A 91,136-nucleotide genomic window follows, 5' to 3' on the forward strand; every position below is an offset into this window, starting at 1 on the left:
CCTTCCTCGATCCAGACTGTCATAGTCGATGGACCACTCAGAAGGGGGCAGCTCATCGCCGTATGCCGTTGTTCGATCCGCGCGACGGGGGTGCCGCCGCACGATTGCTGATCCTGCTCGAGACACCCGGGCCCAGCTTCGGCCCGAACGACGGTGAGGAGCGGTTCGTCTCGCGCGACAATGCGACCGGCACCGCTCGCAACCTCCATCGGTTTCTCGCCGACGCGGCGATCCCGCGCGCCGATACGATCCTGTGGAATACCGTGCCATGGATCGTGCACGAACCCGGCGCGCGCAATCGCCCGCTCCGCCGCGGCGAGGTGCGCGACGGGCTCGCCGTTCTGCCCGGCTTCGTCATGGCGTTGCCGTACCTGCGCGTCATCGTGCTCGCGGGGCGCGTCGCGCGCGAAGCCGAACCGGTGATCGCTGCCGCGCGACCCGGCCTGCCGATCCTATCGATGCCCCATCCGTCACCGACGATCGTCTGCACCAGCCCATCGATCACCGCCGCGATCAACGCCACGCTCGCGCGAGCCGCGGCGATCCTGCGCGTGATGCCGCGCTGACGCGGAACCCCGCAACCATCTGATCGGGCGGGGGAAAGCCGCTGCGCTTTCGCCTGACCACTGCGTAACCGCACGCACGCGCGGAGCTGCGGCGGACCGCATCGTTCTTGCGCTTTCCACCCCGCCGGACGCTTTCCGATCCTACGCCAGCGCGCTATATCTACATCAATCTCGCAAAAGGTTCCGCCGACTTCGAAAAAAGCTGCTGGGGGAATGTTCCCATCGCGAGAACCCCCTCGAACCATCAAAGGATGCCATGTACCTGCCGACCCGCGATCACTGCATCGACCTGCCCTTGCCCGCCTATGACGTTGTCATCCCATGCTACAATCGCGCGCACGTAGTTGCCGATGCGCTGGACAGCGTCATGTCGCAGGAACATGCGCCGACACGGGTGGTGCTGGTCGACGATGGCTCGCGCGATGACAGCGCACGGGTGATCCGCCGGCTCGCCGACGCGCACGCGAACGTCGAGGTGGCGGTGTTGCCGCGTAACGGCGGCGCGTCGAACGCGCGCAATGTCGGCGTATCGCTGTGCAGTGCGCCCTGGGTCGCGTTTCTCGACAGCGACGACGTGTGGTTGCCAGGCGCCGCGCGCGCGTTGCTCGAGCGTTCGGAAGGTCATGACATCGTCGTCGGTTTCTTCGCGCGCGTGGAGGACGGCGGCGAACCGCAGGCGCCCGAATGCGGCTGGTTCGGTGACGACATCCGCCACGCGCTGACGACGGGCGGGGTGATCGGGCCGAGCTGGGCGATCGTCCGGCGCGCGACCGTGACCGACGTGCACGGCTTCGACCCCAGTTTCCACAATTGCAACGACTGGGACTTCTACACCCGCGCCGCCGCCGCGGGTGCGCGGTTCGGGCGGATCGAGCGCTGCGTCGCGCTTTACCGTACCGTGGCGGGTGCGCGGCTAGTCAACGACAGTGCGATCGGCGCAGTCAACGCCCAGCGCGTATTGTCACACCCCTATCTGGCCGACCTGCTCGAGGTTGCCTGAACGAAGTGACGCGGGGCCATCCGCTCAGCCTGACGCGACAGTCCGCGTCAGGCCATGCCGCGCTCCAGCAACTTGCGGATCAGATTCCAGCGGCGGCGCTGGAAACTCGCCCAATGCGCGCGTGCGATGCGCCCCTTGACGTAGGTCATCGCGTCGGTGCCGTGGTCCACCTTGACCTGCTTGGCGCGCAATGCCGCGGCCGCGCGCCAACGATCGCGCGCACCGGTGAAATAATCGAACCGCCGCATAATCCCCTCTGCCGAGTCCCGCGGCATTGATACGGCTTCGGCCCTATCGCGGACAGCAACAGAATCTTACAAACGATCCGGAAGAATACTGATCTATGTTGAAGGTGTCGTAGATGGCCCGCTTCTTCACTGCCGACACCCATTTCGGCGATCATCGCACGATCAACATTCAACGCCGCCCGTTTGCCTCGGTCGGCGATATGGATGCGTTGCTGATCGCGCGCTGGAACGCGGTGATCGCGGTGGATGACGAGATCTGGCATCTCGGCGACGTCGCGCGTCGCCCGAACGACGTCGCCGTGCTGCTGGCACAACTCAACGGCACCAAGCATCTGATCCGCGGCAACAACGACCCCGACGCGACGCTCGCCGCCGCCGGTTGGGCGAGCGTCGCCGATTACGCCGAGTTGGAGGAGGACGGTCGCAGGCTCATTTTGTGCCATTATCCTTTCCGCTCCTGGAACGGCCAGTCACGCGGCGCGATCAATCTGCACGGGCACAGCCATGGCCGGTTGAAACCCGTGCCGCGCCAGTTCGATGTCGGCGTCTACGCGCGCGATTTCGCACCGGTGCGGCTCGCCGATCTGCTCGCACGCTAGACGCCCGCGCGAAGCGACGGGATGGCGGCGAGGAAATTGGCGATCTCCAGCCGCCGCCGATCCTCGTACGCGAACTCGTCGTCGACGCCCAGCTCCCAGCGCGCGGCGTGATCGTCGGGGTCGTGCTGGATGCGGTCGAGCAACCTGGCGCGCTGTTCGACCGCCGCCTCGTCGCTCGCCAACCCCGCCTTGACCAAGGAGGTACCCTGCGCGCGGATCGCGCTGGCAATTTCGCCCGGGCTCAATTCGGGATGATATTGCACGCCCCAGAACACGCCGCGCGCGTGCCGGATTTCGACCGCTTGCACCCGCGTCACGCCGTTGGACGCGAGCAGCGTCGCGCCATCGGGCAATTCCGCCACCTCGTCGGTGTGCACCGCCGCCGCGTCCCAGGCCGGCGCCCTTCCCGCGAGCAGCGGATGATCGCGCCCCGCTTCGGTGGCAGTGATCCGCCGCGCGATCGCCGCCTCCAGCCGCTCGGGCATCGGCCGCACGCGCCCGCCCGCCGCCGCGACCGCGACCTGCAATCCGGCGCATGAGCCGAACGACGGCACGCCGCTGTTGAACACCGCGCGCATGAAGGCGATCTGCCGGTCGACCTCGGGCACGTCATCGTAGACGTGCAGCGGCGATCCGGTCAGGAACACCGCATCGAACGCGGCGATCGCGTCGGCCCCCATCCGATCGCCATCGGGGTCGGCAGGCTCGACCCGCGTCACCGCCGCACCCGGCGCCATCTGCTCCAGCGTCGCCTGGAAGCTCTCGCCCGAACTCTTGCCGGCCCGCTCGCGCCGTTTGGCACGATCGTCCGCCGTCTCGCTTTCCACCACCAGAAACTTCACGCGCGTCCGATCAAATGATTGTTGCCGGGCAAATGAACGCTCGCGGACCTGCGTCGTTCTCCCCGCAACCATTCGAAAGGAAGAATGATGGCGATCTTCAACAAGGACATGGTCGAGCTCGCGAACAAGAACGAGCTGTGGCAGAAGGAAGTGTACCGCGACAACAAGGTGCAGGTGGTGCTGATGAGCATCCCGGCGGGCGAGGAGATCGGCATGGAAACGCATCCCGCCGACCAGACCACCTTTATCGTCACCGGCGACGCGCAGGTCACGATCGACGGCCACAACACCAAGGCCGGCCCCAACCACATGGTCGTCGTTCCCAAGGGATCGCAGCACAACATCGTCAACAAGGGCTCGTCGGCGCTGAAGCTGTTCTCGGTCTACGCACCCCCCGCCGAGCCCGAGGGTGCGGCGTTCAAGACCAAGGAAGAGGCCGAGGAAGCCGAAAAGGGCCTGCTCGCCAAGGCGACCGACGCGGTCAAGGACGCGATCGGCCGATGACGAGCCGCTCCTCCAAGCCTGGATTACGCGTCGTCATCACCGGCGCGTCGAGCGGCATCGGCGCGGCAACCGCGCTCGCCTTCGCGAAGAAGGGCGCGCACCTCGTGCTCGCCGCGCGCGGTGAGGCCGGGCTGGAGGACATCGCTGGTCGGGTGCGCGCCCCCGGCGGCACCGCGGAGGTGCGAACGCTCGACGTGACCGACGCCGCCGCGGTCGCCGCCTTCGCCGCCGACGCGCGCGCGATCCTGGGCGAAATAGACCTGTGGTTCAGCAACGTCGGCGTCGGCGTGGTCGGCAAGTACCACGACGTGCCGATGGCGGATCACGCCCGCGTCATCGACGCGAACCTCATCGGCCACATGAACGACGCGCATGCGGTGTTGCCGATCTTTCTCGCGCAGGACCGCGGCACCTGGGTCAACATGATTTCGGTGGGCGGCTTCTTCGCGACGCCCTATGCCGCCGCTTATGCCGCCAGCAAATTCGGCTTGCGCGGGTTCAGCGAGGCATTGCGCGCGGAAGTGTCGAAGCGTCCGCAAATCCACGTCTGTGACGTTTACCCGACCCTCGTCGACACGCCCGGCATAGACCACGCGGGCAATTACACCGGCGCGAAACTGTCGCTGCCGCCGGGCGCGCTCGCGCCCGAGACAGTGGCCAAGGCGGTGGTGAAGCTCGCCAAGCGGCCGCGCAACACGACCGTGGTGGGCGCACCCGCATGCGTGTTGAAGCTCGGGCAGTTCGCCGCACCCAATCTCGGCGCCGCGATGATGAACGGCTTCATGGACGTGTGGTCGGACCGCGCCGAGCCGGGCGAGGACAAGTCGGGTGCGCTCCACGAACCTCCTGCGGGTGCGAGCGGTGTCGAGGGCGGCAGGCGCCATCCCGAACGCCGTCGCAAGGCCGCGGTCGTCGCGGGCGGTGTCGCAGCCATCGGTGCTGCCGCAGCAGCGGCATTCTTCTGGCGTCAGCGCCACGACTGACCGTGCCGCCGCGCCGGTCACGCCCGACGGCCGCTACCTCGTGGTCCGCGGCCGGTTGTGGCGGCGGAGCAACCCTGCGCTGTCGGACGAGCGCCGTGCCGAGCTGGTAGCCGCGCTGATGGATGCGCGCCGCATCATCGGCAGCGCGGGTCGCGCCGGCGACCGCGATGCTGTCGCCGCCGCCCGCGCGCGCGTCCACGCGGCGAAGGTTGCGTTAGGCGAACGCGGTCCGGTGTGGTGGAACGACGGCGCACCCGACCTCAACCGGCGCATGGCGCGCAACACGCCTTATGCGGCGTGGTTTGCTGCGCTGAACTTGCCCAACTCCCCTCCCTGAAAGGGAGGGGAGCAGGTCGCGCTGTCTTGCCCCGAACCCTGAGAAGTAGCGTCACGTTACCGTTACACCGACACCGCCGCCTGCGTCCGCCCGCCCTCACCGAATATCCGCAGGTATCGCGCGATTTCCGCCGGGTCGCCGGTCGCCTTGGACGGATTGTCCGACAGCTTGACCGCCGGTCGCCCGTTCGCCGCGATCACCTTGGCGACCAGCGAGATCGGCTCCAGCGCATGCCCCCCTTCCGGATCGCAGCCGCGGAAATCGTTGGTCAGATTTGTGCCCCAGCCGAAGCTCATCCGCACCCGTCCCGCGAAATGGCGATAGGTCGTCTCGATCGAATCGACGTCCATCCCGTCGGAGAAGATCAGCAATTTGCCGCGCGGATCGCGCCCGCGCGCGCGCCACCAGTCGATGACCTGCTCACCCGCGGTGATCGGCGGCAGGCTGTCGGGGCGGAACCCCGTCCAGTCCGCCACCCAATCGGGCGCGTGGTCGAGGAACGCCTTGGTGCCGAACGCATCGGGCAGCACGACGCGCAGATTGCCGCCGTAATGCGCCTGCCATTCCTCCAGCACCCGATAAGGCGCCGCCGCCACGCTCGCGTCGTCGTCGGCGAGTGCGGCGAACACCATCGGCAGCTCGTGCGCGTTGGTGCCGATCGCCTCCAGGTCGTTGTCCATCGCCAGCAGCACGTTGGACGAGCCGATGAAGCGCGCGCCCAGCCCTTCCTTCAACGCCTCGACGCACCAGCGCTGCCACAGGAAACCGTGCCGCCGCCGCGTGCCGAAATCGGAGATGACGAGGTCGGGCAATTGCCGCAGCCGCTCGACCTTTTCCCACAATTTCGCCTTCGCGCGCGCGTAAAGCACGTCGAGCTCGAACCGCCCGCGTGCGCGCAAGGCGGCACGGCTGCGCAGTTCGTTGACGATCGCGAGCGCGGGGATCTCCCACATCGTCGTGTCGGTCCACGCGCCCTCGAAGTGCAGCTCGTACTGCCCGTCCGCGACGCGCAGATCGTAGTCGGGCAGGCGGAAGTCAGCGAGCCAGGCGAGGAAATCTGGCGCGAACATCCGCCGCTCGCCGTAAAAGGTGTTGCCCGCGAGCCAGATCAGCTCCTTCTTCGCGAGCCGCACCCCGCGTGCGTGGTCGAGCTGTTCGCGCAACTCGCGCTCGTCGACCACCTCGGCCAACCGCACCGATTTCGTCCGATTGATCAGCGCAAAGGTCGCGCGCACGTCGCGGTGCTCGCGCCAGATCATCTGCAGCATCAGCAGCTTGTAGAAATCGGTGTCGAGCAGGCTGCGCACGATGGGGTCGACGCGCCAGCTATGGTCGTACACGCGCGTGGCGATGTCGGTCACCGCCACGCGGTATGCTCCGTTCGGTTAGCTCAGAGGAACGGCGTACCACCCGTGACCGGGATTGTCGCGCCCGTGATGTAGCTCGCCTCGTCGCATGCCAGCATGACATAGGGCGGCGCCAGTTCGGCCGGCTGCGCCGCGCGGCCGATCGGGGTTTCCTGCCCGAACGTCTTCACCTCGTCCGCAGGCATGGTCGACGGGATCAGCGGCGTCCACACCGGGCCGGGTGCGACCGCATTGACGCGGATCTTGCGCTCGGCGAGCATCTGCGCCAGCCCCGCCGTAAAATTGTGGATCGCGCCCTTGGTGGTCGCATAGGCGAGCAATTGCTGCTTGGGCTTGTCGGCGTTGATCGAGGTCGTGTTGATGATCGACGACCCCTCGCGCATGTGCGGCACCGCGGCTTTGCACAGATAAAACATGGCATGCATGTTGACCGCGAAGGTCTTGGCCCATTCCTCGTCGGGGATGTCCTCCAGCTCGGCGAAGGTCTGCTGGTGTGCGGCATTGTTTACCAGCACATCGACCCGCCCGAACGCCTCCACCGCCTTGTCGACCACCGCACGCGCATGTGCGGGTTCGCTGATGTCGCCCGCGATCAGCACGGCGCGGCGCCCCGCATCCTCGACCAGCCGCTTGGTCTCGGCGGCGTCATCGTCCTCGTTCAGGTAGCTGATCACCACGTCCGCCCCCTCGCGCGCGAAGGCGAGTGCGACCGCGCGTCCGATCCCGCTATCGCCGCCGGTCACGATTGCCTTGCGATCGTTCAGCCGTCCATAACCAACGTAACTGTCCTCGCCGTGATCGGGCCGGGGATTCATCTGGTCGGTGTGACCGGGGATCGCCTGCTGCTGCTCGGCATAGGGCGGTTCGGGGCGGTAGGTCATGCGCGGCTCCTTGCGAAATGCGTCCACGCACAAGGGCTGGCGGCGCGATGCGTTCCATGCCCCGGCAGCCCTTCCCACCCTGTAGCAAGGGAAGGCGACTTGATCCAAATCATGCAAAAACAACGTCTTCGTTGTCGCGGCGCAATAAACTAGCGCGCCCTGGCCTCGTTCAGGACCACGGACCGGCGCGACGTCGCGCCGCGCCTTCCACGGTCAACCGGGAGCCCAGCATGTACTATCACGACAAGCGTTTGCAGTACCCCGTCACGGTCGAGAAGCCCGATCCCGCTTTCGCGCGAATGCTGCAGCAGGCGATCGGCGGCGTGGAGGGCGAGATCCGCGTCTGCATGCAATATTTCTTCCAGGCGTGGGGCAATCGCGCGCCGACCACCAAGTACCGTGACATGCTGCTCCACACCGCCACCGAGGAGATCGGCCATATCGAAATGCTGGCGACCGCGGTCGCGCTCAATCTCGACAAGGCGCCGACGTCCTTGCAGGAAGAAGGTGCAGCGGACGGGATCGTCGGCGCGGTGATGGGCGGCGGCAGCGCCAAGGGCGCGATCGAGGGCATGATCCACAAGAACCTGCTGTCGAGCGGGCTCGCAGCGATGCCGATGGACTCGGACGGCGTGCCGTTCAACATGAGCCACATCTACGCCAGCGGCAACGTCGCCGCCGACATGTACTGCAACGTCGCCGCAGAAAGCACCGGCCGCGTGCTGGCGGTACGCTTGTTCAACGCCGCGCATGACGAGGGCATGAAGAAGATGCTCCATTACATGATCGCGCGCGACACGATGCACCAGGAGCAGTGGCTTTCGGTGATCGAGGAACTGGGCAAGGAAGCGTCGATGCCGATCCCCAACTCCTTCCCGCAGGAGAAGGAAGACAATCAGAACAACTACAATTTCTACGTCACCTCGCTCGACGGCAGCTATCCCGAGGGCCGCTGGACCAGTGGGCCAAGCCTGGACGGCAAGGGCGAGTTCACCGTGTTCCGCAACGAGCCGCTCGGCGACGAACCGGTGCTGGGCGCCGCGCGCCCCGACAGCGGCGCGCAGGCCGAGCAGATCGGCAAGGCATGAGGTGATGGGGCGGCTCGGGTCTCGCTACCCAGGCCGCCCGTCCCGTCATCCCGAGCTTGACCCGGGTTCCCGCTGCCTTCTCCGACGGTCAACCTCAAACGTGACCCCGGATCAAGTCCGGGCAATGCGTCAGATCGCCTCACTCTCTCCGATCCGCGCCTCAACCATCGCGCGAATGTCCACACGCGCCTTCAACCGCGCGGCGAGCAGCGCGGTGCCGCTGATTTTGCGCTGGACGAACAAGGTGTCGATCGGCGGCACGTGCCAAGTCGATCGATCGCGTGCCATGTCGATCGCCTGCTCGCGCAGCACGCCGACGAACGCGCGGTCGCCGAAGTCGAATACGCCGGGCTGGTTGAGCTCGCCCAGGATCACGTCGATCATACGGTCGACCAGCGCGCGGTGCGCGGTCGCCGCTGCCTCGCCCATGAACCCCGCCGCGACCGCCGCCTCGCGCACCGCGTCGCGGTTCCCCGACAGCCCGGCGGCGAGCAGCCGGCGATAGCCCGCGCTCGTCTCCGACGGGACGACCCGCGCTGCGCCGAAATCGAGCAGCACTAGCCGGCCCGTGTCCGGTTGCCAGCGATAGTTCGCGAAATTGGGGTCGGTCTGCATTAACCCCCAGTCGAACAGCTCGCGCAGCACCAGCGCGATCAGCCGCGCCATCGCTGCGTCGCGCGTCTCCTGCGCTCCATCCTCCAGCGTCTCTACGGGCACGCCCGCGACAAAATCCATCGCCAGCACGCGCTCGGTGGTAAGCGATGCCTCGAGCGCGGGCACGACGAAGCCGTCCTCCCCCGCCAGCAGCTCGCCGTAGCGCGTCAGCATCGCACCCTCGCGGCGGTAATCAGCCTCCTCATGCAACTGACGCTTGGCCTCCTCCAGCAGCGGGCGGATATCCAGCTCGCGCGGCAGCAGCCCGGACACGCGCAGCAAGGTCGCGACATTGTCGACGTCGGCGTCGATGCTCTCCTTTACGCCGGGATATTGCACCTTGATCGCCAGCTCGCGTCCGCCCGGCAGCCGCGCGCGGTGCACCTGCCCGATCGAGGCGGCGGCGATGGGGTGCGCCTGAAAATGCGCGAAGCGGCGGCGCCAGCCTGGACCCCACTCCTGCGCCAGCACCGCGTCGAGCTGCTTGGGCGGCATGTGGTGCGCGTTGTCGCGCAACCGCGCCAGTATCTGGGAGAGTTCGGGCGGCAGCATGTCGCCCGCGTCCATCGACACCATCTGCCCGAGCTTCATCGCCGCGCCGCGTAAGTTGGCGAGCTGATCGGCGACGCGCGTCGCGTTGGCGGGAGTGAGCAGCAGGTCCCCCATTCGCGGCCGCTCACCGTTCGCCAGCCGCCGCGCGCCCTCCGCGACAACGCCGCCCGCGACCCCGCCCGCCAGCCGCCCGAACGCGCCGAACCGCGCGACGCGCCCGCTCGGCACGCGGCGCCCGCCGCCGGTCATCCGTTCCTCGTCAGCCACACGCACACTCCTTTGCGCAGCCAAACGTCTGGCGCGGCGCGAAGGGTTCGAGTGCCCGACTATGCTCCGATCTCTCCGTCATCCCGGGTCTGACCCGGGATCCCCCCGCCCTCTGCACGGCCGCGAAGAAGCGGACCCCGGATCAAGGCCGGGGTGACGTCGGGTGGAACGTCGAACGGCTCACCCGGCGCTCAGCACCGCCGCTTTGGCGCGGCGGGCAGGAAGTCGCGCGCGTCCGCCACGTTGAACGTGCCCGACTCGCTCGCATACGTCCGCAGCAGCGGCGCATGACCTGCACCAAAGATCACCACCGTGCGGTCGCCCGGCCGCCCCGCGACACGCGCAAGGTTGGCATAGATGCGCAGGTTGCGCGCGTGCCAATTGCCGACCCAGTTCGCGCCAGGATTGTCGCGCGCGTCGCCGAAGCGCGCGATCGTGTAATAGGGTGCTTCGTTGCGTCGCATCGTCTCAGGATCGGCATAGTGACGCAACCAGTCGCCGATCGTGGTGCAGCGCTGCCGCGCGCCGACCGCGTCCGCCTCGGCCTGTGCCTCGCGCTGGAACGCCGCCCATTCGGCACCGCGTCCGTGCGCCTTCATCCAGGCGGGAAAATCGTAATCCGCGTCCTTGCCCGGCGGCTCACCCATGAAATCGACCGCGTCCACCCGCAGTAAATTGAGCTTCGCCGCCAATCGCAAGCCCAATTGGTCGCGCTCGTCAGCGGTCAGCGCGTAGCGCCCGGCGCGGAAATCGGCGTAGCGCTTGTCCAGTTTCGCCTGGTCGGCCGCGTTCCATTCGACCGCGACGTGATTGGGGCGAAAGCGTGCGAGACGATCGACAACTACCTCGATCTCGCGCTGCCGCTCGGCGGTCAGAACATTCTCGACGCGCACATTGGCGATGTCGCGCGAAGGATTGTCGAAATGCCCCGATCCGACCACCAGCAACGCCGGCCGATTGCCCGAGAACGACACACCCTGCGCCATCACCGCGCCCGCGCATGCGGCGGCAAGCACCCCGCCGATCAGCCACTCCTTCATTCCCCCAACTCCCCGCTGCGCGTTCCTTGAAACACAGCGGGGAGGTGGCATCAACCCGTCAGGCGCGCGGCGGCACACCCGCGCGCGACGCCTTGTGACGGTCGTAGGCTTTCTTGCCGAGATAGGCGGCGCTCGCCGCCATGCCGAGCGGACCCATGCGCGACACGCCGCGCGTCAGCAGCCCACCGATGATCGCACCCTTCACGCCGCCACCACGACGCCGCTCGTTCAGCTCGCGACCGACCAGCGCACCCAGAATCGTCCTCAACATCACACAGCCTCCTTGATCCGGTCGCTCAGCACCGCGACGCCCTTCAACACGCCCCACCCGATCGCGTAGGTGACCGCGACCGGCAGAACCACTTTCAACACGTTGGCCGTGACGGCACCGGTCAGCGCGCCGTCGGCGACGCTGTCGTCGTCGCCCGACATCGCATCAATCGCACCGCCAATCAGTGCCCCAATGCTTGTTGCACCCATGAAACGATCCTCCTGCTCCAGGTTAATGACCGGCGCGGCTCGCGGTTCCGAACCGGACCTCCGTCATCTGATCGCTCGCGCTCGTCAGCGTCCGATCATCGTCTCGGGCCGCACCACGCGGTCGAACGTCTCCGCATCGACCAGACCCAGCGCCAACCCGGCCTCGCGCAGGGTCAGCCTCTCGGCATGCGCGTGCTTGGCAATCTTGGCGGCATTGTCGTAGCCAATCTCGGGTGCGAGCGCGGTGACGAGCATCAGCGAGCGGTCGAGCAGTTCGGCGATCCGCGTCTCGTTGGGCACGATGCCGGAAACGCAGCGCTCCTCGAACGCGCGCATGCCCGTCGCCAGTAGGTCCATCGAGCGTAATACGTTGCTGCCGATCAACGGCTTGAACACGTTCAACTCCAGATGCCCCTGCAACCCGCCGATCGTCACCGCAACATGGTTGCCCATCACCTGCGCGGCGACCATCGTCAGCATCTCGCACTGCGTCGGGTTGACCTTGCCCGGCATGATCGAGCTGCCGGGCTCGTTCGCGGGCAGGTCGATCTCGGCGAAACCCGAGCGCGGGCCGGAGGCGAGCAGGCGGATATCGTTGGCGATCTTGGTCAACGCCACCGCCAGCGTATTGAGCGCGCCCGACAATTGCACCAGCGCGTCGTTGCTCGCCAGTGCCTCGAACTTGTTGTCGGCGGGCACGAAGCGGATGCCCGTCAGCGCGGCGAGCTCGCTTGAGATGTCGCGGTCGAACTTGGGCGGGGCGTTCAGTCCCGTGCCGACCGCGGTCCCACCCTGCGCCAGCTTGTTGACGTCAATCAGCGCGGCGTCGATCCGCGCGCGGCACGCGGACAGTTGCGCCGCATAGCCCGAGAACTCCTGCCCCAGCGTCAGCGGCGTTGCGTCCTGCAAATGCGTGCGCCCGATCTTGACCAGGTCGGCCCAATCGCCCGCCTTGGCGTTGATCGCGTCGTGCAGGCTGGTCAGCGCGGGCAGCAGGTCGCCTCCCGCCTTGATCGACGCGGCGATGTGCAGCGCGGTGGGAAAACTGTCGTTCGACGATTGTCCGCGGTTGACGTCGTCATTGGGGTGGACGGGCGTCTTGCCGCCGCGCGTGCCGCTGAGCGCTTCGTTCGCACGTCCCGCGATCACCTCATTGACGTTCATGTTCGACTGCGTGCCCGACCCCGTCTGCCAGATGACGAGCGGAAACTGGTCGTCCAACCGGCCGTCGATCACCTCGCGCGCCGCCGCCTCGATCGCGTCGGCCTTCTCGCCTGCGAGCCCATGCCGCTTGTTGACGCGCGCGGCGGCCAGTTTGACGAAAGCGAGCGCGCGGACGATCTCGATCGGCATCCGCTCACGCGCGCCGAACGGAAAATTCTCCAGGCTGCGCTCGGTCTGCGCCCCCCAATATGCGTCGGCGGGAACCTCGATCGGTCCGATCGAGTCGGTTTCGGTGCGCGTGTCGGTCATGCCCGATCAAGCGCGCGGACGCCCAAGTCGTTGCAAGCGGCCGCGGAATACCCGCGGCACTCGTTTCATTTCTTGCGCTTGAAATCCACCGCGACGACGTTGGAGCCGTCCTGCTGCTCCGCGCTCGGCGTACCGTCGTTCTCGGCCGGATCGTGCCCGCCCGGACCGTCGCCGGGCCCCTCCTGCGCCTGGAACCGCAGCTCGAAGTTCACCGCGGGATCGTGGAACCCGGTGATCGCCGAATAAGGGATGACCAGCTTCGACGGCACCTGATTGAACGACAGGCCGACCGAGAATTTCTGCTCGTCGACGATCAGGTCCCAGAAGCGGTTCTGGAGCACGATCGTCATCTCGTCGGGGAACCGCTCGATCAACCGCTGCGGGATGTCGACGCCCGGCGCCTGCGTCTTGAACGTGATGTAGAAATGGTGCTCGCCGGGCAGCCCGCCCGATTCGGCCACGGTGTTGAGCACGCGGCCCACCACCGCGCGCAGGGCTTCCTGCACGATCTCGTCGTACGGTATCAGGCTGTCGGGCATGTCGCTCATCGCGGGTCACCGGTAGCGCCGTCGTTCGGCGGGTCAAGGTTGCTTGGAACCGCGGCTTCGCTAAGGAAGCGCCCATGCGGACCGCGACCATCAAGCGCTCGACCAGCGAGACCAGCATCGAGGTGACCGTCAATCTCGACGGCACCGGCGTGTACCGCGCCGCGACGGGCGTCGGCTTCTTCGACCACATGCTCGAACAGCTCTCGCGCCACTCGCTGATCGACCTCGACGTGATGGTCCAGGGCGACCTCCACATCGACGCGCACCACACGGTCGAGGATACGGCGCTCGCGCTCGGCAGCGCGGTGGCGCAGGCGCTCGGCGACAAGCGCGGCATCCGCCGCTACGGCGATGCGCTCAGCCCGATGGACGAAGTGCTGACCCGCGTCGCGCTCGACATCTCGGGCCGTCCCTGGCTGGTGTGGAAGGTGCCGTTCGGTCAGGCGACGCTCGGCATGATGGACACCGAATTGTTCGAGCATTTCTTCCACTCGTTCGCGCAGACCGCGGGCATCACGATCCACGTCGAACTGCTCCACGGCCACAACAACCACCATATCGCCGAGAGTGCGTTCAAGGGCCTGGCACGCGCGCTGCGCACCGCGACCGAGATCGACGGGCGCAAGGCCGACGCGATCCCCTCCACGAAGGGCGTGCTGTGAGGCGTCGCGCATGACGCTCGCGCTGATCGACTATGGCGCGGGCAATCTCCATTCGGTCGAGAACGCGCTGCGCGCGGCGGGCTGCACCGACCTCCTCGTCACCGCCGACGCCGATACGGTCGCGTGCGCCGACCGGATCGTCCTGCCCGGCGTCGGCGCGTTCGGGTCGTGCGCGCATGCGCTGCGCGGCGTCCCCGGCATGGTCGAGGCGCTGGAGCAGCGCGTCCGCCGCGAGGGCACGCCGTTTCTCGGCATCTGCGTCGGCATGCAGTTGATGGCGGAAGCGGGCGAGGAGCTCGGCACCCACACCGGGCTCGGCTGGGTGCGCGGGCGCGTGCAACTGATCGACGCCGCCGGCACCGATGCCAAGGTGCCGCACATGGGGTGGAACGACGTCGTGCCGACCCGCCCCCACCCGCTGGTCGAGCCCGGCGAGGCGTATTTCCTCCACAGCTTTGCCTTCCAGGGCGAGGACGCCGACGTCGTCGCCACCACCGACCATGCCGGCCCGGTCACCGCCGCGGTCGCGCGCGACAACATGGTCGGCGTGCAATTCCATCCCGAGAAAAGCCAGCGCTACGGCCTGGCGCTGCTCGACCGTTTCCTGAAGTGGCGCCCATGAGCTTGATCGTCTTTCCCGCCATTGACCTCAAGGCCGGGCAGGTCGTCCGCCTGGCCGAGGGCGACATGGCGCGCGCCACCGTCTACGGCGACGATCCCGCCGCGCAGGCCGCCAAGTTCGCGGACGCGGGCGCTGGCCACCTCCACGTCGTCGACCTCGATGGCGCCTTCGCCGGTGAAAGCGTCAACGGCGACGCGGTGCGCAGCATCGCCGCGACCTTCCCCGGCCACGTCCAGCTGGGCGGCGGCATCCGCACGCCCGAGGCGGTCGCGGCGTGGTTCGACTTGGGCGTCTCACGCGTCGTGATCGGCACTGCCGCGCTGGAGAACCCCGAGTTCGTGCGCGACATGGCGCGCGACTATCCCGGCGGCATCGTCGTCGCGGTCGATGCGAAGGACGGCATGGTGGCGACGAAGGGCTGGGCCGACGTCTCGACCGTGTCGGCCACCGACCTCGCGCGTCGGTTCGAGGACGCGGGCGTCGCCGCGGTCCTGTTCACCGATGTGGGTCGCGACGGCATGCTCAAGGGCTGCAACGTCGAGGCCACGGTCGACCTAGCCCGCGCGGTCGACATTCCCGTCATCGCGTCCGGCGGCGTGAAAGGCATCGGCGACATCCACGTCCTTGCACTCCACGCGCGCGACGGCGTCGAAGGCGTCATCACCGGCCGCGCGCTCTACGACGGCCGCCTCGACCTCGCCGCCGCGTTAAGCGTGGCGGCGTCCGCGTGAGTGATCGGGTTTTTGCTTTCATCGGGCTGATTGTCCTGACGCCTCTGTCCGGCTTTCTTGCTTTTGATGGTGTGCGTACCGGAACCGTCTGGGCGCAGTTCGGACCGAACCCGCGCCGAGACGAGCAGCCCATCAGGTTCTGGACCAGTGTGGGTATCTTGGCGATGATGTCTGCGAGCGCGCTTGTGGTCAGCTTAACGATGCTGAGCCGAACCGCATGACCGTCCGCGCGCGCGTCGTCCCCTGTCTCGACGTGGCGAACGGTCGCGTCGTGAAGGGCGTCAACTTCGTCGATCTGGTCGACGCGGGCGATCCGGTCGAGCAGGCGCGCGCCTATGACGCCGCCGGCGCGGACGAGCTGTGCTTCCTTGACATCACCGCCAGCCACGAGGCGCGTGGCACCATCCTCGATGTGGTGCGCCGCACCGCCGCGGTGTGCTTCATGCCGCTGACCGTGGGTGGCGGGGTGCGCACCGCCGACGACGCGCGCGCGCTGCTTCTCGCCGGCGCGGACAAGGTCGCGGTCAATTCCGCCGCGGTGTCGCGACCCGAGGTCGTCTCTGACATCGCCGAGCGTTTCGGCGCGCAATGCTGCGTCGCCAGCATTGACGCGCGCCGCGTCGAGGGCGGCTGGGAGGTATTCACCCATGGCGGCCGCCGCGCGACCGGGATCGACGCGGTGGCGCATGCGCTCAGGCTCGCCGAGCTCGGCGCGGGCGAGCTGCTCGTCACCTCGATGGACCGCGATGGTACCCGCGGCGGCTACGACCTCGACCTCGTCCGCGCGATCGCCGACCGCACGAGCGTGCCGGTGGTCGCGTCGGGCGGGGTCGGGACGCTCGACGATCTGGTCGCGGGGGTGACGCAGGGCCACGCCTCGGCCGTGCTCGCCGCCTCGATCTTCCACTTCGGCGAAGCGACGATCGCCGACGCGCACGCCGCCCTCGCCGCCGCGGGCGTCGCAGTACGATCGCACTGACACGGGGCTGCCCTGAAACCCGCCCAGCACCAACCTTCTGGTGACGAACGCGTGCTAAGAGCGGCAGCGATGACCAAGCGCCCCCTCGCCTACCTGCTGCTCGCTGCCCCGCTGCTGCTCGCGACGAACGGGCACGACGGGCAACCGCACCCGCGCACCGCACCCGAGCTGTCCGACGTCGCCTTGTTCGTCTTCGCGGTCGTCGCAGTGTGGCTGACCCGGCGGGCGCTGCGCAAGCGCGGCATGGCGCGAAGGGCTCGATCGGCGCGGAAGGATTGACCCCGCGCCCGGCACGGGGCACCGCGCGCGGCATGGCCGACGACATCCTCGATCGCCTCCAGGCGACGATCGCTGAGCGAAAGAGCGCCGACGCGGGCGCTTCCTATACCGCGTCCCTGTTCCAGAAAGGCCGCGCGCGCATCGCGCAGAAGCTGGGCGAGGAAGCGACGGAGACGATCATCGCCGCGATGGGCGACAACCCGCACGCGATCGTACCCGAGGCCGCCGACCTCCTCTACCACCTGCTCGTGCTGCTCGCCGACGCGGGGCTCAGCCTTGGCGACGTCCGGATGGAACTCGCCAAGCGCGAGGGGCTCGGCGGGCTCGACGAAAAGGCCGCGCGCACGCCCGCCGGGCTGCCGCTGTCGTTCCGCCCCTGACCAAAAGGAGCCAGCCATGAGCGTCGACGCCAACCAGCCTTATGACGACAACAACATCTTCGCGCGGCTGCTGCGCGGCGAGATCCCGTCGTCGCGCGTGTACGAGGATGAGCACGCGATTGTCTTCCGCGACATCGCACCCTGGGCGCCGACCCATCTGCTCGCGGTGCCGCGTGGCGCTTACGTCAGTTGGGACGATTTCAGCGAGCGCGCGTCGGACGCGGAGATCGCCGGCTTCACCCGCGCGATCGGCCGCGCGGCGCGCGACGCCGGGCTGGTCGCAGGCGGCTACCGCTTGATCGCCAACATCGGACAGGATGCCCATGCCGAGGTGCCTCACCTGCACGTCCACATTCTCGCTGGTCGGTCGCTCGGACCGATGCTGGTCGAGAACGACAGCCGGCGCTAGAACAGCGCACACTTGTCACCGCGGGAGAGGTCGCTAGGCTCCCCGCTTTCGCATTCCCGCGGGGAGGGGATATTTCTTTCATGTTCTTCGAACGCATTAAACCCTTGGACGCCATTCTGGCGACCGCGGAGGAGAAATCGCTCCACCGCTCGCTCGGCTGGTTCCAGCTGATGCTGTTCGGCATCGGGTGCGTCATCGGTGGCGGCATCTTCGTGCTGACGGCAGTGGGCGCGCAGAAGGCCGGACCCGGTCTGATGCTCGCCTTCGCGATCGCGGGCGCGATCTGTATCGTCGCGGCGTTGTGCTATGCCGAGATCGCGGCGATGATCCCGGTCGCGGGCAGCGCCTACACATACAGCTATACGACGATCGGCGAGACGGTTGCCTGGACGGTCGGCTGGGCGCTGATCCTCGAATACGCGGTCGCGGCGAGCGCGGTGGCGGTCAGCTGGTCGGGCTATTTTAACGGCACGATCCTGCAGCAATTCCTCGGCATTCATCTGCCCGCCTGGGCAAGCGCGGGACCGCTCGCACTCGGCGGCGCGCCGGGTGGCCTCGTCAACCTGCCCGCGGTGTTCATCTCGCTGCTGATGACGTGGCTGCTGATGGTCGGCACGTCGGAGAGCGCGAAGGTCAACGCGATCCTGGTCGCCATCAAGGTCGTGGCGCTGCTGATCTTCTGCACGCTGACGCTGCCGAAGATCGATACCGCCAATTACAGCCCCTTCCTGCCCGCGGGCGTGTTCGGTGGGCTCGGCACCGGCGTCGGGGCGGTCGGCGCGGCGGCGACGATCTTCTTCGCCTATGTCGGCTTCGACGCGGTCTCGACCGCAGCGGAGGAGACCAAGAACCCGCAGCGCAACGTGCCGATCGGGCTGATCGGATCGCTGCTGATCTGCACCGTCTTCTATATCGTCGTGTCGGCGGGCGCGATCGGTGCGATCGGCGGCCAGCCGGTGATGAACGCGCTGACCGGCATGCCGCTCGAAGCCGGCTCGCCCGAGCTCGCGCGCCAGTGCGCGCTGCCGCAATATCGCGACGCGCTCGTCTGCTCGAACGAGGCGCTGGCGCACGTGCTGCGCGTGATCGGCTTCGGCAAGATCGGCAACCTGCTCGGCATCGCGGCGAACATCGCTTTGCCTTCGGTCATCCTGATCCTGCTGTTCGGCCAGACGCGCATCTTCTTCGTGATGAGCCGCGACGGATTGCTGCCCGAGGCGCTGAGCCGCGTTCACCCGAAGTGGAAGACGCCGCACATCGTGACGGCGCTGACGGGCATCGCGGTCGCGATCGCCGCCGCGTTCCTGCCGGTGGGGCAGCTCGCCGACTGGGCCAATGCGGGTACGCTCTATGCATTCATGATGGTCGCGATCAACGTCATGCTGCTGCGACGCCAGCAACCGAACGCGAAGCGCTCGTTCCGCACGCCTGCCTTGTGGCTGGTCGGGCCGCTAACGATCGCGGGGTGCATTTTCCTGTTCATCAACCTGCCGTGGCAGGCGATGCTGGTGTTCTTCGTCTGGGGCGCGATCGGCTTGGTCGTCTATTACGCCTACAGCCGCAAGACGAGCCACCTGGGTCGCGGCGTGGTCGTCAACCCCGACCTGGACGGTGACCTGACCGGCGTCCACTGATCGGTTCGTCCGCGAGGGCGGAAAGTGAAAGGGCCGGGGGAGCGATCCCCCGGCCCTTTTCATGTCGGGCGAGCGGCGCTGTTACGCGGTTGGCGGCGCCCCACGCGATTTCAGCGCATCGCGAATCTCACGCAGCAGCACGATCTCTGCCGGATCGGCGGCGGGTTCGGCCTGTCCGCTGGCCTTTTCATGTTCCAACCGCGCGATCAGCCGGTTCACGCTGCGCATCATCAGGAACACGATGAACGCCAGGATGATGAAGTTGATCACGACCGTGACGAACTCGCCGTACCCGAACAGCGGCACCCCTGCGGCCTTCAACTGCGCGTAGCTGTCGAGCGACCCCTTGTAGGTCGCCGGCACGGGGCCGAGCCGCACGAAATAGCTCGAAAAGTCGAACCCGCCGAAGATGGCGCCCACCACCGGCATAATGATGTCGTCGGTCAGCGACTTGGTGATCGTCGCGAACGCACCACCGATGATGACGCCGACCGCGAGGTCGAGCACGTTGCCGCGCGCGATGAAGGTACGGAAATCCTTGAGCATGGCACTGTCACTCCCTTTGCTGACAGATACGTCGCAGCCGCCATCGTTCCCCTCTTCGCGTCGGCGATCAAGTGTCCTATATGCGTGACACAGACTGTGTGGAGACCGTTCGACGATGACCAACCGTGCCGTTGCCGCTGCGCTGATGGCGCTTCCGCTCGCCGCGTGCGGGCTCAACAGCGTGCCCACCGCGGAGGAAACCGCCAAGGCGCGCTGGGCCGACGTGCAGAACGAGTATCAGCGCCGTGCCGACCTGATCCCCAACCTGGTCGCAACTGTGAAGGGCTATGCCAAGCAGGAATCGGACGTGCTGACCCGCGTGACCGAAGCGCGCGCCAACGCAGGCCGCATCCAGTTGTCGGGTGACGATCTGAAAGACCCCGCCAAGGTGCAGCAATATGCCAACGCGCAGAACGGTTTGAGCGCCGCCTTGACGCAACTACGCCCGTTGCAGGAGGCCTATCCCGATCTCAAGAGCAACGCCAACTTCATGGCGCTGCAGTCGCAGCTTGAGGGGACGGAGAACCGCATCACGATCGCTCGGCGCGACTACAACGGCGCGGTGCAGGATTACAACACGCGCATCCGCACCTTCCCCGACGCGGTCGGCGCCAAGATCTTCTATGGCGCGAAGCCGATGGTGCCGTTCCAGGCGACGACGCCGAATGCGCAGACCGCACCGACGGTGAACTTCGGGGCCTGAGTTGATTGCCCCCGCGCCGAGCCCGGTGACACAGCCTCGCTTGATGCCCCGTCAGGTGACGCGGTTGGTGCGCACGATCCTCGCGCTGCTGCTGGTCGCGTTCGCGCTGCCGGTCGCGGCGCAGACGTTCCCCAAGCTGACCGGGCGCGTCGTCGACGACGCGCACCTGCTCTCGCCCGAGCAGGTGCAGCAGCTGACGCAGTTGAGCGCCTCGGTCGAACAGGCGTCGACGCGGCAGCTGGTGATCGCGACGATCCCCGACCTGCAGGGCTATTCGATCGAGGATTACGGCTATCGGCTCGGTCGCGCCTGGGGGTTGGGGCAGAAGGACGCAAATAACGGCGTCCTCCTGCTGGTCGCGCCGAACGCGCGCAAGGTCAGGATCGAGGTCGGCTACGGGCTCGAGCCGATCGTAACCGACGCGTTATCGAGCGTGATCATCAACCAGACGATCCTGCCACGTTTCCGCGACGGCGACATGGCGGGTGGCATCGTCGCGGGCGCGAACGCGATCGCCGAGCAGTTGAAGCTGCCGCTGGAAGCCGCGGAGCAGCGCGCCAAGGCCGCTGGTGCCAAGCGCGCCAACGCGGGCGGCGAACAGCGCGGCGGGTTGATCGCGGGCTTCTGGATCATGGTGGTGCTGTTCTTCATCGTGCCACTGATCTTCCGGCGCGCGGGCGGGCGGCGTTTCCGCGACGACGATGACGACGACGACCGCGGCAGCGGTGGCGGGGGCGGTGGCGGTGGTCGGCGCCGTCGCGGCCTTGCACCGCCGGTGGTGATCTGGGGACCGGGCTTCGGCAGTGGCGGCGGCTGGGGTGGCGGCAGCAGCGGCGGCGGCTTCGGTGGCTTTGGCGGCGGTGGCGGCGGGTTCTCGGGCGGCGGCGGGTCGTTCGGCGGCGGCGGCGCGAGCGGGAGCTGGTGATGGTGATGGTGCAGGCAACCCTCTCCCCGGCCGAGCACGCCGCGATCGCCGCGGCCGTCACCGCGGCGGAGACGACCACCGACGGCGAGATCGTGACGATCGTCGCGCGCCAGTCGGACGCGTACCACGACGTCGCGCTTCATTACGCGGTGGCGGCGATGCTGGCGGTGACTGCGCTTGGCGCCATCCGGCCCGGCTGGCTCACCCCGTTCGACAATGGCTGGGAACATGAGGCGAGCCTCGCCGAAACGCTGTTCGCGCTGCTGATCGCGCAGACGATCGCGTTTCTGGCCGTGCGCCTGCTGCTCGCGTGGCGCCCGCTGCTCCTCGCCCTCACACCCGCAGCGACCAAGGCGCGCCGCGTGCGTCGCCGCGCGCTCGACGCCTTCCGCGTCGGCACCGAGCGGCGCACCGCGGGGCACGAGGGCGTGCTGCTCTACCTCTCGCTCGACGAGCATCGCGCCGAGATCGTCGCCGACGCGGCCGTCCACGCGCAGGTCGCGCCCGAGCGCTGGGGTCAGGCGATGGCGACGCTGGTGGCGGCGATCCGCGAGGGCCGGACCGCCGATGGCCTGATCGGTGCCGTGGCGGCGATCGGCGCGGTGCTGACGCAGGTTCTGCCAAAAACCCTCGACAATCCCAACGAACTGCCTGACCGGGTGATCGAACTATGACCGTCGAGGATGCCGATGCGCCCGTCGAGGTGATGTGGGAAGGCCGCTTCATCCGCGCGGTGCGCCGAGGGCGGTGGGAATATGTCGGCCGCCGCGGCGGAATTGAGGCGGCGGTGATCTACGCCGAGACGTCCGCGGGCGAGGTGATCCTGGTCGAGCAATATCGCGTCCCGCTCGGCCGCCGCAGCCTCGAATTGCCCGCGGGGCTCGTCGGCGATGACCCGAAACACGCGGGGACTGACGGCGAAGGCGTGGCAAGCGCCGCCGCGCGCGAGCTGGAGGAGGAAACCGGCTACCGCGCCGGTCGCATCGAGGAAGTCGGCTTCTTCTACGCCTCGCCCGGCATGACCAGCGAAGGGTTTACGCTGGTGCGCGCGCACGATGTCGAAAAGGTCGGTGACGGCGGCGGCGACGCGCAGGAAAATATCGAGGTCATCCTCGTCCCCCGCGCCGACCTCCCCGCCTTTGTCGCCGCAAAGCGCGCCGCGGGCGTCGCGATCGACGTCAAGATGCTGCTGCTGCTCGCCGACGCGCTACTGTAGCGCCGCCTTGCGGCCTTACCGGAAGTTGTCGGCGTAGCTCTGTAGCTTGAGCTTCCTGGTCGGCGTCGGGATTACCGTGTAAGCGATGCCCTGTTCCTCGGCATAGGCGACCGCCGCGTCGCAGGTCGGGAAGCTCAACTTGATCTGGTCGCGTACGTCGCCGCTGCCGGCCCAGCCGGTCAGCGGATCGGCATGCTTGGGCTCAACCGGCTCGAACTCGAGCATCCAATGGTCGGTCGCGAAACGGCCCGACTGCATGGCGTTCTTCGGGCGCTGATAGATGCGGGCGGTGGGCATTGATCGTTCTCGGACTGGTCAGATGATCGTTGAACAGATGCTCTAGCGCGCGCCGGCGTTCCGCGCATCCGCCTTTTTGGTGCGCAGCGTGGGCGACGCGGCGGCAGGATCGTCGGGCCAGGGGTGTTTGGGATAGCGCCCACGCATCTCCTTCGCGACCGCCACCCACGATCCGCGCCAGAAACTTGGCAAATCGCGCGTCGTCTGGATTGGGCGACCCGCTGGCGAGGTGAGCGACAGGACGAGCGGCACGCGGGCCTCGCCGACGACCGGATGCTCGGCGAGTCCGAACAGCGACTGAACGCGCAAGGTCACGGTCGGTCCGGCTTCGGCCGCATAATCGATCGCGTGGGTGCTGCCCGCGGGCGTGGTGAAGTCGGCAGGCGCGAGCCGGTCGATCTGCCGCATCGCGTCCCAGCCGATCAGGGTGCGCAAGCCGTCGGCGAGCGCGCCGGGCGGGATCGCGTCGAGCCGGCGGCGACCAGCGACCAATGCGGGGAGCCACTCGTCGAGGCGTTCGATCAGCGTCGCATCGTCGAGCGCCACGCCGGCGAAGGCGGCGCGCTGGCGCAGCGCGGTCGCGCCCTCCCCCCATGGCAGCAGCGCGACGCCATGGGTGCGGACGCCCTCGACCAGTGCGTCCGCGATGACCTGCGGATCGGCACGCGTGTCCGGCCCCGACGACAGCCGGATCGCGCCGAGCCGCCGCTCGCGCATCGGCTGCACGCCGCCGGTTGCGGGGTCGAACGTGGCGGTGTGCGCCGTCTCGATCCGGTCGGCGAACAGCGTCTCGACCTCGGCGAACGTCAGCGGCGCGGCGGAGAGGATGCGCGCGCCCGCGGCCGACCCCTGCGTCTCCGCCACCGCGAGCCATTCGGCGCGTGCGAGCGAGGCGGTCGCATCGAGCCGGAACCCGCGCCCGCCGACCGAGGCCCAGCGCTCGCCGCTCGCGTCGCGGCGGCGCGAGACGCGGTCGGGAAAGCCGAGCGCGAGGGTCGCTCCGATGCTGGCCTCGCCCTGGCTACGCCCCGCTGACGACGCCCAGCGCGCGGCGAGTTTGCGCGCTCCGTCCGCCTTTGTCCCACGCTCGCCGCGCCAGCGCCGCAGCCGCACCTCCAGATCGGCGTCGGGGCCGCCGAGCCCGCGCTCCTGCAGCAGCACCGCGATGTCGGCGGCGAGGCGCTTGTCGGGCGCGGCGAGCAGCATGTGCGCGAGCCGCGGTGCCATCGGCATCGCCGCGATCTGCCGTCCGTGCGGCGTCGGTCGTCCGTCAGCATCAAGCGCGCCGAGCGCTTTTAGCCGCGCACGCGCCTCCTGGATCGCGGCCTCGGGTGGCGGGTCGATCCAGCGCAGGTCGCGCGGATCGGCGACGCCCCAGATCGCGGTGGCGAGCAGTAGCGCCGACAGATCGGCCTCCAGGATCTCGGGGGGGTCGAAGCGCGGCATCCCCGCGGTCGCCGCTTCTTCCCATAAGCGGTACGCGACCCCCGATCCCTGCCGCGCCGCGCGACCGGCGCGCTGTGTCGCCGCGGCCTGGCTCTCGCGTTCGGTGACGAGCCGCGTCATTCCCGCCGCACGGTCGTAGCGCGGGCGGCGCGCGAGCCCGGAGTCGACCACGACACGAATGCCGTCGAGCGTCAGGCTAGTCTCCGCGATCGAGGTCGCGAGCACCAGCTTGCGCGCGCCATCCGGCTCGGCGCGGATCGCGGCGCGCTGTGCCGCAGGGTCGAGGCTGCCATGCAGGCGGTGGAGCGTGACGCCGGGCAGATCGCCCAGAGCGGTCGCGGTCCGCTCGATCTCGGCGACACCAGGCAGGAAGGCAAGCACCCCGCCCTCCTCTTGCGCCAACGCCTGTCGGATCGCCCCGGCCATCGCCTGCTCGATCCGCACCTCGGTCGCGCGGCCGAGGTGGCGCAGCGTCAACGGATAGCTGCGCCCCGCGCTCTCAACGACGGGCGCGTCGTCCATCAGCGCGGCGAAGCGCGCGCCGTCGAGCGTCGCCGACATCGCGACGACGCGCAGGTCGGGGCGCAACCCGGCTTGCGCATCGAGCGCGAGCGCGAGGCCGAAATCGCCGTCGAGGCTGCGCTCGTGTATCTCGTCGAACAGGATCGCCGACACGCCCGAGAGTTCGGGATCGGCCTGCAACCGCGCGGTCAGGATGCCCTCGGTCACGACCGTCACCCGCGTCGCCGCCGACCGCTTGCTGTCGAGCCGCGTCGCGTAGCCGAAGGTGCGCCCGACCGGCTCGTCCGCCAGCACCGCCATCCGCTCGGCCGCGGCGCGCGCTGCCAGACGACGGGGGGAAGTGACCAGCACCTCGCCGGTGCACCATGGCTCCGCCAGCAGCGCGGGCGCGACCGCCGTTGTCTTGCCCGCTCCCGGTGGTGCCACCAGCACCGCCGACGACCGCGCGCGCAACGCGGCGAGCAGATCGGGCAGAACGGCGTGGATCGGCAGCGCCGTCACGAGACTTGTCCGGTCAGAGCGCCTGCCGCGCGAGTTCCTTCAGGTCGGCGATTGGGCGCGCGCCGAAATGGCTGATGACCTCGGCCGCGCATACCGCGCCGAGCGTCAGCGACTGTTCCAGCGTCTTGCCCCGCGCCTGACCGTGGAGGAACCCGGCGGCAAACAGGTCGCCCGCACCGGTGGTGTCGACCACCGCCTCGATCGGCTGCGCGGGCACCGTCACGCGCTCGGTCCCCGCCTGCGCCAGCGCGCCGCGCTCGCTCAGCGTCACGACCACCAGCGGCACCTTGCCCGACACGGCGGCGATCGCCGAATCCACGTCCGCCGCCTGCGTCAGAAACACGATCTCCGCCTCGTTGGCGAACAGCACATCGATCAGCCCCTGGTCGATCAGCTCCTGGAACGCGGCGCGGTGGCGATCGATCACGAACTCCGCCGACAGCGTGAAGGCGACCTTGCGCCCGGCCTTGCGCGCGATGTCAATCGCGGCGCGCATCGCGGCGCGCGGCTCCTCCGGGTCCCACAGATACCCTTCGAGATACAGATAGCGCGCGTCCTCGATCAGCTTGGCGTCGATCGACTCGGCGGGCAGGTAGTGCGACGCGCCGAGGAAGGTGTTCATCGTGCGCTGCCCGTCGGGCGTCACGAAGATCAGGCAGCGCCCGGTGGTCGGCTGACCCGCACGCGCCGACACATCGAAGCGGATTCCGGCGGCGTGGATGTCATGCGCGAACACCTCGCCCAGCTGATCGTCGGCGACCTGCCCGATGAAGGCGCATTCGCTGCCGAGTGCCGCCATTCCCGCAATCGTGTTCGCGGCCGAACCGCCTGACACTTCCTGCCCCGGCCCCATCTTGGCGTAGAGCGCGTCGGCTTCCTCGGGCGAGAACATCAGCGCCATCGCGCCCTTGGTCATGCCGTTCTCGGCGACGAAGCCGTCGGTCGCGGGCGAAAGGACGTCGACGATGGCATTGCCGATCGCGACCACGTCGTAACGGGGTTCGGTCAAGTAGATGCTCCAACAGGGCGCGGCAGGACGGATCGCCCGCGCAGATGGCGTTCGCGGTAGCCAAGCACTCCGCCTGTCGCAACCGTTGTGGGCCGTTCGCGCGCGACGACGGCGCGGATCGGTGCTCGATCACGCCCCTCCCCAACGCCGGTTGGCTACCGAGTGGTCGGCGGCGGGCGTTGACGCACGCACCCCGGCCCGCGATCCTCGTGTCATGATCCGCGCGCTGCTGCTCTCGCTCGCCCAACTCGGTGATCCCGCGATCCGGAGCGTGCTCGCCAAGTCGCTGGGCGTAACGCTCGCGATCTTCGCCGCGCTGGGTGCGCTGACGTGGTGGGGGCTCGACACCGCGCTGGCGGGCTGGCGCTATCACGGCGCACTGGCGGGCGTGGCGGCGAGCGCCCTGACGGTGCTCGCGCTGTGGCTGCTGTTCCGCGCGGTGGCAGTGCTGGTCGTGGGCGTGTTTGCCGACGACGTGGTCGCCGCGGTCGAGCGGCGGCATTATCCCGCCGCGCTGGCGAGCGCACGTGCGGTCCCGCTGCACCGGTCGGTGCGGATGGGGCTCGGCTCGGCGGCGCGCTTCCTGCTCGTTAATCTGGTCATGACGCCGATCTATCTCGCGCTCTTGGTGACCGGCGTCGGTACCGCGGCGGCGTTCTTCATCGTCAACTCGTGGCTGCTCGGGCGCGACCTGACCGACATGGTGGCGAGCCGGCATCTGCCGGGTGCGGCGATGCGCGACTGGCACACGGCGAACGTCGGCGGGCGCTTTCTGCTGGGGCTTGCGGGAACGGGGCTGTTCGTGGTTCCGGTGGTCAACCTGCTCGCCCCCGTGCTCGGCGCGGCGATGGCGACCCATCTGTTCCACAGGACGCGACCATGATCCGCCGCTTGCTCCCCCTGGCCCTAGCCCCGCTCGCCGCCTGCGGTCCGCAAGGACTAGCCCCGCCGCCCGCGCTCAGCAGCGCGCCGTCACAGGCGAACCTGCCCGTGATGGGACAGGATGCCGCGGGGCTCGTCCGCCTTTTCGGCAATCCGGATGCCGACGTACGCGAAGGCACCGCGCGAAAGCTCCAGTTCGAGAGCGCGATCTGCGTACTCGACGCCTATCTCTACCCTAAGGGCAGCGGTGAGCAGCGCGTCACCTGGGTCGACGCGCGCCAGCGCGACGGCAGCCCGATCGACCGCGCGAGCTGCATCGCTGCCCTGTCGCGCCGCGACGGCGGCAAGTAGCGCTTCCGGCCGAAGCGACGGCGCGCTACCACCGCACCGACACAAGGGGGCGCGTGCGTGGCAGGGGATTGGGCGGTCACCGCCGAAGGATTGGTTAAGCGCTTCGGCGAGCGCCGCGTGGTCGACGGCGTCGACCTGATCGTGCCCGCGGGCGCGATCTACGGCGTGCTCGGGCCCAATGGCGCGGGTAAGACGACGACGCTGCGCATGCTGCTCGGCATCATCGAGCCCGATAAGGGGCACCGCACGCTGCTCGGCCATGCGCAGCCGCAGGACGCGAGCGACCAGGTCGGCTACCTGCCCGAGGAGCGCGGGCTCTACCCCGCGATGAAGGCGCGCGAGGCGATCGCGTTTATGGGGGCGCTGCGCGGGCTCGACTGGCGCACCGGCCGGTCGCGCGCGGGCGAGATGCTGGAGGCCGCCGGGCTCGGCCACGCCGCCGACGAGAAGATCCGCAAATTGTCGAAAGGCATGGCGCAGCTCGTCCAGCTGCTCGGCTCGGTCGTCCATCAACCCAAGTTGATCGTGCTCGACGAACCCTTCTCCGGGCTCGATCCGGTCAACCAGGAACGGCTCGAACGGCTGATCGTCGCCGAGCGCGATCGCGGCGCGACGATCCTGTTTTCCACCCACATCATGGCCCACGCGCAGCGGCTGTGCGACCGGCTAGCGGTGATCGCGGGCGGCAAGCGGCGCTTCGAGGGCACGGTCGAGGAAGCGCGCGCACTCCTGCCGCAACAGGTCCACTATGTGCCGCATCATCCGGGCCCCGACATCGCCCGCGCGCTGCCCGCCGACGCGCGCGCCGACGGCGACGGCTGGCGCTTCACGTTGCCGGCGGATGGGATCGAGCAGACGCTCAAGCATCTGATCGACGCCGGGCACGGCATCTCGGGCCTGTCGATTGAGCGTCCCGGACTGCACGAGGCGTTCGTCCGCATCGTCGGGGCCGACGCGGCGGAGGCAGCACGATGAGCAGATTTCGACGCCAGCTGCGCCAGACGCTGACGATCGCGCGGCGCGACTTTATCGCCACCGTGTTCACCCCGATCTTCCTGCTGTTCCTGTTCGCGCCGCTGATCATGAGCTCGTTCGGCGCGATCGGCGGATTGGGCGCGGCCAATGCGGCGGACGGATCGTCCGACAAGCAGCGCATGGTGCTGGTGATGCCCGTCGCCGAGGCACGGCTGGTGCGCACCGCCGACGAGCAATTGCGCGCGACCTTCCCGCGCGACGCCGCCCCGCCGACGATCGTCGTGGTGTCGGACGCGGTCGAACCGCGCAGCCAGCTCGAACGCCGCGACTTCGACGTGTCGGCGGTGATGCAGGGACCGCTCGACCGTCCCGCGATCCTCTACGCCGCGAACAACCGCCGCGACGCGCGCTATCTGTCCGCGCTCGCCGATGTCGCGCTGCGCCGCCACGCGACCGGCGACGCGCGCATCTCCATGCCGACGATCGAGCAGGTGCGCGTGTCCTCGCCGTCGCTCGGCGGGCGCAAGACCGCCGCCTTCTTCGCGGTGTTCGGTATCTTCTTCCTGACCTTGTTCCTCTCGGGGCAGGTCGTCGGCACGATGGCGGAGGAGCGCAACAACAAGGTGATCGAGGTACTCGCCGCCGCCGTGCCACTCGAATCGGTGTTCCTGGGCAAGCTGCTCGGCATGTTCGGCGTCGCGGTGCTGTTCGTCGGCTTCTGGGGCACTGTGATCAGCCAGATCGGGCAGTTCCTCCCTGCCGACCTCGGCGCGCAGGCGGCGCAGCTCGTCCCCGCGGTCGGGCTCGGCTGGTTCGTGCTCCTGTTCGCGGCTTATTTCACCACCGCCTATCTGCTGCTCGGCGCAGTGTTCTTGGGCGTCGGTGCGCAGGCCTCGACGATGCGCGAGATCCAGATGCTGTCGCTGCCGATCACCGTCATCCAGGTCGGCATGTTCGCACTTTCCAGCGCCGCGGCGTCGCACCCGGGCAGCTGGATCGCGACCGCGGCCGAGCTGTTCCCGCTCTCCTCACCCTTCGCGATGGCGGGGCACGCGGCGAACCGGCCCGAGTTGTGGCCGCACGTTGCGGCGCTGGCGTGGCAGTTGCTGTGGGTGTCGATCTTCATCATGGTCGGCGCGCGGCTGTTCCGGCGCGGAGTGCTGCAATCGGCGAGCAGCAAACCTGCGTGGCGGCGGCTGTTCGGATAACGAAACGCTATTGACAGCCATGTCAGTTAGGTTTTCTCTCGCAACCAAATAGGAGAGACCCGATGGCCACGCTGTTGAGAGAGGCTGCACCCGCGATCGACCCGTTCGACGTGAGCAGGCCCGAGCTGTACCGCGACGACACTTGGGGTGAGCCGTTCCGCCGGCTTCGCGCCGAGGCACCGGTGCACAAGGTCGAGCATTCCGAATTCGGCCCCTATTGGTCGGTGTCGACCTACAAGCCGATCGTCGAGGTCGAGTCGCTGCCCGACCTGTATTCGTCCGAGGTCGGCGGGTTCACGATCGCGCCGTTCCTGAACGACGGCAGCGAGGTGCGCATGCCGATGTTCATCGGCCGCGACCGCCCGATCCACACCGGGCAGCGCCGCACGGTCGCCCCCGCCTTCACGCCGAGCGAGATGGTGCGGATGACGGGCGACATTCGCCGCCGTACCGCCGAGATCCTTGATGCGCTTCCCTACGGCGAGCAGTTCGACTGGGTCGACCGGGTCTCGATCGAGCTGACGACGCAGATGCTCGCGATCCTCTTCGACTTTCCGTGGGCGGACCGGCGCAAGCTGACCGAATGGTCCGACTGGGCCGGCGACATCGAGATCATCAAGAACGAGGCCCTGCGCGAGCAGCGGCTCGGCAAAATCTATGAAATGGGCGCCTATTTCCAAGGGCTGTGGAACGCCAAGGTCAATGCCGAGCCGACGCCCGACCTGATCAGCATGATGATCCATTCCGATGCGATGGGGCAGATGGATGCCAATGAATTCATGGGCAACCTCATCCTGCTGATCGTCGGCGGCAACGACACCACGCGCAACACGATGAGCGGCCTTGTCTACGCGCTCGACAAATTCCCCGACGAGCGTGCCAAGCTGGAGGCGGATACCGGCCTGATCGGCAACGCGACCAGCGAGATCATCCGCTGGCAGACCCCGCTCGCGCACATGGGCCGTACCGCGACCGCCGATACCGAACTCGCCGGACAGCGGATCGCCGCGGGCGACAAGGTGGTGATGTGGTACATCTCCGCCAACCGCGACGAGAGCGTGTTCGGCGACAATGCCGACGCCTTCCAGGTCGATCGCGCCAATGCGCGCCGGCACCTCGCCTTTGGACACGGCATCCATCGCTGCGTCGGCGCGCGGCTGGCCGAGTTGCAGGTGTCGATCCTGCTGGAAGAAATGGCAGCACGGCGGATGCGCGTGAACGTCGTGGGTGAGCCCGCGCGCGTCGCCGCCTGTTTCGTCCACGGCTATCGCTCGCTGCCGGTCGAACTGTCGCGCTATTGAGGGCTTGAGCCGGCGTCCGTTGCGGCTACCATCGCTGTCGAAAGCGGGGGCTTTGCACATGGATCTGGAAGAAGCGGCGGCGGATGTGATGACCGGGGCTGCGTTCGCGCACGCGGTCGAACCGCGCGGGGGCACGTACGCACTGGCCGGCCATCACGGCGGTGAGCACGAGCACGGTCTGTGCCTCAACTGCGGCACCGCGCTCATCGACGCGCACTGCCATCGTTGCGGGCAGGCGGGCCACGTCCACCGTACCGCGGGCGCATTCTTCCACGACGTGCTCCACGGCGTGTTCCACTTCGAGGGCAAGGCATGGCGCACGCTGCCGATGCTGGTGCGTCATCCGGGCGCGCTGACGCGGCGCTACGTGGCGGGCGAGCGGGCGCGCTTCGTGTCGCCGATCGCGCTGTTCCTGTTTTCGGTCTTCCTGCTGTTCGCGGTGCTGGCGCAATTGCCGATGTTCCACTTCAGCGACAATGCGCTGCTGAAACCGGGCGCGGGGTTGAGCGAGGTACAGGCAAAGGTCGCGTCGGAGCAGCAGGCGACCAGTGCGGCACTCGCGGACCTGTGTGCCACCCTCGCTGAGCAACAACGCGCCGCCACTCCCGACGCCGCCGCGATCCGCCGGGTCGCGCGCCGCATCGCGGAGGAACAGCAGAAACTCGACGGCCTCCGCACCGCTGAGCGCGTCCTGCCGCAACCCAGGACGCAGGCGCACGATCCCGAGGACTGGATCGGCGCCATGGTGGAACACGCCAAGGAGAATCCCCAGCTGCTGCTCTACAAGCTGAAAAGCAGCGGCTACAAATACAGTTGGGCGCTGATCCCGCTTTCGCTGCCCTTTCTGTGGCTCCTGTTCCCGTTCAGCCGCCGCTTCGGCTTCTACGACCATGCGGTGTTCGCGACCTATTCGCTGACGTTCATGTCGCTGCTGACGATCGCGGCGGCCTTGCTCATCACCGCCGGCGCACCGTCGCTGCTCGTCGTCGTCGGCGCGCTCGTCGGGGCGGTGGTGCACATCTACAAGCAGTTGAAGGGCGCCTATTCGCTCAGCCGCGGCGGGGCGCTGGTGCGAACATTGGTGCTCACCACCTTCATCTGCTGGGCGATCGTGCCGCTATTTCTGACAGGCCTGCTCTACCTGGGACTCGCCGACTGATCTCGCGCAACCTGTGGCGGGTCACTGCGTTACCGAACGCACCATTCACCCAGGGAGAATAGTACCATGCGTAAGTTCCTGCTTACTCTGGCGGCAGCCGGGCTCGCGATCCCGACGGCTGCGGTCGTCGCGCCGACCCACAAGGCCGAGGCGCGTGAATATCGTGGCAAGTCGTACAAGCACCGCCGCAATCGTCGCGGCGAGCGCCGCTGCCGGTATTCGAGCGGAACGACCGGTCTCGTCGCGGGCGGCGTCGGTGGCGCGGTGCTCGGCAATGCGGTCGGCGGCGGTCTGCTCGGCACGGTTGCGGGCGGCGCTGCGGGTGCGCTCGGCGGTCGCGCGATCGATCGCAGCATTACCGCGGACAAACGTTGCCGCTGACGTGACATGACCGCCGCGCTGCGCGGGCGGTGAAATCAAAAGAGCCGCGGAAAGGTCTGTCCTTTCCGCGACTCTTCGTTTTTCTAACCGATGTGAACGATCAGGCGCCCGCGGGTGACGGATTGCCGAACGGGCCACTCGGCCGCTTCGTCTTCGGGATCGACGTACCCGCACTCGGCACGATGGTAGTCCTCGGCCCCTGATCGACACGGCCGATGTCATCGCCCGCGATCAGCCGCTTGATCTCCTCGCCATTCAGCGTCTCATACTCGAGCAGCGCACCTGCAAGCGCGTGGAGCTGGTCGATGTGATCGCTCAGCACCTGCTTGGCGCGCGACAGGCCGCCCTCGACGATGCCCTTGATCTCGTCGTCGATCAGCTGCGCGGTCGCGTTCGACATCCGCACCGGCTGCGACGAGGAGTAACCAAGGAAGCTCTCGCCCTCCGGCTGCGCATATTCGACAGGGCCAACCTTGTCCGACATGCCCCATTTGGTGACCATGTCGCGCGCCAGACCCGTGGCGTACTGGATGTCGCCCGAGGCGCCCGACGAAACCTTGTCGTAACCGAAGATGATTTCCTCGGCGACGCGGCCGCCCATCGCCACCGCCAGGTTCGCGTACATCTTGTCACGGTGATAGCTGTAGCTGTCGCGCTCGGGCAAGCGCATCACCATGCCGAGTGCACGACCGCGCGGGATGATCGTCGCCTTGTGGATCGGGTCGGACGCGGGCTCGTGCATCGCGACCACGGCATGGCCGGCCTCGTGATAGGCGGTCATCCGCTTCTCGTCGTCGGTCATCACCATGGAACGGCGCTCGGCGCCCATCATGACCTTGTCCTTGGCCTCCTCGAACTCGGCCGACGCGACCAGCCGCTTGCCCTTGCGCGCCGCCATCAGCGCCGCCTCGTTGACGAGGTTGGCGAGATCCGCGCCCGAGAAGCCCGGCGTACCGCGCGCGATGACGCGTGCGTCGACGTCGGGCGCCAGCGGCACCTTCTTCATGTGCACTTCGAGAATCTTGACGCGCCCGTCGATATCGGGACGCGGCACCACCACCTGCCGGTCGAACCGGCCCGGACGCAGCAGCGCGGGGTCGAGCACGTCGGGACGGTTGGTCGCCGCGACGATGATGATGCCTTCGTTGGCCTCGAACCCGTCCATCTCGACCAGCAACTGGTTGAGCGTCTGCTCGCGCTCGTCGTTGCCGTTGCCCAGCCCTGCGCCGCGGTGGCGACCCACCGCGTCGATCTCGTCGATGAAGACGATGCACGGCGCCGACTTCTTCGCCTGCTCGAACATGTCGCGCACGCGGCTGGCACCAACGCCGACGAACATCTCGACAAAGTCCGAGCCCGAGATGGTGAAGAACGGCACGCCCGCCTCGCCCGCGATCGCGCGCGCGAGCAAAGTCTTGCCGGTGCCGGGCGAGCCGACCAGCAGCGCGCCCTTCGGGATCTTGCCGCCCAACCGCGCGAACTTGGTCGGGTCCTTCAGGAACTCGACGATCTCGGTCAACTCGGCGCGTGCCTCGTCGATGCCGGCGACGTCGTCGAACGTCACCTTGCCGTGCTTCTCGGTCAGCATCTTGGCGCGGCTCTTGCCGAAGCCCATCGCGCCGCCGGCACCACCGCCCTTCTGCATCTGGCGCAGCACGAAAAAGGCGATGCCCAGGAACAGCAGGAACGGCAGCGACTGGTAGAGCAGCACCATCCAGATCGACGGACCTTCCTCGGGCTTGCCCGCAACCTCGACGCCCGCCTTGCGCAGACGCTCGATCAGCCCCGAATCCTGCACCGGATAGGTGCGGAACTTGTCCCCCGACGAGAACGTGCCGGTGATCATGTCACGCGACACGTTGACGGTCTTGACCGTGCCTTCGTCGACCTTGTCGAGGAAGGTCGAGTACGCAACCGTGTTGCCCTGCGCGCCGCCGGTGCGACCGTCGAACATGGTCACGACCACCGCGAGTGCCAGCAGAATGCCTACCCAGATCAGCAGGCTCTTCATCCACGGGTTCGGACCGCCGGCGTTGCCGCCGCCCTCACCGTTACCAGACTGCTTCTCGTTGTCGTTCATTCGGGAGCCTTTCGTCCGCGAATATGTAGGCGCACCTGGGTTAATGGCAATGGAACAAGACCACTCACGCTGATCGACGCGGCCGCGCCCTGGCGAAGTGCCAGACCGGTTCGTCGCGGGCATCGCGCCCTGCCCGGCACAGCACGTCGCCGAGCGTGATCGTGGCGCCGCGCACGAGCGCGTCCACCGCGGCCGCTACAGCCGATCCGCGCGGATCGCTCGCGGGGTCCACCGCGGCGACGCAGCGCGCGACCAGGCGGCGCTGCAGATCGAACGGCAGTCCGGCCGGCGACAGCGTCACCGCGGCGTCCTCGACGCGGCATCGCTCGTGCCACAAGCACGTCGCCGTCCAGTCGAGCGCTTCCTCCGCATCGGCGAGCGCGCGCGCGCTGCGCGACCAACCTTCCGCCTCGATCCAGGCCGCGTCGCCGATCGCGCTGCGCAGCCGCGCGCGGTCGAAACGGGCGTCGCGGTTGCTCGGGTCATCCACGGGAACGATGCCGCAGGTGGCAACGACCGCGGCAAGCTCGGCGCGTCGCCACGCCAGCAGCGGACGAACAATGCCGTCGCTCCGCGCGCGCACGCCAGCCATGCCTGCCAGCCCTGCGCCGCGGTTGAGCCGCATGACCAGCGTTTCGACCTGATCATCGGCGTGGTGCGCGGTGGCGATCGCCGCGGCGCCGATCCCCTCGGCATGCGTGCGAAGCAACGCGTAGCGCAAGGCGCGTGCCCGTGCCGACACGTTGCGGGTGCGCCCGTCGCGCTCGGGCAGCCTGCCGGTCAGCACCGCGTGCGGCACGCCGAGCGTCGAACAAAGCCGCGCGACCCACGCCGCCTCGCCCGCCGCCTCGGGGCGAAGGCCGTGGTCGACCGTCGCCGCGACACAACGTGCGCCCAGCACCTGACGCGCCAGCAGCAGCAGCGCCACACTGTCGGGTCCACCTGAAACGGCAATCAGCAGTGGGCACTCCGACGCCGGCGACGCGCGCGCGAGATCGTCGGCGAAGCGTACGACCGCCGCCTGGTCGGGCGCGCGCGGCGGCTTCAGCGCGCGATTACTTGCACTTGGCGGCGATGCGTGCCTTGGCCACATCGGCCTTCATGCCGGCGGAAATCTTGTCGCCGTACACGTCGGTCAGCTCGCCGTAGACCTTGCACGCATCCGCGGGCTTGTTGAGCTTGGTCAGCGCCTGCCCGAGATAATAAAGGCTGTCGGGCGCCCGCTCGCCTTCGGGAAACTTCTTGTAATTCTCATAAAAGGCGATCGAGGCGAGGCTGGGCTTGCCCTCGTCCAAATAGCTGCGACCGAGCAGGTTCTGCGCGTAGCTGGCGCGACGATGCTTGGGATAGGTCGCGACGACCTGCTTCAACTGCGCCTCGGCTTCGGGATATTTCTTGGCGGTGTAGAGCCGATAGCCGTAGGTGTAGGCGTCCTCGGCGGCATCGCCGGTGCTCGGCTTCTCGACACCGGTGACCGCTGCCGCGCGCACCGGCTCGCTCGTGTCGCCGCGCGCATCCGCGGCCCTGCCCGGCGTCGTGTCGCCCGCGGCGCGTACCGCGCCGCGCGTCGGGGGAGCACTCGCCACCTCGCCCGCGTCCGCCTGGGCAGTCGGCGCGGCCGACAGTCGCGCGTCGGTCGCCTTCTTGTAAGCGGTGAACTGATCCTCGAGCTGGCGCAGGCGATATTGCGTCTGCTCGATCTGCCCGGTTATTGTCGCGATCTGCTGCTCGAGTGCAGTGACCCGGTTGGTCAGATCGGCGACCGGGCTGGTTGCGGGCACGCCGTTCGGCACGGCAGTCGTCGCCTCGGGTGAGATCTGCGGCTCGACCATCGCGCCCGCACCGCCGGGGAACACCTTGCGCTGCACCGCGCGCATCTCGCTCTCGAGCTTGCCGACGCGTCCCTCGACATTCGACTGCGCCGCGGCGGGCGCCCCCGCGACCACGAGCGCCGCTGCCGCCGCCGTCAGCGCGCCACCCGTTCCCAACCGATACCTGCTCATGCGTCGCCCCCGACCCTCGATCATCATGCGTCGTAACTCGTTGATCGCACCTGTCTACACGCTGAAGCGCGTCATTGTGCCGCGGGCGTGGGCGCGGGTGCCGGCGTCGATGATGCCGCAGCGGCGCGGTTGGCACGCGCCGCCTCGTCGGCGCTGCTGGTGGGCGACGCGAACGCGCGGGGCAGCGCCCGCCGCGGCGCGCGCGTCTCGCGGGTCGGGGCCGCAGCGGCGGGCGCAGCCGCAGCACCCGGCGTCGGTTCTGCCAGCGGTGCAGCGCCGCTCACCCGCGCGGCGAGTGCGCTCGCGCTGATGCGGATGTCCTTGAGCGGACGACTCCCGTCGCCCAGCGGCGTGATCGCACGATCGCCCAGCGTGATACGCAGCTTGTCGGGACGGCCGACGTTGATCATCGGATCATTGGCGTTCGCGGGCACCTCGAACCGCTCACCCGGCTTCATGGTGCCCAGGTACAGCGTCTTGTTGTCGGCATCGTAGACGCGCAGCCAGACCTCGTCCGCGGCCGTCAGCACGACCGGGCCGGTCGTCGCGGCGGGTGTCGGCACGACCGCGGGGGCGGGCACGGCTGCGGTCACCTGCGCATTGCCGGCGGGCTCGGACGCGCTGTCGCCCGTGCTGTGGAACGCGCCGGTCGTGAACCACAAAAGCGCCAGGATCAGCACCGCCAGCGCAAGGCCGAGCGCTACGATCACCACGCTGCGCGACGGCCCGCGCGCCGGGTCGGCGATTTCTTGCACGTGATGTTGCGGGCGCTGCACCGCGCCCGGCGCATTCATCTCTTCCCGGATGTCGCGACCGATCACCACCTGATCAAGCCCGACCACGCGCGCATACGCCTTGGCAAAGCCGACCGCGTAGGTCGACGAGGGCAGATCCTCCAGCCGGCCGTTCTCGATCGCTTCCAGGAAACGCTGCGTCACGCGCGTGCGCGTCGCGACCTCGGGCAGCGACAGCCCCTGTGCCTCGCGCGCGGCGCGGAGCCGCTGGCCGACCATCGCCGGTTTCGCGCTCGCCATCTCGCCCGTCTCGCCGTCGCTCATCTTGTTCTCCAGCGCAGCCCTGCCCCGTTGCTGCGACCGATTACGCGTCTTTCAAACGGACAAGTGAGTGTCAACCGGACGGTCGCCCGCCCGGCGCAGGATCACGCCAATTCGACGCCCTCAGCGCTCGCCCATTCGCCGAGGGCAGCGCGCATGTCGCGCGGCGGCCGCGCCAGCAACTCGGCCATGTGCGCGCGCAACGCGGCATGATCGAGCGAACGGATCATCGCCTTGACCGGGCCGACCGCTGCCGGGGTGATCGACAACCGGTCGATCCCCACACCGATCAGCGCCGCGGCCTCCAGCGGGCGCCCGCCCATCTCGCCGCACACCCCGACCGGCACCCCCGCCGCGCGCGCCTGATCGGCGACGAGCTTGACGAAGCGCAGGATCGAGGTCGACAGCCAGTCGTAACGCTCCGCCAGCTTGGGATTGGCGCGGTCCGCGGCGAACAGGAATTGCGTCAGGTCGTTGGTGCCGATCGACAGGAACTGCACGCGTGGCAGCAGCAGGTCGAGCTGGTACGCCAGGCTCGGTACCTCCAGCATCGCGCCGTAGCGGATCTCGATCGGCAGCCGCCGCCCGCGCGAGGCGATCCAGTCGCGCTGCGCCTCGAACAACGCCTTGGCCTCGTCGAACTCCCAGGCTTCGCTGACCATCGGGAACATGACATTGAGCGTCCGCCCCGCCGCCGCTTCCAGCAGCGCGCGCGCCTGCGCCTTCATCAATCCGTCGCGCTCCAAGGCGAGGCGCAGCGCGCGCCAACCCATCGCCGGGTTCTCCTCGTCCGGTGCATCGGAGACGAGATACGGCAGCGCCTTGTCGCCGCCGATGTCGACGGTGCGAAACACGACCGGGCGGTCGCCCGCCGCGTCCAGCACCTCGCGGTAGAGCCGCTGCTGGCGCTCGCGCTGCGGCAGGGTTGCCGAGACGAGGAACTGGAATTCGGTGCGGAACAGCCCGATCCCGTCCGCGCCCGTCACGTCGAGCGCGGCGACGTCGTCGCGCAGCCCGGCGTTCACCATCACGGTCACGCGGTGCCCGTCGCGCGTCTCTGGCGCCAGATCGCGCAGCGCGGCATAGGCCGCCTTGCGCTTCTGCCGCAGCACCAGCTTGGCGTCGAACGCTTCCTCCATCGGCAGCGTCGGGCGCACCAGCACCGAGCCTTCGGTCACGTCGAGCAGCAGCAGGTCGCCCTCTGCGATTGTGCGGCGCACGTCGCGCACACGGCCCAGCACCGGCACCCCCATCGCGCGCGCGACGATGGTGACGTGCGCGGTCAGCGACCCTTCCTCCAGGATCACGCCCTTCAAGCGCCGACGATCATATTCGAGCAGCTCGGCCGGCCCCAGGTTGCGCGCGATCAGGATCGTGTCCTGCCTGAGCCCCAGTTGCGCCGCTGTCCCCATCTGCCCCGACACGATCCGCAGCAGCCGGTTGGACAGGTCCTCCAGGTCGTGCATCCGGTCCTGCAGCAGCGGATCGTCGATCTGGCGCATCCGCTGCCTTGTGCGCTGCTGCACGCGCTCGATCGCGGCCTCGGCGGTCAGGCCTGAATCGATCGCCTCGTTGATCCGCCTGGCCCAACCCTCGTCATAGGCGAACATCTTGTAGGTGGCGATCACCTCCTGATGCTCGTCGCCGACGCCGAACTCGGCCTCGCGCGCGATGCGGTCGATCTGCTCGCGCATCTTGTCGAACGCGGCATAGACGCGGTGGCGCTCGGCCTCGGTGTCTTCGGCGACCGTATGCTCGATCGTGACGCGCGGCTGGTGGAACACCGCGCATCCCGCCGCCATGCCGTCGACCAGTTTCTGGCCCGAAATGCGGACGGTGGCGGTCGACTGCACGCGGTCCTTGGGCCCACCCTGATCGATCAGACCGGCATTGGCGATCAGCTCGGACAGCACCATCGCCACGGTCTGCAACGCCTCGATCTCGATATCGGCGTAGCGGCGCGGATCGGCGTGCTGAACCGCCAGCACCCCCACCGAGCGCTCACGCCGGACGATCGGGACGCCCGCGAAGCTGTGGTAGCGATCCTCGCCCGTCTCCGGCTTGTAGGCGAAATCGGGATGGCTCGCCGCCTCGTCGAGGTTCAGGATCTCGTTCTGCTCGGCGATCGTGCCGACCAGCCCCTCGCCCATCGCCAGCTTGGTGACGTGCACCGCCTCTGGTGCGAGGCCGCGGGTCGCGAACAGCTCCAGTACGCCTTCGCGCAGCAGGTAGATCGAACAGACTTCGCTATCCAGCGCCTCGCCGATGATCTCCACCACCTGGTTCAGCTTGGCCTGCGCCGGACTGCGCGCCGCCATAACGTCGTGCAGGCGGGTCAGGATTTCACGAGCGGAGGCGGCGGCGGAGACGGGCATGGCGCGGAGGCTAACAGACGCGGGTGTCGGGTGCCACGCAACATATCGTTGGCGGCACCCAAGCGCTCACGCGGCGTGCTTGGCGTCGTGATCGGGCTTCGGCTTGTGTGCGCCCTTGGGGCCTTTGCCCTTGTGGCTGGACTTGGGCGACTTCTTCCCCTTGGGCTTATCGCGCTCCTCCAGCATGTACACGCCCGCGGCCAGCGCGAGCGCGGCGGCACCGATCCCGATCGCCGCGCCGATGGCAAGCGAACGGTTTCCGTCGTGCTTGTCGGGGGTTCTGGCGACCGGGCGATCGGTCGGCGCAGAGGTCGCGTGGGGATGGGGCGGCTCGTGGATCGGGTAAGGCGATTGATTGTCCTTGGGCACGGGCGGCGTGTGCGAGTGCGACATGCGGGGCTCCTCGAATGGTAGAAGCGCTCAACGCAGCGGCGTGATGTCGGCTCCCTTAGCCATTCACACACTTAATATCGCCCTGGTGAAGACGACTAGCCTCCGGCGGCAAGGTTTTCACCCGAACAAGGCTGTACAATCCCCGCGCACCATGGATGATGGTGAGGTAATCGGGGGGACAAACGACATGAAGTGGATCATTGCCAGCGCTGTTCTCATCGCCGGCAGTCCGACGCTTGCACAGCAGACTGCACCCAGTTTCTGTGCGCGACTGGCGCCGCAAATCGGCTTGCACGCCGCTGGCAAGCCCGGTCTCTACGAAGGCCGACTGATCTCCGGTCTGAAAGCCGCATTCATCGGTGGCTCGGCATCGATCGCGTTCGGCGTGGAATCGGTCGGCAGCGCCTCACCCGAGGACGAGGCCGCGTTGCGCAAAGCCTGCACCGTCACCAAGGCCGAATATCGCTGCGTCATCGACCGGCCGATGGTGCTGACGGTATCCAGCAGCAAGGGCGATGGCCGAGCCGAGGCGCAACCGGGCGAAAAGGCGCTGGTGACAACGAAGGGCATGCGGGTGCGCTGCGCCGACGGTATCACCAGCTGATCCGGCGACAATACGTTGGGCGACGTTGCTAGCGGGCTATCAACGCTGACAGGCGATCGGTCACGGCGTGCATACCGCGCTCATCTGCATGGGTCAGCGTTCGCGACCGCTGACGTGACCCAGCCTCTCACCCCGCGTCGAACAGTCCGTCCTGGCTGCCCGCGGGCGGGTTGAGCCCCAGATGCTTCCACCCGCCCGCATTCAGTACGCGGCCGCGCGCGGTGCGCGCGACGAGGCCGAGCTGGATCAGATACGGCTCGATCACCTCCTCGATCGTGTCGCGCGGCTCGGACAGGCCGGCGGCTAGCGTTTCGACACCCACCGGGCCGCCGCGGTACACGTCGGCGATCATGTGGAGGTAGCGCCGATCCATCGCGTCGAGCCCGAGCTGGTCGACCTCCAACCGGTTGAGCGCGCGGTCGGCGGCGCCGGCGTCGACCACCGCCGCGCCCGCGACGCTCGCGAAATCGCGCACGCGGCGCAGCAGCCGCCCGGCGATGCGCGGGGTGCCACGCGACCGCCTGGCGACCTCGGCCGCGCCATCGGGCGCGATGCTCATGTCGAGCAACCCGGCGGCGCGCGTCACCACGCGGGTCAGTTCGTCGACCGAGTAGAATTGCAATCGCAGCGGAATGCCGAAGCGGTCGCGCAACGGGGTCGTCAGCAATCCCTGCCGCGTTGTCGCGCCCACCAGCGTGAAGCGCGGCAGGTCGATCCGCACGCTGCGCGCCGACGGCCCTTCGCCGATCATCAGATCGAGCGCGCGATCCTCCATCGCGGGGTAGAGCACTTCCTCGACCGCGGGCTGGAGCCGGTGAATCTCGTCGATGAACAGCACGTCGCCGTCCTCGAGATTGGTCAACAGCGCGGCAAGATCGCCCGACTTGGCGATGACCGGGCCAGAGGTGGCGCGGAACCCCACCCCCATCTCGCGCGCGACGATCTGCGCCAGCGTGGTCTTGCCCAGCCCCGGCGGTCCGAAGAACAGCACGTGGTCGAGCGCGTCGCCGCGCCCGCGCGCCGCATCGATGAACACGCGCAGATTCTCGCGCGCCGCCTTCTGCCCGACGAAATCGTCGAGGCTGCGCGGGCGCAGCGCGGCGTCGACGTCCTCGGGCCGCCTGGCGGGGGTGAGCAGGCGTTCGGTATCGGTCACTCAGGCACTTCCAGTTGCGCGGCGAGCGCGGTGAGGCTGTCGGCCTCGTAATCCCAGTCCTGCCGCTGATCGCGGTCGGGCGCGGGTGCGCCGCCATATTCCATCGGCCGCTCGATATAGGCGGTCATCAGCCCCGCCTTGCGCGCCGCGGCGAGATCACTGTGGTGCGCGGCGACGAGGCAGAAGTCGCCCGGCTCAACCCCGCACGCCGCGGCCGTGGAGAGGTAAACCTCACGCGACGGCTTGAACGCGCGCGCGTGCTCGGCGCCGAGGATCGCGTCCCACTCGAGCCCGGCGCGACGCGAGAGCTCGATCATCAACGCTACATTGCCGTTCGACAGCGTGACGACGGGCGCGAGCGCGCGCAACCGCGCCAGCCCGGCGACCGGGTCGGGCCAGGCATCGAGCCGGTGCCACGCGTGCGCCCAGTCGGTGACGAGCGCGGGATCGAGCGCCTCCGCGTCGATGCCGTGGTGGTCGAGCAGGTCGACCAGCATCTCGCGGTGGAGCACGTCGAGGATCACGAAGTCGCGCCCGCCCTCGCGCACCTTCGCCATCGCGGGCTGGTAGCGCGCGCGCCATGCGTCGGCGAAGTGCTCGGCGTCGAGGTCGTTGCGACCGATCCGCGCGAGGAACGTCGCGCTCTCGCGCGCGATGCTGGTGCGCCAGTCGACGACGGTGCCGAACACGTCGAAGCCGAAGGCTTTTGGTCGTATCACTTCGCCGCCTTCCTGAGTGCCAGCCGCACCAATGCGTCGAGCGTCGCCGTGTCACCCAGTTCTTCCTCCGCCGCCGCGACCGCGGCGCTCGCCTCGGCGGGGCGGAAACCGAGGTTGAGCAGCGCCGACACTGCGTCAGCGCCCGCACCCGCCGGGATCACCTGCGCCGCCGCGGCTGGGCCGATCGCGATGCCGCCGACCTTGTCCTTCAACTCGCGCACGATCCGCTCGGCGAGCTTCGGCCCGACGCCGTTGGCGCGCGCGACCGTTGCCTTGTCCTGCGCCATCACCGCGCGGCTGATGTCGTTGGGCTCGAGCGCGGAGAGGATCGCGAGCGCGACGCGCGCGCCCACTCCCTGCACGCCCGTCAGCAGCCGGAACCAGTCACGCTCGGCCGCGGTCGCGAAGCCGACCAGCCGCAGGAAGTCCTCGCCGACGAGCAGGTCGGTGTGAAGCACGCACGCTTCACCGGCGGGGCCGAGCGCCGCGAGCGTGCGAGCGGAGGCACCGACCAGATAGCCGACGCCGCCGACGTCGATCACCGCATGGTCGACGCCGGTCGATTCGAGTCGACCTTTCAAATGCGCGATCATCGGGTAGGAGGCCGGAGTGCAGTCATACGGCGGAACCTAACAGGAACGCAGGGGAAGCGGGAGGGGGAATGCGCTTGTGTGACCGGTGAGAAGAAGCGGGTTCCGGATCAAGCCCGGGATGACGAGAGAGGCTATGTTCAACGCACCGCCTTCCCGAACTTGATCCGGGGTCCCGCTTCTTCGATCGATCTAGCCAACATCTAGCCAACATAGTTAAGCAGCGGAAATCGCGTCCCGCTCTCCCCTACGCCATCACCCTCGCCCGCCGCATCATGCCCTCCTGGCTCGCGAGGTGATGCGCGTGGGTGATCGCGACCGCGAGCGCGTCCGCGGCGTCGGGGCCGGCGAGCTTGGCGCCCGGCAGCAGATGGCCGAGCATCGCCTGTATCTGGCGCTTCTCCGCGCCGCCGGTTCCCACCACCGCCTTCTTCACCGCGCTCGGGTGATATTCACCGACGATCAGCCCCGAGGCGGCGGCGGCGAGCAGCACCGCGCCGCGCGCCTGCCCCAGCTTCAGCGTCGACTGCGCGTTGCTGTTGCCCAGCACCTCCTCGACCGCCGAACTGTCGGGCTTCTCCGCGCGGATCACGTCGATCAGCGCGGAATGGAGGTTCCACAACCGCCGGGCGAGCGGCATCGTCGTGTCGGTCTTGATCTGCCCGTTGGCGACATGCGTCAGCCGGTTGCCCTCGGCCCGGATCACGCCCCACCCCGTCGTGCCGAGCCCGGGGTCCATGCCGAGGATGATGAGGGGCTTGGTCAGCCGAGCTTCTCCATCACGGCGTCGGACACTTCGTAATTGCCCCACACCGTTTGCACGTCGTCGTCGTCGTCGAGCGTGTCGATCAGCTTGAACAGCGTCGCCGCATCGGCCTCGCCGACCTCGACCATCGTCTGCGGCCGCCACGCGAGCTTCGCGCTCTCCGCTTCGCCCAGCACCGGTTCCAGCGCCTTGGCGACTTCGTGCAGATCGCCCTGCGCCGTCCAGACCTCGTGGCCTTCCTCGGTCGAGGTGACGTCCTCCGCCCCCGCCTCGAGTGCGGCCTCGAACACCTTGTCGGCGTCGCCCGCCTTCGCCGGATAGGTGATGAGGCCGACGCGGTCGAAGCCGTGGCTGACCGAGCCCGCGGTGCCGAGATTGCCGCCGTTCTTCGACACCGCGGTACGCACGTTGGTCGCGGTGCGGTTGCGGTTGTCGGTCAGCGCCTCGATGATCAGCGACACGCCGCCCGGACCGAAGCCCTCGTAGCGGATTTCCTCGTAATTCTCGGTGTCGCCCTTCGATGCCTTGTCGATCGAGCGCTGGATATTGTCCTTGGGCACCGACTGCGCCTTGGCGGCATTGATCGCGGCGCGCAGGCGCGGGTTCATGTCAGGGTCGGGCAGGCCCATCTTGGCTGCCACGGTGATTTCGCGGCTGAGCTTGGAGAACATGCTGGAGCGCTTCTTATCCTGCGCGCCCTTGCGGTGCATGATGTTCTTGAATTTGGAATGGCCGGCCATCGTAACCCTGCAAACTGAAACGTTGCTCGGCTCTTAGAGCGGGCGGGCGCTGCGCTCAACCGTGGCCGGCCGAGTCGCGGCCTTGCTCCCGCCACACGCGCCGGGCACATGCACCGCCATGACGGTACGCGTGGACATGGGGCTCGACGAGCGCGGCTCGCCGGTCGCGATGGACCTTGAGGAATTGCTGGCGACCCGCCTGCTCGTGCAGGGTAATTCGGGGTCGGGGAAATCGCACCTGCTGCGTCGCCTGCTCGAACGATCGGCGGGTCAGGTGCAGCAGGTGGTGATCGATCCCGAGGGCGATTTCGTCACGCTGTCGGGTGCCTACGGCCATGTCGCGATCGAGGCGGCGGATTATTCGGTGCCCGAGATCGAGCGGTTCGCGGGCAGACTGCGCGCGCATCGCACCTCGGTGGTGCTGAGCCTGGAGGGGCTGGAGGCCGAGGGGCAGATGCGCTGCGCCGCTGCCTTCCTGTCGGCATTGTTCGATGCGCCGCGCGAGCATTGGTATCCCGCGCTCGTGGTGGTCGACGAGGCGCAATTGTTCGCGCCGACCACCGGCGGCGAGGTTGCGGAGGACGTGCGCCGCGCGTCGCTGTCGGCGATGACCAATCTGATGTGCCGCGGGCGGAAGCGCGGGCTCGCCGGCGTGATTGCCACGCAGCGGCTGGCGAAGCTCGCGAAGAACGTCGCGGCGGAGGCGTCCAACTTCCTGATGGGGCGCACCTTTCTCGACATCGACATGGCGCGCGCGGCCGACCTGCTCGGCATGGAGCGGCGGCAGGCGGAGGCGATCCGCGACCTGCCGCGCGGGACCTTCATGGCGCTCGGCCCCGCGGTGTCGCGCCGCCCGGTCAGCGTGCGCATCGGCGAGGTCGAGACCTCCGCGCGATCCTCCAGCCCCAAATTGGTGCCGCTGCCGAGCGCCAAGCCGCTCGAACTCGCCGACCTGATCGTCGAACCGGTGGTGGACGCGCCAGAGCTGCCGATGGCGCACGTGCCGCGCCCGCGCCGCGTCCCCGCAACCGAAGTCGCCGCCGACCTGTCGCGCAGCCCCGCCGCCAGCGTCGCGGCGACCGCTGTGCCCGAGCGCAGCGAGGACGAGGTGGAAGCGATCTATGCCGAGGCGCTGCGCGGTGTCGTGTCCGACCCCGAGGCGTTCGGGCGGCCGGCGTCGGTGCTGTTCCAGGATTTTCAGGTCCGCTGCCGCATGGCGGGATTGCCGCGCCCCGCGATGGACCTGACCGCGTTCACCCGCCGGCTGAGCTGCGCGCGCGCGGGCATTTTCGACGTCGGCGCGGAGGAATGGGCCGACGCGCTGCGCCTGGCGGACACGCTCCCTGAGGACATGATGGGCGCGTTCCTGCTGGTTGCGCGCGCCGCGCGTGAGGGACGGCCGTGCCCGTCGGACGAGGAACTGGCGCACACCTACGGCACCAGCTCGCTCGGTCGCGTGCGGCGGTTGATCGGTTACATCGAGAACCGCGAACTGTTCGTCAGCCGCGTCGATCTCTCGGGCAAGCGCTCGATCACCATCCCGCATCTGGGCTGGACCACGGCGGCGGCGGAGGCGGCGTGAGCGTGTAATCGCCCAATTCGTCACCCCGGACTTGATCCGGGGTCCCGCTTCTTCTCCGACCGATGCGGCAGGCAGCGGGATCCCGGCTCAAGGCCGAGATGACGGCGGTAGTGCAATCTGTCGGGCCGGTCAGATGATCGACCGACCGCACCGGATCAGATCATGCCGAGCGCCTGCATGTACACTTCGAGGATCGCTTCCTCTTCCTGGTATTCCTCGCGCTTCTTCTTGCGGATCGACATGATCTTGCGGATCGCCTTGGGATCGTAGCCGCGGCTCTTCGCCTCCGACATCACGTCCTTGATGTCGTCCTGGATGCCCTTCTTCTCTTCTTCCAGCCGCTCGGCGCGCTCGATCAGCAACCGCAGCTCGTCTGCTGCGACGTGACCGCCGCCCATGCCCTCGCCCCGCTCTTCAGCCATGTGTTCGTTTCCTTGAAAGAATAGGCCGCGCGCCCTGCCGCGCGGGTGCGCAGCGGGGTTCGGCCGGTTAACCCTGATGGGTGTGGGCGCGGCGTCTAAGCGACCGGGCGCGCCCACTCAAGCGTTAGTCGATGACCGGTTTGGCGATGATCCCGCGGTGCATCACGAAGTCGACGTGCTCGAGCCGGCGGACATCCTCCAGCGGCGAGCCCGTCACCGCGATCACGTCGGCTCGGCTCCCGGGTGTCAGCGTGCCGATATCGTCGCGCCCGAGCAGGTCGGCGGCAGCGACCGTCGCGCTGGCGATCGCCTGCGCGGGCGTCATGCCGAGGTCGATCAGATACGCGAACTCGGTCGCGTTGTCGCCGTGCTTGGAGACGCCCGAATCAGTGCCGAACGCGAACTTGACACCCGCCGCCCAGGCTTTCTTGTGATTGGCGTGCATCGCCGCCGCGGCCGCCTCCGCCTTGGGGATCGTCGCCGGCGGCAGCGCGCCCGCGCGTGCCTGCGCGAGCGCGGCGACCGGCGCGATCTCGGTCGGCACCAGATACGCGCCCTTGGCCTTGAACAGCCGGATCGTCTCGTCGTCGAGGTAGCTCGCGTGCTCGATCGAATCGCAGCCCGCCTCCAGCGCGGCCTTGGTCCCCTCCGCCGCGTGGCTGTGCGCGGTCGCCTTGCGTCCCAATGCGTGCGCGGTCTCGACGATCGCGCGCATCTCTTCGGGCGTCATCGCGCGCCCGAGGCCACCCGACACGTTCGACAGCACGCCGCCGGTCGCCGCGAACTTGATCACCTGCGCGCCCAAGCCGACCTGCTTTCTGACCGCGCGGCGGCAATCGTCGGGGCCGTCGCAGACGTTGATCTGGTGCGCGTGCACCGCGTCGGCGAAGCTCTCGCCCAGACCGTTGGTCCCGTCGCCGTGCCCGCCCGTCACCGAGATCATCGTGCCGGCGTTGACGATCGTCGGCCCCTCCACGTCGCCCCTCTCCACCGCCTCGCGCAGCGCGCGAAGCCCGCGCGGATTGCCGCCGAGATCACGCACGGTGGTGAAGCCCGCCTCCAGCGTTTTCCGCGCGTTGACCACCGCGACCATCATGTCGTCGGCCTGGTCCTGCGTCGCCTCAGCAAGCCGCGCGCGCATCGGGTCGCCGCCGATCCCCCATAGGTGAACGTGCATGTCGGTGAGCCCGGGCAGCACGAAGCGGCGCGACAGGTCGATCAGCTTGGCGCCCGCGGGCGGCGCGACGAAGCCGTCGCGCACCTCGACAACACGGCCGTCGCGCACGACGATCGTGCTGTTCCCGCGTGGGCGCTGACCGGGCCGGTCGAGCAACTGCCCGGCGTGGATGTAGGTGACGACGGGTGCGGGAGTGGCCGTGGGCGGCGTGGCGGGTGCCGCGGGTGCCGCGGGTGCCGCGGGTGCCGCAGGTGCTTGCGCCAGCGCGGGGCATGCGAGAACCAGCGCCAGCGCGCTACCGACGAACTTCAACAATGGCCTTCTCCCCTTGGTCGCGCGCCTGCCCCGGCGCGCGCGCTGTTGCCGGCAACGTGACCGATGATGCCGGCGCCGACAAGGGGTCGGGCGCTACGCGGCGTCAGGCGTTCTTCTTCACGCTCTCCGCCATCCGCTCCAGTTGCTCGGGGGTGGCATCCGACTGATGGTTCGCCTTCCACTCGGCGTAGGGCATGCCGTAGATCGTCTCGCGCGCGTCGTCCTTGCTCATCCCCGACGCTTCCTGCGTCCAGTCGGACAGGCAGTTGCGGCAGAACCCGGCGAGCCCCATCAGGTCGACGTTCTGTGCGTCGCGGCGATGGCGCAGGTGGCGCACCAGCCGGCGGAAAGCAGCGGCGGCGGCCGCGTCGTCAAGGGTGTCGAGCCGGTCCATGTGTCACTCCGTTGACGCGGTTGCGCGTCTAGTAGGTTGATCAGCCGCGGTTAGCGGCTAAGGCACGCACGCGCAAAGCAGGAAGCCTCCCCATGACCCACTCCTTCGCCCCCCGCTCGCGGAAGGTCCGCGTCCTCGCGACCCTCGGCCCGGCGAGCAACACGCCCGAGATGATCGCGAAGCTGTTCCAGGCCGGTGCCGACGCGTTCCGCATCAACATGAGCCACGGCGACCAGGCGTCGAAGGTCGACGTGATCAAGGCGATCCGCGCGCTGGAGCAGGAGTTCGACCGCCCGTCGACCATCCTCGCCGACCTGCAGGGGCCGAAGCTGCGCGTCGGGCGCTTCGCGGATGGCCGCGTCGTGCTGGAAACGGGCAGCACCTTCGTGCTCGACCACGACGCGACACCGGGCGACGCCGGCCGCGTGCAATTGCCGCACCCCGAGATCTTCGCCGCGATGGAGGCGGGTGCGCGGCTGCTGCTCGACGATGGCAAGCTGGTGCTGCGCGTGGTGGAATGCGACGCCGACCGGCTCGTCACGCAGGTCGAGGTCGGCGGCCCCCTCAGCAACAACAAGGGGCTGAATGTTCCCGACGTGGTGGTGCCGATGGCAGCGCTGACCGCGAAGGATCGCAGCGACCTCGCCTTCGCGATCGACCAGGGGGTCGACTGGATCGCGCTGTCGTTCGTCCAGCGCCCCGAGGATCTGTGGGAAGCGCGCAAGCTGATCGAGGGCAAGGCGGCACTCCTCGCCAAGATCGAGAAGCCCGCCGCGATCGAGCGGCTGGAGGAGATCGTCGAAGCGTGCGACGGCGTGATGGTCGCGCGCGGCGACCTGGGCGTCGAGCTGCCGCCGCAGTCGGTCCCGCCGTTGCAGAAGCGCATCGTCGAGACCTCGCGCCGGTTGGGCCGCCCGGTGGTGGTCGCGACGCAGATGCTCGAATCGATGATCGTCAGCCCGTCGCCCACCCGCGCCGAGGTGTCGGACGTCGCCACCGCGATCTACGACGGCGCCGACGCAATCATGCTGTCGGCCGAGAGCGCGGCGGGCCAGTGGCCGGTCGAATCGGTGTCGATGATGAACGCGATCGGCGACGCGGTGGAGCGCGATCCGATGCACGGCGATCGCATCCACTTCACGGTGACGCGCCCCGATCCCACCACCGCCGACGCGCTGGCGGAAGCGGCCAAGAACATCGCCGAGACGGTGTCAGCCTCCGCGATCATCTGCTTCACGACCTCGGGCTCCACCGCGCGGCGGATCGCGCGCGAGCGGCCGGGCGTGCCGATCCTGGTGCTGACCCCGCAGCTGGAGACCGCGCGTCGTCTGGGGCTGTTGTGGGGCACGCACAACGTCCACACACGCGACGTCGCCTCGTTCGAGGAAATGGTCGCCAAGGCCAAGCGCATCGCGCTGCGCCAGGGCGTCGCCAAGGCGGGCGACAGCGTGATCGTGATGGCGGGCGTGCCCTTCCGCACGCCGGGTTCGACCAACGTGCTCCACGTCGTGCGGATCACCGGCGACGAGTTGAAGAACTACGAGGCGGAGAAGGCGGCGCGGTAAGGCTCGTCTTCTTCCCTCCCTGAAAGGGAAGGGTCGGGGGTGGGTAGGCCCGCCACGAAGCGTCGCCGCCGCCGATCCACTCTCAACCCCTCCCTTTCAGGGAAGGGAGTGTGGAACACCCGACAGAGCGACAATCGCCTAAGAGGTCAGCGCAGCCCCAGCGCCTTGTGCGTCTGGAGCGACAAGCGCCAGCGCGGGCGCTCCATCACCAGCGCAATCGCCGCGTCGACGTTCGCTGCCCCACGCGCATCGTCCATCGGTTGCAGCAGCAGGTGGCGGAAGTCCCAGCCCTCCATGGCTTCGACGTCGCTGCCCGGTTGCGGCCAGACGAGCTTCAACTCGTCGCCCGAGCGTTGCACCGTCTCGCTGCCCGCCTTCGGGCTGATACACACCCAGTCGATGCCGGAGTGAACGGGAAGCGTCCCGTTGCTCTCGATCGCGATCTCGAACCCCGCGGCGTGCAGCGCGTCGACTAGCGCGTCGTCGACCTGCAGCATCGGCTCGCCCCCGGTGAGCACGACGAATCGGCGCTCCGTGTCCGGGCCCCAGAAACCTGCAACGGCGGCCACCAGCGCGTCGGCGTCGGCGAACTTGCCCCCGCCCGCCCCATCGGTGCCGACGAAATCGGTGTCGCAGAATTGACAGATGGCGCGCGCGCGGTCCTGCTCGCGCCCGGTCCAGAGATTGCACCCGGCGAAGCGCACGAACACCGCGCGCCGCCCGGCCTGCACGCCCTCGCCCTGGAGCGTCAGGAACATCTCTTTGACGGAATAGGTCATCGCGCCGTTCGTCCTAGGGGGCCGGCGGGGTCACCGCGTAATCGGTCGGATCGGCGACGCCCGCATCCTCGAACCCCTTGTGGCGCAGCCGGCACGAATCGCACAGACCGCAATGCTGCTCCGCCGGGGTCGGATCGTAGCACGACCAGCTCAGCCCCATGTCGAGCCCCAATCGCGCGCCCTCGCGCACGATGTCGGCCTTGGTCATGTGTTGCAGCGGCGCGTGGATGCGGAACGGCTCACCCTCGACTCCCGCCTTGGTGGCGAGTTCCGCCAGCCGCTCGAACCCTTGGATGAACTCGGGCCGGCAATCGGGATAGCCCGAATAGTCGAGCGCGTTGACGCCGACGAACAGGTCGCGGCCGCCCGCCGCCTCTGCCCAGCCGAGCGCGAGGCTGAGGAAGATAGTGTTGCGCGCCGGCACGTAGGTGATGGGGATCGCGCCCTCGTCGACGCCGTCCTTGGGCACCGCGATGCTGCTGTCGGTCAGCGCCGAGCCACCGAACGCCGACAGGTCGAGCGGCAGCACGACGTGGCGCGTTGCCCCGACCGCGTTCGCGACACGCGCGGCGGCGGCGAGTTCGACGCGGTGGCGCTGGTTATAATCGACCGAGAGCGCGAGGACGGGATAGCCCGCCTCGCGCGCCAACGCGGCGGAGACCATCGAGTCGAGCCCGCCGGAGACGAGGACGACCGCAGGGGTTTGCTGTGTCATGATCCGCGCGCCGCTAGGCCGATCGGTCGCGATGCGCAACCCTTTGACATGATTGCGCGGCTGTAAACGCCAGACGCCGAAAGGGCCGCCCCGTCGGGCGGCCCAGGGGTCGGCTCGCAAGAGCCGTTTTCTTGGGAGAAAACATACTCGCCAAAAACGAGTATGACAGCGGACCTACCCTGATTTCCTTACCGCAACCTTAACGTAAAGCATTCACGCGACGACGTCGTCCGCGCGCAGCGGGAACACGGTCGCGCAGAAGGCGCAATCGACCGCGATCACGCCGTCCTCGTCTGCCATCTCCAGCCGGTCGGCGAGCGGGAATTTGGCGAGCACCGAGCGGATATGCTCGGGCGTGCAGCGGCAGCCGCGCGAGATGGCGGCGTGGTCGAGCACGCGCACCTCGCTTTCCTCATTGAACAGGCGCCAGACGAGTGTTTCGAGCGGAAGGCCCGCGTCGGCGAGCTCGTCCGCCCCCATCGTGCTGCCGAGCGCCGCGACATGCTCCCACTCGGGATGGTCGAGCCGCACGTGCAACCGCTCGCGCCCGAGCTCCCCCTCGGGCAGATGCTGAAGCAGCAGCCCGCCCGCCACCGTGCGCCCGTCCGCGCCCTTCTTCACGCCGACGCGCAGCAGAGTCGGGATCTGCTCCGACTGAAAGAAATAGCTCTGCGCCGCGTCCGCGATCGTCTCGCCGTCGAGCGGCACAATCCCCTGATAACGCTCGCCGGTGCTGGCGAGGTCGAAGGTGATCGCGAGATAGCCCTGCCCGAACAGCGCGAACAGGCTCGGCTCCTCGCCCACATCCGCCAGTTTCTCGGCATCGAACTGGACGTAACCGCGCAGCTCGCCGCCGCGATAGTCGCACACCATCAGCGTGACGACGCCGTTCTGCGTCTGCGTCTGCATCGTCAATTGCCCGCTCGGGTCCTTGAGCGTCGAGCCGATCAGCGCGGTCAGCGTCAGCGCCTCGGCGAGCAGGCGCTCGATTACCGGCGGATAAGCGTGCGCGGCGAGGATCGTGTCGAGCGTGGGTCCCAGCCGCATCACGCGCCCGCGCGCGTGCCGGTCGGGAATAGCGAAACCGAGCGCACGGTCGAGGTCGGCGTTTATCTGGTCGGTCAAGATCGGCGGCTCCGTCAGCGGATCGACAGCGACCGGCACACCGCGAGGGCGGCGCGACGAGCCAGCATGTCGTGGAATGCTCCCTATCTGGGAGCCGACCCGCCGACGATCAACCGATCACCCGACCTGGCCGAAGCACCAGCGCAGGATCGCTTTCTGCGCGTGGAGCCGGTTCTCCGCCTCCGCCCAGATCAGCGACTGCGCGCCGTCGATCACCTCCGGCGTCACTTCCTCACCGCGGTGCGCGGGCAGGCAGTGGAGGAACTTCGCGTCCGGCTTCGCATGCGCCATCAGCGCGGCGTCGACCTGATACGGCATCATCGCGGCGAGCTTGGTCTCCGCCTGCGCCTGCCCCATCGAGATCCAGGTATCGGTGACGACGATGTCGGCGCCCTCGACCGCCTCGCGAGGGTCCGCGACGACGCGCGCGCGTCCCGACGCGCGGGTGATCGCCTCCTCTTCGGGCTGGAATCCTTGCGGACAGGCGGCGACCACGTCGAAATGCATCAGCCCGGCGGCCTCCACGATCGAGGCGAGCACGTTGTTGCCGTCACCCAGCCACGCGACCTTGAGGCCGGGCAGCGACTTGCCGCTCTCGATGATCGTCAACAGGTCCGCCATGATCTGGCACGGGTGCGACGCGTCGGTCAGACCGTTGATGACGGGGACGCTCGCGTAGCGCGCCATCTCCTCGACCTTGGCATGGTCGTCGGTGCGGATCATGATCGCGTCGACGTATCCCGAGAGCACGCGCGCGGTGTCGGCCACCGTCTCGCCGCGGCCGAGCTGCATCTGCCCCGCTTCCATCACGATCGACTGCCCGCCGAGCTGGCGGATCGCCATGTCGAACGACACGCGCGTGCGGGTCGAGTTCTTCTCGAAGATCATCGCGAGCACGCGTCCCGAGAGCGGCGCGTCGGCGTCGACCTTCCCCTTCGGCCAGCCGGCGCGCGCCTGCTTGCGGGTCAGTGCATCGTCAAGCATCGCCGCGATCGCGTCCGCGCCCGCATCGGACAGGTTCAGGAAAAGGCGCATCATTTTATCCTCCCCGCTGCGCGGGGAGGGGGACCAGCGAAGCTGGTGGAGGGGCATCGCCCCACACGCACCGCCCGCAATCCCCCTCCACCATGCTGCGCATGGTCCCCCTCCCCGCGCAGCGGGGAGGATTTAAGGTCAATCGTCGGCAGCCGGCACGAACACGCGCGCGCCGTCGCTCAGCTTGCTGACGAACTCGTCGATATGAGCCTGCTCGATGATCAGCGGCGGCAGGATACGGACGACATTCTCGCCCGCCGACACCAGCAACAGTCCGTGACGGTCGCGCAGATGCGCGACGAACTGCCGCGCGTCGGCCTCGGGCTTGAGCTTCACGCCCGTCATCAGCCCGATCCCGCGCAGGCCGGGCTCGAACAGGTGATCGTGGTTGGGGATCATCTGCTCGAGTGCCGAGCGCAACCGCTCGCCCATCGCGGTGACATGATCGAGGAACCCCTCGCCCTGGATCACACCCAGCACGGCCTCGCCCGCCGCCATCGCCAGCGGGTTGCCGCCATAGGTCGAGCCGTGGGTGCCGAACACCATCCCCTTCGCCGCTTCCGCGGTCGCGAGGCACGCGCCGAGCGGGAAACCGCCGCCGATGCCCTTGGCGACCGACATGATGTCGGGAGTGATGCCGTAATGCTCGTACGCCCACATCTTGCCCGTGCGCCCGTAGCCGCACTGCACCTCGTCGAGCACCAGCAGCAGGCCATGCTCGTCGGCCGCCTTGCGCAGCCCCTGGATGAACTCAGGGCTGGCCGCTGACACCCCGCCCTCGCCCTGGATCGTCTCCACCATGAACCCGGCGGTGTGGTCGTCGACGAGCGCGAGCGCCGCGTCCAGATCGTTGAACGCCGCGTAGGCGAAGCCCGGCAGCAGCGGCTCGAACCCGTCGCGCATCTTCGCCTGGTTGGTCGCCGAGATCGCGCCCATCGTGCGGCCGTGGAACGCGTTGTTGAACGTGATCAGCGTGTGGCGCTCGGGATTGCCGTTCGCGAAATGATAGCGGCGCGCGGTCTTGATCGCGCACTCGACCGCCTCGGTGCCCGAATTGGTGAAGAACAACGTATCGGCGAACGACGCGTCGACCAGCTTTTGCGCGAACGCTTCGCCCTGTGGGCTGCCGTACAGGTTCGACACGTGCATCAGCGTTCCGGCCTGATCCGCGATCGCCTTCGTCAGCGCGGGGTGCGCGTGCCCGAGCGCGTTGACCGCGATCCCGCTCGCGAAGTCGAGATATTGCTCGCCGCGCTCGCCGTAGAGGTACACCCCCTCGCCTCGCACCGGTCGCACGTCGCACCGCGGGTAGACGGGCATCAATGCGGGGATCGTCGCGGACTCGGACGTCGCAGAAGCGGACACGGGGCTTCTCCTCGTTCAAACAGCAAGGGCGACCAACACGGTCGCCCGGATGCGCCTGATACCGGGGTAGGCACGCGCGAATCAACCCGGCTCCACGTTGCGCCGCCGCTGTAGCACGTCTATAATACACCGCGAGTGAAGAAGGAGCCGTTCCATGCCCAACAGTCCCTGGTCGCACATGCGCCGCGACGGCGTTGCCGACGACGTCGATTTCGAGATCAAGGGGCAGGAGCTGCAATTCGTCGAGATCGAGCTCGACCCCGGTGAGAGTGCGGTCGCGGAGGCCGGCGCGATGGTGTGGAAGGACGCGAGCATCGCGATGACCACCGTGTTCGGCGACGGCAGCTCGTCGGGCTCGGGCGGCGGCTTCATGGGCGCGCTGCTGGGTGCTGGCAAGCGGCTGGTGACGGGCGAGAGCCTGTTCACCACCGTGTTCACGCATCAGGGATCGGGCAAGGCGCGCGTCGCCTTCGCCTCGCCGACGCCGGGCTCGATCCTGCCGCTGCGCCTCGCCGATCTGGGCGGCACGTTGATCTGCCAGAAGGACAGCTTCCTCGCCGCCGCCAAGGGCGTGCAGATCGGCGTCGCATTCCAGCGCCGCGTGATGACCGGGCTGTTCGGCGGCGAAGGGTTCGTGATGCAGCGATTGGACGGCGACGGCTGGGTGTTCGTGCAGATGGGCGGCACCGTCGTGCAGCGCGAGTTGCGCGCGGGCGACGAACTCCACGTCGATACCGGCTGCCTCGCTGCCTACACGCCGTCGGTCGACTTCGATCTCGTAACGGTCGGCGGCGTGCGCACGATGTTCACCGGCGGCGAGGGCGCATTCTTCGCGCGGCTGCGCGGCCCCGGCACCGTGTGGATCCAGTCGCTGCCGTTCGCGCGATTGGCCGGGCGGATGCTCCAGGCCGCGAGCGGGCGCGGCGGCAACCGCGGCGAGGGATCGGTGCTCGGCGGGCTGGGCGACTGGGTCGGCGGCAACGACTGACGCCTGCACACCGTCACCCCGGACTTGATCCGGGGTCCCGCTTCTTCTCGCGCCCGATCCGACGCGTAGGCGCCGACCTCACCGCGCCTCGCGCCAAGCAGCAAGCCCCGCATCATACTCCTCCTGCGCGCGGCGACTGGTGCGTTCTAGGTCGGCGAGCGCCTGCTCGTGCCGCTCGGTCGCGTCGCGCCGCTCACGGTCGAGCGCAGCCTGCCGCGCGGCCAGCTCGCGCTGAACCTTGCGCCAATCGCGCTCGGCGGCGTCGATCGCCTCGTGCGCGGCGTCGAGCGCGTTGCGCGATGGTTTCGGCGCAGGCTCCGCCACCGGCTCGGCCTTGGCCGCTCGCACCTTAGGCGTCCGCTTCGGCTTTGGTGCGTCGGCCGGCAGCGCCGCGAACTGCTCCGCCGCGCTGCCGCGCGACCGCTTGATCACCTCGCCAGGGTGCGCCAGCGGCTCTTTCATCAACGCCGGATCGGTCACCTCCTCCGCCGCGCCACGCGCGAACAGGTCCCGCTCCGCGCCCCAGGCGGCGAGCGCGGCTTTGCGGCTTGGCGCGGCGACATAGGCGTCGTGGAAGCCCGCGGCGGTGCGGAACACCTTCAGCTTGCGTGGCATCGTGTCCGCTCCCTCCCCGGTTCGCGCGCCACAACGCGGGTAGAAACAAAAAGGCGCACACCCTCCCCCTTTTCGCACTCGCGATGCGCTGCTATCGCCCGCGGCGACCTTATATTCAGGCCAACCATCAGGCTATCGTCGGCGCCCGCGCGGGTCTCCCCCGCCTTCCCGAGCCCGCCGGTGCAACAGCAAAGGACGCCCCATGACCGCGATCGGCCACGACACGCTGAAGGCCCGCAAGACGCTCACCGCCGGCGGCAAGAGCTACGATTACTTCTCGCTCGACGTCGCCGCCGCCAAGTACGGCGATGTCAGCCGCCTGCCCTTCTCGTTGAAGGTGCTGCTCGAGAACATGCTCCGCTTCGAGGACGGCGTGACCGTGACCGAGGCCGACATCCAGGCGATCGTCGACTGGCAGAACAACCCCAATTCGCCCGACCGCGAGATCCAGTATCGCCCCGCGCGCGTGCTGATGCAGGATTTCACCGGCGTGCCCTGCGTCGTCGATCTGGCGGCGATGCGCGACGCGATCACCAAGCTCGGCGGCAACCCGGCGAAGATCAACCCGCAGGTACCCGTCCACCTCGTCATCGACCACTCGGTGATGGTCGACGAGTTCGGCACGCCCAAGGCGTTCGACGACAACGTCGAGCTCGAATATCAGCGCAATGGCGAGCGCTACGAATTCCTGAAATGGGGATCGAAGGCGCTCGACAATTTCAAGGTCGTGCCGCCGGGCACCGGCATTTGCCACCAGGTGAACCTCGAGTATGTGTCCCAGGCGATCTGGTCCTCGACCGAGACGGGCGACCACGCCACTGGTGAGGCGACGATCGCCTATCCCGACACGCTGGTCGGCACCGACAGCCACACCACGATGGTCAACGGTCTGGGCGTGCTCGGCTGGGGCGTCGGCGGGATCGAGGCGGAGGCGGCGATGCTCGGCCAGCCGGTCTCGATGCTGATCCCCGAGGTCGTCGGCTTCAAGCTGACCGGCCAGCTTCGCGAGGGCATCACCGCGACCGACCTCGTGCTGACCGTTACGCAGATGCTGCGCAAGAAGGGCGTGGTCGGCCGCTTCGTCGAATTTTACGGCCCCGGCCTCGACCAGATGACGCTCGCCGACCGCGCGACGATCGCCAACATGGCGCCCGAGTACGGCGCGACCTGCGGCTTCTTCCCGGTTGACGACAAGACGCTCGACTATATGCGCCTGACCGCGCGCTCGGAAGAAACCGTCGCGCTGACCGAGGCTTATGCGAAGGCGAACGGCTTTTGGCGTGCCGCCGACGCACCCGACCCGATCTTCACCGACACGCTCGAACTCGACATGGGCTCGGTCGTCCCGAGCCTCGCGGGTCCGAAGCGTCCGCAGGACAAGGTCAGCCTCGACAGCGTCGACGAGGTGTTCAACGGTGACCTGCACAAGATCTACCACAAGGAGCGTCCTGCGCGCGTCGCGGTCGAGGAGCGCGACCACGACATCGGCGACGGCGACGTGGTGATCGCGGCGATCACCAGCTGCACCAACACCTCCAACCCCTCGGTGCTGGTCGCCGCCGGCCTCGTCGCGCGCAAGGCGCGCGAGAAGGGCCTGATGCCGAAGCCGTGGGTCAAGACCTCGCTCGCCCCCGGCAGCCAGGTCGTCACCGACTATCTCGACAAGGCCGGCCTCTCGGCCGATCTCGACGCGATGGGGTTCAACCTCGTCGGCTACGGCTGCACCACCTGCATCGGCAACTCGGGTCCGCTCGCGGCACCCATCAGCAAGGCGATCAACGAGAACGATCTCGTCGCCGCCTCGGTGCTGTCGGGCAACCGCAACTTCGAAGGCCGCGTGAGCCCGGACGTGCGCGCGAACTTCCTGGCCAGCCCGCCGCTCGTCGTCGCCTATGCGCTGAAGGGCACCGTCACCACCGACATGAACGACACGCCGATCGGTGAAGGCACCGACGGCCCGGTGTACCTGAAGGACATCTGGCCGACCAACCAGGAGGTTGCCGACCTCATGGCCGCCAACATCGACGACAACATGTTCCGCTCGCGCTACGGCAACGTCTATGCCGGCGACACCAAGTGGCAGGGCATCTCGGTCGAAGGTACCGACACCTACGCCTGGCCGCCCGCGTCGACCTACATCGCCAACCCGCCCTATTTCGAGGGCATGGAGATGACGCCGAAGCCTGTCACCGACATCATCGAGGCGAAGCCGCTCGCAATCCTGGGCGACTCGATCACCACCGACCACATCAGCCCGGCGGGCTCGATCAAGGCCGACAGCCCGGCGGGCAAGTGGTTGCAGGAGCGTCAGGTCAGCCGCGCCGACTTCAACTCCTATGGCGCGCGTCGCGGCAACGACAATGTGATGGTGCGCGGTACCTTCGCCAACATCCGCATCAAGAACGAGATGGTACCCGGCGTCGAGGGCGGCATGAGCCGCTACGAGGGCGAGGTCATGCCGATCTACGACGCGGCGATGCGCCACAAGGCCGATGGCACGCCGCTGGTGGTGGTCGCGGGCAAGGAATATGGCACCGGCTCGTCGCGCGACTGGGCGGCAAAGGGCACCAACCTGCTCGGCGTGCGCGCGGTGATCGCGGAAAGCTTCGAGCGTATCCACCGTTCGAACCTCGTCGGAATGGGCGTGCTGCCGCTCCAGTTCGCCGCGGGCACCGACCGCGCGACGCTGAACCTCACCGGCGACGAGACCTTCACGATCGAGAATGTCGCAGGCCTGCGCCCGCGTCAGGACGTGACGGTCAAGCTCGCGCGCGCCGACGGCTCGACCGAGACGTTCCAGGCACGCTGCCGCATCGATACCGTCAACGAGCTGGAGTATTTCCTGAACGGCGGCATCCTCCAGTACGTGCTGCGCAAGCTCGCTGCCTGACCGGCGGTGAGGATTGAGTGACAAGGGAGCCCGCTTCGCGCCGAGCGATGCGGGCTTCTTCGTATCTACCCGTCATCCCGGTCTTGAGCCGGGATCGCGCTTCTTCCCTCCTTCGACGCACCGTTGAAGGTAAGGCATTTTTGCCTTACCTTGTCGCCATGACCACGCTGACGATCACCGCCAAGGGCCAGATCACGCTCAAGAAGGAGCTGTTGCAGCACCTCGCGCTCCACCCAGGCGACAAGGTGGAGGTAACGCCCGCACCCGGCGGTCGCCTGACGCTAACGGCGCAGCGGCGCGCACGTACCGGACGGATGGAGGACGCGTTCGGCATACTTCACCGGCCCGGCCAGAAGGCGCTGTCGATTGAAGAGATGAACGAGGCGATCGCGCGCGCCTGGGCCGGGGAAGTCGAGCCGTGAAGATCACGGCGGACACCAACGTCCTCCTCCGTGCGCTCACCGCCGACGATCAGGTGCAATCCGCCTTGGCCATGCACACCTTGTCGCAGGCGACGCTCGTTGCGCTCCCGATTGTAGCACTCGCCGAGACTGTGTGGGTGCTCAGGCGAGTCCACAAGTGGAGTGGCGCGCGGATCGCCGCCGCGCTGCGCCTCCTGCTGGATGATCCACGCGTGCAGGTCGACTGGCCGGCGGTCGAGGCAGGCCTGGCGCTGCTAGAGCGCGGCGGCGACTTCGCCGACGCGGTGATCGAAGCGGACGGGCGTCGCCTCGGCGCGGAAATGCTCGTCACCTTCGACGAACAGGCCGCGCGGCTGCTCATCGACGCGGGCGCCGCCGTGACGCGCCCGATTTAGCCGAGCATCGCACTCGCGCGGCGACGGCCCCAGGCGAAATAGAGCACCAGCCCGGCAGCGTTCCACAACACGAAGTATAGCTGCGTCCGGCTCGGCAGGCTGGAGAACAGGTACAGGCAGCCGAGCACGCCGACGATCCCGACGGGCCACGCCGCGGGGGTGCGGAAGGTGCGCGGCGCATCGGGCGCACGCCTGCGCATCACCAGCATCGCCACGCACACCGCGATGAACGCCGCGAGCGTGCCCGCATTCGCCAGCGCCGCGATCGCGTCGATCGGCATCACGCCCGCGATGATCGCGACCAGCACCGCGGTCATCACCGTGATCCTGACCGGCGTCCCACGCGACGATACCTTGGCGAGCGCCTGCGGCAGCAACCCGTCGCGCGCCATCACGAAGAAGATGCGGCTCTGCCCGAACAGGAACCCGAGCAGCACCGTCGGCAGCGCGATCACCGCGCTGACCGCCAGGAACGTCGCGAACCCCGGTTGCCCGATTCCGCGCAGGATCAGCGCGAGCGGTTCGGGCGAGTCGGCGAAGCGCGTGAACGACAGCGCACCGACGGCGGCGACCGCTACAGCCATGTAGATCACCACGCACGCCACCATCGATCCGACGATGCCGATCGCGAGATCACGCCCGGGGTTCTTCGTCTCCTCAGCCGCGGTCGAGATCGCGTCGAAGCCGTAGAAGGCGAAGAAGATGATCGCCGCCGCCGCCATCACGCCGCGCTCCACCCCGTCCGCCGACACCGACTTGGCAAAGCCGAACGGCATGAACGGTTGCAGGTTCGCGCCGTCGAAATGCGGCAGCGCAACCGCGACGAACACTGCGAGCGCGATCAGCTTGACGACCACCAGCACTGCGTTCAGCGTCGCGCTCTCCTTCGTGCCCAGGCTGAGCAACCCTGCGACCACCGCGATGATGAAGATCGCGGGCACGTTGACAACGCCACCTAGTTCCGGCCCCTGCGTCAGCGCGACCGGGAAGCCGAGCGGCGTCAGCAGCGGCGCGGCATAGCCCGACCAGCCGACCGCGACCGTCGACACGACCAGCGAATATTCGAGGATCAGCGACCAGCCGATCACCCAGGCGATCACCTCCCCCAGCACGACGTAGCTGTAGGTGTACGCGCTGCCCGAGGTCGGGATCATCGTCGCCATTTCGGCGTAGGCGAGCGCGGCGCAGGCACAGATCGCGCCCGCGATCACGAAGCTCAGGATCACCGACGGCCCCGCGCGATCCGCGCCGACGCCGATCAGCGTCAGGATACCGGTGCCGACGATCGCCCCGACGCCCAGCGCGACCAGATGCGGCCACGACAAGGTCCGCGCGAGCGCGTGGCCGTGCGCGTCGGGCGCGGGCGGCGCCATCGGTTTGCGGCGGAAAAGACTGGACACTGGCAACCCCCGTTCGTGTTTGCGGGGGATCGTATCAGATGCGACTGCCGGCGAAAGGCCCGCCGCGACGAAAGCGGCGGGATCAGCCCCGCACGATCACCGCTACTTCGCGAGTTCGCGTGTCTTGTACCCGAAGACGCCGCCGCGCGTGCTGACGCTCACGCCGGCCATGCCGCCGCCCACCAGGAACGGGCTCAGATCGTCGATCGGCGTGGTGCGATGCAGCATCGCCTCACGCTCGAACGGCACGTCATCGACGCGGTTCTCGTTGTTGCCGCCGACAAACGGCACGCGGAAGCGATCCGCCCGCCGCCGTCCGCACACCGTGACGTCGGTGGCATTGGGATCGATGACACAGCGATGCTCGGCCGCGGTGCGGGCACGATAGGTTGCCATCGCGTCATCGGCACCGGCGAGCAGCAGCAGGAGCGGTATCATGACACGGGATGATGCGCCCGGCGCCGCGGTCCGGCAAGTGGGGGTGGAAGGAATGACGGGCCAATTGCCGACCCATCCGGCCCCGACCCGTCGGCCTTCGACCTGTCAGGCACTGATCTTGGCGACGCCCAGCCGCGGCAGGTCGATCGCCGGGCAGCGGTCCATCACCACCTTGAGCCCGGCGGCTTCCGCACGCGCCGCGGCACGCTGGTCGATCACACCCAATTGCATCCAGATCGACTTGGCACCGATCGCGATCGCCTGATCGACCACCTCGCCGACCGCATCGGAGCGGCGAAAGACGTCGACCATGTCGATCGGATCGCCGAGCTGTCCGAGCTCGCGAAAGACATATTCGCCGTGGACGTGCTCGCCGGTGATCTGCGGATTGACGGGTATCGTGCGATACCCATGGTCCTGCAGCGTCTTCATGACACGGTACGACGGGCGATCGGGGCGATCGGACGCGCCGACCACCGCGATCGTGCGCGTTTCCTCCAGCAGGGCCTTGATGTCGGCGTCACTCGTCAGCGGCATGAGCAAACTCCTTCTTTCCGGGGGAACGCCCCGCCTCCGCCTCAGTTGCGCTGCAACCAGTCCGCCACCTGCGCCGCGATCCCCGCGAACACGCGGTCGCCCGGTGCGGCCGCGGGCGGCTGTCCGGCGTCCGACGCCGTGCGGATCGCGATGTCGAGCGGCACGCGTCCCAGGAACGGGATGCCGCCGGCGCGCGCGGTCGCCTCGGCGCCGCCGTTGCCGAACGGGTCCGACACCTCGCCGCAATGCGGGCAAACGTAGCCCGCCATGTTCTCGACCAGCCCGATGATCGGCACACCTGCCTTGTCGAACAGGTCGATTGCGCGCCGCGCGTCGATCAGCGCGAGATCCTGCGGCGTCGAGACGATCACCGCGCCCGCCGGGCGGTGCTTCTGCAGCATCGTCAACTGCACGTCGCCGGTGCCCGGCGGCAGGTCGACCACCAGCGTGTCCGCAATCCCCCATTCGGCGTCGACCATCTGCCCGAGCGCCCCCGCCGTCATCGGCCCGCGCCACGCGAGCGCGCGGCCGGGCTCGACCAATTGCCCCATCGACAACAGCGGCACACCGTACGGCGTCTGCACCGGCATCAGCACCTTGTCGCGCGCCTCCGGCCGCGTGCCCTCGACCGCCATCAGCCGCGGCTGCGACGGGCCGTAGATGTCGGCGTCGACCAGCCCGACAGGTCGCCCCCCACGGGCGAGCGCGATCGCGAGATTGGCCGACAACGTCGACTTGCCCACTCCGCCCTTGCCGCTCGCCACCGCGATCAGCCGGCGTGCCGGGCGTTCGGCGGTGACGACGACGCGCAACTCGGCGCCGGGCACGCTCGCCGCCATCCGCACGCTCGCCTCCAGCGCGTCGCGCGCCTGGTTGTCGAGCCCGCTCGCGTCGATCACCACGCCGATACGGTTGCCGTCGATCCTGACCGTCGCACGCGTACCTGCGACCGCGGCGACGGCGCCTTTTACCTGTTCTGCGTCCATAGCAACGAGGCGTTACGCCCGTCGTGGCCGCTTGCCACTGTTTTTCGCGCGCGCGGCACCTATAAAGACTGTCATGACGACCTTGCTGCGCCGCCTCTGGCGCCTTCGCCGCCCGCACATCCTGTCTGCCGAGAACAATAGCCCGTGGGGCAACGGCGGTGGCGGCGACGCCGGCGGCGATCGGGGTGGTGATCGGGGCGGCCCGCGCAATCCGTGGTCGGTGCCGCCGGGCGGCGGCAATCGTGCGGGCGGCAACAAGCCCACCGCGCTCGACGAGTTCCTGAAGCGCGCCCGCGGCGGCGGCGGTGGCGGCAGCGGTCCGAACCTGCCAACCGGTGCCAATCCGCGCGCGCTCTGGCTGATCGGCATTGGATTGCTGGTCGCGGTCTGGGTGGTGTTCACCTCTTTTCATCAGATCGGGCCGCAGCAGCGCGGCGTGGTGACCTTCTTTGGCCGCTATTCCGGAATGCTCGAACCCGGCATCCGCCTGACGTTGCCCGCGCCGTTCACGCGCGTGACCAAGGTCGATGTCGAGCAGGTCCGCACCGACGAATTCCCGCGCGAGGGCGGCGAGAACGTGCTGACGGGCGATCAGAACATCATCGACCTTGCCTACACCGTGCGCTGGCGCGTGTCCGATCCGCGCAACTACGTGTTCGAGATCAAGGACCCGCAGGAAACGGTACGCGCAACCGCGGAGAGCGCGATGCGCGCGGTGCTCGCCACCACCACGCTCGAACAGGCGATCGGCGCCGGGCGCACCGAGATCGAGGCGCGTGTCACGCAAGGGATGCAGGAAATCCTCGACAGCTACCAGGCCGGCGTCCGCATCCAGGGTGTGTCGATCAAGCAGGCGTCCGCGCCCGCGAGTCTGATCGATGATTTCAACGCGGTGACCGCCGCGCAGCAGGAAGCCGTCGGCAATCTGAACAACGCGCGCTCCTACGCGCAGCAGGTGATCGCGCGCGCGCAGGGTGAGGCCGCGGCCTTCGACAAGGTGTACGAACAGTACCGCCTCGCCCCCGAGGTGACGCGCCGCCGCATGTATTACGAGACCATGGAGGCCGTGCTGGCCAATACCGACAAGACGATCGTGGAGCCGAACGGCGTGACCCCGTACCTGCCGCTCGACCGCGCGAAGCGGCTGCGCGAGCCGGGTGAGGAAGCCCCCGCCGCGACAGCGGCGCCGGCGGAGGGAGCACGCTGATGCGCGCCCTGCTCCAGCATCCGATCGCCGCGGTCTTCGCGTTGCTCGCCGCGGTGATCGTCGCCGCGATGACCTTTGCGATCGTGCCCGAAACGCAGCAGGCGGTCGTGCTCCGGCTCAACAACCCGCAGCGCGTCGTCAACCAGTGGCAGCCCGGTCAGACGATCGGCAATTCGGGTGCCGGACTGATCGCGCGCGTGCCGTTGATCGACAGCATCGTCTGGCTCGACAAGCGCGTGCTCGACGCCGATCTCGACAACACGCTGGTGCTGTCGACCGATCAGCTACGGCTGAACGTGGACGCCTTTGCGCGCTTTCGCATCGTGAACCCGCTGCGCGCCGTCACTTCGACCGGCAGCACGTCGAACACCGAGGAGCGCGTCGCGGACCAGCTTCGCCCGCTGCTTGGCACCGCGCTGCGCAACGAACTCGGCAAGGTGCCCTTCTCCAGCCTGCTAAGCCCCGAGCGCGGGCGCGTGATGGACGCGATCCAGAACTCGCTCCAGCGCGACGCGCGCCAGTACGGCGTCGAGATCGTCGACGTGCGGATCAAGCACGCCGACCTGCCCGACGGCAGCCCGCTGGAAAGCGCGCTGCAACGCATGCGCACCGCACGCCAGCAGGAAGCGAACACGATCCGCGCGCAGGGGCAAAAGCAGGCGCAGATCGTCCGCGCCGAAGCCGACGCCAACGCCGCGCGCATCTACGCCGACGCGTTCAGCAAGGACGCGAGCTTCTACGATTTCTATCGCGCGATGCAGTCCTATCGTCACACCTTCGGGGCCGATGGCGGGCCGAAGCCCGAAGGGTCGACCAACATCATCATGAGCCCGGGCAATTCATACCTGCGCGAGTTCGAAGGGCGCGCGGCGCGGTGACGCGGTTGCGCGCTGATACAGGGAGAAAAGGGCAGTCGGTCGGGCTCGACACGGGCCGACCGGCGTTACCGAGCGTTCATATTCAAACGCCGTTCATCGCATGGCTGGCATGACTGAACGGATTTTTCTCCCCTTTTTGTAGATGGGTGATCGAGAGGACATGAAGAAAGTGCGTTACGCCTACGCCCTCACCGGCGCGCTCCTCCTTGGCGGGACGGCGGCGTCGCTGACCTTGCAGAACCCGGCCACCGCGCAGACCGCGCAGAACGAGCCGGGCGCGATCAGCGCGCAGGCACCGCGCGCCGGCGCGCCGATGAGCTTCGCCGACATGGTGGCGAAACTGCAGCCCGCGGTCGTCAACATCTCCACCACGCAGAAGGTCACGGTGCAGCAGCAGGCGAACCCGTTCGCCGGCACGCCGTTCGGCGACCTGTTCGGCCAGTTCGGCGGCGGTGGACAGGGCGGTGCGCCGGTCACGCGCGAGGGTCAGTCGCTCGGGTCGGGCTTCCTGATCTCGGCCGACGGCTACGTCGTCACCAACAACCACGTGATCGCGCCCGCGGGCCGCGGCGCGACCGTTGAATCGATCAAGGTGACCTTGCAGGACCGCAAGGAATATACCGCCAAGCTGATCGGTCGTGACCCGACCTCCGACCTCGCGCTGCTCAAGATCAGCGCGCCGACGCCGCTGCCGTTCGTTCGCTTCGGCAATTCATCGAATTCGCGCGTCGGCGATTGGGTGGTCGCGATTGGCCAGCCGTTCGGGCTCGGCGGCACGGTGACCGCCGGCATCATCTCGGCGGTGCACCGCTCGACCGGCAACGGCCCGTTCGACAGCTTCATCCAGACCGACGCCGCGATCAATCAGGGCAATTCAGGCGGCCCGATGTTCGACATGAACGGCAACGTCATCGGCATCAACAGCCAGATCTACTCGCAGTCTGGCGGTAACATCGGCATCGGCTTCGCGATCCCCGCGACCGAGGCGAAGCCGATCATCGACACGCTGATGAAGGGCCAGTCAATCAAGCGCGGCTACCTCGGCGTCAGCATTCAGCCGGTGACCGACGACATCGCCGCCGCGCTCGGTTTGCAGAAGAACCAGGGCGAAATCATCGGCCGGGTCGAGCCGGGCGGTCCGGGTGCCAAGGCGGGCCTGCGCGCGGGCGACGTCGTGACCGCGGTCGGCGGCACGCCGGTGACGCCCGACAAGACCCTGTCCTACCTCGTCGCCAACACCGCGCCGGGCACCTCGACCCGGCTCGACGTGATCCGCGACGGCCGCCCGACGACGCTCAATGCAACCGTGGCAGTGCGTCCGGCCGACGACCAACTCGCGGCATTGACCGGAAACGGCGGCGACGACGACGATGACGGCATCCCCGGCGGCGACAGCGCGACCGCGCCCGCCTCGAGCTCGCTCGGCGTCACCGTGCAGCCGCTCACCCCGCAGATCGCGCGCTCGATCGGCGTCGACTCGACCGTGCAGGGCGTCGTGGTCGCGGCGACCGATCCCTCGTCGGACGCGGCGCAGAAGCTCAAGCGCGGCGACGTGATCTCCGCGGTCAACTCGACCCCGGTCCGCACCGCCGCCGACGTGGCGCGCGCGGTCGCCGCAGCAAAGGCTGCCAACCGCCCGCAGGTGCTGCTCCAGATCACGCGCCAGCGCACCAGCGGTGTCTTCATCCCGGTGAAGATCAAGTAAGCCGATCCGATCGCGTAAACGGGGCCGTCGCGGAGACATCCGCGGCGGCCCTTTTCATTCGGAGCCACGCGGACGCGCTGCCCACCCCCGCCCCCTTCCTGGAAGGGAGCAGGCAACCGCGTCACAAATCCCGCAGACCGCTGTCCTACCCAGACGCGCCCTGCCACTCCGATCTCATGCGCCCCGCTCATCTTCATCCACGCCGCTCCGGACCAGCCCCCCGCGTGTGCGCGCGAGAACCTCAACTTCCTCAACTTCGCCGCACTGCAATCGCATCTCGCTTGGGGCGCCGCGCGTATCGCCCTATGACGATGGACCCACCACGCACGAACCCGGAACCGCGCGCATGACCGACACTCCGACTACTTCCGCGCCCGGCATCTTCATCGGCGCCGACGCCGGCGGCACGCATCCGCAGCGGCTCGACCTGCGCCGCGCCAACCGCCACGGGCTGATCGCGGGCGCGACCGGCACCGGCAAGACGGTGACGCTGCAAGGCATCATCGAGGGCTTCTCGGACGCCGGCGTGCCGTGCTTCGTCGCCGACGTGAAGGGCGACCTCGCCGGCCTCGCCATGCCCGGCTCGCCGACTGCGAAGATGCACGAAACGCTCAAGGCGCGCGCGGCGGAGATCGGCGACACCGACTGGCGCTACGCCGCGGTGCCGGTGCAATTCTGGGACCTGTTCGGCGAACAGGGTCACCCGATCCGCGCCACCGTGTCCGAACTAGGCCCCGTCCTGCTCGCCCGGTTGATGGACCTTAACGAAGTGCAGGAGGGCGTGCTGACGATCGCCTTCCACGTCGCCGACAAGGAAGGGCTGCTGCTTCTCGACATCGACGATCTGCAAGCGATGCTGGCGCATTGCGCCGAGCGCGCGGCCGAGCTGACGACGCAGTACGGCAACGTGTCGAAGCAATCGATCGGCGCGATCCAGCGCGCGCTGCTGCAACTGCGCACGCAAGGAGCCGAGCATTTCTTCGGCGAGCCAGCACTCGAGATGCGCGACCTGATCGCGGTGGATCACGAGGGCCGCGGCATCGTCAACGTGCTCGCCGCCGACAAGTTGATGCAGAGCCCCAAGCTCTACTCGACCTTCCTCCTCTGGCTGCTGTCCGAATTGTTCGAGACGCTGCCCGAGATCGGCGACCCCGACAAACCGCGGCTGTGCTTCTTCTTCGACGAGGCGCACCTGCTGTTCGACGACACGCCCAAGGCCCTGCTCGACAAGATCGAGCAGGTCGTGCGACTGATCCGCTCGAAGGGCGTCGGCGTGTATTTCATCACGCAGAACCCGATCGACGTTCCAGAGACGGTCGCGGGACAGCTCAACAACCGCGTCCAGCACAAGCTGAACGCCTTTACCCCACGCGATCAGAAAGCGGTCAACGCCGCCGCGCAAACCTTCCGCGCCAGCCCCGGCCTCGATGTCGCCGCCGCGATCACCGAGCTGAAGGTCGGCGAAGCACTCGTCTCGCTGCTCCAGCCCGATGGCGCCCCCGCCCCCGTCACCCGCACGCTGATCAAGCCGCCCGGCAGCCGCCTGGGGCCACTGACACCCGAGGAGCGCCGCGTGTTGATCCAGACCGACGCGATCGGCGACAAATACGATGAGTCGATCGACCGCGAATCGGCAGAGGAAATCCTGTCGGCCAAGACTCAGGCTGCCGCCGCGGGCGTCGCCGCCGCGCGTGCGCAGGACGACGCGGCGCGCGACGCAGCGCTGCGCGCCAAGGAACAGGCGCGCGCCGACCGTAATGCCGCCCGCACCCGCGCCGCCGATGAGCGCGCACAGCGTGCCGCAGCACGCGAGGCGGCGAACTCGCCGTGGAACAAGATGGCCACCTCGGCGATGCGCTCCGCTTCCTCGTCGGTCGGACGTCAGGTCGGCAATGAGATCAGCAAGGCGGTGTTCGGCTCGTCCAGGCGCGGGTCGAGCAGCGGCGGAGGGTTGCTCGCCAACGTCGTGCGGAACGTGCTCGGCGGATTGATGCGGCGATGACGATCTTCACCCCCATCACGCACGCCGATCTGGTCGCACACGTCCGCGCGCTCACCGACGCCCTCGCCGCCGAGCGCGACTGGTCGCCCGACCATCTGATCGGCATCGGCCGCGGCGGGCTGATCCCCGCGGTGTACCTCAGCCATGCCAGCCGCCTGCCGATGCTCGCGGTCGATTACAGCTCGCAGGCAGAGGAGCTCGCCGCCGACGCGATTGCGCGCCTCGCCGATCGCACCCGTGCGGGCGAGCAACTGCTGTTCATCGACGACATCAACGATTCAGGCCGCACCATCGGTCACTTACGCGACATGCTCGCGCGCGCCGGGGCAAAGTCCGGCAGCGTCCGCTTCGCCACGTTGATCGACAATGTCGGCTCCGCACAGAAGGTCGACTACCGCGCGCGCACGATCGACCGCGCGGTCACGAAAGACTGGTTCGTCTTCCCGTGGGAAGCGATGGCGCCCGACAGCGCCATCCAGGCCGACGCGGAGGAAGTGCCCGACCGCATCGGCTAGCGCATTACGACTGAACCACCGTCAGCCCACCATCCCCGTCACGCGCACCTCGCCACCGCGATTGACGACGCGACCCGACAGGATGCCGCTCATCTCGACCACTGCGCCTTCCTCGACGATCAGGTCGCCGCTGACGATCCCGCTCACCTCGGCACGGCACCCCGCGGCGATCGTCACGCTGCCGCCGACGATTCCGTCGACATCGCCGTCGTGGTCGACGCGCAGGTCGCCATCGGTGATGTCGCCGCGGCGCGTCACTTCTTGATCAAGCCAATCTCCACCAGCCGCTGCATCAGGTAATCCTGCGCGGTGATCGGCTCGGGGTAGCGGTTCGGGTTCTCCGCGGTGATCGTCTGCGGCAGCGTCTGGATCAGGAAATCGGGCGCGGGGTGGAGGAAGAACGGCATCGAGTAGCGCGAATGGCCGCGGCGCTCGGGCGGCGGATTGATGACGCGGTGCGTGGTCGACGGCAGCACGTGATTGGTCAGCCGCTGCAGCATGTCGCCGACGTTGACGACCATCGCGCCCTCGGGCGGCTTGATCGCGAGCCAGCGACCCGACTGGCGGTCGAGCAGCTCGAGCCCAGCCTCTTCCGCGCCGAGCAGCAGCGTGATGAGGTTGATATCCTCGTGTGCGCCGGCGCGCACGCCTTCGGCGTCGACCGGGATCGGCGGGTAGTGGAGCAGGCGCAGCACCGAATTGCCGTCGCGCACCGCCGGATCAAACCAGTCTTCATCGAGCCCGAGGTGGAGTGCGATCGCCGACAGCAACTTGTCGCCCGCGGTGTCGAACGCGCTGAACAGCTCGACAAACGTATCCTTGAACCCCTTGGGCCGCGCCGGCCAGATGTTTGGCGCCATCTCGCCCGCGAAGCGATGCCCCTCCGGCAGCTCGCGCCCGACGTGCCAGAATTCCTTCAGGTCGACGTGCTTGGCGTCCTTGGCGATCTCGGTCTTGAACGGCGTATAGCCGCGCGCGCCGCCCGCACCCTCGACGAAATAGCCGCGCTTCTCCTCCTCGGGCAGCGCGAACAATTGCTGCGTCTCGTCCCACGCACGGTCGATCAGGTCCTGCGGCACGCCGTGGTCGGCGACGATCGCGAAGCCGAACCGCTCGAACGATCCGCCGAGCGCGGCGGCGAACCCCTGCGGATCGCGCGCCTGATCGGCGAGGCTTAGCGTCGGAACCTGGGCGGAGGGCGTGTCGAGCATGGTGTCAATCGTCCGGTTGATCGTTGCCGTCGACATAGGCCCTCGCGCGCCCGATCGCCACCCTCGCGTCAGCCGATCCGCACCAGCCCCGCGCTCTGCTGTCCCTGCGGCGATAAGTCGATCATGAAGCGGTGATCGTCGTCCCGGCCGGTCAGCGTGTTCCCCTCAACCTTCACCTCCGTACCCGCCTGCCTGAACTGCTCGACGAACCAAGTGCGGACGGTCGCCGGGTTGGCCGGGCTGGTGAAGCGCACCGTCACCTTGTCCTTGCCCGTGCCGTCGACATTCACCGACGCGATCCTGCTGTCGGGATAAAGGTGCACGCCGTTGATATCGAAATTCTCGGCGGTCAGGTCGATCTGCGGCAGCTTGAACGCGCCCTTGAACGCGGGCGTGTCGATCTTGACCTCGCCGTCCTTCCCTACCGAGCCGCCGCTACCATTGGCGGTGACCGCGATCTGCGTGCCTTCTCCGCCGCGGTCGCAGGCGGTGAGCGAAAGCGCGAGCGTGCCAGCGAGCAGGAGAGTCGAGCAGCGCATATCCACCTCCGTATTATAAGAACAACACACTAGGCGGCGTGCTGGCGGTTGGTCAAGAGGCGGAACCCCGCGCGCGGCTGCGCCGTTCGCTTGGCGGAATGATTGAGGAGGCGAACATGGGCGGTCATCAGGTTACCAGCCACGGCTCGGGTGACGACGGATACGACGAGGACGGCTACGACGAGTCGCAGCGCGCCGAGATCCTGGAGGCAACGCGCGATGGGCCGAGCGACGGGACGATCATGACCGACATCGATCCCGACCTGGGCGTCGAGGAGGATGACGAGGATCTGGAAAGCGCCGACGACCTGCAGATGACCGACGCCGAGGTCGGCGAGCAGGACGATGACGCCGACGAGGACGAAGCCGACATTGCCGAGGACGAGGCGCAGGACGATTTCGACGACGATACTCTCGCCGAAGATGGCGACCTCGACGACGGTCAGGACAAGGCCCTCAGGCCGTAAGTCGACGCCCGATCGACGTGCGAAGCCGAGGCTTCGCACGCGATGCGCCACGAACGTGGCGCCGTCGACTGGCTAGCACGGCAAGTCAGCGCACAAGGCGCGGCTTTGCCGCGTCTGACGCGGTGGCGGATAGCTACGATCGGATGCGGCCCGACGCTGAAGCTCGAAAGTTATCTGGACAAGAAGCGACCGACGTCAGCCCGCTTCCAACCCGCACTCAAGAGTCGAGCGCGTTCAGCAATCCCGCGACATCGGACGCGTTCACCGGGGCGCCCGTCACGTCGGTGATCTCGCTCGCGTTCGCCGTCGTCGCGGCGGGCGGGCTCGTATCCGGCGCGGTACTCGCGACATCATAGGCCAGCCAGACCACGCCCGCGGCCCACCAGAGTGCGGCCCAGCGGCTGCGAAAGAGGCGCGAGAAGTTCACGCGCACCGCATAGGGCGACCGGCGTTAGCGAAGCGTTGACGCAGCTCTGCGGCTGGCGCACCTTCATGTCCGATGCTGCTGATCGCCCTCGCCGTTCAGGCGGCCACCGCCACGCCGCTGCCTGCGGCGCCCGAGCGTATCTCGATTCTGGTGCCGGTGCCCGACGAACGCTGCGTCCGCCACGCGGGCGACGACGTGGTGGTGTGCGCCAATGCGCTGCCCGCGCAGGCCTTGCCGCTGCCTGCCGAGGCGGTATCGGACAAACCGGTCCCGGTGAACGGCTATCTGACCGGGCGCGGCGCGCTGAACGCGGAAGCGGCCCCCTGCGCGGCGGTGCAGCGCGGCTGCACGACCGGGGTCGACATGATCGGCGGCGGCGTCGCGCTGATCCGCGGCATCCAGAAACTGGTGGCACCCGGTAGCTGTTGCGAGGACCCGGGCGAGGCGACCAGCGGTGGACAACTCGCGCGCGACGTGGTGGGCAGCGTCGGCCGCCTGTTCCGCGGCAAGCCCGACAAGAGTGGGCGGGTCGCGATCCCGCTGGACGACGTCCCGCCGGCCGGCAGCCGGGTGTTGCCATAGCGGGATCACTGCCAGATGCCGGGTGGCTCAATCGAACCCGCTACTCCCGGCACTGAGCCATCCCGGTTGCTCCCCCACGGGAATCGACCACCCGCTCAGCTTTCCGCGCAGTCACCCGTCCGCTGCGCGACGATCTGCGTCACCATTCCCCCGGCCTGCGCGGCGACGCCGGCGCGGCGAACCGTGGCCGTCAGGTCGACCGCGCTCGGCGAATAGCGGCCGTGCTGGCTGACGGTCAGCGTCTCGCCCCCCGCGTTGCGGCACGCCATTTCGGCGTCGAGCTGCTCACCCTTGAGCGTGAAGCGGCGGAAGCGGCAATTCGCACCTGCCGCGGTCGACAGATCGCCGAACAGCGGCTTGGCGGCTTCGTCCTCGGTCAGGCATGCCTCGGTCGTGGCGGTGTCGCCGACCTGATCGCGCAAGGTCGCGGCCGCAGGCGTCTTGTCCGCGCCCGCGTCGAAGCTGACCAGCCGCGTATCGGTCTTCCACTGTCCCGCCTCGGGCTTCTCCACGCCGGCGGTCGCGCCCGCAACTTCCTCGATCGAGGCGTTGGTCAGGTCGATGTCGCCGCTGCACGCCGCCAGCGGCAGCGCGGCGGCGATCAGCAGTAGGCGCGCGCTCACGAGCCGGTCCCCACGGGTGCCGCGCTCGGCTTCATCAGGTCGAGCACTGCCGCGGTCATCGCGATCGCGCCGGTGGTGATCGCGGGTTCGGGCGCGATCCTGAACTCGGGCGAATGGTGCGACCCAATCTTGGGCCCGCCGCGCGCCGCCGCGTCGATCTCGGCGCGGGTCGATCCGCCGACCGCGAAATAATAGCCTTTCACGCGGGTCTCGGGCTGGACGTAATAGGCGAAATCTTCCGCTCCCATACCTTCCTGGGTGAAGGCGGGCACGTTCTTCGCACCCAGCGCCTGAACCATCACCGCGTTCAGCCGGCGCGCAAGCGCGGCGTCGTTGATCGTCGTCGGCGTGCCCTCGCTGACCGTCACCACCGGCATCTTGTCTTTGGGCATTCCGTTCATCACGCCGACGCCGTAGGCGACCCGCTTGATCCCTTCGAGCAATTTGGCACGCTCGGCCTCGTTGTTGGCGCGCACCGTCACCTGCAACTTCGCCATGTCGGAAATGATGTTGTGCTTGAGGCCGGCATGGAACGACCCGACGGTGATGACGCCGGGGTCGAGCGGCTGGCGCTCGCGGCTGATCAATCCCTGCAGCGCGATGACGATCTGCGATGCCATATAGACCGGGTCCTTGCCCTCGTTCGGGCTCGCGCCGTGCGCGCCGATGCCGGGCACGTCGATGTTGACCGAGTCGGACGACGAATATTGGATGCCCTCGGACGCCGACACGGTGCCAGCCTCCATGCCGGCCGCGACGTGGAACGCGAGCGCGTAACCGGGCTTCGGAAAACGCGTGTAGAGCCCGTCGGCAAGCATCGCCTTCGCGCCGCCGACGCGTTCCTCGGCGGGCTGGACGACGAACACCACCGTTCCCGCCCAGCGATCCTGCAACGCGGCAAGGCGCCGCGCGGTCGCGACCATCGCGGTGATGTGCGTGTCGTGGCCGCACGCGTGCATGACGGGCGCCTCGACCCCGTCGACGCCGACCTGGCGGACGTGGCTGGCATTGGCGAGCCCCGACTTCTCCTCGACCGGCAGCCCGTCCATATCGGCACGCAGCAGCACGACCGGGCCCGCACCGTTCTTCAGCACGCCGACGACCCCGGTCTGGCCGACCTTCTCGGTCACCACCATGCCGGGCACCGCACGCAGCGCTGCCGCCATCTTCGCCGCGGTGCGCACCTCCCGGAACGACAGTTCGGGATTGCGGTGGAAATCGTCCCACATTGCGCCCAGGTCGCGCTTGTAGTCGGCGCGAACCGCCGCGGCGTAATCGGGCTCGGCGAGCGCGGGTGCGGTCAACGCGGGCAAAGCGGCAAGCGTGCCGGCAGCCGCCAGCAGGTGGATCAGGCGCATGGTGTTTCCCCTCTTTCGCCCAAACATAGCCGCGCCCGTGCGAATGGCGAGAGGGATCGCACACCTTGCCCCCGCCCGCGCGATCCGGCACGTGGCGCGACCATGTTCGACCTCGACGCCTATCTCGCCCGCATCGACATGCCCGCGCGGCCGACCAATGATGCCGAGGGGCTCGCCCGGTTGCAACGCGCGCATCGGCTCGCGATCCCGTTCGAGAACCTCGACGTGCGGCTGGGGCGCGGCATTCCGATCGACTCAACTTCGGTGTTCGCAAAGCTCGTGAGCGCGCGCCGCGGTGGTTACTGTTTCGAGCACAACCGCCTGTTCATGGATGCGCTGGACGCGACCGGCTTCGTCGCGCGCCCCCTGCTCGCGCGCGTCTGGCTGGGCGCGAGCGACGTACCGCCGCTGACCCACACGCTGTCGCTGGTGACGATCGGCGAGGAACAATGGATCACCGATCCCGGTTTCGGCGGCAGCTACGCGCCCGTCATGCGGCTGGCGGAGGGCGAGGCGGCGGAGGCGCCCGACGGCGCACGCTTCACGCTCACCCGCGACGACGCGCACGGCTGGCTGCTGTTGCGCGACGGCGACGCGGCCACCACCGACGGGCGCGGTGTCGGGACGGGTTGGCAACCGCAATACAGCTTCACGCTGGATGCGGTGCACGACAGCGACCTCGCGATGGGCAATCTGTGGGCGTCGACCGCGCCGGCCAGCCGCTTCACCAACGTGACCGTCGTGTCGATCATCCTGCCGCACGGCTTCGCGACGCTGACCGACCGCGACTATCGCCGCCGCGCCGCGAGCACCGACAGCGCGGGCGAGATCACCGACCCGCGCGTCTACCGCATGCGCTTGAGCATGATGTTCGGCATCGACCTGTCGAAGGAAGAAGTGGCGGCGCTCGACCTGTTCTGACGCCCCCCCCCGGCCCGATCAGCCGACGAACGCGCGCTCGATCACGTAGGTGCCGGGCGCGGCGTTCGAGCCTTCGGTGAAGCCCAGCGTCTCGAGCGTCTTCGCGGTGTCGCGGATCATGTCCATCGACCCGCACATCATGATCCGGTCCGTTTCCGGATTGAAGCATTTGTCGCCGGTGATCGGATCGCCGAACATCGTGTCGTTCTCCATCAGCGCGTCGATGCGGCCGGTGGTGTGGAACGGCTCGCGCGTGACGGTCGGGATGTAGTGGAACTGCTGCGCCGCCTCGTCCGCCACCAGCGGGTCGTCCGCCAGCCTTGCGGCGAGCTCGTCGTGATACGCCAGATCGCTCACACGGCGCACCGAATGGACCACGATCACTTGATCGAACATCGTGTACACGTCGGGATCGCGCGCGAGGCTCAGGAACGGCGCGAGCCCCGTGCCGGTCGACAGCATAAACAGCCTTTTGCCCGGCAGCAATGCGTCGGTGACGAGCGTACCAGTCGGTTTGCGCCCCAGATAGATTTCGTCGCCCGGCACGATCTGCTGCAGCCGCCCGGTCAGCGGGCCGTTCTCGACCTTGATCGACAGGAACTCCAACTCCTCGGCGTAATGCTGGCTCGCGACCGAATAGGCGCGCATGATCGGCTTGCCCGGAGTGCCGTCGGCCCCCTCCTCGCCCGGCAGCCCGATCATCACGAACTCGCCCGAGCGGAAGCGGAAGCTCGACGGCCGCTCAACCGCGAAGCTGAACAGATGCTCGTTCCAGTGGCGGACCCAGTTCACCTTGACGCTGGCGAACGCCTTGCTCTCGGGAATGCTGATGGGTGCGCGGACGTCGGTCATGCCTGATCTTTCTCGAACCGCGCCCGAACGGCACGGCATCTGTCTGTCGGTCTGATGGCGAACGCCGCGCAATATGGGGCATGCGCGCCTCGGTCAACCAAGCCGCGCTTCTCGCCGCCCAAGCTCCTTCACGCCGCGCCACCGAGCGCCCATATCGTGAACATATGTCGATCCAGATCCGCACCAGCCTGGCCGAACCCGAGACGGGCGACGATTTCGTCCCCCACCGCCCGCAACGCCCGCCCAAGGTCGAGGGCGGGCGTCCGTTCAAGCTCGTCAGCGACTATCAGCCCTCGGGCGACCAGCCGACCGCGATCCGCGACTTGGTCGAGGCCGCGCGCGCAGGCGAGAAGGATCAGGTGCTGCTGGGCGTCACCGGCTCGGGCAAGACCTTCACGATGGCAAAGGTGATCGAGGAGATGCAGCGCCCCGCGCTGATCCTCGCGCCCAACAAGATCCTGGCGGCGCAGCTCTACGGCGAGTTCAAGTCGTTCTTCCCCGACAACGCGGTCGAATATTTCGTCAGCTATTACGACTACTATCAGCCCGAGGCGTACGTGCCGCGGTCGGACACCTACATCGAGAAGGAAAGCTCGGTGAACGAGGCGATCGACCGGATGCGCCACTCGGCCACCCGCTCGCTTCTGGAGCGTGACGACGTGCTGATCGTCGCTTCGGTGTCGTGCCTCTACGGCATCGGCTCGGTCGAGACCTATTCGGCGATGATCTTCGACCTGAAGAAGGGCCAGAGTGCCGACCAGCGCGAGATCATCCGCAAGCTGGTCGCGCTGCAGTACAAGCGCAACGACGCCGCGTTCCAGCGCGGCAACTTCCGCGTGAAGGGCGACAATCTCGAAATCTTCCCCTCGCACTACGAGGACAGCGCGTGGCGCGTCTCGTTCTTCGGCGACGAGATCGAGGAGATCGTCGAGTTCGATCCGCTGACCGGCAAGAAATCGGCCTCGCTCAACTCGATCCGCATCTACGCCAACTCGCACTATGTCACGCCCGGCCCGACGATGAAGCAGGCCGCCGACGCGATCCGTCACGAACTGACCGAGCGGCTCAAAGAGCTTGAGATCGAGGGCAAGCTGCTCGAGCGCCAGCGGCTGGAGCAGCGTACCAATTTCGACCTGGAGATGATCGCCGCCACGGGATCGTGCAACGGGATCGAGAATTACAGCCGCTTCCTGACCGGGCGCCTGCCCGGTGAGCCGCCGCCCACGTTGTTCGAGTATCTGCCCGAGAACGCGCTGTTGTTCGTCGACGAGAGTCACCAGACGATCGGTCAGATCAACGGCATGTCGCGCGGCGACCACCGCCGCAAGATCACGCTCGCCGAATACGGTTTCCGCCTGCCCAGCGCGATCGACAATCGTCCGCTACGCTTCAACGAATGGGACGCGATGCGCCCGCAGACCGTCTGCGTCTCGGCGACGCCGGGCACGTGGGAGATGGAGCAGTCGGCCGGCGTCTTCGCCGAGCAGGTGATCCGCCCGACCGGCCTCATCGACCCGCCAATCGAGATCAAGCCGGTCGAGGAGCAGGTACAGGACCTGATCGTCGAGGCGAAGAAGACCGCCGAACTCGGCTATCGCACGCTCGTCACCACGCTGACCAAGCGGATGGCGGAGGATCTGACCGAATATATGCACGAGGCGGGGATCAAGGTCCGCTACATGCATTCCGACGTCGAGACGCTGGAGCGTATCGAGCTGATCCGCGACCTGCGGCTGGGCGTCTACGACGTGCTGATCGGCATCAACCTGCTGCGCGAGGGGCTCGATATTCCCGAATGCGGACTGGTCGCGATCCTCGACGCCGACAAGGAAGGCTTTCTGCGCTCCGAAACCTCCTTGATCCAGACGATCGGGCGCGCGGCGCGCAACGTCGACGGGCGCGTCATCCTCTACGCCGACCGCATCACGGGCTCGATGGAGCGCGCGATGAACGAAACGCAGCGCCGCCGCGAGAAACAGCAGGCGTACAACCTCGAACACGGCATCACGCCCACGACGATCCGCCGCAACATCGGCGATATCATCGCGCATGTCAGCCAGGGCGATCAGGTCACGATCGAGATCGACGAGGACCGCCCGCACATGGTCGGCCACAATCTGCGCGCCTACATCGAGGAGCTGGAGAAGAAGATGCGCAAGGCCGCGTCCGACCTCGAGTTCGAGGAAGCCGGGCGCCTGCGCGACGAAATCCGCCAGCTCGAACAGGAGGAACTCGGGCTCCCGGTCGAGCAGCAGAAGGCCCCGATCATGGGCCGCTCGAACGAGGGCAAACCTGGCACGCGCAAGACCCGCTTCGGCAAGCAGCAGCAGATGCGGATGAACAAGCGCCGGTAAGGTGGCTCGTGAGTGTGATCTTCTGGTGGTGCGTCGAGAGGATCACCGGCGGCCAACCACGCAACAGCTCCCCTCCCTGAAAGGAAGGGGCCGGGGTGGTAGGGTCAACACGGAGTGCGTTGTTACCGACCGACGCTATTCGCCTTTCCCAAACACCCAGAAGGCGCGGCAACGTACCATTCCCCGCCCGAAACAGCGCCAAAGGCCCATCGTCATCCCGGCCTTGAGCCGGAATCCCGCTATCTTTGCCGCCGACGATCGAAAACAAGCGGCCCCCGGATCAAGTCCGGGGTGACGCACTGATTAACAGGTCGGCATCAACCTGCCGCTGGTCACGCCCCTTGTCCTACACGCCAGGCCCGTGACACACCGCCGTGCTTTTTGACACCTCATCGTCCGGGCGCGCCCGCGCGCACGATGGGTGCGACCTTTGTGACCTTCCGGCCCCATCACGCGCCGCCAGCCACTCGCGGTTCAGCCACGGTCACCTACATGCCCCCCATGTACGCGCAGCCTCGACAGGAACGCTTCGGAGCCGCCGCCGCCGCGCTCGCGGTCACGGGGGCGCTCGGCTGGGCATTGCTGACGGGGCTCGCCGGCGACGCAATCCGGCAGCGGGTTGACGAGGGACTTCGGCTGTTCGATCTCGCGCCGCCACCACCACCACCTGCGAAGACGGTACCGCGCCCGAAGGTCAGCAAGCGCGCCGAGGGGCGTGCGGCACCACCCAACATCCGCTCCAAGGCGTCGCAGGTCGTGGCGCCCGAGCCGGTCGTCGTCATCCCCCTGCCCCCGCCGCCGATCGTCGTCGCGACAAAGGCGTTCGAGGGCAATCAGGCGACGCAGGGCGCCGCGCCGCGCGTCGGACCCGGCACCGGCGCGGGTGGCATCGGCGACGGCACGGGATCGGGTGGCTGGGGTGACGGCGATGGCGACGGCGGCGACGAGACCCCGCCGATCCAGCGTCGCGGGCGCATCACCGACGGCGATTTCCCGTCCGACATCCGCGATCTGGCCGAAACGGGCTTCGAAGGCACGGTGTCGGTCCGCTTCCTGGTGCAGACCGATGGTCGCGTCGGCGAATGCCGCGTGACACGTTCCAGCGGCTATCGGTCGCTCGACGCGGCAACCTGCCGGCTGATCCAACAGCGGTTCCGCTACGAACCGTCGCGGGACGCCGACGGTAGGCCGGTGCCGGCGTGGATCTTGGAAAATCACACCTGGGCGATCGAGGGCGATCAGCGCTGACGCGCCTGAAACGCCTCACCCGTCATCCCGGACTTGATCCGGGATCCCGCTGCCTTCGCGTGCTGGTTCCAAGACGCGACACCTCCGGTCACATCCAGGATGACATAACGTCAGGGGAGAGAGTCAGGAAGCAGTTCCCACCCGTGACACCAGCAGAAAAAAAAGGGCGGCGCCAAAAGGTGCCGCCCCCGCTCACCCCATCCTCACCGCGCGTCCTTGTCCGGCCTCGCGGGTTCTGCATCGATCGTCTGCGGCGGCTGGTCGTTGCCCTTGCCGGGCGCGTCCGGGTCCTCGACCAGCTCCTCGACCGCCTTCTGCACGTCGTTTTCCTTGTCGGACATCGGCTCAATCCTTCATGCTGGCAGGCACGGTGCCACCGTTCTTCTCCAGCTCGCGCATCACCGCCTTGTGGAGCCAGATGTTCATCTCGGCCGAGCCGTCCTTCGCGCCGCTGTACCCCAGCTCGGTCGCGAGCTCCTTGCGATTGTCGAGGCTCGAATCGAGATCGAGCAGCTTCATCAGATCGACGATCGACGTGCGCCAGTTGAGGTTCGGATTACCCTTCTGCGACGCGATATTGGTCAACACCTGCTCGACGTCGACGTGCTGCGCGGCCGCCGGGGCAGGAGTGGCCGGCGCCTGGGCCGGGGCGGGCTGCGGCTGCTGCTGCGGCGCGGGATGCGCTGCGCCCCCGGTCGGGGCGGGCGCCGGCGCGGGCGCCGCGTCCTTCTTGCCGCCGAACTGGCCACCGAGCGGACCGTTGTGGCCGAAAATGGCGTCCTTGATCTTGCCGAAAATGCTCATCGTGTCTGGTCCTTCTTCGTTCAACCGTTGGCGAGGTTCTCGGCCGGCACTTCGTAATAGCGCGCGACGCTGTCGGCATAGGATTGGTTGAAGACCGGCGGGTTGTTGGCCCAGCTCGGCCCGCCCTCCAGCATGCGACGGTCGATCGTCACGACGTAGAGGTCGCGCACCGCGTCGAGTGAGAGGAGCTGGAACGGCATCGGATAGAAGCTCTTGCCCATCCCCAGGAAGCCACCGAGGCTGAGCACCGCATGCGTCACCCGGCCCGACCCCTTGTGCACCATGAACGCATGCACGCTGCCCAGGTGATCGCCGTCGCGACTGTCGACCCGCATCGCGTCGGATAGCGTCGAGCGGACCAGCAATTGCGTCGGCTCGCCAGTGGGTGATGCGGCATCGGTGTCGGACATGGGCTTCCCTGTGGTTAGGTCGGAGTGATCGGGTTCGATCAATTGCGCCGGAACAACCGTCCGCCGCGGCGGCGGGTTCCAGCCGCGGTTGAGCCGCCCACCGGCATCCGGCATAGCCCGGCGGATGACCGCCTCGCGCTTTTCCGCTCGCTCGCTGCTCCGCCGCTCGCCGCTCGCCGTACTGTTGTGTGCGGCGGGCTGCGTCGCCCCGCCGCGCGCGCCGGCGCCGGTCGACGGGCCGCGCCCAACGCCCACCGTGGCGTTGCCTGCGCCCGCTCCGGCGTCTGCGGACTGGCAGGATTGGCCGCGCACGCCCGGCACCTGGACCTACCAGCGCGATGCGCGCGGCAGCCGCGCGCTGTTCGGCACCGCGGGGCAGGACGCGCTGGCGGTGCTGCGCTGTGATCAGGGTGAACGGCGGGTGTTTCTGTCGCGCCCGGGCAGCGCGGCCGCGCCGTTCACGATCCGCACCACGTCGACGACCCGCAGCGTGTCGGCACAACCGACCGGCGGCACTCCGCCCTATGTCGCGACCGCGTTCGCGCCGACCGACCCGCTGCTCGACGCAATGGCGTTCAGCCGCGGGCGCTTCACGATCGAGCAGGCGGGCACCCCCGCGCTGGTGCTGCCGCCCTACGCCGAGATCGGCCGCGTGATCGAGGATTGCCGCGGCTGACGCGTTCTCCGTCCCCCAGCGGCGGCGGATGTTCGATCAGACGAAACGAGAATACAAGTCTTGTATATCACCCCCCGCGAGGACACATTGGACATGCGATCAACGCAGGTCGCACGTGTCTTCAACAGCGAAAGGAGGTGATCCGATGTCTCATGGTTCAGCAGTGGGTTCGGTTCAGTTCGTTCGGGGGATCCGCTTCTAAGGACCGATGACGGGCCGGAGGGTATCATCCCTCATGCAACGGTTCGTCGCAGGTTTTGCGAAGCCTTCATGGTCTCCCGGGCTGGAGCTCTCCGGCCGCTGACCATGTCTAGGGGCTGTCGGGTTCGTCGAAAGGCGGCTTGGCAGCCCCTTCTCACATCCGGCGTCGGTGGTGCATCCGGCGCGTCCGTCGACCGCGCCCCAACCATCGCTGCGGACGACCGCGACCTTCACTCGCCAAGCGTGCGCACAACGCCGCCCTACCCCGGACAGCATCATGTTCGCGCGATCGGTGCTCGCCTCAGTCGCGCTGCGGCACCGCGAAATACGGCAGCATGTGCGCGCAATAATCGGCCTTGCCGAGCTCAATCCCCTCGGCGCGCAGGATCGCGTAGCCGGTCACGACGTGGAAGTAGAATTGCGGCAACGCCCAATCGCGCGCGTAGACGGTTGCGGTCACGTTCATGACCATCCCGTTCGGCAGAGCGTGGGCGATCGGCGCATCGCCATCAAGCGTCAGGCCGTCGCTGGCCACGGCTTCCACCACCGCCAGCGTCTCGTTGATCCGCGCCCGCGCATCGGCGAGCGTTCCGGGCCGCTCGCCCGCGTTGCGCGCTTCGTCGAGCAGTTCCTGGAGCTCAGGCGGAAATGCACGCCCCTGCAACCGGAACACCGCCTCCTGCGCCTGCCGGCACGCGAACCGGACCTGCGTGGCGAGCGGGAACATGTCGGGGGCAAGCCGCGCCGACAGCAGCGCCTCCGCCTCGTCGTCGCGTGCCGCTTCCGCCTTGTCGAGCCACTTAGCCATCGTCCCCAGCATCTGGGTGTAGGTCGGCAGCAGCAGGTCGGACAGCGTCATGCGGTGGCTCGCTCGGTGCGGTGGATCAGGCGGCTTCCTTCCACCGCGCTCTCGCAGGCGTCAAGCACGGTGGCGCGGTCGCGCGCACGTCACGCCGGCTGGAGCAGCCCCTCGCGCGCGATCTTCTCGCGCCAAACGAGCGGGGCCAGCTGGTGGACGTTCTGCCCCTCCGCGTCGACCGCGACCGTGACGGGAAAGTCGCTGACCTCGAACTCGTAGATCGCTTCCATCCCCAAATCCTCGAACCCGACGACCTTTGATCCCTTGATCGCACGCGCGACGAGGTACGCCGCACCGCCGACCGCCATCAGATACGCCGACTTCGCCTCGCGGATCGCCTCGGTCGCCGCCGGCCCGCGCTCGGCCTTGCCGACCATCGCGAGCAGGCCCTGATCGAGCATCATGCGCGTGAACTTGTCCATCCGCGTCGCGGTCGTCGGACCCGCCGGCCCGACCACTTCCTCGCCGACCGGATCGACCGGCCCGACATAGTAGATCACCCGCCCGCGGAAGCTGACCGGCAGTTCCTCACCGCGCGCCAGCATGTCCGCGATCCGCTTGTGCGCGGCGTCGCGGCCGGTGAGCATCTTGCCGTTCAAGAGCAGGCGGTCGCCGTGCTTCCACTGCGCCACGACCTCGGGCGTCAGCGTGTCGAGATCGACGCGGATCGCTGCCTGGTCGGGCTTCCAGTCGACCTTCGGCCATTCGTCGAGCTTGGGCGCTTCGAGATACGCCGGGCCGCTGCCGTCGAGCGTGAAGTGCGCGTGGCGCGTCGCGGCGCAATTCGGGATCATCGCCACCGGCTTCCCCGCGGCATGGCACGGCGCGTCCTTGATCTTGACGTCGAGGATGGTGGTGAGCCCACCCAGACCCTGCGCGCCGATGCCCAGCGCGTTGACGCGGTCGAAGATCTCGATCCGGAGTGCCTCCAAGTCGTTGCGCGGTCCGCGTGCCTTCAGCGGCCCCATGTCGATCGGCTCCATCAGCGCCTGCTTGGCGAGCAGCACGCAATGCTCCGCGGTGCCGCCGATCCCGATCCCGAGCATGCCCGGCGGGCACCATCCCGCGCCCATCTGCGGCAGCATCTCGATCACCCAGTCGACGATCGAGTCGGACGGGTTCATCATCTTGAACTTGGACTTGTTCTCGCTGCCGCCGCCCTTCGCCGCGACGTCGACCGACACGGTGTTGCCCGGCACCATGTCGACGTGGAGCACGCACGGCGTGTTGTCGCGCGTGTTGCGCCGCGTGAACGCCGGGTCGGCGAGCACGGACGCGCGCAGCTTGTTCTCGGGGTGCAGGTAGGCGCGGCGTACGCCCTCGTCGACCACGTCTTGCAACGAGCGCGAGGTGTCGTCCAACCGGCAGTCCATGCCCCATTTGACGAACACGTTGACGATCCCGGTGTCCTGGCAGATCGGACGATGCCCTTCCGCGCACATCCGGCTGTTGGTCAGGATCTGCGCGATCGCGTCCTTCGCGGCCGGGCTCGCCTCCGCCTCATACGCCTCCCCCAGCGCGCGGATGTAATCCATCGGGTGATAGTAACTGATGAACTGGAGTGCGTCGGCCACGCTCTCGATCAGATCGGCTTCACGGATCACGGTCGTCATGACCCCGTCCTGTAAGGCGCGCGCGGCGTCGTCGCAATGGCACGCCGCGGTGCAGGACCGGGCTGGTTACCGCGCCGTTAAGCATCCGCGCTAAGCTTCGACAAAGCCCGCAGCTCTATGTCACCCTTTATGGGTAAAGCGCGTCCATCAGACAACGAAGCAACGGGGATCACGTCGGACGCAGCGGACGATCCGCACCCGGCGATTCTGGAGAGCCTGGGGCTGGTCGCGAGCGACGAGGAGCGTGTCGGCGACGACCGCGACGCCGCGCTCGCCCGCGTGGCCGATCTATGGCCCGTCGCCGGGGTGGCGACCTTCGCCGTACCGTTGTTGTTGATCGTGGCCGCGCTGATCGCGGGTGCCGGAAGCGCCGCGCTGACGCTGGTGATCGTCGGCCTGCCCGCGGTGGTCGCCGCGCCCGCGGTGTTCGTGCTGCTCCGCTTCGTGGTGGCGCAGCAGCTCGCCCCGCATCAGCGCACGATGCTGCTCGCCGCGGTTACCGCGATGAGCGCCCTTTCGCTGTTCGCGCTCGCCGCGGTCGCGAGCGGGCTCGCCGATCCGGCACTGCACATCGCGGCGGTGGTGGCGGTGTTCGGCACGATCATCATCACCGCGATCGTCATCCAGCCGGTCGCGGCGGCGACGCTCGCCTTCGCGATCGCGCTGGCCGGCGCGACAATCGTGCAGCAGGGCCTGTCCTGGGCGAGCGGCGTGGCGATCATCCTGACCGCATTGCTCGGCTATGGCATGATCGGCAGCAGCCGCGCCCGCTTCGCCGACCTCGCCGCGGAAGAAGAGGCCGCCGGCGCCGAAGCGCTCGCCAGCCGGCTGGTCACCGAATTTGAGGCGCACGGATCGGGCTGGTTCTGGCAGACCGATCGCGGCGGACGGCTGACCTATCTGAGCGACAAGGTATCGCGTGAGGTTTCCGGCTTCGGGATCAAGGCCAAGGGCGAGCTGCTGACCCGCGTGTTTCGCGTCGACACGGCGCTCGCGGAGACCGAGCGGACGCTGACGTTCCACCTGTCGAGCCGCACGTCCTTCTCCGATTACTCGGTGCGACCCGCGCCCGAGGAGGCGCCCGAGCGCTGGTGGTCGATCTCGGGCCGCCCGCTGCTCGATCAGTTCGGACGCTTTCAGGGCTTTATCGGGTCGGGCTCCGACTTGACCGAGAAGCGCCGCGCAGAGGCCGAGATCACCCGCCTCGCGCTGTTCGACAGCCTGACCGGGCTGGCCAATCGCCAGCGGATGCGGCTGTCGCTCGAACAGATGCTGTCGCCGCAGCAGCGCACGCAGGGGGCGAACACGCTGTTCCTGCTCGACCTCGATCGCTTCAAGGCAGTCAACGACACGCTCGGCCATCAGGTCGGCGACGAATTGCTCAAGCAGGTCGCGGGTCGGTTGCAGAAAACGGTCGGCGATGCCGGCATGGTCGGACGGCTGGGCGGCGACGAGTTCAAGGTCATCGTGCCGCGCGAGGGCAATCGCGAGCGGCTGGCGACCCTCGCCGACTCGATCATCACCGCGCTGTCGCGCCCTTATTACATCGACGGTGCGACGATCTCGATCGGCTGTTCGATCGGCATCGCGATCGCGCCCGAACACGGCGACGACCCCGAAGCCTTGGTACGCAACGCCGATCTGGCGCTCTACGCGGCCAAGGGCGACGGGCGCGGCGTTCACCGCTTCTACCGAGACGAGCTGCTGGAGGGCGCGCAGTACCGCCGCCAGCTTGAGGACGATCTGCGTCAGGCCTTGAAGCAGAACCAGCTCCATCTCGCCTATCAGGCAGTCGTATCGACCAAGGACGAGCGGATCGTCGGCTACGAGGCGCTGCTGCGCTGGAGCCACCCGACCCGCGGCTTCGTCAGCCCGGCGGAATTCATCCCTGTGGCCGAGGAATGCGGGATGATCGAGGCGATCGGCGAGTGGGTGATGCGCACCGCCTGCGCCGAGGCCGCGACCTGGCCCGAGCACGTCCGCGTCGCGGTCAACGTGTCGCCGATCCAGTTCGCCAATCCTGCCCTCCCCAGCCTCGTCACCAGCGCGCTCGCGACCTCGGGCCTGCCGCCGCGCCGGCTGGAGTTGGAGATCACCGAGGGCGTGTTCCTGAACGAGGACGCGTCGTCCGAGCGGATGTTCGCCGCCTTGAAGCGGATCGGCGTGCGCCTCGCGCTCGACGATTTCGGTACCGGCTATTCCTCGCTCGGCTATCTGAAGAAAGCGTCATTCGACAAGATCAAGATCGACCAGAGCTTCGTGCGCGGCGCAATCAACGAGAGCAACCGCAACGCCGCGATCATCAAGGCGATCGTCACGCTCGCCGACACGCTGGGGATGGAAACAACCGCGGAAGGCGTCGAGCAGCAGGACGAGATCGCGCTGATCCGCGAGCTGGGTTGCAGCCACATTCAGGGCTATGTTTACGGCAAGCCTGCGGCCGCCCCTGCGGTGCACGAGCAGCTTGGCCAGCCTGGGGGCAAGGCGATCCCGGTCGGGTTCAAGACCAGCCGTGCCCAGCGCCACAAGGTCCTGCGCGCCGCGCGCGCGATGATGGCGGGCGAGACTGCGGAGGTGCGTATCCGCGACGTATCGACCGGGGGCGTGCTGATCGACGGCGTCGACCTGCCACCCGAGGCGGTCGGCTACGAGATGACGATCGAGTTGATCGAAGGGCAGTTCGTTCCCGCCACGATCCGCTGGATCGACGATGGCCGTGCCGGGCTGCAATTCGCCTATCCGATCGATGTCGACCAGTTGATCCAGTCGACCCAGCGCCGCGCGGCATAAGCGTTCCCTCAGGCGAACGGCAGCGCTGGCGCATGTCGATAGAGGCGGTTCGGCGCGCGGGCATATCAGGCTGAGCACGACGCGCCACTCCGCGCGTCCCGACTGGCTCTCTCGCGATCATTCGGGTGCCGCGACGCGGGGGAATGCGGCATCGCAATGGCACTCACCGCGCCGGCTTCACGTGACGTAGGGTGGCGCGTGCGGGCAGGCCAGATCCGCATTTCCACGCAAACGAGACGCCAAAAATATTTTCATTGCGCTGCTTTGGGCTTGTCATCGCAGAACCCGGCAGAAATCCACGCGTCGCGCGTGTCGAGCCCCGCGGATCGACCATCCGGGCCGATGAACCAGCCGCTCGCCCACGCATTACCCTCTTGCCCGCCCGCGCGGTTTGGCACAATTTGTTGGGGTCATCACGGGGACGATGCGCTACTGCTGGTAGGAGAAGCCGCACCGATCGGGCGGCACGGAACACTCGTTGCGCCGATCGGCTCGGCGAGCGGACGGCTCGACATCCAACCGGCGCAGCGTCGCACCCATGTCACCGGGGAGCAATCCCCGTATCGAAACACGAGATTGAAGGAGCGCCAGGATGAACTTCGGGGACACCGGCAGCGAGACCATGATGGACCTGATGGAGCGCGTGGTTACCCCCGCGCCGACCGGAACCGATGCCGCGCAGGTCAAGCCGGAGCGCGGCGCGTCCGGCATGTCGGCGGCCTCGGAGCGTGCACCGACCAAGAAAGCCGCGTCGCGCGATTTCAAGGTAAAGACCGATCCGTCGCGCGACGCGCTGTTGACCGATTTCGGCAAGGAAACGCTCAACGATCGTTACCTGCTACCCGGAGAGAGCTACCAGGACCTGTTCGTCCGCGTCGCCTCGGCCTATGCCGACGACGAGGCGCATGCGCAGCGCATCTACGATTACATCTCAAAGCTGTGGTTCATGCCCGCGACGCCGGTGCTGTCGAACGGCGGCACCGGGCGCGGCCTACCGATCTCCTGCTATCTGAACTCGGTACCCGACAGCCTGAACGGCATCGTCGACACCTGGAACGAGAATGTCTGGCTCGCTTCGCGCGGTGGCGGCATCGGCACCTATTGGGGCAATGTGCGCGGCATCGGCGAGCCGGTGGGCTTGAACGGCAAGACCAGCGGCATCATTCCGTTCGTTCGCGTGATGGACTCGCTGACGCTCGCGATCTCGCAGGGTAGCCTGCGTCGCGGCTCGGCTGCCTGCTACCTCGATGTCAGCCACCCGGAGATCGAGGAATTTCTCGAAATCCGTAAGCCCTCGGGCGACTTCAACCGCAAGGCGCTCAATCTACACCACGGCGTGCTGATCCCCGATGCCTTCATGGAGGCGGTGCGCAACGGCGCCGAATGGGAGTTGAAGAGCCCGAAGGACGGCGCGGTGCGCGGCAAGGTCGACGCGCGCGCCTTGTTCCAGAAGCTGGTGGAAACCCGGCTCGCGACCGGCGAGCCGTACATCGTCTTCGCCGACCACGTGAACTCGAACATGCCCAAGCATCACCGCGAGCTGGGGCTGAAGGTGTCGACGTCGAACCTCTGCAGCGAAATCACGCTGCCGACCGGCCGCGACCATCTCGGCAACGATCGCACCGCGGTGTGCTGCCTCTCCTCGCTCAATCTCGAGACGTGGGACGAGTGGAAGGACGACAAAACCTTCGTCGAAGACGTCATGCGCTTCCTCGACAACGTCTTGCAAGACTACATTGATCGCCACGAACCCGGTATGGAACGCGCCGCCTATTCCGCCGCGCGCGAGCGGTCGGTGGGCTTGGGCGTCATGGGCTTCCACTCCTTCCTCCAGGCGCGCGGGCTGCCGTTCGAGGGCGCGATGGCGAAATCATGGAACCTTAAAATCTTTCGCCACATCCACACACAGGTCAGCCAGGCGTCGATGCAATTGGCGGTCGAGCGCGGCCCCTGCCCCGACGCGGCCGACGTCGGCGTGATGGAGCGCTTTTCCTGCAAGATGGCGATCGCGCCAACCGCGTCGATCTCGATCATTTGCGGCGGCACTAGCGCGTGCATCGAGCCGATTCCGGCTAACATCTACACGCATAAGACGCTGTCGGGCAGCTTCTCGGTCAAGAACCCGTATTTGAAGAAGCTGTTGGCCGAGAAGTCGAAGGACTCAGAAGCGGTCTGGAGCTCGATTCTCGAGCATGGCGGTTCGGTGCAGCACCTCGACTTTCTCGATCAGGACGAGAAGGATTGCTATAAGACCAGCTTTGAGATCGATCAGCGCTGGCTGCTTGAACTCGCGGGTGATCGCACGCCGTATATCGATCAGGCACAGTCGCTGAACCTGTTCATCCCGGCCGACGTCGAGAAGTGGGACCTTCTCATGCTACACTTCCGCGCGTGGGAGCTGGGCATCAAATCGCTCTATTATTTGCGGTCTAAATCAGTGCAGCGCGCCGGCTTTGCGGGTGGGGTGGAGAACGACAACACCATCGAGAAGCCGAAGTACGAGTTTGGTGAAACCACCGACTACGACGAGTGCCTCGCCTGCCAATGATCGTGCCGCCGTCGCTCAAACACGATCGATAACAAGCTACTCAACCCCGGCGCTATTGCGCTGGGGTTTTGTTTTGAGGCTTAGAACGAGGTGAGGTGTTGCTACCCGGCTACCTGGTGCGTAAGCGTCCGGTGACGGCGTCACCTCAAACGGGCCGGTAGTTCCACGGCAGC

General features: G+C 68.1%; 97 protein-coding genes. 47 read left to right on the plus strand and 50 right to left on the minus strand.

Annotated features, from left to right (window positions below):
* Both Q0579_RS00735 and Q0579_RS00740 read left to right on the plus strand, forming a co-directional pair.
* Positions 1-566 (plus strand): uracil-DNA glycosylase (locus Q0579_RS00735; protein WP_298808054.1); only part of this gene is annotated, 566 nt, incomplete at its 5' end.
* A 256-nt stretch (positions 567-822) separates the two neighbouring features.
* Complete coding sequence (locus tag Q0579_RS00740) at positions 823-1,566, plus strand: glycosyltransferase family 2 protein (protein WP_298808055.1); 744 nt, start codon at positions 823-825, stop codon at positions 1,564-1,566.
* Positions 1,567-1,613: 47 nt separating this feature from the next.
* On the opposite strand, the gene Q0579_RS00745 is transcribed toward Q0579_RS00740, so the two are convergent.
* The gene (locus Q0579_RS00745; RefSeq protein ID WP_298808057.1) at positions 1,614-1,841 is read right to left on the minus strand and encodes a hypothetical protein; all 228 of its coding nucleotides are present in this window, start codon (positions 1,839-1,841) and stop codon (positions 1,614-1,616) included.
* 86 nt (positions 1,842-1,927) lie between these two features.
* On the opposite strand from Q0579_RS00745, the gene Q0579_RS00750 reads away from it, so the two are divergent.
* Positions 1,928-2,413 (plus strand): metallophosphoesterase family protein, encoded by a 486-nt coding sequence (locus tag Q0579_RS00750; protein ID WP_298808058.1) that lies wholly within the window; start codon positions 1,928-1,930, stop codon positions 2,411-2,413.
* On the opposite strand, the gene Q0579_RS00755 is transcribed toward Q0579_RS00750, so the two are convergent.
* Positions 2,410-3,255, minus strand: coding sequence for a type 1 glutamine amidotransferase (locus Q0579_RS00755; protein ID WP_298808059.1), 846 nt, complete (start codon positions 3,253-3,255; stop codon positions 2,410-2,412). The two genes, Q0579_RS00750 and Q0579_RS00755, sit on opposite strands and share 4 nt — an antisense overlap.
* 87 nt (positions 3,256-3,342) lie before the next feature.
* Between Q0579_RS00755 and Q0579_RS00760 the strand changes: the two genes are divergently transcribed.
* The 3 genes from Q0579_RS00760 to Q0579_RS00770 are packed head-to-tail and all read left to right on the plus strand — an operon-like array spanning position 3,343 to position 5,079.
* Entirely contained in the window at positions 3,343-3,759 is a 417-nt protein-coding gene (locus Q0579_RS00760; protein ID WP_298808061.1) for a cupin domain-containing protein, read from the plus strand.
* Positions 3,756-4,742: an SDR family oxidoreductase gene (locus Q0579_RS00765; protein WP_298808063.1), complete on the plus strand. Its 987-nt coding sequence runs from the start codon at positions 3,756-3,758 to the stop codon at positions 4,740-4,742. The genes Q0579_RS00760 and Q0579_RS00765 overlap by 4 nt, the downstream gene beginning before the upstream one ends.
* Complete coding sequence (locus Q0579_RS00770) at positions 4,696-5,079, plus strand: hypothetical protein (RefSeq protein WP_366522242.1); 384 nt, start codon at positions 4,696-4,698, stop codon at positions 5,077-5,079. Before Q0579_RS00765 ends, Q0579_RS00770 begins: the two co-directional genes overlap by 47 nt.
* Positions 5,080-5,141: 62 nt before the next feature.
* Here Q0579_RS00770 and pncB read toward each other — a convergent pair whose 3' ends face one another.
* Positions 5,142-6,446, minus strand: coding sequence for a nicotinate phosphoribosyltransferase (gene pncB / locus Q0579_RS00775; protein ID WP_298808065.1), 1,305 nt, complete (start codon positions 6,444-6,446; stop codon positions 5,142-5,144).
* Positions 6,447-6,469: 23 nt separating this feature from the next.
* Entirely contained in the window at positions 6,470-7,327 is an 858-nt protein-coding gene (locus tag Q0579_RS00780) for a glucose 1-dehydrogenase (protein ID WP_298808068.1), read from the minus strand.
* A 230-nt stretch (positions 7,328-7,557) separates the two neighbouring features.
* Here Q0579_RS00780 and Q0579_RS00785 point away from each other — a divergent pair, with 230 nt between their 5' ends.
* Positions 7,558-8,415: a manganese catalase family protein gene (locus Q0579_RS00785; RefSeq protein WP_298808070.1), complete on the plus strand. Its 858-nt coding sequence runs from the start codon at positions 7,558-7,560 to the stop codon at positions 8,413-8,415.
* 129 nt (positions 8,416-8,544) lie between these two features.
* On the opposite strand, the gene Q0579_RS00790 is transcribed toward Q0579_RS00785, so the two are convergent.
* From Q0579_RS00790 to Q0579_RS00815, 6 genes are all read right to left on the minus strand, one after another.
* A complete protein-coding gene (locus tag Q0579_RS00790) occupies positions 8,545-9,870 on the minus strand; it encodes an AarF/ABC1/UbiB kinase family protein (RefSeq protein WP_298808280.1) in 1,326 nt (441 codons plus the stop codon).
* Between the two features lie 209 nt (positions 9,871-10,079).
* Positions 10,080-10,928, minus strand: coding sequence for a DUF5694 domain-containing protein (locus Q0579_RS00795; protein ID WP_298808072.1), 849 nt, complete (start codon positions 10,926-10,928; stop codon positions 10,080-10,082).
* 58 nt (positions 10,929-10,986) lie between these two features.
* Positions 10,987-11,199: a hypothetical protein gene (locus Q0579_RS00800; RefSeq protein ID WP_298808073.1), complete on the minus strand. Its 213-nt coding sequence runs from the start codon at positions 11,197-11,199 to the stop codon at positions 10,987-10,989.
* On the minus strand, positions 11,199-11,408 hold the full coding sequence (locus Q0579_RS00805; RefSeq protein ID WP_298808074.1) for a hypothetical protein: 210 nt from the start codon (positions 11,406-11,408) through the stop codon (positions 11,199-11,201). Before Q0579_RS00805 ends, Q0579_RS00800 begins: the two co-directional genes overlap by 1 nt.
* Positions 11,409-11,492: 84 nt before the next feature.
* Positions 11,493-12,881: a class II fumarate hydratase gene (gene fumC, locus Q0579_RS00810; protein WP_298808076.1), complete on the minus strand. Its 1,389-nt coding sequence runs from the start codon at positions 12,879-12,881 to the stop codon at positions 11,493-11,495.
* Between the two features lie 65 nt (positions 12,882-12,946).
* Positions 12,947-13,429 (minus strand): ClpXP protease specificity-enhancing factor SspB, encoded by a 483-nt coding sequence (locus Q0579_RS00815; protein WP_298808079.1) that lies wholly within the window; start codon positions 13,427-13,429, stop codon positions 12,947-12,949.
* 74 nt (positions 13,430-13,503) lie between these two features.
* On the opposite strand from Q0579_RS00815, the gene hisB reads away from it, so the two are divergent.
* From hisB to Q0579_RS00860, 9 genes are all read left to right on the plus strand, one after another.
* Positions 13,504-14,091: an imidazoleglycerol-phosphate dehydratase HisB gene (gene hisB / locus Q0579_RS00820; protein WP_298808081.1), complete on the plus strand. Its 588-nt coding sequence runs from the start codon at positions 13,504-13,506 to the stop codon at positions 14,089-14,091.
* Positions 14,092-14,101: 10 nt separating this feature from the next.
* The gene (hisH, locus tag Q0579_RS00825) at positions 14,102-14,713 is read left to right on the plus strand and encodes an imidazole glycerol phosphate synthase subunit HisH (protein WP_298808083.1); all 612 of its coding nucleotides are present in this window, start codon (positions 14,102-14,104) and stop codon (positions 14,711-14,713) included.
* Positions 14,710-15,444, plus strand: coding sequence for a 1-(5-phosphoribosyl)-5-[(5-phosphoribosylamino)methylideneamino]imidazole-4-carboxamide isomerase (gene hisA / locus Q0579_RS00830; protein ID WP_298808085.1), 735 nt, complete (start codon positions 14,710-14,712; stop codon positions 15,442-15,444). Before hisH ends, hisA begins: the two co-directional genes overlap by 4 nt.
* A complete protein-coding gene (locus tag Q0579_RS00835; RefSeq protein WP_298808087.1) occupies positions 15,441-15,665 on the plus strand; it encodes a hypothetical protein in 225 nt (74 codons plus the stop codon). Before hisA ends, Q0579_RS00835 begins: the two co-directional genes overlap by 4 nt.
* The gene (hisF, locus tag Q0579_RS00840) at positions 15,662-16,423 is read left to right on the plus strand and encodes an imidazole glycerol phosphate synthase subunit HisF (protein ID WP_298808089.1); all 762 of its coding nucleotides are present in this window, start codon (positions 15,662-15,664) and stop codon (positions 16,421-16,423) included. The genes Q0579_RS00835 and hisF overlap by 4 nt, the downstream gene beginning before the upstream one ends.
* 69 nt (positions 16,424-16,492) lie before the next feature.
* Positions 16,493-16,702 carry a hypothetical protein gene (locus Q0579_RS00845; protein ID WP_298808091.1) on the plus strand — a complete coding sequence of 70 codons (210 nt, stop codon included), beginning with the start codon at positions 16,493-16,495 and terminating at the stop codon, positions 16,700-16,702.
* A 32-nt stretch (positions 16,703-16,734) separates the two neighbouring features.
* Complete coding sequence (locus tag Q0579_RS00850) at positions 16,735-17,082, plus strand: phosphoribosyl-ATP diphosphatase (RefSeq protein WP_174193117.1); 348 nt, start codon at positions 16,735-16,737, stop codon at positions 17,080-17,082.
* A 16-nt stretch (positions 17,083-17,098) separates the two neighbouring features.
* On the plus strand, positions 17,099-17,491 hold the full coding sequence (locus tag Q0579_RS00855; protein WP_298808095.1) for an HIT domain-containing protein: 393 nt from the start codon (positions 17,099-17,101) through the stop codon (positions 17,489-17,491).
* 80 nt (positions 17,492-17,571) lie between these two features.
* Positions 17,572-19,125, plus strand: a complete 1,554-nt coding sequence (locus Q0579_RS00860) for an amino acid permease (RefSeq protein ID WP_298808097.1) — start codon at positions 17,572-17,574, stop codon at positions 19,123-19,125.
* 81 nt (positions 19,126-19,206) lie between these two features.
* Here the strand turns inward: Q0579_RS00860 and mscL are convergent, their stop codons facing one another.
* Positions 19,207-19,671 (minus strand): large conductance mechanosensitive channel protein MscL, encoded by a 465-nt coding sequence (mscL, locus tag Q0579_RS00865; protein WP_298808100.1) that lies wholly within the window; start codon positions 19,669-19,671, stop codon positions 19,207-19,209.
* A 115-nt stretch (positions 19,672-19,786) separates the two neighbouring features.
* Between mscL and Q0579_RS00870 the strand changes: the two genes are divergently transcribed.
* Genes Q0579_RS00870 through Q0579_RS00885 form a run of 4 tightly spaced genes read left to right on the plus strand, consistent with a single transcriptional unit; the run spans position 19,787 to position 22,515 of the window.
* A complete protein-coding gene (locus Q0579_RS00870; RefSeq protein WP_298808102.1) occupies positions 19,787-20,374 on the plus strand; it encodes a LemA family protein in 588 nt (195 codons plus the stop codon).
* A 43-nt stretch (positions 20,375-20,417) separates the two neighbouring features.
* A complete protein-coding gene (locus tag Q0579_RS00875) occupies positions 20,418-21,299 on the plus strand; it encodes a TPM domain-containing protein (RefSeq protein WP_298808104.1) in 882 nt (293 codons plus the stop codon).
* Positions 21,299-21,973, plus strand: coding sequence for a hypothetical protein (locus tag Q0579_RS00880; protein ID WP_298808106.1), 675 nt, complete (start codon positions 21,299-21,301; stop codon positions 21,971-21,973). The genes Q0579_RS00875 and Q0579_RS00880 overlap by 1 nt, the downstream gene beginning before the upstream one ends.
* Positions 21,970-22,515: an NUDIX hydrolase gene (locus Q0579_RS00885; protein ID WP_298808109.1), complete on the plus strand. Its 546-nt coding sequence runs from the start codon at positions 21,970-21,972 to the stop codon at positions 22,513-22,515. Before Q0579_RS00880 ends, Q0579_RS00885 begins: the two co-directional genes overlap by 4 nt.
* 15 nt (positions 22,516-22,530) lie before the next feature.
* Here the strand turns inward: Q0579_RS00885 and Q0579_RS00890 are convergent, their stop codons facing one another.
* Genes Q0579_RS00890 through Q0579_RS00900 form a run of 3 tightly spaced genes read right to left on the minus strand, consistent with a single transcriptional unit; the run spans position 22,531 to position 26,290 of the window.
* A complete protein-coding gene (locus tag Q0579_RS00890; protein ID WP_298808111.1) occupies positions 22,531-22,812 on the minus strand; it encodes an ETC complex I subunit in 282 nt (93 codons plus the stop codon).
* Between the two features lie 42 nt (positions 22,813-22,854).
* Positions 22,855-25,281 (minus strand): ATP-dependent helicase HrpB, encoded by a 2,427-nt coding sequence (hrpB, locus tag Q0579_RS00895; protein ID WP_298808114.1) that lies wholly within the window; start codon positions 25,279-25,281, stop codon positions 22,855-22,857.
* A 13-nt stretch (positions 25,282-25,294) separates the two neighbouring features.
* Positions 25,295-26,290, minus strand: a complete 996-nt coding sequence (locus Q0579_RS00900) for an adenosine kinase (protein ID WP_298808117.1) — start codon at positions 26,288-26,290, stop codon at positions 25,295-25,297.
* A 214-nt stretch (positions 26,291-26,504) separates the two neighbouring features.
* Between Q0579_RS00900 and Q0579_RS00905 the strand changes: the two genes are divergently transcribed.
* From Q0579_RS00905 to Q0579_RS00935, 7 genes are all read left to right on the plus strand, one after another.
* The gene (locus tag Q0579_RS00905; RefSeq protein WP_298808118.1) at positions 26,505-27,173 is read left to right on the plus strand and encodes an EI24 domain-containing protein; all 669 of its coding nucleotides are present in this window, start codon (positions 26,505-26,507) and stop codon (positions 27,171-27,173) included.
* Positions 27,170-27,523, plus strand: coding sequence for a hypothetical protein (locus Q0579_RS00910; RefSeq protein WP_298808120.1), 354 nt, complete (start codon positions 27,170-27,172; stop codon positions 27,521-27,523). The genes Q0579_RS00905 and Q0579_RS00910 overlap by 4 nt, the downstream gene beginning before the upstream one ends.
* 57 nt (positions 27,524-27,580) lie before the next feature.
* On the plus strand, positions 27,581-28,498 hold the full coding sequence (locus Q0579_RS00915; protein ID WP_298808121.1) for an ATP-binding cassette domain-containing protein: 918 nt from the start codon (positions 27,581-27,583) through the stop codon (positions 28,496-28,498).
* Positions 28,495-29,706 carry an ABC transporter permease gene (locus Q0579_RS00920; protein ID WP_298808124.1) on the plus strand — a complete coding sequence of 404 codons (1,212 nt, stop codon included), beginning with the start codon at positions 28,495-28,497 and terminating at the stop codon, positions 29,704-29,706. Before Q0579_RS00915 ends, Q0579_RS00920 begins: the two co-directional genes overlap by 4 nt.
* A 62-nt stretch (positions 29,707-29,768) precedes the next feature.
* Positions 29,769-31,007 carry a cytochrome P450 gene (locus Q0579_RS00925; protein ID WP_298808127.1) on the plus strand — a complete coding sequence of 413 codons (1,239 nt, stop codon included), beginning with the start codon at positions 29,769-29,771 and terminating at the stop codon, positions 31,005-31,007.
* Between the two features lie 58 nt (positions 31,008-31,065).
* Positions 31,066-32,166, plus strand: coding sequence for a DUF3667 domain-containing protein (locus Q0579_RS00930; RefSeq protein WP_298808130.1), 1,101 nt, complete (start codon positions 31,066-31,068; stop codon positions 32,164-32,166).
* Between the two features lie 66 nt (positions 32,167-32,232).
* Positions 32,233-32,547, plus strand: a complete 315-nt coding sequence (locus Q0579_RS00935) for a hypothetical protein (RefSeq protein ID WP_298808131.1) — start codon at positions 32,233-32,235, stop codon at positions 32,545-32,547.
* A 100-nt stretch (positions 32,548-32,647) separates the two neighbouring features.
* Here the strand turns inward: Q0579_RS00935 and ftsH are convergent, their stop codons facing one another.
* From ftsH to Q0579_RS00965, 6 genes are all read right to left on the minus strand, one after another.
* Positions 32,648-34,627: an ATP-dependent zinc metalloprotease FtsH gene (gene ftsH / locus Q0579_RS00940; protein WP_298808133.1), complete on the minus strand. Its 1,980-nt coding sequence runs from the start codon at positions 34,625-34,627 to the stop codon at positions 32,648-32,650.
* 64 nt (positions 34,628-34,691) lie between these two features.
* The gene (gene tilS, locus Q0579_RS00945) at positions 34,692-35,720 is read right to left on the minus strand and encodes a tRNA lysidine(34) synthetase TilS (RefSeq protein ID WP_298808135.1); all 1,029 of its coding nucleotides are present in this window, start codon (positions 35,718-35,720) and stop codon (positions 34,692-34,694) included.
* Entirely contained in the window at positions 35,683-36,630 is a 948-nt protein-coding gene (locus tag Q0579_RS00950; RefSeq protein ID WP_298808138.1) for a tetratricopeptide repeat protein, read from the minus strand. Before Q0579_RS00950 ends, tilS begins: the two co-directional genes overlap by 38 nt.
* Positions 36,631-36,701: 71 nt before the next feature.
* Positions 36,702-37,688: a helix-turn-helix domain-containing protein gene (locus Q0579_RS00955; protein WP_298808142.1), complete on the minus strand. Its 987-nt coding sequence runs from the start codon at positions 37,686-37,688 to the stop codon at positions 36,702-36,704.
* A gap of 101 nt (positions 37,689-37,789) precedes the next feature.
* The gene (gene ptsP / locus Q0579_RS00960; RefSeq protein ID WP_298808144.1) at positions 37,790-40,060 is read right to left on the minus strand and encodes a phosphoenolpyruvate--protein phosphotransferase; all 2,271 of its coding nucleotides are present in this window, start codon (positions 40,058-40,060) and stop codon (positions 37,790-37,792) included.
* Between the two features lie 66 nt (positions 40,061-40,126).
* Positions 40,127-40,453: a hypothetical protein gene (locus tag Q0579_RS00965; RefSeq protein ID WP_298808147.1), complete on the minus strand. Its 327-nt coding sequence runs from the start codon at positions 40,451-40,453 to the stop codon at positions 40,127-40,129.
* Positions 40,454-40,640: 187 nt separating this feature from the next.
* Here Q0579_RS00965 and Q0579_RS00970 point away from each other — a divergent pair, with 187 nt between their 5' ends.
* Positions 40,641-41,057 (plus strand): hypothetical protein, encoded by a 417-nt coding sequence (locus Q0579_RS00970; protein ID WP_298808150.1) that lies wholly within the window; start codon positions 40,641-40,643, stop codon positions 41,055-41,057.
* A gap of 127 nt (positions 41,058-41,184) precedes the next feature.
* On the opposite strand, the gene ruvB is transcribed toward Q0579_RS00970, so the two are convergent.
* The 5 genes from ruvB to Q0579_RS00995 all read right to left on the minus strand — a co-directional run bounded on the left by ruvB (position 41,185) and on the right by Q0579_RS00995 (position 45,028).
* Positions 41,185-42,213 (minus strand): Holliday junction branch migration DNA helicase RuvB, encoded by a 1,029-nt coding sequence (gene ruvB, locus Q0579_RS00975; RefSeq protein WP_298808153.1) that lies wholly within the window; start codon positions 42,211-42,213, stop codon positions 41,185-41,187.
* The gene (locus tag Q0579_RS00980) at positions 42,210-42,932 is read right to left on the minus strand and encodes a haloacid dehalogenase type II (protein ID WP_298808156.1); all 723 of its coding nucleotides are present in this window, start codon (positions 42,930-42,932) and stop codon (positions 42,210-42,212) included. Before Q0579_RS00980 ends, ruvB begins: the two co-directional genes overlap by 4 nt.
* Positions 42,929-43,525, minus strand: coding sequence for a Holliday junction branch migration protein RuvA (gene ruvA, locus Q0579_RS00985; RefSeq protein WP_298808158.1), 597 nt, complete (start codon positions 43,523-43,525; stop codon positions 42,929-42,931). Before ruvA ends, Q0579_RS00980 begins: the two co-directional genes overlap by 4 nt.
* A gap of 244 nt (positions 43,526-43,769) precedes the next feature.
* Positions 43,770-44,261 (minus strand): crossover junction endodeoxyribonuclease RuvC, encoded by a 492-nt coding sequence (gene ruvC / locus Q0579_RS00990; RefSeq protein WP_219767012.1) that lies wholly within the window; start codon positions 44,259-44,261, stop codon positions 43,770-43,772.
* 23 nt (positions 44,262-44,284) lie between these two features.
* On the minus strand, positions 44,285-45,028 hold the full coding sequence (locus Q0579_RS00995) for a YebC/PmpR family DNA-binding transcriptional regulator (RefSeq protein WP_298808167.1): 744 nt from the start codon (positions 45,026-45,028) through the stop codon (positions 44,285-44,287).
* A 118-nt stretch (positions 45,029-45,146) separates the two neighbouring features.
* Between Q0579_RS00995 and Q0579_RS01000 the strand changes: the two genes are divergently transcribed.
* Positions 45,147-46,610 (plus strand): ATP-binding protein, encoded by a 1,464-nt coding sequence (locus Q0579_RS01000; RefSeq protein ID WP_298808169.1) that lies wholly within the window; start codon positions 45,147-45,149, stop codon positions 46,608-46,610.
* Between the two features lie 155 nt (positions 46,611-46,765).
* Here Q0579_RS01000 and Q0579_RS01005 read toward each other — a convergent pair whose 3' ends face one another.
* The 3 genes from Q0579_RS01005 to Q0579_RS01015 form a co-directional block, all read right to left on the minus strand.
* Complete coding sequence (locus Q0579_RS01005) at positions 46,766-47,032, minus strand: DUF2312 domain-containing protein (protein WP_093004464.1); 267 nt, start codon at positions 47,030-47,032, stop codon at positions 46,766-46,768.
* A gap of 124 nt (positions 47,033-47,156) precedes the next feature.
* Entirely contained in the window at positions 47,157-48,521 is a 1,365-nt protein-coding gene (locus Q0579_RS01010) for an amidohydrolase family protein (protein WP_298808174.1), read from the minus strand.
* 106 nt (positions 48,522-48,627) lie between these two features.
* Entirely contained in the window at positions 48,628-48,918 is a 291-nt protein-coding gene (locus Q0579_RS01015) for a DUF1244 domain-containing protein (RefSeq protein WP_298808176.1), read from the minus strand.
* 92 nt (positions 48,919-49,010) lie between these two features.
* Here Q0579_RS01015 and pyk point away from each other — a divergent pair, with 92 nt between their 5' ends.
* Entirely contained in the window at positions 49,011-50,483 is a 1,473-nt protein-coding gene (gene pyk, locus Q0579_RS01020; RefSeq protein ID WP_298808178.1) for a pyruvate kinase, read from the plus strand.
* Between the two features lie 146 nt (positions 50,484-50,629).
* Here the strand turns inward: pyk and queE are convergent, their stop codons facing one another.
* From queE to Q0579_RS01045, 5 genes are all read right to left on the minus strand, one after another.
* Positions 50,630-51,262: a 7-carboxy-7-deazaguanine synthase gene (queE, locus tag Q0579_RS01025; RefSeq protein WP_298808180.1), complete on the minus strand. Its 633-nt coding sequence runs from the start codon at positions 51,260-51,262 to the stop codon at positions 50,630-50,632.
* Between the two features lie 13 nt (positions 51,263-51,275).
* Positions 51,276-51,977: a 7-cyano-7-deazaguanine synthase QueC gene (queC, locus tag Q0579_RS01030; protein ID WP_298808181.1), complete on the minus strand. Its 702-nt coding sequence runs from the start codon at positions 51,975-51,977 to the stop codon at positions 51,276-51,278.
* Between the two features lie 213 nt (positions 51,978-52,190).
* On the minus strand, positions 52,191-53,102 hold the full coding sequence (locus tag Q0579_RS01035) for an Hsp33 family molecular chaperone HslO (protein WP_298808183.1): 912 nt from the start codon (positions 53,100-53,102) through the stop codon (positions 52,191-52,193).
* 117 nt (positions 53,103-53,219) lie between these two features.
* Positions 53,220-54,137, minus strand: coding sequence for an ornithine carbamoyltransferase (argF, locus tag Q0579_RS01040; RefSeq protein ID WP_298808185.1), 918 nt, complete (start codon positions 54,135-54,137; stop codon positions 53,220-53,222).
* Positions 54,138-54,275: 138 nt separating this feature from the next.
* The gene (locus tag Q0579_RS01045; RefSeq protein ID WP_298808187.1) at positions 54,276-55,502 is read right to left on the minus strand and encodes an aspartate aminotransferase family protein; all 1,227 of its coding nucleotides are present in this window, start codon (positions 55,500-55,502) and stop codon (positions 54,276-54,278) included.
* Positions 55,503-55,656: 154 nt separating this feature from the next.
* Between Q0579_RS01045 and Q0579_RS01050 the strand changes: the two genes are divergently transcribed.
* A complete protein-coding gene (locus Q0579_RS01050) occupies positions 55,657-56,490 on the plus strand; it encodes a TIGR00266 family protein (RefSeq protein WP_298808188.1) in 834 nt (277 codons plus the stop codon).
* Positions 56,491-56,568: 78 nt separating this feature from the next.
* Here Q0579_RS01050 and Q0579_RS01055 read toward each other — a convergent pair whose 3' ends face one another.
* A complete protein-coding gene (locus Q0579_RS01055) occupies positions 56,569-57,105 on the minus strand; it encodes a hypothetical protein (protein ID WP_298808190.1) in 537 nt (178 codons plus the stop codon).
* 202 nt (positions 57,106-57,307) lie between these two features.
* On the opposite strand from Q0579_RS01055, the gene acnA reads away from it, so the two are divergent.
* The 3 genes from acnA to Q0579_RS01070 all read left to right on the plus strand — a co-directional run bounded on the left by acnA (position 57,308) and on the right by Q0579_RS01070 (position 60,812).
* Positions 57,308-59,995 carry an aconitate hydratase AcnA gene (acnA, locus tag Q0579_RS01060; protein ID WP_298808192.1) on the plus strand — a complete coding sequence of 896 codons (2,688 nt, stop codon included), beginning with the start codon at positions 57,308-57,310 and terminating at the stop codon, positions 59,993-59,995.
* 158 nt (positions 59,996-60,153) lie between these two features.
* On the plus strand, positions 60,154-60,417 hold the full coding sequence (locus tag Q0579_RS01065) for an AbrB/MazE/SpoVT family DNA-binding domain-containing protein (protein ID WP_298808193.1): 264 nt from the start codon (positions 60,154-60,156) through the stop codon (positions 60,415-60,417).
* A complete protein-coding gene (locus Q0579_RS01070) occupies positions 60,414-60,812 on the plus strand; it encodes a type II toxin-antitoxin system VapC family toxin (protein ID WP_298808194.1) in 399 nt (132 codons plus the stop codon). Before Q0579_RS01065 ends, Q0579_RS01070 begins: the two co-directional genes overlap by 4 nt.
* On the opposite strand, the gene Q0579_RS01075 is transcribed toward Q0579_RS01070, so the two are convergent.
* The 4 genes from Q0579_RS01075 to Q0579_RS01090 form a co-directional block, all read right to left on the minus strand.
* Positions 60,809-62,185 (minus strand): amino acid permease, encoded by a 1,377-nt coding sequence (locus Q0579_RS01075; RefSeq protein ID WP_298808283.1) that lies wholly within the window; start codon positions 62,183-62,185, stop codon positions 60,809-60,811. The genes Q0579_RS01070 and Q0579_RS01075 overlap by 4 nt on opposite strands.
* Before the next feature lie 129 nt (positions 62,186-62,314).
* Positions 62,315-62,650 carry a hypothetical protein gene (locus Q0579_RS01080; protein ID WP_298808196.1) on the minus strand — a complete coding sequence of 112 codons (336 nt, stop codon included), beginning with the start codon at positions 62,648-62,650 and terminating at the stop codon, positions 62,315-62,317.
* Positions 62,651-62,755: 105 nt separating this feature from the next.
* Positions 62,756-63,187, minus strand: a complete 432-nt coding sequence (locus Q0579_RS01085) for a CoA-binding protein (protein WP_298808199.1) — start codon at positions 63,185-63,187, stop codon at positions 62,756-62,758.
* A gap of 41 nt (positions 63,188-63,228) precedes the next feature.
* A complete protein-coding gene (locus tag Q0579_RS01090) occupies positions 63,229-64,173 on the minus strand; it encodes an Mrp/NBP35 family ATP-binding protein (protein WP_298808201.1) in 945 nt (314 codons plus the stop codon).
* 73 nt (positions 64,174-64,246) lie between these two features.
* On the opposite strand from Q0579_RS01090, the gene Q0579_RS01095 reads away from it, so the two are divergent.
* From Q0579_RS01095 to Q0579_RS01115, 5 genes are all read left to right on the plus strand, one after another.
* Complete coding sequence (locus Q0579_RS01095; protein WP_298808204.1) at positions 64,247-65,380, plus strand: protease modulator HflK; 1,134 nt, start codon at positions 64,247-64,249, stop codon at positions 65,378-65,380.
* A complete protein-coding gene (locus Q0579_RS01100) occupies positions 65,380-66,258 on the plus strand; it encodes a protease modulator HflC (RefSeq protein ID WP_298808206.1) in 879 nt (292 codons plus the stop codon). Before Q0579_RS01095 ends, Q0579_RS01100 begins: the two co-directional genes overlap by 1 nt.
* Before the next feature lie 169 nt (positions 66,259-66,427).
* The gene (locus Q0579_RS01105; protein WP_298808286.1) at positions 66,428-67,963 is read left to right on the plus strand and encodes a Do family serine endopeptidase; all 1,536 of its coding nucleotides are present in this window, start codon (positions 66,428-66,430) and stop codon (positions 67,961-67,963) included.
* Between the two features lie 346 nt (positions 67,964-68,309).
* Entirely contained in the window at positions 68,310-69,965 is a 1,656-nt protein-coding gene (locus Q0579_RS01110; RefSeq protein WP_298808209.1) for a helicase HerA-like domain-containing protein, read from the plus strand.
* Positions 69,962-70,480 (plus strand): phosphoribosyltransferase family protein, encoded by a 519-nt coding sequence (locus tag Q0579_RS01115; protein ID WP_298808211.1) that lies wholly within the window; start codon positions 69,962-69,964, stop codon positions 70,478-70,480. The genes Q0579_RS01110 and Q0579_RS01115 overlap by 4 nt, the downstream gene beginning before the upstream one ends.
* A 21-nt stretch (positions 70,481-70,501) precedes the next feature.
* Here the strand turns inward: Q0579_RS01115 and Q0579_RS01120 are convergent, their stop codons facing one another.
* The 3 genes from Q0579_RS01120 to Q0579_RS01130 all read right to left on the minus strand — a co-directional run bounded on the left by Q0579_RS01120 (position 70,502) and on the right by Q0579_RS01130 (position 72,230).
* Positions 70,502-70,738: a hypothetical protein gene (locus tag Q0579_RS01120; protein WP_298808212.1), complete on the minus strand. Its 237-nt coding sequence runs from the start codon at positions 70,736-70,738 to the stop codon at positions 70,502-70,504.
* Positions 70,735-71,691, minus strand: coding sequence for a 2-oxoglutarate and iron-dependent oxygenase domain-containing protein (locus tag Q0579_RS01125; RefSeq protein WP_298808288.1), 957 nt, complete (start codon positions 71,689-71,691; stop codon positions 70,735-70,737). The genes Q0579_RS01120 and Q0579_RS01125 overlap by 4 nt, the downstream gene beginning before the upstream one ends.
* Positions 71,692-71,759: 68 nt before the next feature.
* The gene (locus Q0579_RS01130) at positions 71,760-72,230 is read right to left on the minus strand and encodes a hypothetical protein (protein ID WP_298808214.1); all 471 of its coding nucleotides are present in this window, start codon (positions 72,228-72,230) and stop codon (positions 71,760-71,762) included.
* Between the two features lie 116 nt (positions 72,231-72,346).
* Between Q0579_RS01130 and Q0579_RS01135 the strand changes: the two genes are divergently transcribed.
* Positions 72,347-72,697 carry a DNA primase gene (locus tag Q0579_RS01135; protein WP_298808215.1) on the plus strand — a complete coding sequence of 117 codons (351 nt, stop codon included), beginning with the start codon at positions 72,347-72,349 and terminating at the stop codon, positions 72,695-72,697.
* A gap of 217 nt (positions 72,698-72,914) precedes the next feature.
* Here the strand turns inward: Q0579_RS01135 and Q0579_RS01140 are convergent, their stop codons facing one another.
* Positions 72,915-73,124 (minus strand): hypothetical protein, encoded by a 210-nt coding sequence (locus Q0579_RS01140; protein WP_298808217.1) that lies wholly within the window; start codon positions 73,122-73,124, stop codon positions 72,915-72,917.
* Between the two features lie 72 nt (positions 73,125-73,196).
* Here Q0579_RS01140 and Q0579_RS01145 point away from each other — a divergent pair, with 72 nt between their 5' ends.
* Positions 73,197-73,706, plus strand: coding sequence for a hypothetical protein (locus tag Q0579_RS01145; protein ID WP_298808222.1), 510 nt, complete (start codon positions 73,197-73,199; stop codon positions 73,704-73,706).
* A gap of 95 nt (positions 73,707-73,801) precedes the next feature.
* On the opposite strand, the gene Q0579_RS01150 is transcribed toward Q0579_RS01145, so the two are convergent.
* A complete protein-coding gene (locus Q0579_RS01150; RefSeq protein WP_298808225.1) occupies positions 73,802-74,329 on the minus strand; it encodes a DUF3617 family protein in 528 nt (175 codons plus the stop codon).
* A complete protein-coding gene (locus Q0579_RS01155) occupies positions 74,326-75,687 on the minus strand; it encodes an amidohydrolase (RefSeq protein ID WP_298808228.1) in 1,362 nt (453 codons plus the stop codon). The genes Q0579_RS01150 and Q0579_RS01155 overlap by 4 nt, the downstream gene beginning before the upstream one ends.
* A gap of 102 nt (positions 75,688-75,789) precedes the next feature.
* Here Q0579_RS01155 and Q0579_RS01160 point away from each other — a divergent pair, with 102 nt between their 5' ends.
* Complete coding sequence (locus Q0579_RS01160; protein WP_298808231.1) at positions 75,790-76,608, plus strand: arylamine N-acetyltransferase; 819 nt, start codon at positions 75,790-75,792, stop codon at positions 76,606-76,608.
* 18 nt (positions 76,609-76,626) lie between these two features.
* Here Q0579_RS01160 and Q0579_RS01165 read toward each other — a convergent pair whose 3' ends face one another.
* A complete protein-coding gene (locus tag Q0579_RS01165; RefSeq protein ID WP_298808233.1) occupies positions 76,627-77,460 on the minus strand; it encodes a ferredoxin--NADP reductase in 834 nt (277 codons plus the stop codon).
* A 164-nt stretch (positions 77,461-77,624) separates the two neighbouring features.
* Here Q0579_RS01165 and uvrB point away from each other — a divergent pair, with 164 nt between their 5' ends.
* The gene (gene uvrB, locus Q0579_RS01170; protein WP_298808235.1) at positions 77,625-79,814 is read left to right on the plus strand and encodes an excinuclease ABC subunit UvrB; all 2,190 of its coding nucleotides are present in this window, start codon (positions 77,625-77,627) and stop codon (positions 79,812-79,814) included.
* Positions 79,815-80,315: 501 nt separating this feature from the next.
* The gene (locus tag Q0579_RS01175) at positions 80,316-81,062 is read left to right on the plus strand and encodes an energy transducer TonB (protein WP_298808237.1); all 747 of its coding nucleotides are present in this window, start codon (positions 80,316-80,318) and stop codon (positions 81,060-81,062) included.
* A 203-nt stretch (positions 81,063-81,265) separates the two neighbouring features.
* Here the strand turns inward: Q0579_RS01175 and Q0579_RS01180 are convergent, their stop codons facing one another.
* Genes Q0579_RS01180 through Q0579_RS01190 form a run of 3 tightly spaced genes read right to left on the minus strand, consistent with a single transcriptional unit; the run spans position 81,266 to position 82,276 of the window.
* Entirely contained in the window at positions 81,266-81,403 is a 138-nt protein-coding gene (locus tag Q0579_RS01180) for a hypothetical protein (protein WP_298808262.1), read from the minus strand.
* 4 nt (positions 81,404-81,407) lie between these two features.
* Positions 81,408-81,866, minus strand: coding sequence for a DUF3597 domain-containing protein (locus Q0579_RS01185; RefSeq protein WP_298808265.1), 459 nt, complete (start codon positions 81,864-81,866; stop codon positions 81,408-81,410).
* 20 nt (positions 81,867-81,886) lie between these two features.
* The gene (locus Q0579_RS01190) at positions 81,887-82,276 is read right to left on the minus strand and encodes a PRC-barrel domain-containing protein (RefSeq protein ID WP_298808267.1); all 390 of its coding nucleotides are present in this window, start codon (positions 82,274-82,276) and stop codon (positions 81,887-81,889) included.
* 124 nt (positions 82,277-82,400) lie between these two features.
* Between Q0579_RS01190 and Q0579_RS01195 the strand changes: the two genes are divergently transcribed.
* Complete coding sequence (locus tag Q0579_RS01195) at positions 82,401-82,952, plus strand: hypothetical protein (RefSeq protein WP_298808269.1); 552 nt, start codon at positions 82,401-82,403, stop codon at positions 82,950-82,952.
* A 502-nt stretch (positions 82,953-83,454) separates the two neighbouring features.
* On the opposite strand, the gene Q0579_RS01200 is transcribed toward Q0579_RS01195, so the two are convergent.
* Positions 83,455-84,012 (minus strand): DUF1993 family protein, encoded by a 558-nt coding sequence (locus Q0579_RS01200; RefSeq protein ID WP_298808271.1) that lies wholly within the window; start codon positions 84,010-84,012, stop codon positions 83,455-83,457.
* Positions 84,013-84,101: 89 nt separating this feature from the next.
* Positions 84,102-85,625, minus strand: coding sequence for a fumarate hydratase (locus Q0579_RS01205; protein ID WP_298808273.1), 1,524 nt, complete (start codon positions 85,623-85,625; stop codon positions 84,102-84,104).
* Positions 85,626-85,754: 129 nt separating this feature from the next.
* On the opposite strand from Q0579_RS01205, the gene Q0579_RS01210 reads away from it, so the two are divergent.
* A complete protein-coding gene (locus Q0579_RS01210; protein WP_298808275.1) occupies positions 85,755-88,415 on the plus strand; it encodes an EAL domain-containing protein in 2,661 nt (886 codons plus the stop codon).
* A gap of 709 nt (positions 88,416-89,124) precedes the next feature.
* The gene (locus Q0579_RS01215; protein ID WP_298808290.1) at positions 89,125-90,963 is read left to right on the plus strand and encodes a ribonucleoside-diphosphate reductase subunit alpha; all 1,839 of its coding nucleotides are present in this window, start codon (positions 89,125-89,127) and stop codon (positions 90,961-90,963) included.
* The last annotated feature ends 173 nt before the right edge of the window (positions 90,964-91,136 follow it).

Source organism: uncultured Sphingomonas sp. (assembly GCF_936927845.1).
Taxonomy (GTDB): domain Bacteria; phylum Pseudomonadota; class Alphaproteobacteria; order Sphingomonadales; family Sphingomonadaceae; genus Sphingomonas.

Excerpts from the sequence above, each read along its gene's own strand:
- Q0579_RS00740 (WP_298808055.1), top strand. The coding sequence starts at position 823 with ATGTACCTGCCGACCCGCGATCACTGCATCGACCTGCCCTTGCCCGCC.
- Q0579_RS00745 (WP_298808057.1), bottom strand. The coding sequence starts at position 1,841 with ATGCCGCGGGACTCGGCAGAGGGGATTATGCGGCGGTTCGATTATTTC.
- Q0579_RS00750 (WP_298808058.1), top strand. The coding sequence starts at position 1,928 with ATGGCCCGCTTCTTCACTGCCGACACCCATTTCGGCGATCATCGCACG.
- Q0579_RS00760 (WP_298808061.1), top strand. The coding sequence starts at position 3,343 with ATGGCGATCTTCAACAAGGACATGGTCGAGCTCGCGAACAAGAACGAG.
- Q0579_RS00765 (WP_298808063.1), top strand. The coding sequence starts at position 3,756 with ATGACGAGCCGCTCCTCCAAGCCTGGATTACGCGTCGTCATCACCGGC.
- Q0579_RS00780 (WP_298808068.1), bottom strand. The coding sequence starts at position 7,327 with ATGACCTACCGCCCCGAACCGCCCTATGCCGAGCAGCAGCAGGCGATC.
- Q0579_RS00785 (WP_298808070.1), top strand. The coding sequence starts at position 7,558 with ATGTACTATCACGACAAGCGTTTGCAGTACCCCGTCACGGTCGAGAAG.
- Q0579_RS00790 (WP_298808280.1), bottom strand. The coding sequence starts at position 9,870 with ATGACCGGCGGCGGGCGCCGCGTGCCGAGCGGGCGCGTCGCGCGGTTC.
- Q0579_RS00795 (WP_298808072.1), bottom strand. The coding sequence starts at position 10,928 with ATGAAGGAGTGGCTGATCGGCGGGGTGCTTGCCGCCGCATGCGCGGGC.
- Q0579_RS00800 (WP_298808073.1), bottom strand. The coding sequence starts at position 11,199 with ATGTTGAGGACGATTCTGGGTGCGCTGGTCGGTCGCGAGCTGAACGAG.
- Q0579_RS00805 (WP_298808074.1), bottom strand. The coding sequence starts at position 11,408 with ATGGGTGCAACAAGCATTGGGGCACTGATTGGCGGTGCGATTGATGCG.
- fumC (WP_298808076.1), bottom strand. The coding sequence starts at position 12,881 with ATGACCGACACGCGCACCGAAACCGACTCGATCGGACCGATCGAGGTT.
- Q0579_RS00815 (WP_298808079.1), bottom strand. The coding sequence starts at position 13,429 with ATGAGCGACATGCCCGACAGCCTGATACCGTACGACGAGATCGTGCAG.
- hisB (WP_298808081.1), top strand. The coding sequence starts at position 13,504 with ATGCGGACCGCGACCATCAAGCGCTCGACCAGCGAGACCAGCATCGAG.
- hisH (WP_298808083.1), top strand. The coding sequence starts at position 14,102 with ATGACGCTCGCGCTGATCGACTATGGCGCGGGCAATCTCCATTCGGTC.
- hisA (WP_298808085.1), top strand. The coding sequence starts at position 14,710 with ATGAGCTTGATCGTCTTTCCCGCCATTGACCTCAAGGCCGGGCAGGTC.
- hisF (WP_298808089.1), top strand. The coding sequence starts at position 15,662 with ATGACCGTCCGCGCGCGCGTCGTCCCCTGTCTCGACGTGGCGAACGGT.
- Q0579_RS00845 (WP_298808091.1), top strand. The coding sequence starts at position 16,493 with ATGACCAAGCGCCCCCTCGCCTACCTGCTGCTCGCTGCCCCGCTGCTG.
- Q0579_RS00850 (WP_174193117.1), top strand. The coding sequence starts at position 16,735 with ATGGCCGACGACATCCTCGATCGCCTCCAGGCGACGATCGCTGAGCGA.
- Q0579_RS00855 (WP_298808095.1), top strand. The coding sequence starts at position 17,099 with ATGAGCGTCGACGCCAACCAGCCTTATGACGACAACAACATCTTCGCG.
- Q0579_RS00860 (WP_298808097.1), top strand. The coding sequence starts at position 17,572 with ATGTTCTTCGAACGCATTAAACCCTTGGACGCCATTCTGGCGACCGCG.
- mscL (WP_298808100.1), bottom strand. The coding sequence starts at position 19,671 with ATGCTCAAGGATTTCCGTACCTTCATCGCGCGCGGCAACGTGCTCGAC.
- Q0579_RS00870 (WP_298808102.1), top strand. The coding sequence starts at position 19,787 with ATGACCAACCGTGCCGTTGCCGCTGCGCTGATGGCGCTTCCGCTCGCC.
- Q0579_RS00875 (WP_298808104.1), top strand. The coding sequence starts at position 20,418 with ATGCCCCGTCAGGTGACGCGGTTGGTGCGCACGATCCTCGCGCTGCTG.
- Q0579_RS00880 (WP_298808106.1), top strand. The coding sequence starts at position 21,299 with ATGGTGATGGTGCAGGCAACCCTCTCCCCGGCCGAGCACGCCGCGATC.
- Q0579_RS00885 (WP_298808109.1), top strand. The coding sequence starts at position 21,970 with ATGACCGTCGAGGATGCCGATGCGCCCGTCGAGGTGATGTGGGAAGGC.
- Q0579_RS00890 (WP_298808111.1), bottom strand. The coding sequence starts at position 22,812 with ATGCCCACCGCCCGCATCTATCAGCGCCCGAAGAACGCCATGCAGTCG.
- Q0579_RS00905 (WP_298808118.1), top strand. The coding sequence starts at position 26,505 with ATGATCCGCGCGCTGCTGCTCTCGCTCGCCCAACTCGGTGATCCCGCG.
- Q0579_RS00910 (WP_298808120.1), top strand. The coding sequence starts at position 27,170 with ATGATCCGCCGCTTGCTCCCCCTGGCCCTAGCCCCGCTCGCCGCCTGC.
- Q0579_RS00920 (WP_298808124.1), top strand. The coding sequence starts at position 28,495 with ATGAGCAGATTTCGACGCCAGCTGCGCCAGACGCTGACGATCGCGCGG.
- Q0579_RS00925 (WP_298808127.1), top strand. The coding sequence starts at position 29,769 with ATGGCCACGCTGTTGAGAGAGGCTGCACCCGCGATCGACCCGTTCGAC.
- Q0579_RS00930 (WP_298808130.1), top strand. The coding sequence starts at position 31,066 with ATGGATCTGGAAGAAGCGGCGGCGGATGTGATGACCGGGGCTGCGTTC.
- Q0579_RS00935 (WP_298808131.1), top strand. The coding sequence starts at position 32,233 with ATGCGTAAGTTCCTGCTTACTCTGGCGGCAGCCGGGCTCGCGATCCCG.
- ftsH (WP_298808133.1), bottom strand. The coding sequence starts at position 34,627 with ATGAACGACAACGAGAAGCAGTCTGGTAACGGTGAGGGCGGCGGCAAC.
- tilS (WP_298808135.1), bottom strand. The coding sequence starts at position 35,720 with ATGTGGCCAAGGCACGCATCGCCGCCAAGTGCAAGTAATCGCGCGCTG.
- Q0579_RS00950 (WP_298808138.1), bottom strand. The coding sequence starts at position 36,630 with ATGAGCAGGTATCGGTTGGGAACGGGTGGCGCGCTGACGGCGGCGGCA.
- Q0579_RS00955 (WP_298808142.1), bottom strand. The coding sequence starts at position 37,688 with ATGAGCGACGGCGAGACGGGCGAGATGGCGAGCGCGAAACCGGCGATG.
- ptsP (WP_298808144.1), bottom strand. The coding sequence starts at position 40,060 with ATGCCCGTCTCCGCCGCCGCCTCCGCTCGTGAAATCCTGACCCGCCTG.
- Q0579_RS00965 (WP_298808147.1), bottom strand. The coding sequence starts at position 40,453 with ATGTCGCACTCGCACACGCCGCCCGTGCCCAAGGACAATCAATCGCCT.
- Q0579_RS00970 (WP_298808150.1), top strand. The coding sequence starts at position 40,641 with ATGAAGTGGATCATTGCCAGCGCTGTTCTCATCGCCGGCAGTCCGACG.
- ruvA (WP_298808158.1), bottom strand. The coding sequence starts at position 43,525 with ATGATCGCGCATTTGAAAGGTCGACTCGAATCGACCGGCGTCGACCAT.
- ruvC (WP_219767012.1), bottom strand. The coding sequence starts at position 44,261 with ATGGACCCCGGGCTCGGCACGACGGGGTGGGGCGTGATCCGGGCCGAG.
- Q0579_RS00995 (WP_298808167.1), bottom strand. The coding sequence starts at position 45,028 with ATGGCCGGCCATTCCAAATTCAAGAACATCATGCACCGCAAGGGCGCG.
- Q0579_RS01000 (WP_298808169.1), top strand. The coding sequence starts at position 45,147 with ATGACGGTACGCGTGGACATGGGGCTCGACGAGCGCGGCTCGCCGGTC.
- Q0579_RS01005 (WP_093004464.1), bottom strand. The coding sequence starts at position 47,032 with ATGGCTGAAGAGCGGGGCGAGGGCATGGGCGGCGGTCACGTCGCAGCA.
- Q0579_RS01015 (WP_298808176.1), bottom strand. The coding sequence starts at position 48,918 with ATGGACCGGCTCGACACCCTTGACGACGCGGCCGCCGCCGCTGCTTTC.
- pyk (WP_298808178.1), top strand. The coding sequence starts at position 49,011 with ATGACCCACTCCTTCGCCCCCCGCTCGCGGAAGGTCCGCGTCCTCGCG.
- queE (WP_298808180.1), bottom strand. The coding sequence starts at position 51,262 with ATGACCTATTCCGTCAAAGAGATGTTCCTGACGCTCCAGGGCGAGGGC.
- queC (WP_298808181.1), bottom strand. The coding sequence starts at position 51,977 with ATGACACAGCAAACCCCTGCGGTCGTCCTCGTCTCCGGCGGGCTCGAC.
- argF (WP_298808185.1), bottom strand. The coding sequence starts at position 54,137 with ATGCGCCTTTTCCTGAACCTGTCCGATGCGGGCGCGGACGCGATCGCG.
- Q0579_RS01050 (WP_298808188.1), top strand. The coding sequence starts at position 55,657 with ATGCCCAACAGTCCCTGGTCGCACATGCGCCGCGACGGCGTTGCCGAC.
- Q0579_RS01055 (WP_298808190.1), bottom strand. The coding sequence starts at position 57,105 with ATGCCACGCAAGCTGAAGGTGTTCCGCACCGCCGCGGGCTTCCACGAC.
- acnA (WP_298808192.1), top strand. The coding sequence starts at position 57,308 with ATGACCGCGATCGGCCACGACACGCTGAAGGCCCGCAAGACGCTCACC.
- Q0579_RS01065 (WP_298808193.1), top strand. The coding sequence starts at position 60,154 with ATGACCACGCTGACGATCACCGCCAAGGGCCAGATCACGCTCAAGAAG.
- Q0579_RS01075 (WP_298808283.1), bottom strand. The coding sequence starts at position 62,185 with ATGGCGCCGCCCGCGCCCGACGCGCACGGCCACGCGCTCGCGCGGACC.
- Q0579_RS01080 (WP_298808196.1), bottom strand. The coding sequence starts at position 62,650 with ATGATACCGCTCCTGCTGCTGCTCGCCGGTGCCGATGACGCGATGGCA.
- Q0579_RS01085 (WP_298808199.1), bottom strand. The coding sequence starts at position 63,187 with ATGCCGCTGACGAGTGACGCCGACATCAAGGCCCTGCTGGAGGAAACG.
- Q0579_RS01090 (WP_298808201.1), bottom strand. The coding sequence starts at position 64,173 with ATGGACGCAGAACAGGTAAAAGGCGCCGTCGCCGCGGTCGCAGGTACG.
- Q0579_RS01095 (WP_298808204.1), top strand. The coding sequence starts at position 64,247 with ATGACGACCTTGCTGCGCCGCCTCTGGCGCCTTCGCCGCCCGCACATC.
- Q0579_RS01100 (WP_298808206.1), top strand. The coding sequence starts at position 65,380 with ATGCGCGCCCTGCTCCAGCATCCGATCGCCGCGGTCTTCGCGTTGCTC.
- Q0579_RS01110 (WP_298808209.1), top strand. The coding sequence starts at position 68,310 with ATGACCGACACTCCGACTACTTCCGCGCCCGGCATCTTCATCGGCGCC.
- Q0579_RS01115 (WP_298808211.1), top strand. The coding sequence starts at position 69,962 with ATGACGATCTTCACCCCCATCACGCACGCCGATCTGGTCGCACACGTC.
- Q0579_RS01125 (WP_298808288.1), bottom strand. The coding sequence starts at position 71,691 with ATGCTCGACACGCCCTCCGCCCAGGTTCCGACGCTAAGCCTCGCCGAT.
- Q0579_RS01130 (WP_298808214.1), bottom strand. The coding sequence starts at position 72,230 with ATGCGCTGCTCGACTCTCCTGCTCGCTGGCACGCTCGCGCTTTCGCTC.
- Q0579_RS01135 (WP_298808215.1), top strand. The coding sequence starts at position 72,347 with ATGGGCGGTCATCAGGTTACCAGCCACGGCTCGGGTGACGACGGATAC.
- Q0579_RS01145 (WP_298808222.1), top strand. The coding sequence starts at position 73,197 with ATGCTGCTGATCGCCCTCGCCGTTCAGGCGGCCACCGCCACGCCGCTG.
- Q0579_RS01155 (WP_298808228.1), bottom strand. The coding sequence starts at position 75,687 with ATGCGCCTGATCCACCTGCTGGCGGCTGCCGGCACGCTTGCCGCTTTG.
- Q0579_RS01160 (WP_298808231.1), top strand. The coding sequence starts at position 75,790 with ATGTTCGACCTCGACGCCTATCTCGCCCGCATCGACATGCCCGCGCGG.
- Q0579_RS01165 (WP_298808233.1), bottom strand. The coding sequence starts at position 77,460 with ATGACCGACGTCCGCGCACCCATCAGCATTCCCGAGAGCAAGGCGTTC.
- uvrB (WP_298808235.1), top strand. The coding sequence starts at position 77,625 with ATGTCGATCCAGATCCGCACCAGCCTGGCCGAACCCGAGACGGGCGAC.
- Q0579_RS01175 (WP_298808237.1), top strand. The coding sequence starts at position 80,316 with ATGTACGCGCAGCCTCGACAGGAACGCTTCGGAGCCGCCGCCGCCGCG.
- Q0579_RS01180 (WP_298808262.1), bottom strand. The coding sequence starts at position 81,403 with ATGTCCGACAAGGAAAACGACGTGCAGAAGGCGGTCGAGGAGCTGGTC.
- Q0579_RS01185 (WP_298808265.1), bottom strand. The coding sequence starts at position 81,866 with ATGAGCATTTTCGGCAAGATCAAGGACGCCATTTTCGGCCACAACGGT.
- Q0579_RS01190 (WP_298808267.1), bottom strand. The coding sequence starts at position 82,276 with ATGTCCGACACCGATGCCGCATCACCCACTGGCGAGCCGACGCAATTG.
- Q0579_RS01195 (WP_298808269.1), top strand. The coding sequence starts at position 82,401 with ATGACCGCCTCGCGCTTTTCCGCTCGCTCGCTGCTCCGCCGCTCGCCG.
- Q0579_RS01200 (WP_298808271.1), bottom strand. The coding sequence starts at position 84,012 with ATGACGCTGTCCGACCTGCTGCTGCCGACCTACACCCAGATGCTGGGG.
- Q0579_RS01205 (WP_298808273.1), bottom strand. The coding sequence starts at position 85,625 with ATGACGACCGTGATCCGTGAAGCCGATCTGATCGAGAGCGTGGCCGAC.
- Q0579_RS01210 (WP_298808275.1), top strand. The coding sequence starts at position 85,755 with ATGGGTAAAGCGCGTCCATCAGACAACGAAGCAACGGGGATCACGTCG.
- Q0579_RS01215 (WP_298808290.1), top strand. The coding sequence starts at position 89,125 with ATGTCGGCGGCCTCGGAGCGTGCACCGACCAAGAAAGCCGCGTCGCGC.